62 protein-coding genes (1 of these 62 only partly in view) are annotated in these 115,343 nt (G+C 72.8%); 24 read left to right on the forward strand and 38 right to left on the reverse strand.

The window, feature by feature from the left end; genetic code table 11:
- Together ACGF5T_RS23070 and ACGF5T_RS23075 are read left to right on the forward strand one after the other, a co-directional pair.
- On the forward strand, window positions 1-53 hold the 3' end of the coding sequence (locus ACGF5T_RS23070) for a transporter (protein WP_356612006.1). It extends 1,516 nt beyond the left edge of the window; only the last 53 of its 1,569 coding nucleotides appear in the window; the start codon falls outside the window, past its left edge; the stop codon is at window positions 51-53.
- A gap of 237 nt (window positions 54-290) precedes the next feature.
- The gene (locus ACGF5T_RS23075; RefSeq protein WP_356612061.1) at window positions 291-533 is read left to right on the forward strand and encodes a DUF6411 family protein; all 243 of its coding nucleotides are present in this window, start codon (window positions 291-293) and stop codon (window positions 531-533) included.
- 162 nt (window positions 534-695) lie between these two features.
- Here ACGF5T_RS23075 and ACGF5T_RS23080 read toward each other — a convergent pair whose 3' ends face one another.
- Window positions 696-2,198: a SulP family inorganic anion transporter gene (locus tag ACGF5T_RS23080; protein WP_366767870.1), complete on the reverse strand. Its 1,503-nt coding sequence runs from the start codon at window positions 2,196-2,198 to the stop codon at window positions 696-698.
- 449 nt (window positions 2,199-2,647) lie between these two features.
- Between ACGF5T_RS23080 and ACGF5T_RS23085 the strand changes: the two genes are divergently transcribed.
- Window positions 2,648-2,773, forward strand: a complete 126-nt coding sequence (locus tag ACGF5T_RS23085) for a hypothetical protein (protein ID WP_366767869.1) — start codon at window positions 2,648-2,650, stop codon at window positions 2,771-2,773.
- A gap of 11 nt (window positions 2,774-2,784) precedes the next feature.
- Entirely contained in the window at window positions 2,785-3,675 is an 891-nt protein-coding gene (locus ACGF5T_RS23090) for a hypothetical protein (protein WP_356612011.1), read from the forward strand.
- Between the two features lie 68 nt (window positions 3,676-3,743).
- Here ACGF5T_RS23090 and ACGF5T_RS23095 read toward each other — a convergent pair whose 3' ends face one another.
- The gene (locus ACGF5T_RS23095; RefSeq protein ID WP_361009216.1) at window positions 3,744-4,184 is read right to left on the reverse strand and encodes a DUF6299 family protein; all 441 of its coding nucleotides are present in this window, start codon (window positions 4,182-4,184) and stop codon (window positions 3,744-3,746) included.
- A 240-nt stretch (window positions 4,185-4,424) separates the two neighbouring features.
- Between ACGF5T_RS23095 and ACGF5T_RS23100 the strand changes: the two genes are divergently transcribed.
- Entirely contained in the window at window positions 4,425-4,634 is a 210-nt protein-coding gene (locus ACGF5T_RS23100) for a DUF5999 family protein (protein WP_366767868.1), read from the forward strand.
- 58 nt (window positions 4,635-4,692) lie between these two features.
- On the opposite strand, the gene ACGF5T_RS23105 is transcribed toward ACGF5T_RS23100, so the two are convergent.
- Together ACGF5T_RS23105 and ACGF5T_RS23110 are read right to left on the reverse strand one after the other, a co-directional pair.
- Window positions 4,693-5,091 carry a RidA family protein gene (locus ACGF5T_RS23105; protein WP_361009212.1) on the reverse strand — a complete coding sequence of 133 codons (399 nt, stop codon included), beginning with the start codon at window positions 5,089-5,091 and terminating at the stop codon, window positions 4,693-4,695.
- A complete protein-coding gene (locus ACGF5T_RS23110; protein ID WP_366767867.1) occupies window positions 5,088-6,230 on the reverse strand; it encodes an acyl-CoA dehydrogenase family protein in 1,143 nt (380 codons plus the stop codon). Before ACGF5T_RS23110 ends, ACGF5T_RS23105 begins: the two co-directional genes overlap by 4 nt.
- Before the next feature lie 65 nt (window positions 6,231-6,295).
- Between ACGF5T_RS23110 and ACGF5T_RS23115 the strand changes: the two genes are divergently transcribed.
- Complete coding sequence (locus tag ACGF5T_RS23115; RefSeq protein ID WP_366767881.1) at window positions 6,296-8,002, forward strand: AMP-binding protein; 1,707 nt, start codon at window positions 6,296-6,298, stop codon at window positions 8,000-8,002.
- Between the two features lie 15 nt (window positions 8,003-8,017).
- Window positions 8,018-8,863, forward strand: a complete 846-nt coding sequence (locus tag ACGF5T_RS23120) for a PaaX family transcriptional regulator C-terminal domain-containing protein (RefSeq protein WP_366767866.1) — start codon at window positions 8,018-8,020, stop codon at window positions 8,861-8,863.
- A gap of 231 nt (window positions 8,864-9,094) precedes the next feature.
- On the opposite strand, the gene ACGF5T_RS23125 is transcribed toward ACGF5T_RS23120, so the two are convergent.
- Window positions 9,095-11,479, reverse strand: coding sequence for a bifunctional salicylyl-CoA 5-hydroxylase/oxidoreductase (locus ACGF5T_RS23125; protein ID WP_366767865.1), 2,385 nt, complete (start codon window positions 11,477-11,479; stop codon window positions 9,095-9,097).
- Between the two features lie 2 nt (window positions 11,480-11,481).
- On the reverse strand, window positions 11,482-12,309 hold the full coding sequence (locus ACGF5T_RS23130; protein WP_361009200.1) for an enoyl-CoA hydratase family protein: 828 nt from the start codon (window positions 12,307-12,309) through the stop codon (window positions 11,482-11,484).
- 248 nt (window positions 12,310-12,557) lie between these two features.
- Here ACGF5T_RS23130 and ACGF5T_RS23135 point away from each other — a divergent pair, with 248 nt between their 5' ends.
- Window positions 12,558-13,040 (forward strand): ATP-binding protein, encoded by a 483-nt coding sequence (locus ACGF5T_RS23135; protein ID WP_356612024.1) that lies wholly within the window; start codon window positions 12,558-12,560, stop codon window positions 13,038-13,040.
- On the opposite strand, the gene ACGF5T_RS23140 is transcribed toward ACGF5T_RS23135, so the two are convergent.
- The 7 genes from ACGF5T_RS23140 to ACGF5T_RS23170 all read right to left on the reverse strand — a co-directional run bounded on the left by ACGF5T_RS23140 (window position 12,997) and on the right by ACGF5T_RS23170 (window position 21,588).
- Entirely contained in the window at window positions 12,997-14,445 is a 1,449-nt protein-coding gene (locus tag ACGF5T_RS23140; protein ID WP_366767864.1) for an amino acid permease, read from the reverse strand. The two genes, ACGF5T_RS23135 and ACGF5T_RS23140, sit on opposite strands and share 44 nt — an antisense overlap.
- A 186-nt stretch (window positions 14,446-14,631) precedes the next feature.
- Window positions 14,632-15,639, reverse strand: coding sequence for an ornithine carbamoyltransferase (argF, locus tag ACGF5T_RS23145; protein ID WP_366767863.1), 1,008 nt, complete (start codon window positions 15,637-15,639; stop codon window positions 14,632-14,634).
- A 60-nt stretch (window positions 15,640-15,699) separates the two neighbouring features.
- Window positions 15,700-16,923: an arginine deiminase gene (locus ACGF5T_RS23150; protein WP_366767862.1), complete on the reverse strand. Its 1,224-nt coding sequence runs from the start codon at window positions 16,921-16,923 to the stop codon at window positions 15,700-15,702.
- 64 nt (window positions 16,924-16,987) lie between these two features.
- On the reverse strand, window positions 16,988-18,865 hold the full coding sequence (locus tag ACGF5T_RS23155) for an HEXXH motif domain-containing protein (RefSeq protein ID WP_366767861.1): 1,878 nt from the start codon (window positions 18,863-18,865) through the stop codon (window positions 16,988-16,990).
- An 89-nt stretch (window positions 18,866-18,954) separates the two neighbouring features.
- Window positions 18,955-19,167 (reverse strand): hypothetical protein, encoded by a 213-nt coding sequence (locus ACGF5T_RS23160; RefSeq protein ID WP_361009185.1) that lies wholly within the window; start codon window positions 19,165-19,167, stop codon window positions 18,955-18,957.
- A 130-nt stretch (window positions 19,168-19,297) separates the two neighbouring features.
- Window positions 19,298-20,431 (reverse strand): caspase family protein, encoded by a 1,134-nt coding sequence (locus tag ACGF5T_RS23165; RefSeq protein ID WP_366767860.1) that lies wholly within the window; start codon window positions 20,429-20,431, stop codon window positions 19,298-19,300.
- Entirely contained in the window at window positions 20,428-21,588 is a 1,161-nt protein-coding gene (locus ACGF5T_RS23170) for a hypothetical protein (RefSeq protein ID WP_356612038.1), read from the reverse strand. The genes ACGF5T_RS23165 and ACGF5T_RS23170 overlap by 4 nt, the downstream gene beginning before the upstream one ends.
- A gap of 178 nt (window positions 21,589-21,766) precedes the next feature.
- On the opposite strand from ACGF5T_RS23170, the gene ACGF5T_RS23175 reads away from it, so the two are divergent.
- Complete coding sequence (locus tag ACGF5T_RS23175; RefSeq protein ID WP_366767859.1) at window positions 21,767-23,128, forward strand: cation:proton antiporter; 1,362 nt, start codon at window positions 21,767-21,769, stop codon at window positions 23,126-23,128.
- A gap of 27 nt (window positions 23,129-23,155) precedes the next feature.
- Here ACGF5T_RS23175 and fxsT read toward each other — a convergent pair whose 3' ends face one another.
- The 6 genes from fxsT to ACGF5T_RS23205 all read right to left on the reverse strand — a co-directional run bounded on the left by fxsT (window position 23,156) and on the right by ACGF5T_RS23205 (window position 35,804).
- Complete coding sequence (fxsT, locus tag ACGF5T_RS23180) at window positions 23,156-27,787, reverse strand: FxSxx-COOH system tetratricopeptide repeat protein (protein ID WP_366767858.1); 4,632 nt, start codon at window positions 27,785-27,787, stop codon at window positions 23,156-23,158.
- Window positions 27,788-28,906 (reverse strand): MoxR family ATPase, encoded by a 1,119-nt coding sequence (locus tag ACGF5T_RS23185; RefSeq protein WP_361009169.1) that lies wholly within the window; start codon window positions 28,904-28,906, stop codon window positions 27,788-27,790.
- Window positions 28,903-30,396, reverse strand: coding sequence for a hypothetical protein (locus tag ACGF5T_RS23190; protein ID WP_366767857.1), 1,494 nt, complete (start codon window positions 30,394-30,396; stop codon window positions 28,903-28,905). The genes ACGF5T_RS23185 and ACGF5T_RS23190 overlap by 4 nt, the downstream gene beginning before the upstream one ends.
- 205 nt (window positions 30,397-30,601) lie before the next feature.
- Window positions 30,602-33,187: a polynucleotide kinase-phosphatase gene (locus ACGF5T_RS23195; RefSeq protein ID WP_366767856.1), complete on the reverse strand. Its 2,586-nt coding sequence runs from the start codon at window positions 33,185-33,187 to the stop codon at window positions 30,602-30,604.
- Window positions 33,184-34,653: a 3' terminal RNA ribose 2'-O-methyltransferase Hen1 gene (locus ACGF5T_RS23200; protein WP_366767855.1), complete on the reverse strand. Its 1,470-nt coding sequence runs from the start codon at window positions 34,651-34,653 to the stop codon at window positions 33,184-33,186. Before ACGF5T_RS23200 ends, ACGF5T_RS23195 begins: the two co-directional genes overlap by 4 nt.
- Window positions 34,654-34,880: 227 nt before the next feature.
- A complete protein-coding gene (locus ACGF5T_RS23205; RefSeq protein WP_356612048.1) occupies window positions 34,881-35,804 on the reverse strand; it encodes an LLM class F420-dependent oxidoreductase in 924 nt (307 codons plus the stop codon).
- Between the two features lie 407 nt (window positions 35,805-36,211).
- Between ACGF5T_RS23205 and ACGF5T_RS23210 the strand changes: the two genes are divergently transcribed.
- Window positions 36,212-36,451 (forward strand): hypothetical protein, encoded by a 240-nt coding sequence (locus tag ACGF5T_RS23210; RefSeq protein ID WP_366767854.1) that lies wholly within the window; start codon window positions 36,212-36,214, stop codon window positions 36,449-36,451.
- Between the two features lie 41 nt (window positions 36,452-36,492).
- Here the strand turns inward: ACGF5T_RS23210 and ACGF5T_RS23215 are convergent, their stop codons facing one another.
- The 5 genes from ACGF5T_RS23215 to ACGF5T_RS23235 form a co-directional block, all read right to left on the reverse strand.
- Window positions 36,493-36,963 carry a DUF6099 family protein gene (locus tag ACGF5T_RS23215; RefSeq protein WP_356612052.1) on the reverse strand — a complete coding sequence of 157 codons (471 nt, stop codon included), beginning with the start codon at window positions 36,961-36,963 and terminating at the stop codon, window positions 36,493-36,495.
- A 184-nt stretch (window positions 36,964-37,147) separates the two neighbouring features.
- Window positions 37,148-37,501: a nucleotide pyrophosphohydrolase gene (locus ACGF5T_RS23220; RefSeq protein ID WP_356612054.1), complete on the reverse strand. Its 354-nt coding sequence runs from the start codon at window positions 37,499-37,501 to the stop codon at window positions 37,148-37,150.
- On the reverse strand, window positions 37,498-38,652 hold the full coding sequence (locus ACGF5T_RS23225; protein ID WP_366767853.1) for an ATP-binding protein: 1,155 nt from the start codon (window positions 38,650-38,652) through the stop codon (window positions 37,498-37,500). Before ACGF5T_RS23225 ends, ACGF5T_RS23220 begins: the two co-directional genes overlap by 4 nt.
- A 96-nt stretch (window positions 38,653-38,748) precedes the next feature.
- A complete protein-coding gene (locus ACGF5T_RS23230) occupies window positions 38,749-39,141 on the reverse strand; it encodes a cell division protein SepF (RefSeq protein ID WP_356612057.1) in 393 nt (130 codons plus the stop codon).
- A 230-nt stretch (window positions 39,142-39,371) separates the two neighbouring features.
- Entirely contained in the window at window positions 39,372-39,830 is a 459-nt protein-coding gene (locus tag ACGF5T_RS23235) for a hypothetical protein (RefSeq protein WP_366767852.1), read from the reverse strand.
- A gap of 278 nt (window positions 39,831-40,108) precedes the next feature.
- Between ACGF5T_RS23235 and ACGF5T_RS23240 the strand changes: the two genes are divergently transcribed.
- Together ACGF5T_RS23240 and ACGF5T_RS23245 are read left to right on the forward strand one after the other, a co-directional pair.
- On the forward strand, window positions 40,109-41,464 hold the full coding sequence (locus tag ACGF5T_RS23240; protein ID WP_356612679.1) for a chloride channel protein: 1,356 nt from the start codon (window positions 40,109-40,111) through the stop codon (window positions 41,462-41,464).
- Window positions 41,465-41,592: 128 nt separating this feature from the next.
- Window positions 41,593-42,054: a potassium channel family protein gene (locus ACGF5T_RS23245; protein WP_392889068.1), complete on the forward strand. Its 462-nt coding sequence runs from the start codon at window positions 41,593-41,595 to the stop codon at window positions 42,052-42,054.
- A 186-nt stretch (window positions 42,055-42,240) separates the two neighbouring features.
- On the opposite strand, the gene ACGF5T_RS23250 is transcribed toward ACGF5T_RS23245, so the two are convergent.
- From ACGF5T_RS23250 to ACGF5T_RS23265, 4 genes are all read right to left on the reverse strand, one after another.
- Window positions 42,241-43,857 (reverse strand): MFS transporter, encoded by a 1,617-nt coding sequence (locus ACGF5T_RS23250; protein WP_356612681.1) that lies wholly within the window; start codon window positions 43,855-43,857, stop codon window positions 42,241-42,243.
- Window positions 43,858-44,234: 377 nt separating this feature from the next.
- A complete protein-coding gene (locus tag ACGF5T_RS23255; protein WP_356612683.1) occupies window positions 44,235-44,882 on the reverse strand; it encodes a TetR family transcriptional regulator in 648 nt (215 codons plus the stop codon).
- Window positions 44,883-45,059: 177 nt separating this feature from the next.
- Window positions 45,060-46,607 carry an amino acid permease gene (locus ACGF5T_RS23260; RefSeq protein ID WP_366767850.1) on the reverse strand — a complete coding sequence of 516 codons (1,548 nt, stop codon included), beginning with the start codon at window positions 46,605-46,607 and terminating at the stop codon, window positions 45,060-45,062.
- A gap of 67 nt (window positions 46,608-46,674) precedes the next feature.
- Complete coding sequence (locus ACGF5T_RS23265) at window positions 46,675-48,285, reverse strand: histidine kinase (RefSeq protein ID WP_356612687.1); 1,611 nt, start codon at window positions 48,283-48,285, stop codon at window positions 46,675-46,677.
- Between the two features lie 77 nt (window positions 48,286-48,362).
- Between ACGF5T_RS23265 and ACGF5T_RS23270 the strand changes: the two genes are divergently transcribed.
- Window positions 48,363-49,022, forward strand: a complete 660-nt coding sequence (locus ACGF5T_RS23270) for a response regulator transcription factor (RefSeq protein ID WP_356612689.1) — start codon at window positions 48,363-48,365, stop codon at window positions 49,020-49,022.
- A gap of 278 nt (window positions 49,023-49,300) precedes the next feature.
- Here the strand turns inward: ACGF5T_RS23270 and gntA are convergent, their stop codons facing one another.
- Window positions 49,301-49,960, reverse strand: coding sequence for a guanitoxin biosynthesis heme-dependent pre-guanitoxin N-hydroxylase GntA (gntA, locus tag ACGF5T_RS23275; RefSeq protein WP_361019748.1), 660 nt, complete (start codon window positions 49,958-49,960; stop codon window positions 49,301-49,303).
- A gap of 262 nt (window positions 49,961-50,222) precedes the next feature.
- Here gntA and ACGF5T_RS23280 point away from each other — a divergent pair, with 262 nt between their 5' ends.
- From ACGF5T_RS23280 to ACGF5T_RS23310, 7 genes are all read left to right on the forward strand, one after another.
- Window positions 50,223-66,062: a non-ribosomal peptide synthase/polyketide synthase gene (locus ACGF5T_RS23280; protein ID WP_392889045.1), complete on the forward strand. Its 15,840-nt coding sequence runs from the start codon at window positions 50,223-50,225 to the stop codon at window positions 66,060-66,062.
- 63 nt (window positions 66,063-66,125) lie between these two features.
- Complete coding sequence (locus ACGF5T_RS23285; RefSeq protein ID WP_366769351.1) at window positions 66,126-66,950, forward strand: alpha/beta hydrolase; 825 nt, start codon at window positions 66,126-66,128, stop codon at window positions 66,948-66,950.
- Between the two features lie 77 nt (window positions 66,951-67,027).
- Window positions 67,028-67,969 (forward strand): TauD/TfdA family dioxygenase, encoded by a 942-nt coding sequence (locus ACGF5T_RS23290; RefSeq protein WP_356612696.1) that lies wholly within the window; start codon window positions 67,028-67,030, stop codon window positions 67,967-67,969.
- Window positions 67,970-68,089: 120 nt separating this feature from the next.
- A complete protein-coding gene (gene hppD / locus ACGF5T_RS23295; RefSeq protein WP_366769350.1) occupies window positions 68,090-69,283 on the forward strand; it encodes a 4-hydroxyphenylpyruvate dioxygenase in 1,194 nt (397 codons plus the stop codon).
- Entirely contained in the window at window positions 69,280-70,425 is a 1,146-nt protein-coding gene (locus ACGF5T_RS23300) for an alpha-hydroxy acid oxidase (RefSeq protein ID WP_366769349.1), read from the forward strand. The genes hppD and ACGF5T_RS23300 overlap by 4 nt, the downstream gene beginning before the upstream one ends.
- Complete coding sequence (locus ACGF5T_RS23305) at window positions 70,416-71,813, forward strand: PLP-dependent aminotransferase family protein (protein WP_366769348.1); 1,398 nt, start codon at window positions 70,416-70,418, stop codon at window positions 71,811-71,813. The genes ACGF5T_RS23300 and ACGF5T_RS23305 overlap by 10 nt, the downstream gene beginning before the upstream one ends.
- A gap of 51 nt (window positions 71,814-71,864) precedes the next feature.
- A complete protein-coding gene (locus ACGF5T_RS23310; protein ID WP_366769347.1) occupies window positions 71,865-72,974 on the forward strand; it encodes a prephenate dehydrogenase in 1,110 nt (369 codons plus the stop codon).
- A 175-nt stretch (window positions 72,975-73,149) separates the two neighbouring features.
- Here ACGF5T_RS23310 and ACGF5T_RS23315 read toward each other — a convergent pair whose 3' ends face one another.
- The 8 genes from ACGF5T_RS23315 to ACGF5T_RS23350 all read right to left on the reverse strand — a co-directional run bounded on the left by ACGF5T_RS23315 (window position 73,150) and on the right by ACGF5T_RS23350 (window position 104,523).
- A complete protein-coding gene (locus ACGF5T_RS23315) occupies window positions 73,150-74,157 on the reverse strand; it encodes a winged helix-turn-helix domain-containing protein (RefSeq protein ID WP_356612910.1) in 1,008 nt (335 codons plus the stop codon).
- 362 nt (window positions 74,158-74,519) lie between these two features.
- On the reverse strand, window positions 74,520-75,329 hold the full coding sequence (locus ACGF5T_RS23320) for an ABC transporter (protein ID WP_356612912.1): 810 nt from the start codon (window positions 75,327-75,329) through the stop codon (window positions 74,520-74,522).
- Between the two features lie 3 nt (window positions 75,330-75,332).
- A complete protein-coding gene (locus ACGF5T_RS23325; protein WP_356612913.1) occupies window positions 75,333-76,298 on the reverse strand; it encodes an ABC transporter ATP-binding protein in 966 nt (321 codons plus the stop codon).
- A 308-nt stretch (window positions 76,299-76,606) separates the two neighbouring features.
- Window positions 76,607-98,689 (reverse strand): non-ribosomal peptide synthase/polyketide synthase, encoded by a 22,083-nt coding sequence (locus ACGF5T_RS23330; RefSeq protein ID WP_392889053.1) that lies wholly within the window; start codon window positions 98,687-98,689, stop codon window positions 76,607-76,609.
- An 85-nt stretch (window positions 98,690-98,774) separates the two neighbouring features.
- Window positions 98,775-99,059, reverse strand: a complete 285-nt coding sequence (locus tag ACGF5T_RS23335; protein WP_356612788.1) for an acyl carrier protein — start codon at window positions 99,057-99,059, stop codon at window positions 98,775-98,777.
- 3 nt (window positions 99,060-99,062) lie between these two features.
- A complete protein-coding gene (locus tag ACGF5T_RS23340; protein WP_366769120.1) occupies window positions 99,063-100,901 on the reverse strand; it encodes an acyl-CoA dehydrogenase in 1,839 nt (612 codons plus the stop codon).
- Complete coding sequence (locus tag ACGF5T_RS23345) at window positions 100,898-102,646, reverse strand: acyl-CoA dehydrogenase (protein WP_366769118.1); 1,749 nt, start codon at window positions 102,644-102,646, stop codon at window positions 100,898-100,900. Before ACGF5T_RS23345 ends, ACGF5T_RS23340 begins: the two co-directional genes overlap by 4 nt.
- Before the next feature lie 98 nt (window positions 102,647-102,744).
- A complete protein-coding gene (locus ACGF5T_RS23350; RefSeq protein ID WP_366769117.1) occupies window positions 102,745-104,523 on the reverse strand; it encodes a fatty acyl-AMP ligase in 1,779 nt (592 codons plus the stop codon).
- A 344-nt stretch (window positions 104,524-104,867) separates the two neighbouring features.
- On the opposite strand from ACGF5T_RS23350, the gene ACGF5T_RS23355 reads away from it, so the two are divergent.
- Genes ACGF5T_RS23355 through ACGF5T_RS23370 form a run of 4 tightly spaced genes read left to right on the forward strand, consistent with a single transcriptional unit; the run spans window position 104,868 to window position 114,125 of the window.
- A complete protein-coding gene (locus ACGF5T_RS23355; RefSeq protein WP_366769116.1) occupies window positions 104,868-112,067 on the forward strand; it encodes an amino acid adenylation domain-containing protein in 7,200 nt (2,399 codons plus the stop codon).
- Between the two features lie 13 nt (window positions 112,068-112,080).
- Window positions 112,081-112,308 (forward strand): MbtH family protein, encoded by a 228-nt coding sequence (locus ACGF5T_RS23360; RefSeq protein ID WP_356612796.1) that lies wholly within the window; start codon window positions 112,081-112,083, stop codon window positions 112,306-112,308.
- Between the two features lie 11 nt (window positions 112,309-112,319).
- A complete protein-coding gene (locus ACGF5T_RS23365; RefSeq protein ID WP_361019618.1) occupies window positions 112,320-113,258 on the forward strand; it encodes an ATP-binding cassette domain-containing protein in 939 nt (312 codons plus the stop codon).
- A 15-nt stretch (window positions 113,259-113,273) separates the two neighbouring features.
- Window positions 113,274-114,125 (forward strand): ABC transporter permease, encoded by an 852-nt coding sequence (locus ACGF5T_RS23370; protein ID WP_356612798.1) that lies wholly within the window; start codon window positions 113,274-113,276, stop codon window positions 114,123-114,125.
- A gap of 67 nt (window positions 114,126-114,192) precedes the next feature.
- Here ACGF5T_RS23370 and erm read toward each other — a convergent pair whose 3' ends face one another.
- Window positions 114,193-115,041: a 23S ribosomal RNA methyltransferase Erm gene (erm, locus tag ACGF5T_RS23375; protein WP_366769115.1), complete on the reverse strand. Its 849-nt coding sequence runs from the start codon at window positions 115,039-115,041 to the stop codon at window positions 114,193-114,195.
- Between the last annotated feature and the right edge of the window lie 302 nt (window positions 115,042-115,343).

Genomic DNA, 115,343 nt, shown 5'->3' on the forward strand with positions numbered 1-115,343 from the left:
CGGCGGGCGGCGTACCGGGCTCCGAGCGCCGCGCCACACTGGACGCCGCCTGAACCGCCGGCCTGAACCGCCCGCGTGCCGCCCGCCGTCGGCTTCCGGTGGGCGGCACGGTGCCGTCACGGGGTCGGTCCGCACCGAGTCGAGCAGTCGCCCGCCGAGGGGTGACCGGGAAATCACCGGCCGGGCCGCGCGGGGCCGGTCCGGGCCGCGCCGGTCCGATCCGGTCCGGCGGGCATGCCGTCACGTCCCCGGGGCACGCGATGGACACGCCACACTTCGGGAGGGTCATCATGATGGTCGTCGGGATCGTCGCTGTCTGCGCCGTGCTGCTCGTACTCGCCTTTCTGGTACCGCGCCTGTCCCACCACCCCCAGCGCGGCACGCAGCGGACGCTCGGCGCCGGTTCACGTGCCGGGGGGAAGGCCCCCGGTGTCCTCGGCCGCGCCCTGAGCAAGCCGTTCCGCAGCAGTTCCAAGGCCGTCGGCCGCAGTGGCTCGGCCGGTCGGCGCGCCCGCGGCCGTATGCCGTTCTGACGCGCCGGGACCACCGGCCGGTGCGACCGGCCGAGACCGTACGTCGTCAACCGGCCGGGCCCGTACGCCTTTGGCCCTTCCGAGGGCCTGGGTACGGGCCCTTCGCCGTGGTCGGGCCCGGGCGGCGCCGGCGGCCACGGCGTGCGCCGCGTACCGGCCCGTTCAGTGGCCGCCGGTGAGCCGGCCGGCCAGGCGCCGGCGCATGTCGGCGCTGGGTGCGTCGAGGCCGGTGAGGGTGACCTTCTTGCCGCGTTGGGCGTACTTGGCCTCCACGGCGTCCAGCGCGGCGACGGAGGAGGCGTCCCAGACGCGGCTGCCGGACAGGTCGATGACGACGTCGTCGGGATCACCCTTGTAGTCGAAGCGGTGGACGAGGTCGTCGGACGAGGCGAAGAACAGCTCGCCGGTGACCGCGTAGACGACCTGCTTGCCCTCGGGGTCGACCACACCGGAGACGTCGGCCCTGTGGGCGACCCGCCTCGCGAAGATGATCATCGCGGTGACGGAGCCGACGACGACGCCCACGGCGAGGTTGTGGGTGGCCACCACGACGACCACCGTCGCCACCATGACGACGGTCTCGCCGAGCGGCATGCGCCTCAGGGTCGCCGGCCGGACGGAGTGCCAGTCGAAGGTGCCGACCGACACCATGACCATGACGGCGACGAGCGCGGCCATGGGGATGTCGGAGACGACCGGGCCGAAGACGATGCACAGCACCATCAGGAAGGCGCCGGCCAGGAAGGTGGACAGCCGGGTCCGGGCGCCGGACACCTTCACGTTGATCATCGTCTGGCCGATCATGGCGCAGCCGCCCATGCCGCCGAAGAAGCCGGTGACGATGTTGGCGACGCCCTGACCGATGGACTCACGGGTCTTGTTCGAGAAGGTGTCGGTGATGTCGTCGACCAGTTTGGCCGTCATCAGCGACTCCATCAGGCCCACCAGCGCCATGGCGAGGGCGTAGGGCGCGACGGTCGTCAGGGTGTCCACGGTGAAGGGGACGTCGGGCAGCCCGGGGACGGGCAGGGAGGAGGGCAGTTCTCCCTTGTCCCCGACCGTCGGGACCGCGATGCCGGCCGCGACGGTGATCACGGTCAGCACGACGATGGAGACCAGCGGCGCCGGGAGCACCTTGGTGACCTTGGGGAAGAACACCATCAGGGCCAGGCCTCCCGCGAGGAGCGGGTACACGGCCCACGGCACGTCGTGCATCTCCGGCACCTGCGCCGTGAAGATCAGGATGGCCAGCGCGTTGACGAAGCCGACCATCACCGAGCGGGGCACGAACCGCATCAGCTTGGCCACGCCGAGTGCTCCGAGGATCACCTGGAACACGCCGGCCAGGATGACGGCGGCGACCAGGTACCCCAGTCCGTGCTCGCGGTTGAGCGGGGCGATGACGAGGGCGACCGCGCCGGTGGCGGCGGAGATCATCGCCTTGCGGCCGCCCACCACGGAGATGACGACCGCCATGGTGAAGGAGGCGAAGAGCCCGATGCCGGGGTCGACACCGGCGATGATCGAGAAGGAGATGGCCTCCGGTATGAGCGCCAGGGCCACGACCAGGCCGGCCAGCACCTCGGTGCGCAGGATCCTCGGGGAGGCGAGCCAGTCGGGCTTGGTCATGCGCGGCCGGGGAGCTGCGGACAGCGGTGAGGACATGCAACCGTTCCTGTTCGGGCGCAGGCGTCCCTGCCACTGGACACGCACGCGCGGTGTTTGGTGAGCCCGCGGGAGTGCGGCTCCCCCGGCGGCCCGGCCGCCTCGCGGGGGGCCTCGCCGGGCAGGGCGGCGACCCTCTGGTCGCCGGTCGGGCGTCATTGCCCGGAAGTCGCGGAAGTCTACCTTGACCCGAGGTGAGGGCGGGGCACCCCGTACGGCACCGGTCTTCGTACTGCATGACATTCGAGCCGGTGTGAATTCGAGATTGGGTAAGTATCGCAGAAATCGTTCACTCGACTGCCGCGCATCCGACGGAGTAGGCAGACGTTACTTCGGATATGACAGAGGAATACGGGGAATTGGTGACGCTTGGGCCATACGTTTACCGGCCCGGCAGAGATCACTGCCCGTCACCGAGTGAGGGAACTCTGACCAGAGGCGGGCTTCCCGTGCCACTCCGGGTGACCGAGCCCGTGCTCCAGCGCTTCCTGGACGTCATGACCGAGCTGGAGGCCGGCCTCGCGGAGCGGTGGCGCCGGTCCCAGGGAACCCGCACCTCCACCGCGTCGGAGTGACCGGGGGCGTCATGCACGAGGAACAGATGCACCATCACATGGCGTACGGGGAAGGCTCGTTCCGCTCCTCCGGCACCGGCCGGCACCGCGCGCCGGAGGGGCCGCCGCAGGAGGCGCTGGTCCCGCCGGAACCCGGCTGGGACCCGGCCGAGGAGCTCGCGTTCCTGCTCCAGGACGCGATGGACCAGCAGGCCACCGTCATTCAGGGGACGGCGGACACGTCGGTGATCACCCCCGTGCCGGGTACGCCGCTGGGCAATCTGCAGGAAATCACGGCCGAACTTCCGCCGCTGCGGGAATTCCCCACGAGCCACCGCCGTATTCGCAGAAAAGTGAGCCGCCTGCGTGCCGCGAGTCTCTTCGTGGCGGCCCTCGCCGCGGTCATCGCGGCCTCCGTGAGTCTGTTCGGCGGCATGGTGGCCTACGAACCGCTGCGCCTGGCCGCCGTGACCCGCACCCGTGCCGGTGTCGTGTCGTGGTGGCCCCTGCTGGTCTACGGGCCCTGGCTGGTGGCGTCGCTGGCCGTGCTGCGGTCGGCGCTGCACCAGCGCCGCGCGGTCCACTCCTGGGCCGTGGTGCTGCTGTTCTCGGCGATCGCGATGCTGCTGTGCATCGCGCAGGCGCCCAGAACGCTCAGCGACGGCGCGGCGGCCGCCCTCCCGGGGCTGGCGTCGCTGGTGTGCTTCCAGCAGATCGTCCGTCAGATCACGCTCACCCGTCCGCCCCGGCGTGCGCTGCCGCGTCACCGTCAGCGCCCCGCGCCCTCACCGGAGGCCGGGGACGGGTCGGCGGAGGCGGCGGACCCGGACGCGGCGGGTCCGGAGGCGGTGTCCCTGCCGCACCAGCGGATGCGGCCCGCGCGCACGCCGAGGCCGGGCGGGGGGCCGGGGCGGCGGTCCTGACGGTCGCCGTGCGCACCACCCGGGCCCGGCCCCGCGCCCGGGTGGTGCGGGGCCGGTGGCGGTGAGGGTCAGCCCTCGACCAGCGTCACGTCCTGGCCATGCCGTGCGTGGAAGCTCGGCAGCGGCAGGATCCCCGTGGTGCGCAGTTCCATCAAGGTGGCCTCGACCCGGGCCGCGCCGGGCTCCAGCGCGTCCTGGGAGGGCGTGCCCGTGTTGATCCAGCGGTGTTCGAGGCCGTCGCACACCGCTCGGGTACCGCCGATGCCGTAGCGGACGGACGGGTCGCCCTGGCTCACGGAGGAGCTGACGAAGACGGGGCCGGTGCCGGCGGCGCAGCGGTAGGTCCCGGACAGGGTGACGCTGCCGTCCGCGGCGATACGGCCGGTCGGGTCGACGGTCACCGACTCCGTGACCTGGCGGGCGTCGTGGGTGGCCGCCGTGGCGGTGGGGACGGCCAGCAGCAGGGCGGCGCCGGCGGCGGCGGCGAGGGCCGCGGATCGTACGGGCATGGAGAACCTCCCGGTCGGACGGAATGGGGGGTTCCACTGGTACCCGGCGCACGGGCCGCCCGGAGTGACCGTCACCCGCTCGGTGGCGAGTCCGCGTCGGCCGTCGTGGAACCGTCGCCGGCTCGTCCGGGTCCTGTCACGCTCGGCGCCCGGGGGTTGGCGGCGCGGTGCGACCGGGCGCACGGTCGGTACGAGGGACGGTCCCGACGACGGGACGGTCCTCCGATGTGGAGGTGCGCCATGTGTACCCACCGGTCTTCCCGCTCCGCGGCCGACTCCCCCGCCGCGCGGGCCGGCGCCGCGCACGTCGTCGCCGCCCGTCCCGAGCAGGGCTGGACCCTGCTGTGCGACGGCTCGATCGTCTTCGACGACACCGGCGAGCTGCTGCCCGACGGGCGCGTGGTCGCACCGTGCCGGGTGCCCGCCGGGCGCCTGGCGATGGCCGCCTGAACCCGGCCCGGCCCCCGGCGCCCGCACCTGCCCGCACCTGCGCGCACCGCGGGGGGGCCTACGGCAGTACGGCGAACCCGTCGAGTTCCACCAGCGCCCGCTCGTCCCACAGACGTACGACCTGCACCACCGCCATCGCCGGGTAGTCGCGGCCCGCCAGCTCGCGCCAGACACGGCCGAGGTCGGCGGCGTGCGCGCGGTACGCGGCGACGTCGGTGGCGTAGACGGTGACCCGGGCGAGGTCGGCGGGGGTGCCGCCGGCCGCGCGCAGGGCGGTCAGGAGGTTGGCGAGGGCCTTCTCGAACTGGGCGGGAAGGGTGTCGCCGGTGACCTTGCCGCCGGCGTCGAGGGCGGTCTGCCCGGCCAGGAAGACGACGCGGGTGCCCGTGGTCGTGACGGCGTGGGAGAAGCCGGTCGGTGGGGAGAGTTCGGACGGGTTCACCCGTTCCACGGTCATGTCCCGGTCTCCTTCGTCGCGTTGACGGCGCGGTAGAGCTCCTTGGCGATGATGCCGCGCTGCACCTCGCTCGCGCCCTCGTAGACGCGGGGGGCGCGCACCTCGCGGTAGAGGTGTTCGAGCAGGTGCCCGCGGCGCAGGGCACGGGCGCCGTGCAGCTGGACGGCCTGGTCCACGACGTACTGGGCGGTCTCGGTGGCGAGGAGTTTCGCCATCGCGGCGCGCCGGGGGACGTCGGTGGCGCCCTCGTCGTACGCCGTCGCCGCGGCGTACACCATCAGCCGGGCCGCCTCGGTGCGCAGGGCCATCTCGGCGACCTGGTGGGAGACGGCCTGGAGGTCGCGCAGCTTGCCGCCGAAGGCGTCGCGGGAGCTGGTGTGCGCGAGGGTGGCGTCCAGGGCCGCCTGCGCCATGCCGACGGCGAAGGCGCCGACGCTGGGGCGGAACAGGTTGAGGGTGCCCATGGCGACCCGGAAGCCCCGGTCGGGTTCACCGATGACGTCGTCGGCGGTGACAGGAACGGCATCGAAGGCAAGGGCGCCGACGGGGTGCGGGGACAGCATGTCGAGCGGGGTGCCGGTCAGGCCGGGGCGGTCGGCCGGCACCAGGAAGGCGGTGACGCCTCGGGCGCCGGCGCCGGGCGTGGTGCGGGCGAAGACGGTGGAGAAGTCGGCCTCGGGGGCGTTGGAGATCCAGCACTTCTCCCCGGTGAGCCGCCAGCCCGAGCGGCCGTCGCGTTCCGCGTGCAGGCTGAGTGCCGCCGCGTCCGAGCCGGCGTCGGGCTCGCTGAGGGCGAAGGCGGCCACCGCGCTGCCGTCGGCGACGCGGGGCAGCCAGCGGGCCCGCTGGGCCTCGGTGCCGTGGGCGTGCACCGGGTGGGCGCCCAGGCCCTGGAGGGCGAGGGCGGTCTCCGCCTCCGTACAGGCCCGGGCGAGGGACTCCCGCATCAGGCACAGGTCGAGGGCGCCCGAGGTGAAGAGGCGCGACAGCAGGCCGAGGGTGCCGAGTTCGGTGACGAGGGCGCGGTTGACGCGGCCCGGTTCGCCCTTGTCGGCCAGCGGGCGCAGCCGCTCGGCGGCCAGGGCGCGCAGCTCGGCGCACCAGGCGAGTTGTGCCGGTTCGAGCGAGAATGCGGTCATCGCCGGTCCCTTCCCCTGCTCCCCTGCCCCACCGGGCCGCACCCGAGGTTATCGCGCACCGTTGACTGTCGTCACCAACACGATACGCTCGTTGCGCGAGCCCACCACGACAAAGGGGGCGAACCGCCATGGCAGACCCGCACCGCGCGGATCCGCACCGCTCGGCCCACGTCGACGCCTTCGCGCGCGAGCACCTGCCGCCCCCCGACCAGTGGCCCGAACTCCGCTTCGACCTGCCGGAACTGCGCTACCCCGCGCGGCTGAACTGCGCCGCCGAGCTGCTCACCGGCCCGCCCGCGGACCGCCCGGTCTTCCGCACGGCCTCCGGGGAGAGCTGGAGCTACGGGGTGCTGCGGGCCCGCGTCGACCGGCTCGCCCACCTCCTCACCGGCGAACTGGGCATCGTCCCCGGCAACCGGGTGCTCCTGCGCGGCCCCACCACCCCGTGGCTGGCCGCCTGTTGGCTGGCGGTGCTGAAGGCGGGGGCGGTGGCGGTCACCGTGCTGGCCCAGCAGCGCCCGCACGAACTGCGCGCGATCGGCGAGATCGCCCGGGTGCGGCACGCGCTGTGCGACGTCCGGGCCGTCGACGACCTCGCCAAGGCGGAGATCCCCGGGCTGCGGATCACGACGTACGGCGGGGACGCGCCCGACGACCTGCTGGCCCGCGCGGAGGGCGGGACGGCACCGGACACGCCGTACCCGGCCGTGGACACGGCGGCCGACGACGTGGCGCTGATCGCCTTCACCTCGGGCACGACCGGCCGCCCCAAGGGCTGCATGCACTTCCACCGTGACGTGCTGGCGGTCGCCGACACCTTCTCGCGGCACGTCCTGCGCCCCCGCGCGGAGGACGTCTTCGCGGGCAGTCCGCCGCTCGGCTTCACCTTCGGGCTCGGCGGGCTCGTGATCTTCCCGATGCGGGCCGGGGCCAGCGCCCTGTTGCTCGAACAGGCGGGTCCCCGGCAGCTGTTGCCCGCCGTCGCCGAGCACCGGGTGTCGGTGCTGTTCACCGCGCCGACCGCGTACCGCGCGATGCTCGACGAGCTGGACGGGTACGACGTGACCTGTCTGCGGCGGTGTGTCTCCGCGGGCGAGAACCTGCCCGCGGCCACCTGGCGGGCCTGGCACGAGCGCACCGGCCTGCGCATCATCAACGGCATCGGGGCCACCGAGCTGCTGCACATCTTCGTCTCCGCGGCCGACGGGGACATCAGGCCGGGTACGACGGGCGTGCCGGTGCCCGGGTGGCAGGCGCGCGTGCAGGACGAGGACGGCGTGCCGGTGCCCGACGGGGAGCCCGGACTGCTGGCGGTGCGGGGGCCGGTGGGCTGCCGCTACCTCGCCGATCCGCGCCAGCGGGAGTACGTGCGCGGCGGCTGGAACATCACCGGGGACACCTACGTCCGCCGGCCCGACGGGTACTTCCGGTACGTGGCACGCGCCGACGACATGATCATCTCCGCCGGGTACAACATCGCCGGGCCGGAGGTCGAGGACGCGCTGCTGCGGCACCCGGACGTCGTGGAGGCCGCGGTGGTGGGCCGGCCCGACGCGCACCGCGGGCAGGTCGTGGTGGCGCACGCGGTGCTGCGGGAGGGCGCCGAGCGGGACGCCGACGCGCTGCGCGCGTTCCTCAGGGCCGAGCTGGCGCCGTACAAGTGCCCGCGCGAGATCCTCTTCCCGGACGCGCTGCCGCGCACGGCGACCGGCAAGCTCCAGCGCTACCGGCTCCTCCCACCGCCCGGCCGTGCCCAGGGTGACCAGGAGTGATGCCGACGACATAAGATGATCAACGTGTCCGAGCAGCACGCGCAGCACGCCCCCAGGTCCCTGATCGTCACGCTCTACGGCGCCTACGGCCGTTCCCTGCCGGGTCCGGTGCCCGTCGCCGAGCTGATCCGGCTGCTGGCCGCGGTCGGGGTGGACGCTCCGTCCGTACGCTCGTCGGTGTCGCGGCTGAAGCGGCGCGGGCTGCTGCTGCCCGCCCGTACCGCACGGGGCGCGGCCGGGTACGAGCTGTCCGCCGAGGCCCGGCAACTGCTCGACGACGGCGACCGGCGCGTCTACGCCACGGCGCCCTACGAGGACGAGGGCTGGGTGCTGGCCGTGTTCTCCGTGCCGGAGTCGGAGCGTCAGAAGCGGCACGTGCTCCGCTCCCGCCTGGCCGGCCTGGGCTTCGGCACCGCGGCCCCCGGCGTGTGGATCGCCCCGGCCCGGCTGTACGAGGAGACCCGGCACGCGCTGGGCCGCCTGGGCCTCGACGCCTACGTGGACTTCTTCCGCGGCGCGCACCTCGGGTTCACGCCGACCGCCGAGGCGGTGGCCCGCTGGTGGGACCTGGGGGCGATCGCCAAGGAGCACGAGGCGTTCCTGGAGCGCCACGCGCGCGTGCTGCACGACTGGGAGCGCCGTACGGACACCCCGCCCGAGGAGGCGTACCGCGACTATCTCCTCGCCCTGGACTCCTGGCGCCACCTGCCGTACGCCGACCCGGGGCTGCCCGCCGGGCTGCTCCCCGCGGACTGGCCCGGCGCCCGTTCGGCGGCCGTCTTCCGGGCCCTGCACGAGCGGCTGCGCGACGCGGGCGCCCTCTACGTGACGCCGGAGCCCCCACACCGCCCCGAACAGTGACCCGTGTCACACTCCGCCGCGATCAGGGAACCCTCAGCCTCCTCCGACCCTCGTCGGCCTCGACTACGCACCGGCGACGCTGCACTACGGCGCGAGGAAGGGCGGCGAACTCGTCCGCGGCCTCGGCGACTGGCGGGAGAACATCCGCACCGGCACCGTCCAGCCCGGCCGTGCGCTGCCCGCCGACGACGCGATCCCCGAGCCGCTGCGGGCGGCGTCCGCGGCCCGTGGCTACACGTCCTGAGCTGCGCCGCGCAGCGTGAGCCGGGGTCTGGGCGCGTCGGTGCGCCCGGTCACCGGACGACGGCTGCCCGCCCGGTAGGGCGCGGGCCACACGACGCCCGGCCCCTCGTAGCCCTGCTCGGCCGCCGCGTGCAGCGTCCAGTGCGGGTCGTAGAGGTGGGGGCGGGCCAGGGCGCACAGGTCGGCGCGTCCGGCCAGGATCAGCGAGTTGACGTCGTCCCAGGAGGAGATCGCGCCGACGGCGATCACCGGGACGCCCGCCTCGTTGCGGACGCGGTCCGCGTAGGGCGTCTGGTACGACCGCCCGTACTCCGGCCGCTCCTCGGCCACCACCTGCCCCGTCGACACGTCGACGGCGTCGGCGCCGTGGGCCGCGAAGGCCCGGGCGATCGCCACGGCCTCCTCGCCGCCGATGCCGCCCTCGGCCCAGTCGGTCGCGGAGATCCGGACGGTCATCGGCCGCTCCTGCGGCCACACCCCGCGTACGGCGTCGAAGACCTCCAGCGGGAAGCGCAGCCGCTTCTCCGGTGATCCGCCGTAGGCGTCGGTGCGGTGGTTGGTGAGCGGGGAGAGGAAGCCGGAGAGCAGGTAGCCGTGGGCGCAGTGCAGTTCGAGCAGGTCGAAGCCGGCTCGGGCGGCCCGTGCGGCGGCGGCCGCGAACTGCTCCCTGATGTCGGTCAGCTGCGCCCGGGACAGGGCGCGCGGGATCTGACTGCCCGGCTTGTACGGCAGCGCGGACGGTGCCACCAGCGGCCAGTTGCCGTCCGGCAGCGGCTCGTCGATGCCCTCCCACATCAGCCGGGTGGAGCCCTTGCGCCCGCTGTGCCCGAGCTGCACGCCGATGGCGGTGCCGGGCGCCTGGGCGTGCACGAAGTCCGTGATCCGCCGCCACGCCTCGCCCTGCCGTCCGGTGTACAGGCCCGCGCAGCCCGGCGTGATGCGGCCCTCGGCGCTGACGCACACCATCTCGGTCATCACCAGTCCGGCGCCGCCCAGGGCCCTGGCCCCCAGGTGGACCAGGTGGAAGTCGCCGGGCACGCCGTCGGTGGCGGAGTACATGTCCATCGGGGAGACGACGACGCGGTTGCGCAGGGTCAGGCCGCGCAGCCGCAGCGGGGTGAACATCGGGGGTGTGCCGGGCGGGCAGCCGAACTCGCGCTCGACGGACTCGGTGAAGCGGGCGTCGCGCAGCCGCAGGTTCTCGTGGGTGACGCGGCGGCTGCGGGTGAGCAGGTTGAAGGCGAACCGGCGGGGCGGCAGGCCGAGGTACCGGGGCAGGTCCTCGAACCATTCCAGGCTGGCCCGGGCCGCCCGCTGCGTGGAGGCGACGACGGGGCGCCGCTCCGCCTCGTAGGCGGCGAGCGCCTCGGGGAGGGCCGGCCGCTCCTGGAGGCAGGCGGCGAGCGCCAGGGCGTCCTCCACGGCCAGCTTGGTGCCCGAGCCGATGGAGAAGTGGGCGGTGTGGGCGGCGTCGCCGAGGAGGACGATGTTGCCGTGCGCCCAGCGGTCGTTGACGACGGTGCGGAAGGTCGTCCACGCCGACTTGTTGGACTTCAGCGGTCGGCCGCCCAGCGTGTCGGCGAAGATCTTGGCACAGCGGGCGACCGACTCCCCCTCGTCCGATCCGTCGAAGCCGGCCGCCCGCCAGACCTCCTCGCGCATCTCCACGATGACCGTGGAGGCGTCCGGCGCGTACGGGTAGCCGTGCAGCTGCATCACGCCGTGCTCGGTCTCGGCGATCTCGAAGCGGAAGGCGTCGAGGGCGAAGTCGGCGGCCAGCCAGATGTAGCGGCAGCGGTGACTGGTGAGGTGGGGTCCGAAGGCATCGGCGTAGGCCTCGCGGGTGGCGCTGTGCACGCCGTCGGCGGCGACGACCAGGTCGTGCGTCCGCGCCAGCCGGTCCGGGGGCGGGGCCTCGGCGCCGAAGCGCAGCTCGACGCCTAGGGCCCGGCAGCGGTCGTGCAGGATCTCCAGGAGACGGCGGCGGCCGAGGGCGGCGAAGCGGTGCCCCCCGGAGGTGTGGCGGGTGCCCCGGTGGACGACGTCGATGTCGTCCCAGCGGACGAAGTGGCGCGCGAGGGCCTCGAAGACGACCGGGTCGGCGTGTTCGATGCCGCCCAGGGTCTCGTCGGAGAGGACGACGCCGAAGCCGAAGGTGACGTCGGGAGGGTTGCGTTCCCAGACGGTGATCCGGCGCCCGGGGTCGAGGCGTTTGAGGAGGGCGGCGGTGTAGAGGCCGCCGGGGCCGCCGCCGATGACCGCGACGCGCAGGGGGTGGCCGCCCTCGTCGTGCGGGAGCGGGAGCGGGCGCGGGTGCGGGTGCGGGTGCGACGTGGCCGGTCGCGCGGTTTCCCGCGCCCCTGGGGTGCGCATCCCTATCGTCCGTTCCACTTCGGAGGCCGCTTCTCCGTGAACGCCGCGTGGAACTCGGCGTAGTCCTCGCCGGTCATCAGCAGGGCCTGCGTCGAGGCGTCCAGCTCCACCGCCGCCGCCAGCGGCATGTCCAGCTCGGCGGTGAGGAGGGCCTTGGTCTGGGCGTACGCCAGGGCCGGGCCGTCGGCCAGGCGCCGGGCGAGCGCCCGGGCGGCCTCGTCGACGCGGCCCTCGTCCGTCAGCTCGCTGATCAGGCCGATCCGCTCGGCCTCGGGCGCCCGCACCGGTTCGCCGAGCATCAGCAGCCGGGTGGCATGGCCCAGGCCCACCACCCGGGGCAGCAGGTAGGCGGCGCCCATGTCGCCGCCGGAGAGGCCGACCCGGGTGAAGAGGAAGGCGAAGCGGGCGGAGGGGTCGGCGACACGGAAGTCGGCGGCCAGGGCGAGGACCGCGCCCGCCCCGGCGGCGACCCCGTGGACCGCGGCGACCACCGGGAACGGGCACTCCCGTACCGCCCGCACCACCTGGCCGGTCATCCGGTTGAAGTCCAGCAGCTGGGCGGTGTCCATGGACAGGGTCGCGCCGATGATCTCGTCGACGTCGCCGCCGGAGCAGAAGCCGCGGCCCTCACCGGCCAGCACCAGGGCCCGCACGGACCGTTCCCGGGACAGCTCGGCGAGCAGGTCGCGCAGGTCGGCGTAGGCGCCGAAGGTGAGGGCGTTGAGCTTGTCGGGGCGGGTGAGGGTGACGGTGGCGACGCCGTCGGTCAGATCGACGCGCAGGTGCCGCCACGCGGGAGTGGGGGCGGTGGATCCGGTGAAGGGACTCATGACGGGCGGCCTCCTGGGGCGGGCGCGGCATCACCGAGCACTGCCCCTCGAAGTTATCACCCATCCGTGACCGTCGTCACGAGCACGCGATAGCCGATGTGTCACAGGCCGTCGCTGAGGTGGTAACGATGGGATCGTCCGCGTGAAGCGCGGAGTCCGACGGGGTACGCCGCCCCTCGGCGGGGTCGAAGGTCCCGCACGGTGCCCGTCGAAGGGCTCTGCCGACCGGACCCGTACCATTCATAAAGTTGAAAGCAGGACAGGACCGCCTGCTCCAGAACGGACTCGCCGTGCACGATCGCATCCCAGCCCCCGCATCCTGGCGCATCGCGCTGCCGCACTCCGCCGCGGCCGTGCCGGTCGCCCGCGCCCTGGTGCGGACGGCCCTGGCCGAGCTGGAGCACACGGCCGACGGCGACACCGCGGAGCTGCTCACGGCGGAACTGGTCGCGAACGCCGTGGAGCACACCGCCGGCGGGTCGCCGATAGAGCTGGTCGTGGAGCTGCTGCCGACCGGCTGCCAGGTCGAGGTGCACGACCCGGACCCGTCGCCGCCCGGCGACCTCACCCGCCCGGACAAGGAGCCGCCCGACCCGTGGCAGGAGCACGGGCGCGGCCTGCTGCTGATCCGCGCCCTCAGCTCGTCCTGCGGGCACCGCCCCACCGGGTCCGGCAAGGCGGTCTGGTTCAGGCTTCCTGCCGTACCCGCTCCGCGTCGCTCCCCGGAGTGACCTGCTCGCCGGCCTCCGCGAGCCGGGAGTGCCGGCGCCCGTAGGCCGTGTACACCAGCAGGCCCACCGCGAGGAACACCGCGAACTGGAGCCAGGTCGCCCCACCCGTCTCGTACATCAGGTACAGGCAGAAGCCGACCCCGAGCAGCGGCGTCACGGGGTACAGCGGCACGCGGAAGGTACGGGCGAGGCCCGGCTCCCGGCGGCGCAGCGCGATCACCGCGACGTTGACGGCGGCCATGGTGGCCAGGGTGCCGATGGTGCACAGGTTGACCACCGCGTCCAGCGGGGCGAAGGCCGCCGGGAGGGCGAAGACCGCACCGACGATCAGGGTGCCGGCGACCGGCGTCGCGGTGCGCGGGGAGACCTTCTGGAAGACGCGCGGGATCAGGCCGTCGCGGGACATGGACATCAGGATGCGGGTCTGGCCGTACATCACGGCCAGCACCACCGAGGCGATGGCGACCACCGCGCCGAAGGCGACGACCCCGCCGCCGATCGTGGAGCCGGTGACCTCGTTGACGACGTAGGACAGCGCGGCGGGCCGGTCACCGACCGCGTCGCCGCCGACGGCGCCGATCGCGGCCACGGCGACCGCGCAGTAGAGCACGGTGACCAGGCCGATGCAGACCAGGATCGCGACGGGGATGTCCCGGCGCGGGTTCTTGGCCTCCTCACCGGCGGTGGTGATCGCGTCGAAGCCGATGTACGAGAAGAAGGCGGCCGTGGTGCCGGCGCCGATGCCGCCGAGACCGGCCGGCGAGAACGGGCTGAGGTTGCCGTCCTCGAAGGCGAGGAAGCCGATCGCGCAGAAGGCGAGGAGGACGGCCAGCTTGAGCACGGCCATCGCGGCCGTGGCGCGGGCGCTCTCGCGCACCCCGCGGACCAGCAGGACGCAGGCCAGGGCGATGACGATCACCGCGGGGAGGTTGACCACGCCGCCGTCGCCGGGTCCCGCGGAGAGCGCCTCCGGCAGGCGCAGGCCGAGGACGCCGTCCAGCAGCTCGTTGACGTACTGGCTCCAGCCGACCGCGACCGCGGAGACGGACACGCCGTACTCCAGGAGCAGGCACCAGCCGACGAGGAAGGCGGTCCGCTCGCCGAGTCCGGCGTAGGCGAAGGAGTACGAGGAGCCGGAGACCGGGATCGCGCCGCCCAGCTCGGCGAAGGCGAACGCGGTGAACACACACGTGATCGCGGCGAGCACGAAGGAGACGACGACGGCCGGTCCGGCCTCGGCCACCGAGTCGGAGAGGCCGACGAAGATGCCGGTGCCGACGATGGCGCCGACGCCGAAGCAGACCAGCTGGAAGAGTCCCATCGTGCGCTTCAGGCCGTGGCCTTCGCGGTCGGCGCCGGATTCGGCGACGAGCTGGTGGGGGGACTTGATACGGGAAGCGGGCATTGCGGGTGGTGCTCGTTTCTGGTGGTGCGGGGGCGCGACGGTGGTCGCGGCCGACGGCTCCGGAAGGGGTGGCTCCGGGGCCGCCGGTCAATATAACGGTGCCGGTCGGCCGTACGACAGGGCCGACCGGCCGCCGGGTGGGGCGGCGAGGCGATCCGGTCGGGTCGAGTCGGGGCGGCGATCCGGTCAGGCCAGCGTGGCGACCAGGACCGCCTTGATGGTGTGCAGCCGGTTCTCCGCCTCGTCGAAGACGACCGAGTGCGCGGACTCGAAGACCTCGTCCGTGACCTCGAGGGACTCCAGGCCGTGGGCCTCGAAGATCTCCTGGCCGACCTTGGTCCCCAGGTCGTGGAAGGCGGGGAGGCAGTGCAGGAACTTCACGTCCGGGTTCCCGGTGGCGCGCAGGACGTCCATGGTCACCGCGTACGGGCCGAGGGTCTTGATGCGCTCGGCCCAGACCTCCTTGGGCTCGCCCATGGAGACCCAGACGTCGGTGACCACGAAGTCGGCGCCGGCCACGCCCTCCGCCACGCTCTCGGTGAGCGTGATCCGCGCCCCGCTCGACTCGGCGAGCTTCCTGGCCCGGTCGACGACCTCCTGGGCCGGCCAGTAGGACTCGGGGGCGACGATCCGCACGTCCATGCCGAGCAGGGCGCCGGTGACCAGGTAGGAGTTGCCCATGTTGAAGCGGGCGTCGCCGAGGTAGGCGAAGGAGATCCCGGTGAGGGGGCGGTCACTGTGCTCGGTCATGGTGAGCACGTCGGCGAGCATCTGGGTCGGGTGCCAGTCGTCGGTCAGGCCGTTGTAGACGGGCACCCCGGCGAAGGCCGCGAGCTCCTCGACCTTCTGCTGACTGTCACCCCGGTACTCGATCCCGTCGAACATGCGGCCGAGCACGCGCGCGGTGTCCTTCACGGACTCCTTGTGGCCGATCTGCGAACCCGCCGGGTCGAGGTACGTCGTCGAGGCGCCCTGGTCGGCGGCCGCGACCTCGAACGCGCAGCGCGTGCGCGTCGAGGTCTTCTCGAAGATCAGCGCGATGTTCTTCCCCCGCAGGTACGGCGTCTCGGCCCCGGCCTTCTTGGCGGCCTTCAGCTCCGCGGCCAGCTCGACCAGCGCGCGGAACTCGTCCGCGGTGAAGTCGAGCTCCTTGAGGAAGTGGCGGCCGGCGAGGGCGGTCGGGACTGTCGCCATGGGGGCGCTCCAGGGGTACGGGGACGGTGACTCTGGAACAGTATACGAGCAACAGAATTCTTATACGGCCTGCCGTTCCACCGGGCAGCTCATGCAGCGCGGTCCGCCCCTGCCCCGGCCCAGCTCGCTGCCCGGGATCTCGATCACCTCGATGCCCTGTTTGCGCAGGTGGGTATTGGTGGTGGCGTTCCGTTCGTAGGCGACGACGACGCCGGGCTCGACGGCCAGGACGTTGCAGCCGTCGTCCCACTGCTCGCGTTCGGCGGCGTGGACGTCCTGGGTCGCGGTGAGCACCCGGATCTCGTTCAGACCGAGGGCGGCGGCGATCGCGCGGTGCATGTGCTCCGGCGGGTGGTCGGTGACCTTCAGCTCCTTGTCGCCCGCGCCCGGCTCGATGGTGTACGAGCGGAGCATGCCGAGCCCGGCGTACTGGGTGAAGGTGTCGCCGTCGACCATCGTCATCACCGTGTCGAGGTGCATGAAGGCCCGCCGCTTGGGCAGGTCCAGGGCCACGATGGTGCGGGCGGAGCCGGCGGCGAACAGCTTGTGGGCGAGCATCTCCACGGCCTGGGGCGTGGTCCGCTCGCTCATGCCGATGAGCACGGCGCCGTTGCCGATGACCAGGACGTCGCCGCCCTCGATGGTGGACGGGTAGTCGGCCTGGCCCTCCGACCACAGGCGGAAGTCCTCGTCGCGGAAGAGCGGATGGTGCCGGTAGATCGCCTCGAAGTGGACCGTCTCGCGCTGCCGGGCGGGCCAGCGCATGGCGTTGATGGACACGCCGTCGTAGATCCAGGCCGAGGTGTCGCGGGTGAAGAGGTGGTTGGGCAGCGGGCCGAGCAGGAAGTCGTCCAGCTCCATGGCGTGGAAGCGCACGGAGGTCGGTTCCGGGTGCGCCTGGAGGAACTCGCGCTTGGTCATGCCGCCGACCAGCGCCTCGGCCAGCTCGCCCGCGGGCAGGGTCTCGAAGGCGGCCCGGAGATGGTCCGTGGCCAGCACTCCGTACTCCTTCTCGTCGAAGACCCGGTCCAGGACCAGCCGCCGCGCGGCCGGGAGGTCCAGGGTCTCGGTGAGCAGGTCCCCGAAGAGGTGCACGGCGACCCCGCGGTCGCGGAGCACGTCGGCGAACCCGTCGTGCTCGGCGCGCGCCCTGCGCACCCAGAGCACGTCGTCGAAGAGGAGCGCGTCCTTGTTGCTGGGGGTGAGCCTTTTGAGCTCGAGATCCGGCCGGTGCAGGATGACGCGGGTGAGCCGCCCGGCTTCGGAGTCGACGTGGAATCCCATGCCTCCATCCTGACCATTCGGGCGCCTGTTCACCCCCGGCTCGGGCAGACCCGTGCGTCCCGGTTCAGCGACCGGGCTGCGGTTGGAGCAGTTCCGGGCGGGCAAGGGTGCGGCGGGTGGCGGGGCCCGGGTCCAGAGCGGCGCGGGCCACGATCCAGCCGGACCGGGCGTGGACGTCGGCCGGGTCGCGGGCGAGGTCCTCGGTGTAGCCGTCCAGCGCGGCGGCCGCGTCACCGGCGGCGAGGTGCTCGTCGGGGGCGAGGGGGGCCGCCGGACGGGTGGCGAAGGCGTGGGTGCGGGTGTCCGGCCAGAAGACGCGGTCCGGGCGGAACCGGAGGGCGCCGTCCGGCCCCTCCACCGCCGCGATGTTGCGCAGCCGCCACTGCGTGCGGTGCAGGGCCGCGGCCGTACGGGCCCGGGCGAGCGCGGCCGGGGCGACGGGTTCGCGCAACCAGCCGTCCAGGGTCCGGGCGAGGCCGCCGACCAGCCGCCGGCCGGCAGCGGTGAGCCGGCCACTGGTCAGCAGCGTCCGCACGACCAGCCGGCTCTGCAGACGGCGCAGCGCGAAGTGGTAGGCGGCGGCCTCGGCGTGCTCCGGCTCGGCCAGCCGGTCCCGCCAGAAGCCGGCCACGCCGGTGAAGGCGTACGCGCCGTGCAGCAGCCCGGTGAGGTGGCGCGGGTCGGCGCGCCAGGGGGCGTAGTAGCGCTCCTCGCGGTCGTCGTCGAGGAGGGGGAAGAGGTGGAGGAGCGCGGCGAGTTTGCTGTGCTGGAACTCGTGGACGAGCGTCTCGGCGAGGGCGAGCGCGGATCCGGGCCGGGAGATCAGCATGGCGCCGAAGGAGTCGCCGCTGGAGGCGGAGACGCGGACGGTCGGCGGGGCGGGCGGGCTGAGCGCGGTACGGCCGTACGGCACGACGGCGCGTATCAGGGCCGGGTCGAGCCGTCCCGGGCCCGGTGCGGCGCCGGTGGCGGCGAGCAGCGCGACGGCACCGTCGAAGATCCGCTGCCACTCGGCCGCCTCGTCGGCGTCGAGCCGGGCGGGCGGGACCGGGTCGTCGAGGTCGCGGTAGGGGTCGAGGTCGTCCAGCGGTATGGCGACCGGCCCCGCGGGGGTGGTGTGGGTGAGGGTGCGCAGGGGGAGCCAGGGGCCCGCGGCCACGGCGGCGGCCGCCGGCGGGCCGGGGCGCTGCGAGAGCACGGCCGGCTCGGGTGCGCGCCGGCCGCCCACGGGCCCCGGGGCGGACGTACGCCGCTCCGTGGAGGCGTCCGGCTCGGGCGGGCTCCGTCGGGGACCGTCCGGCCGGGGGCCTTCCGGCTCGGGTCCTTCCGGGCGGAGCCCGTCATGGCGGAGGTACCGCGCCGGTGCCGTCGTCGGACGGCACGTCACCAGGGTCCGGGTCCCGTCGTGGTGCGGTGGGCCGGAGAAGGTGAGTTCGCCCGCTTTCGTCGCCGCACGGGCGACGGAGGGGCCCGGCGCCCGGTCCGGGACGCGGAGCGTGCCCAGGCCCGGCAGGTGCAGTCCGCCGTCGGTGACGGGAACCGTGAGGGTCCGCTCCGTACCGGCGTGCAGGGAGGCGGTGATCGCCAGGACGTTCAGCCGGCCGGCCTCCGCCCACAACGGCGGCCCGGTCGCGGTGCCGTGCACACGGCGCAGCATGTGGGCGATCCAGCCGCCGGTCGTCGGCGCGAGCAGCAGCCGGTCGACCGCCTCGGGCGCCCGCTCGGCGGCCTCCTTGAACGTCGCCCAGGCCTGGGCCACCGGCGTCAGGGGCGTGGGCAGCTCCGCCAGCCGGTCCAGCAGTGTGCGCAGCAGGAGCAACCGCCGTGCCCGTTCCCCGCGTTCCAGGAAGGCGACGGCCTCCGGGGAACCGCCCCCCGCGGCCAGTTGCGCGAAGAGCCGGTCCGGCATCCGGAACGGAGCGGGACGCGGGGCGCTGGTCATGAGCGGGGACCTCCGGTTACGGGTGCGGACACACGGACGGCCCGGCGGGCGCACGGCCGCGTCGGGCTCTGCCGTAGGGCGGGTGTCGGCTAGTCGGCTCGGGCACCACCGTTGCCACCGCCGCTGCCCTCGCCGCCGCCCCGGATGCTGCCGCGTGCGCGCAGGACCTCTTCGAGAAGGCGGACGGAAGGGCGGAGCGGCGTGAGACCGTCCACAGCGGACAAGGGCAGCGCCGCGACGTCCGCCAGGTCCGACTCCCAGACGGCGCGCGTACGAGCGGCCGGGTCCCGGGCGGCGGTCACGGCATGATGCAGAGCGGGCGGCTGATCCAAGATGCTCCCCCTTCTCGCACGGTGGCACGCGATGACACCGTGTCTTACTCCATCATGGCCGTTCCTGCCCTTGCCGAAAACCGTACGATCACGCCACCGATCATCGGCGCGTCCGCCTCGACCGGGACGAGGCCTCCAACTGCCGTAACGCCTCGGCGAGTTCCGCGCTCAGCTCCGGGTCGTCGTCCACGGACAGCACCGCGTCGAACAGGTCCCACAGCGCCTGCGGCCGGTGCCGGGCGAGGCCGGCGAGAATTCCGGCCGCGTCCGTGCGGGCCTTGCTGTGACGCGGCAATGTGCCGGTGACGCCGGGGCCCAGCGCGGCGACCACCGTCTGCCGCTCGGTCGGGTCGCTCATCAGCGGGTAGGCGAGGAGGGCGTCCACGGCCCGCAGCAGCGGGGAGGTCCGCCGCTCCCCGCCGTCGAGGTCCGCCGAGGTGAGGATCTCGGTGCGTTCGGGGCCCTGCAGCCGGATCTCGGGATACTGCAGAGTACGACCCGCGTCCCTGAGGGCGGCGATACGCGTTCGCACGGCCGGAAACAGTTCCTCCGCATCGGGCGGGGAGGGCAGTACGGCGGTCCGGTCGTCCAGCAGGGCCAGCAGGACGTCGGAGAACAGGCCCGTGGCCCGCGCGGGGTCGTTGGCGGCGGTCCGGCCCCGTCCGGCGGCCCGCAGCACGGTCTGCCGGTGCGCGGTGCTGCGCCGCCCGACGGGCAGTCCGTCGGGCGGCAGCGGCTCCCGGAAGGCGAGCGCCTCCTCGAAGGTCTCGCACGCGTCCACGACCCACAGTTGGTCGGCGAGGCCGGGCACGGCGTCCCCGGCGTAGCGTTCGAGCGCGGAGTCCAGGTCGATGCCCAGCTTGTCGTCGGTGGTGGCGTCCGCGCAGAACAACCGCAGGCGCCCGGACCGGTCGAGGACGCCGTGCCCGCCCCACCACACCCAGAGCACGTCGCCCCGCACCGCGGGCAGTTCGCGGACCAGTACCCGGCGCAGCGTGGCGTGGTCGGCCGGCGCGTACGGCGTCTCGGGGACGTACGGCGGCAACGGTGCGAGGTGCAGGCGGAGGTTGGCCTCCGGTACGCCGGCGGCGCGCAGCAGGCGGTGGAAGCGGACCGCGTCCCGGGCGGGCCCGGGCAGGTCCCAGCCGGCGCCCGCGTCGTACGCCTCGACGCCGACGACGAGGGCGTGCACGCGCGCCGGGTCCACCGCCCCTGCCGCGACCGGGCCGGTCACGGCAGCCGCTCCACCAGGTGCCGGTACACGTCGGGGTTGGTCCAGTAGGCGCTGTGCGCGGCCGGGAACGGCTGGCGGCTGTCGACGGCGATGTCGGTGACCCGGCCCGGGAACAGGCCGGCGCCCAGGTAGGAGAGCAGGTCGCGGGGGTCGTACAGGTTCAGCCACTCGGGGACGTGGTCGGGCAGGGGCGCCGGGTGCTCCAGGGAGGGCAGCGACCCCGACTCGTACAGGAACGGCGCCTGGGAGCCGGCGGTGACCAGCAGTCGGACCTGCGGCAGCGGGGTGAGGACCAGGGTGTCCAGGGCGATGATGCCGCCGAGGCTGTGGGCGACGATCGCGACGGGCGGCTCCAGCCCGGCGAGCAGGTCGCGCAGTCCGGCGCGGACCGCCTCGCCGCGGCTGAGGTAGCGCAGGACGTCCCCGGCGGCCGGATGGGCGGCCTCGGTGAGGGCACGGCGGCGGCGGACGACGGCCCGGGAGGCGGCCGAGCCCGCGACCCGCAGGGCCAGCGAGCGCACCCCGCGTTCCGTGCCGGGGGCCGGTGCGCCGAGGGTCAGGGCGAGCCGGTCGGCGACGGCGTCCCGGGTGGCGCCGACCGGCACGAGGGGCGCGTCGGCGTCGAGGGCACCGGCGACGACCTGGGCGGTCAGGCAACGGGCCGCCAGGTCGGGGAGGTCGTCCGGGGCGAGGGCCGCGGCGGCGGCGCCGAGCAGCGGGTGGGCGGCGAGGTCGGCGGCGGCGCGTCCCAGGCCCGGGCCCAGCTCGGCCGCCGGCGCGTCGCCCTGGGCGGCGAGGGCGGCCAGCCGTTCCCGGACCGGCTGGTCCAGGGACAGCGAACCGGGCGGCAGTTCGGCCGCGGGCAGGGAACCGGCGGCCAGGGCCAGTTCGGCGTACGGGTCGGCGTAGAGGGCGGCCCAGGCGGCCGTGTCGTCCTCGGCCGCGTCCGGCGCGCCGGGGCCCCGGCCGGCGCCGGAGACCGGCGGCAGGCTCGCGCCCCCGGCGGCGAGGGCGGCCCCGTGCTCGCCGCCCCAGTAGTACGGCACCACGCGCAGCCCGCCGCGCAGGGCCGTCACTCCGGCGGAGAAGCGCCCCGCGAGCGCAGAGAAGCCCGGTTCGCGCACCCCTGTGCCGTGGATGAAGACAACCGCCGTCATGTGCCCCCCGTGACCCCGGTGAAAGTCCGTGTACGACTTCCGTTGCTTCGTCAATTGCGCCTTATTCTAGGAAAGTTGGGGCTCCGGCGCGGGGAAGGCTCCGAACACGGGATCGTCGCACGGGCGACCGTCGAACACGTCTGCAACCGGATGACCACCGGACCAACGGGGAGACCTCATGAGCCCTGACGCGTTGATCACGCATTTCGTGGGTGCCTCGGCTCTCGTCCTGGTCGCCGCCCACGCGGCCGGCTGGCTGGCCCGACGGCTGAAGCAGCCCTACATCGTCGGCCAGCTGACGGCGGGCATCGCGCTCGGCCCGTCCCTGCTCGGCGCGCTGGCGCCGGACGCCCATGCCTCGCTCTTCCCGCCGGAGATCGGCCCGGCCCTGACCGGCTTCGCGCAGTTCGCGCTGGTGGTCTTCCTCTTCGCGGTGGGTTACGAGCTGGACCTGAAGATCCTCGGCGCCCGGGCCCGTACCTCGCTGACCGTGGCGCTGGCGTCGTTCGTGGTGCCGATGGCCGCCGGCTGCGGGGGCGCGCTGCTGTTCCGGGAGCAGTTGCACGACCTGGGCATGCCCCGAGACCCCGACCCCGCCATGGTGGTCTTCGCCGGGGTGGCCCTGTCGATAACGGCGGTGCCCGTACTGACGGCCATCGTGCGCGAGAACGGACTCTCCCGTTCGGTGCCGGGTGTGGTGGCGGTCTCGGCGGCCGGCGTGCTGGACGCGGTCTGCTGGACGGTCCTGGCGGCGGCGCTGATGGAAGGGGGCGGCGGCGGAGCCGCGCTGGACTGGCCCTGGCGGGCGGCGCTCGCGGTCGGTTTCGTCACCGTGATGGCGCTCGCGGCCCGGCCGGTCCTGCGCCGGCTGCTGTGGGGCACCCGGATGGAGCCCTCGCTGCGGCTCGCGCTGCTCATCGGCTTCGCCCTCGGGTCGGCGTGGGTGACGCACTCCCTCGGGCTGCACGTGATCTTCGGTGCGCTGCTGGCCGGGGTGGTGGTCCCGCGCGAGGAGGACGGCACCCTCGATCCGGACCTGCTGCGACCGCTGCACGACGTCAGCTCGTTGCTGCTGCCGTTCTTCTTCGTGATCTCGGGGCAGTCGGTGGCGCTGAACACCATGGACGGCACGGGCTGGACGGCCCTGGTGGTGGTGACCGTCCTGGCGGTCGCGACGAAGATCGGCAGCGGGACGGTCGCGGCCCGGCTCGGTGGACTGGACCGGGACGACGCGCGGACCGTCGGCGTACTGCTCAGCGCCCGGGGGCTCACCGAGCTGATCGCGCTCAACGCGGGCCTGCAGGCCGGACTGTTGAGTCCCCCGCTCTACACCGTGCTGGTCTTCATGGCCCTGGCCACGACCCTGTTCACCCAGCCGCTCCTGCTCCTGGTCCGCCGCCTGGCCGAACGGGACCGCCCCGCGCCACCGGTCTTCGGCACCGTGGCCGCCCCGTCCGCTTCCTCTGCTTCCTCTGCTTCCTCTGCTTCGTCCGCCCAGGACGGCACGGCGACGGCGGCTCCGGCGGCGGACGTCGGCTGAGACGGCCCCGCCGGGCGCTGGGCGGCGTTACAGCGGCATCGGCGCCATGTCGCACTCGATGCGACGCCGACCGCGGGCCGCGAGGAGCCAGGGGTGGTCGGCGCGCACCACGCGGGTGAAGCCCTCGACCGCCCTGCGCAGCAACTCGTCCGCCTCCGCGCCCCGGCTGAGGCCGCGCAGGTCGAGGGCGAGGTTGGCGGTGCACGACAGGGTCAGCGGGTGGTCCTCGCCGGCCACCTCGGCGAGCCGCGGCAGGTTGGCCCGGTCGATTGCGTGCGCCCGCTCGAAGTCCAGGCGGGCGTAAGCCGTACTGGCCTGGCCGAGGGCCGTGGTCAGGGCGGTGATGTGCCCCTCCCCCACGGTCGCGGCCAACCGGTCCGCCACCTCGTCCTCGTGCTCCTGCGCCTTGTCCAGGTTGCCGAGCGTGCGCAGGGTCGCGGCCAGGTTGGCCCGGGTCAGCAGGGTGTACAGATGCTCCTCGCCGAGCCGTTGCTCGTAGCGCCGGACCGTCTCCTCGGCCAGCTCCCTGGAGCCGTCGAGGTCCCCGGTCAGCCGCAGGTCGACCGAGACGTTGGTGGCGGTGGAGAGCGAGTCGAAGTGGTCCGGCCCGTAGCGGCTGTTGAAGCGCCGCAGCGTCTCCGTGGACAGCTCCGCGCCTTCGGTGAGCGCGCCGTCGCGGCGGCGGCAGACGGCCAGGTTGCGTGCGATGCGCAGGGTGAGCGGGTGCTCCGCACCGAAGGCGGCGCCGGCCCGCCGGTACACGTCCTCCTGGAAGTCGCGCGCCCCGGGGTAGTCGCCGCTCTCCCGCATGTTGATGGCCAGGCCGTTGAGGGTGTTGAGGGTGAAGAAGCTGGTGGGTCCGAACAGCAGGTCGCGGAGCCGGGCGTTCTCCCGGTCCAGCGGCAGCGCCTCGCGGAACTCTCCGCACAGTCTGAGGTCGACGCCCCACGAGTGGATGGCGCGCAGCGTGGTGGGATCGTCCGGGCCGAACAGGGACCGCGACAGCTCGGTCGCCTCCTGGCTCACGGTCCTCCCCTCGTGGATGCGGCCCTGGTAGCGGCGGGCGTCGGCCATCTCGCACAGGGAGTCGATCAGTTCCTCGGGCTCGACCTCCAGCCGGCGGGAGGTCTCCAGCGCCTGCTCGATCAGCGGGATGGACTCGGTCACCTGGCCGGTCTGGCGCAGCAGGAACGAGAAGCTCTTGGTCATGCGCAGGACGTGGATGTCCTCCTCGCCGGAGGCCGCGAGCCAGGCGCTCCAGGCCTCCCGGGCGTAGTCCGCCGCGCCCTCGTGGTCGCCCCAGTAGTACAGGAACCAGACGGTGTCGGTGACGAGGTCGCGCACCCAGGTGTCGGAGCTGGTCACCGCCTGGGAGGCGAGCACGTGCGGCAGCAGCGCCTGGTAGGCGGGCCACTCCAGGGAGGCGCCGGGGGCGCCCGGCTTGGCCGCCGACAGCAGCTGGTGCGCGGCGCCGCGCATCCGTTCCCGTTCCTCGGCGCCCAGTTTGGCCAGGAGCACGGTCTGCAGGAGGCGGTGCATCTGGAGGGTGTTGGACCGCGGGTCCACTCTGATCAGGGAGAACTGGTTGAGGTCGCGGATGGCGCGGTTCAGGGTGATCGACTCGCGCAGCAGCGGGTCGATCTCCGGCGTGATGCTGACACCCCGGCTGCCGCGCAGGATCGACCGCGGGATGGGCTCGGGGGCCATGCTGGCGCAGATGTCGAGCAGCTGCCGGGCACCGGGGTTGTTCTGCCGGATGCGCTCCAGCGAGAGGTCCCAGGCGGCGGCGACGGACACCGGGTAGTCGGGGTTCGGGTCGAGTTCCAGGATCTCGGGGCTGCGCTGGGCGAGCAGGTCGAGGTACTCGTCGACGAGCATGCCGGTGACCGCGCGCCAGGCGCCCGCCTGCTCGACGGCGAGCGGCAGGTCGCCGAGGGCGTCGGCGAGCCGGTCGGCGTCGTCGGAAGACAGGTCGGGCGAGCGCTTCTGGAGCAGCTCGATGGACTCGGAACGCTCGAAGACGTTCACCGGCAGGGGCGTGGCCACCCGCTCCCAGGCCCGGTTGCGGGAGGTGACGATGACCTTGCCGGGCCCGTTGGTGGGGAAGTACTGCCGCACCGTGTCGACGTCCTCGGCGTTGTCGAAGACGAGCAGCCAGTTGCCGTGCGGCTTCCCCTCGCTCAGTGCCTTCAGCACGGCGGGCACCGCCGTGTTCGCGGCGGGCGCGCCGGGGCGGTCCTGGCCGGCGGGGACGACGCCCAGCTGGGCGGCGAGCGTGCCCAGTGCGGCCAGCACGAGGCTCTCGCGCTCGGCGGGGATCCAGCAGATCACCCGGTAGTCGTGCTGGTGGGTCCAGATGTACTCCAGCGCCAGCTGCGACTTGCCGACCCCGCCGAGCCCGTGCAGTGCGTGCGGAAGCACGGCGGCCGTGTCCTGCGCGCCGAGTTGCTCCTCCACGGCGCTCAGCAGCCCCTGGCGGCCGACGAACGAGGTGTTCCGCAGGGGAACGTTCACCAGGAGGGCGGACGTGGCGGTCGTGGTGCTCTGCATGAGCGGCTCAGCCTCCGGGGCTTCGAGTGGGGTCGCGTCGGGTACCAGCGGCACGGGTGCTCCAGGTTCGTCGGAATCGCTCGACGCTGGATGACTGCCTTCTCGGCCACCGGATGACCCGTCGTCACCCGCCGGGTTCACCTCAGTGGGTGTACCCGTGGGCAAACGGACGTCCACCCGTTCGGCCGCACCGGGCGGCACGGGCCCGGCGACTGCGGGTTCGATGCGCCTGGCCCGCTCGGAGTAGGGCCCCGAGAGGGCGCGCATCACGGCGAGTTCGCTGCGCACCCAGCCCCGCTCGGCCGGGTCGGGCAGAGCGGCGCCCGCCGGGTCGTGGAGGGCGGCGCGCAGGGCGACGCCCCGCTGCCCCGCGGCGGGCAGCTCGCCCACCACCGCGACGGTGCGGGCGAGTTGGCTGCGGGTCGTGGTGGCGAGCAGTGCCTCGCGGACCCCTTCGGCGAACTCGGGACGCCCTTCGCCGGCTCGGTCCCAGTCGATGAGACCGCCCATCAGGATCTCGGCGAGGTGGTCGGGCCCGGTCTCCGGCATCGTGCGCCGCCGCAGCTGCTCCACGAGGTCCAGGTCGAACGGGATGGCGGCCAGCTGGGTGGCGAGCCGGCGGGCGGCCGGAGTGGCGAGGGTGAAGAAGCGGCGTACGGCGGTGGTGGCGGCGCGCGGGAAGCGCGGGGCGCGCAGTCCGGGGGCGGGGGCGCCCTTGGCCAGGGCACCGGCCAGCACGATGGGCAGGGCGCGGCGCACGCCGCGTTCCCCGGTCACGAGGTGTGACCAGGCGGCGAGGGAGCCGGGCTTGAGCGACAGCACGGGCACCGGCACCGAGTCGTCGCCGGCCTCGGGCAGGGGGCGCAACGGGTCGGGGCCGCCGGGCGGCGCCCAGTGGCCGAGCCCGTCGTTCGGGGCGCCGAAGCCGCCGGCCTCCAGGACCGCCTCGTACGGGTAGAGGGAGCTGCGGTGGCGCAGGTGCGGGGGCAGCAGGTGGACCAGGGCGGTGGGGCCGGCGTGGGCGAGGCGCTTGAGCAGGTCGTCGGCGGCGGGGGCCGCCCAGCCGGGGGCGAGGCCGTCGGTGACGACGAGGAAGACGCGGCCGCCGCGCCCGTCGAGCAGTTCGGCCGGGTCGGCGTCGGCCCGGCCGGTGCTCCAGCGCAGGGTGGCGGTGCCGGTGCGCGGCACGTGCACCCGTACCGGGCGGACGCCTCGGAAGGCGCCGCTGTGCTCGGCGGCCTCGGCCAGCCGCGCGCAGGTCTCCTGCCAGATGCGCATGGTCGGGGCGTCGTCGGTGAGCAGCACCAGGTCGAAGGCGGGGGTGCGGGCGGGCCGCAGGAAGGGCAGCCACATGCCGTCCGCCAGCCCCTGCTCGGCGGTGGCTTCCTCGTCGAGCTCCAGGGTGTGGCGGGAGGGGATGCGCCGGGCCAGCTGGTGGAGGGCGCGGGCGAGCAGGGCGGTGGCCCGGCCGGGCCCGGACTGCGGGTCGTCCTCGGCGGGCAGCAGCGGTCGGCCGGCGTGCAGCGTGAAGGGGCCCTCGGGGTCGGGTAACAGCCGGTTGCGGGCCGCCGGCCGGAGCGGGACGTGAGCGGGTGCGGGTGGTGCGGACGCGTCCGGGGGGCCCGGCGCCGGATCGGGGCTGCCGGGGGCGGGTGGCCGGACGGGAGCCGGGAGCTCTTCGGCGGCGGGGTCCGGGCCCGGGGGGCCGGCGTCCGTCTCCTCCGGAGCCGGGTCCCGTGGTCCTTCGGCCACGGGCGCATCCGTGGGGAGCGGGCGGTCCGGCCGCGGGGCGGGGACCGGCGTCCGGCCCGGTGCACCGTGGCGGTCCCAGTAGGCGGCGAGCCAGACGGCGTCGGCGACCTCCTGCCAGTGCGGCGCCGACGACTGCGGATCACCCGGGTACGGCTGGTCACGCCCCGGCACGGACCGGTCCGTGGCGGCGGACCCCGCGACGTCACGGTCGGAGGCGACGGGCACGCCGGCCTGGTGCCCGCCGAGGGCGACGACGCCCTCGTCGAGGGTTTCGGGCAGCACCGAAGGAGGCGACGTCCCCGATACGGGGTCTTCGTCGCCCGGTCCGGATGCGTGCTCCCTGGGGAAGCCGGTCATTCAGCGGCCCTTCGCGAGGTCGCGGAGGAGCATTTCCACGAGCTTACGCCCGTCACCGTCCGCCTGGAAACCACCCGCGGTAGTCATCTGCACCGCGTTGAGTAGCTGATCCAGGGAGTGCGTACCGCCGGCCTGCACCCGCTGCACGAAGAGGTCGACCAGATCCTCGGTGCCCTGCGGCCTGGACCCCAGGTGCCCCTCCACCAGGGCCAGCAACTGCCGGCGGCTCGGCGTGCGCATCTCCAACGGCAGGCAGCGCCGGCGGAAGGCGGCGGGGAACTCCCGTTCGCCGTTGCTGGTGATCACCACGACCGGGAACTCCCGGCACTCGACCCGTCCGCTGCGCAGCAGTGCCTGGCCGCCGGGGTCGCTGGTGTGGACGCGCGCGCTGTCGGCGGCGTCACGGACCAGTTCCGGGACGTCATAGCTTCCGTTCTCCAGGACGTGCAGCAGGTCGTTGGGCAGGTCGATGTCGCTCTTGTCGAGTTCGTCGACGAGGAGCACCCGCGGACGATCGTAAGGGAGGAGAGCCGTACCGAGGGGCCCGAGGGTGATGAAGTCGCCCAGCACGGGCGGGAGTTGCTCGGGTGACGAGGACTTCGGGACATTGACGTCGGCCGTGTCGGCCGGGGTCTGCCCGGCGGCGGATCCGGTCCCGTCGGGTGCGTGGGGGGCCGTGGTGGTGCGCAGCCCGGCCTGCCAGGCCGCGATGGCCTGGGCACGTCCCATCGCGTCGTGGACGTAGAGGCCGTCCCGGAGCGTGGTGCGGCTGACGATGCTCCACTCCAGGACCCGGCCCAGGCCCAGTTCACGGGAGATCAGGTAGGCGAGGGTGGACTTGCCGACCCCCGGCGGGCCGGTGATCAGCAGCGGCCTGCGCAGCAGCAGGGCGGCGTTGACGGTGTCGATCTCGTCGGTGCCCAGCTGCGCGGTGACCTGTCCGTCGCCCAGGCGGCGCAGCGCGGCCTGCGGGTCGTCCGGCGGCGCGGGCTGGGGCGGCTCGCCGCGGAAGAGCCGCCAGGGCGGCGCCGCGGGCAGCGCGGGCGGAACGACCGGTGGCCGGCCGGTGCCGTGGAACACCCGCCAGCCGTTCGGGGACGCCTGCTCCTGCGCGTTCATGCCGTTGCCTCCTCGCCGGCGAGATCGCCGTAGTCGGACTGGATGTCGACAAGACGGGTGGGATCGTCCCAGAGGAACCCGATGTGCCGGCCGAGGAGCCGGCCGGGGCCCTGGGAGTGCCGTTCGGCGTTCTCCCGCAGGCGGTGGACGGCCAGGGGGATCTGCCCGGGCGTCGGCACGGCGGCGAACAGGGCGGTCACCACCTCCCGGCGTTCCTCCGGGAAGACTCCCCTGCGGTCCCAGACCGCAAGCCCCACGCCTTCCGCTATGGCGGCCTTGAGCGCCTCCAGGGCGGGCGCGTCGGCCGGGGCGTCCAGCACCACGGCCGTCCGGCCGGTGTCCCCGGCGAGCGCCGTCTGCCAGGCACCGAGCCGGCCACCGTCCGGCGCGCTCCAGCCGTGCACGGCCACCCCCTGCTCCCGCAGGGCGTCCCAGCGTTCCTCCCACTGCTCCAGGACCCGGCGGTCCCGGGACCGCATGCGCTCGAGACTGCGTAGGTGGACTCCGTACCGGGTGCCCAGGCGCAAGGGCTGGCCGTCGCCGACACGGTGCGTCAACCCCGCCACATCGTGGTTGAGGAGGTCGTACGGAAGGACGAACTCGACATACGCCGAAGGCTGCCCGGTTCCACTCGGACGCCGGTCGCGGGGGCCGGGACGGAGCCGGGCGCCCTGGCTCAGCGCTTCGTCGACGGCCGAGCCGAGCGCGTCCAGGGTGGTGACGGCCGGCGTGCCGGGCTGGGGGTTCCAGTGGCCGGCCACGGTGTTGAGCCAGTGGCGCACCACGACGTCGCCGGAGGCGTCCCGGGCCGGTTCCACGGCGACGATCAGGCAGCGGGGGATGTCGGGACCGCGCACCACGGCGGCCCGCGCGTCCCGCCGCTGCTCCAGGGCCCGGGTCAGCTCAGCGCGCCGGGCCCAGTCGTCGACCCAGCCGGACAGTGCGGTGCGGTGGCCGGGCGCGTCGGCGAGGAGGGACGCCCGGTCGAGCAGGAGCACGGCGGGCGGCAGGCCGTCCGGCTGGACGTTCCGTTCGAGGACGTGCTGGAAGAGCTGGTCGGGCAGGAGCCCGAGGGGCAGGTCGAGACCGCCCAGCTCCACCGCGAGGTCGTCCCGCAGCCGGTCCGCGGGGAGTTCGCCCTTGGCCAGGACGGCACGCGCGCTGGTCTCGTCGTCGCGGCCGAGCGGACCCGGCGGCGCCTGGGGAGGCGGGGCGCCGGAGCGGGCGGGCGCGATCAGCTGGTCCAGTTCCTCGCCGGCCGGCGCGCCTTCGAGGATGCGCACCACCCCGACGAGTACGTGCTCCCCGCCCGCCTCGTTCAGGGCGGTGCGCACGAGGGTCACCACGTCCTCGCGCTGTCTGACGCCCCGCAGGTCGACGGGGCGGCCGAGGTTCTCGCCGAGCATCTGGGCGAACTGTCCGCGCGCCTGCGGGTCCTCCGTGCAGCTCATGCCGCACAGCGCCTCGGTCAGGTCGAAGAGCAGCGCCATGCCCCGCGCGTGCCTGGAAGCGTCCGCCGTCCCGCCGAATCCCGCGCCTGTCTCCACCGACTGTCCCCCGTGAGTCGGTACGTCTGCCTGACCGACCTGCGAAGCTAGCACGGCAACTGACGGTTAACCAGGGACGTGTGGGGTCCCGGGGCACGGCGTCCGGCCGGGACACCCCCTCAGGGGCATCTCGGCCGGAAACGTGCGCTCACAGCCGCGGGTCCACCGGCTCCGACTCCAGGGCCAGCACGCCGAACACCGCCTCGTGGACCCGCCACAGCGGCTCGCCGTCCGCCAGGCGGTCCAGGGCCTCCAGGCCGAGGGCGTACTCGCGGAGCGCCAGGGACCGCTTGTGGCCGAGGAACCGCTGCCGCAGCCGGGCGAGGTTGTCCGGGCGGGTGTACTCGGGGCCGTAGACGATCCGCAGGTACTCGCGGCCCCGGCACTTGATGCCGGGCTGGACCAGGCGGCCCCTGGCGTCACGGACCAGTGCGCCGAGCGGTTTGACGACCATGCCCTCGCCGCCGCGGCCGGTCATCTCCAGCCACCAGTCGGTGCCCGCAGCCACCGACTCCGGGTCGCCCGTGTCGACGTACAGGCGCCGGGTGGTGCGCAGCAGGCCGCTGCCGTCGTGCTCGACGAGGCGGTCGATGAGGGCGAGCTGCTCGTCGTGGGGCAGGGCGGCCAGGCTGCGGCCCTGGACGGCCAGGATCTGGAACGGGGCCAGGTGGACGCCGTCGAGGCCTTCGGTGGGCCAGCAGTAGCGGCGGTAGGCGTCCGTGAAGGCGGCGGCGTCGGCGGACCGCTCGCGCTGGCGGGCCAGCAGGCCGGTGACGTCGACGCCGCGGGCCGCGGCGGCCTCCAGCGCGGCCAGTGCGTCCGGGAACACCGCGCCGGAGGCGGCGCCCACGGCGGCGTACTGGGAACGCAGCAGTCCGGAGGCCTTCAGCGACCACGGCATCAGCTCGGTGTCGAGCAGCAGCCAGTCGGTGGCCAGTCCGTCCCACAGACCGGCCTCGCCGATGGCGGTGCGCAGCCGGTCGAGGATCGCCTCGGAGACGGTCGCGTCGTCGAGGAAGGGGCGGCCGGTGCGGGTGTAGAGGGACCCGGTGGGGCCTCCCCCGCTCCCGGCCGCGCTCGAGCGGGAGGTGCCCCCCTCCCCGAAGCGGGCGCGCGCCGTCTGCGCGTCACGGCAGACCAGGACCACTGCCCGCGAGCCCATGTGCTTCTCCTCGCACACGACCCGCGCCACGCCGTCGGCCGCGTACTGGGCGAAGGCCTCCTTCGGGTGCTCCAGGTAGCCGTCCACCTGCGAGGTGGCGGTGGGGGCCATGGTCGGCGGCAGGTACGGCAGGAGTCCGGGGTCGGTGGCGAAGCGGCTCATGACCTCCAGGGCCGCCGCCGCGTTCTCCTCGCGCACGGTGATCCGGCCGGCGTGCCGGGTCTCCACCGTCCGGCGGCCGTGCACGTCGGCCAGGTCGAGCGGGCGACCGTCCTTGCCACCGGGCGCCTCGGTGCGCAGCGGCTTGGCCGGCTCGTACCAGACCCGCTCGGCCGGTACGTCGACCAGTTCGCGCTCGGGCCAGCGCAGCGCGGTCAGTCTGCCACCGAAGACGGCACCGGTGTCGAGGCAGATGGTGTTGTTGAGCCAGGTGGCCTCCGGGACCGGGGTGTGGCCGTAGACGACGGCCGCACGGCCCCGGTAGTCCTCGGCCCACGGGTAGCGCACCGGCAGCCCGAACTCGTCGGTCTCGCCGGTGGTGTCGCCGTAGAGGGCGTGGCTGCGGACCCGTCCGGAGGTGCGGCCGTGGTACTTCTCCGGCAGGCCGGCGTGGCAGACCACGAGCCGGCCGCCGTCGAGGACGTAGTGGCTGACCAGGCCGTCGATGAACTCCCGTACCTCGGCGCGGAACTCCTCGCTCTCGCCGTCCATCTGCGCGACGGTCTCGGCGAGTCCGTGGGTGTGCTGGACCTTGCGGCCCTTGAGGTGGCGGCCGTACTTGTTCTCGTGGTTGCCGGGGACGCACAGGGCGTTGCCCGACTTCACCATCGACATCACACGGCGCAGTACGCCGGGGCTGTCCGGGCCGCGGTCGACGAGGTCGCCGACGAAGACGGCGGTGCGGCCCTCGGGGTGCACACCGTCGGCGTAGCCGAGCCGTGCGAGCAGGGCCTCCAGTTCGGCGGCGCAGCCGTGGACGTCGCCGATGATGTCGAAGGGGCCGGTGAGGTGGGTGAGGTCGTTGAAGCGCTTCTCGGTGACGACGGTGGCCTGCTCGGCCTCCTCCGCGCCGCGCAGGAGGTGCACCTTGCGGAACCCCTCGCGCTCCAGGTGGCGCAGGGAGCGGCGGAGTTCGCGGATGTGGCGCTGGATGACCCGGCGGGGCATGTCGGCCCGGTCGGTGCGGGCCGCGTTGCGCTCGGCGCACACCTCCTCGGGCAGGTCGAGGACGATGGCGATGGGCAGGACGTCGTGCTTCCTGGCCAGCTCGACCAGCTGGCGTCTGCCGTCCTGCTGCACGTTGGTGGCGTCGACGACGGTGCGGCGTCCGGCGGCGAGCCGCTTGCCCGCGATGTAGTGCAGGACGTCGAAGGCGTCACGGCTCGCGCTCTGGTCGTTCTCGTCGTCGGCGACCAGACCCCGGCAGAAGTCCGAGGAGACGACCTCGGTGGGCTTGAAGTGGCGCCGGGCGAAGGTGGACTTGCCGGAGCCGGAGGCGCCGATCAGCACGACGAGGGAGAGGTCGGTGACGGGCAGGGTGCGGGCCCGTGCGGTGGCGTCGGTGGTGCTCATGCGGCCTTCGCCTCCTTCTCGGTCTCGGTCCTGGTGGTGAAGACGGCCATCTGGGTGGGTGGGCCGACCTCGGGGTCGTCGGGTCCGACGGGCCGGAACTCCACCGCGTAGCCGTGCCGTTCGGCCACCTCGTCCGCCCAGGCCCGGAACTCCGCGCGGGTCCACTCGAAGCGGTGGTCGCGGTGGCGGACGCGGCCGGCGGGGAGGCTCTCCCAGCGCACGTTGTACTCGACGTTCGGCGTGGTGACGACGACGGTGCGGGGGCGGGCGGACCCGAACACCGCGTAGGCGAGGGCGGGCAGGCGGGGCGGGTCGACGTGCTCGATCACCTCGCTGAGGACGGCGGCGTCGTAGCCGCGCAGCCGCTTGTCCGTGTAGGCCAGGGAGCCCTGGAACAGGGCGACCCTCGCGGCCTGGCGCTCGCCCATGCGGTCCAGCCGGAGCCGGCGGGAGGCGATGGTGAGCGCGCGCACCGACACGTCCACGCCGACGATCTCGGTGAACCGCGGCTCCTTGAGCAGCTCCCGCACCAGGTGCCCCTCGCCGCAGCCGAGGTCGAGGACGCGGGCGGCGGCGTTCTCCCGCAGGGCGGCCAGGATCGCCTCGCGGCGCCGCACGGCGAGCGGGGTCGGCCGGTCCTCCTGCTCGGTCTCGGCCCCGACGGCGTTGTCGATCTCCTCGACCTCGCTGTCGTCGCTCTCGGCCAGCCGGATCAGTTCCAGTCGCTCCATCGCCTCACGCGTCAGCGACCAGCGGCGGGACAGGTAGCGGCTGGTGATCAGCTTCTGCTCCGGGTGGGCGGGCAGCCAGCCCTCACCGGCGCGCATCAGCTTGTCGACCTCGTCCGGGGAGACCCAGTAGTGCTTGGCGTCGTCGAGCACCGGGAGGAGCACGTACAGGTGGCGCAGGGCCTCGGCGAGGGTGCGCGTCGCGGACTCCAGTTCGAGGCGGACGTAGCGCGAGTCGCCCCACTCGGGGAACGCGGTGTCCAGCGGGACGCTCTGGACGGTGACGGTCCAGCCGAGCGGCTCGAAGAGGCGGCGTACGAGGTCCGGGCCGCCGCGGGCGGGCAGCGCCGGGACCTCGACGCGCAGCGGCAGCGGCTCGGCCGCCCGCTCGGGGTGTGTCCTGCACACGCCGCGCATCGCGCTGGAGAAGACGTTGCCCAGCGCGACGGCGAGGAGCGAGGAGGCCGCGTAGGGGCGGTCGTTGACGTACTGCGCGAGTGCCGCGTCGGGGGCGCCGCCCCGTCCCTTGCCCTTGCCGCGCCGTACCAGCGCCACCGCGTCGATCTCCAGCAGCAGCGCCGCCGTGCAGCGCTGCTCCTCCGCCTCGGGGTAGAGCACGTGGGCCGTGCCGAAGGAGGTGGAGAACGCCTGCGCGTTGTCGGGATGCTTGTGCAGCAGGAAGCCGAGATCGGTCGCGGGGCGTTCGGGAGTACCGGTGGTGGTGATGGTCAGGAACATGCGGAGGGCCTCTCCGGCCGGTGGTCGGTGTCGGGATGCCGTACGCGCGGGAGCCCCCGGGGTGGTAGATCCCGAGGGCTCCGGCAGGACGACGGTCACACCATCGCACAGGGCGGGTGACCGGCGCCTTCCCTTATTTCGCGGGGCCGGTGTCCGAGCGTCCTGCGGCGGTGCGAGGGGTGGTGTCCGCGCGTCCTCCGGTGGGGCGGGGGGGCGGAGTGACCGGGTCAGGACAGCTGTGACTGGACCTGGGAGGAGATCAGTTCCAGGTGGTCCAGGTCGTCGAGGTCGAGGACCTGGAGGTAGATGCGCTGCGCGCCGGCCTCGGCGTAGCGGCCGATCTTCTCGACGACCTCGGCCGGGGAGCCGGCCAGCCCGTTGGCCTTCAGCTCCTCGACCTCGCGGCCGATCACCGAGGCCCGGCGGGCGACTTCGGCGTCGTCCTTGCCGACGCAGACGACGAGGGCGTTGGAGTAGGTGAGGGCGTCGGCCGCGCGGCCGGCCTCCTCGGCGGCGGCCCGCACCCGGGCGAACTGGCGCTCGGTGTCCTCCAGCGAGGCGAACGGGATGTTGAACTCGTCGGCGTACCGGGCGGCCAGGCGCGGTGTGCGGGTGGCGCCGTGACCGCCGATGAGGACGGGCACCTTCCGCTGCGCGGGCTTGGGCAGCGCGGGCGACTCCGTGAGGTCGTAGAACGTCCCGTGGAAGTCGAAGGTCTTGCCGGTCTCGGTGGCCCACAGACCGGTGACGATCGCCAGCTGCTCCTCCAGGCGGGCGAACTTCTCCTTGGGGAAGGGGATGCCGTACGCCTTGTGCTCCTCCTCGAACCAGCCGGCGCCCAGGCCCAGCTCGACGCGGCCGCCGGACATCTGGTCGACCTGGGCGACCTGGATGGCGAGGACGCCGGGCAGTCGGAAGGTGCCGGCGGTCATGAGGGTGCCGAGCCGGATGCGCTTGGTCTCGCGGGCGAGGCCGGCCAGGGTGATCCAGGCGTCGGTGGGGCCGGGGAGGCCGTCCGCGGAGCCCATGCGGAGATAGTGGTCGCTGCGGAAGAAGGCGTCGAAGCCGAGGTCCTCGGTGGCCTTGGCCACGGTGAGCAAGGTGTCGTAGGTGGCCCCCTGCTGGGGCTCGGTGAAGATACGCAGATCCATGTCTCCATCCTGCCTGCTCGGCGCGGGTGGGCCGCACAGGCTCCGCCCGGCCCGGCGCGCATGTCCTCCGGGTCCGCCCGGCCCGGCGCACATGTCCTCCGGGTCCACCCGACCCGACGCGCGTCCCTCCAGGGCCCGTCCGTCCCAGCGCGCATTCCCCCCGCCTCCGCCCAGCCCGGCCCGCTCCCCCCGGGCCCGCCCGGCTCGGCGCGGATGCCTGGCGGGTCGCGCGGCTTCCGGGTGGCCGCGCGTCGGCCCGGGGGAGGTGCGCGGCCGGTCCGGTGACCGGGTCGGGCGTTGATCGTTTGCCGGGGCGGAGGCGGATCGCCCGGCCTCCGCGCCGGGCGGTGTGCGCCGGCGCGCCAACCGTGTCGCCCCCCGTGGGGCCTGGGGCCGAGGAGGCCGTCGTGTCCGAAGAGAACCTGCCGCGTCAGGACGGGGCTCAGGCCCGGCCGAAGGGGCTGCTCCAGCAGATGGAGGAACTCATGGCGGCGCTGAACGCGGACCTGTCGGCCCTGGACGCCGATCTCCAGTCGGCGGGAGACCCCGAGCGGCCCGGCCCCCGGGAGCTGCCGGAGGCGACGGAGTCCGCCGCGTCCACGGGGCGTCCCGGGCGTCCGGCGGACGGGGCAGGACACACCGACTGAGCTGTGCGGGGCGCGGTCGGCGGCTCGTCGGGGGGGGGCGGCTAGCCCGCCTCCCGCTCGGGCAGGTCCGCGTCCCGGTCCGCCAGTTTGCGGAGCATCTCCAGGACCCGGTCACGCGACTCGTCCGCCGCGTCGATGGCCTCCATGCACTGCCAGTACGTGGCCTCGTCGTCGGCGGCGCAGGCGACGCCGACCAGGGCTATGCCGGTCTCCCCCAGCAGGGTGCCCAGGCGCATCAGGGCCTGCCGCGCGTCGCCCAGTTCGGTGAGCTGGGCGGCTCGCAGCTCTCCCGGGGCCAGCTCCGGGGTGTGCAGCACTCCGCAGCCGCGGCCCGCCAGCTCGGTCAGCCCGATCGCCTCGCCGCGCAGCTCCGGTGGCCCGTGGACCGCCAGCCGGCTGCCGATCGCCTGCGCCAGGGCCTGCACCTGCCACACCTCCGTCAGGATGTCCGGCACCTCGCCGCCGGCCGCCAGGGCACGCCCGCTCGTCACGATGAGCCGCACAGCGTCCATGCGCTGCCCCCGTCTGTCTCCGACGCGCTCGCGGCGCGTCCGCCCGAACTCCGTTGTCCACTACCCAGAGTGAAGGCGTGTGGGGCGAAAAGCCAGAGGAAGGGGGAAATCTTCGGACAACAAAATGGTTTCCTACCCGATTTCGACTGCGGAGAGTAATAACGGAGTTCGCGGCTCCTCCGGCTCAGGCGTCCGGGTCCGGCCGCGCCGGGAACCGGAGTTCGTTGCGCTCGATCTTCGCCGCCAGCGCGGCCAGGGGGTCGACGCCGAGCACCTCGCAGAACTGGAGCAGATACGCCAGTACGTCGGCGACCTCGTCCCGGACCCGGTGCGCGGTGTCCGGGTCGGCCATGACGCGGGCGGACTGCTCGGGCGTCAGCCACTGGAAGATCTCGACGAGTTCGGAGGCCTCCACGCTGAGCGCCGCGACGAGGTTCTTGGGCGTGTGGTACGGCTGCCAGTCCCGTGCGGCGGCGAACTCTGCGAGCCTGCGCTGGAGGGCGGGCAGGTCGGGGGGCGGGTGCGGAAGATCGGTCACGGGTCCAGGTGTACCACCGTGACGCCGTCCGTCCCGGTCGCCCAGGAGGGGTCGGCCACCGCCGCGACCACTCGGATGTGACCGCGGTCGCACATCCGCGCCGCCAGGCGGAGCAGTTCCCCGCGCTGCCGGGTGTCCAGGCCCCGGTCGAAGCCGTCGGCGAGCACGGTCAGCGTCTGGAGCGCGGCGGGGACCTCACCGACCGGGTCGACCTCCAGCACCCCGGGGCCGGTGAACAGCAGCAGGGCGAGGGCGAGGTAGCGAAGCTCGCCGTAGCCGAGCCGCGCCAGGCCGGTGCGGACGCCGTCGCCACGGTCCAGCGACGCGCGGACCACGCCGCCGGTCACCGGCTCCGCCAGCACGTCCGCGACCGAGCCCGCGCATCCGGCGCGTACCGCCGCGACGAACTGCGCGTGCCGGCGGCCGCACTCGGTACGGGTGCGCCACAGCACGTCGGCGAGGTTGTCGCAGCCGCCGAGCAGCCGGCCGGTGCCGCTGGGCACGGGCTCCCGCATCCGGCCGGGCCGGGGGTCGCAGGAGAAGACGGAGCGCAGGGCGACCACCATCTGCTCGGCGGCGGCGAGCACCCTGCGCTGCCCGTCCGTCTTGCCGGCCACCCGCAGCGGCAGCAGCGGGGTGCCGAGCCGGTCGTCGGGCAGCGGGGCGCGGGTCACGAGCGCGGACCCGCCGGTGTGCCAGGCCGCCTGGACGGCACGGCGCCCGGGGTCGCGCAGGGCCGTCTCCAGGAGCACCACCCCGTCCGCGGTCAGCCGCTCCCCCACGATGCGCAGCTCGGGTTCGGCCTGCACGGCGACGTCGAGGTGCACGGGCCCCTCCGCCCCGTCGGCCGTGCAGCCGATGCGGAAACCGCGGCGGTGCTGGGCGTCGGGCCGGGCCCGCTCGGGCACGCAGGCCACCGGGTCGGGGAAGGCCGCGCCGAGCCGGGCACCGGCCCCGAGCCGGGCCAGGGCGTCGTACGCCCTGAGCGCGGTGGTCTTGCCGCTCCCGCTGGGGCCGGCGAGCACGGTGAGCGGCCCGAACCGCAGCACGGCGCGGCGGTGCCCGGCGAAGGCGGACAGCCGCAGCTCGGTGACGCGGGGGCGGTCCGGCAGGGGTGCGGCCGGGGCCGTCGACGCGGGGGGCACTGCCATGTCCGGACCGTAGGGTCCGGGCGGAACGGCGAACCGTTCCGCCCGGACGGCGTTCCTACGAACGGGGGACGGGACCGTCAGGACCGGAGCGGTCCGTCACACTCCCGGTACCTGCGCCGCGCTCTCCATCAGCCCGTTCACCTCGGTCCCGGCGGGGGTGAGCAGGAAGACGTTGCGGTCGACGCGGTGCATCCCGCTGGCCAGGCCGAAGACGACGCCCGTGCTGAAGTCCAGGACGCGCTTGGCGACCTCGCCCTCGGCGCTGGTCAGGTCCAGGAGGACCGGGATGCCCGCCATGAGGATCTCGGCGACCTCGCGGGCGTCCGCGAACACGTTGACCCTCAGGACGACGAAGCGGCGGCGGGTCTCCGTCTCCGCCTCCGGCAGCGCCCGGTGGCCCACCGCGGACGGCCAGGCGTCCCGCCCGCGCAGAGGAACGACCTGGGCGAGCCCCTCCCACTGTTCATCGGTGACGTCGTGGCTGTTCACCGGCTCCCCCCGATCTCACTCGCCTTCAATGCGTGCACCAGCCAATTCTTACGCCAAGTCACCCGTTCGGCCCAACAGCGACACGTTTCGCGACGCTCCGTGCCCGGTGGTCGCCGGAGGAATCCGGGTCGCCGGCACGGCGGTGGCGCGACCCCGGCCGGGGTCCGCGCCACCGCCGTGCCGCGGTCGGCCCGCTTCGGGACCCCGCGCGGTCGGGAGCCGAAGGGGCCTCAGGACCGCTGGTCCGCCCGGTCCTGACGACTGGCCAGCGCCCAGATCACGAAGACGTCGATCGCCATCACGATCACCGACCAGACGGGCGAGTACGGCAGGAACAGGAACTGGGTGATGAGGCTGACCGAGGCGAGGAAGATGCCCGCGAAGCGCGCCCAGGCCATGTCCTTGAGCAGTCCGTAGCCCGTGGCGAGGACGAGGGCGCCCAGGATCACGTGGATGATGCCCCAGCCGGTGAGGTTGAGCTCGTAGACGTAGCTGCCGACGCGGGCGTACACGTCGTCCTCGGCGATGGCCGCGATGCCCTGCAGGACGGCGAGGGCACCGTTCAGCAGCATCAGGACGCCCGCGAAGACGACCCCGCCGGTCACCCATCCGCCGGAGCGGTCCGCCGACCGTGGGGCACCTGTGCCGTGCGTCGGCCTGCCGGGAGAAGGTGCGGCGTGCTGGCTCATGAGCGAGTCCTTTCTGCGTGTGCCCGTACGGGCCTCGGCCCGTCGGTGCGCCGGGCGCCGACAGGTCCCTCCGAGCCTGCGGCCACCGGTGCCGACCGGCCATGCGGGTACGCCGAACGGGTGAACCGGCGCCGCCCGGTCCGCCCGCCGCCCGCTCCCCGGGGGCGCCCCGTGCGCATGCGTCCCCGCCCCGTCTCGCGTTAACTGAGGCGCACGTGCGAGCGCGTGCCCCGGACCCGTCGGACCAGGTGCCGGGGTGAGGTGGACGGAGGAGGACCGTGGCGACTGGGCCCCCGCCGGCGAACGCGGTGCCGGGCCGGGCGGAACAGTCCCTGCGGCACACGTTGTTGAGCCCCGGCTATCTGCGGCTGTTGCTGCTGTGCGTCCTGCTGGGCGTGCCCATCGCGCTGGCCTGCTTCTTCTTCGTCGGGTTCCAGCACCAGCTGCAGCACTGGGTGTGGACGTCGCTGCCCGAGGCAGCTGGTTACGACGCCCCGCCCTGGTGGTGGCCGCTGCCCGCACTGCTGCTGGCCGGGCTGATCCTCGCGCCGATCGTCACCAGGATGCCGGGCGGCGGCGGGCATCTGCCGGTGAACGGGCTGGGCGGCGCGCCCGTCGGCCCCCGTGCGCTGCCCGGCGCGGTGCTGGCCGCGCTGGCCACGCTGCCGCTCGGTGTGGTGCTGGGGCCGGAGGCGCCGCTGATGGCCGTCGGCAGCGGGCTCGCGCTGCTGGCGGTCCGGCGGGCGGGCGCGGCCGGCGACCCGAAAGCGAGCGCGATCATCGCGACGGCCGGGTCCACCGCCGCGATCTCCACCATCCTCGGCGGTCCGGTCGCGGCGGCCGTCCTGCTGATCGAGGGGGCGGGGCTGGCGGGCACCCAGCTCGTCGCCCTGCTGCTGCCGTGTCTGCTGGCCAGCGCGGCCGGCGCGCTGGTCTTCACCGGGTTCGGTCAGTGGACGGGCCTGGAGATCGGCGCCCTGAGCCTCCAGGACCTCCCGCCGGCCGCCGGCCCGGACGCGGGCGACTTCCTCTGGGGCATCCCCACCGCGGCCCTGATCGCGGTGCTGGTCACGCTGGGCCGCGAGCTGGGTCACCGCACCGTCTCCTGGACGCGGCGGCACACGGCCGCGCGCACCGTCCTGTGCGCCGTGGCCGTGGGCGGCTGCCTCTGCGGGTACGCCCTGGTCACCGGCCGGTCCCCGGCGGAGGCGGCCCTGTCCGGTCAGGCGACGCTCGGCGTACTGGCCGCGGACCCGCACGCGTGGTCGGTGGGCGCGCTGGTGGCCCTGGTGGCGTGCAAGGGGCTGGCCTGGGGCATCGCGCTGGGCAGCCTGCGCGGGGGGCCGATCTTTCCCGCGGTGCTGCTGGGCGCGGCCACGGCCGTCGCGTGTTCCGGGCTGCCGGGTTTCGGGGCGACCCCGGCCCTCGCCCTGGGCATCTCGGCCGCCGCGGCGGCGGTGACGGGGCTGCCGCTGGCCAGCGCGGTGCTGGCGGTGCTGCTGATGGGCAGGGACGCCCACGACCAGACGCCGTTGATCGTCATCGCCTCGGTCGTCGCCTTCGTCGTCGCCCAGTTGGTACGCCGGACCGAACCGGCGGCCGCCGAGAGCCCGGGCAGGGGAACCGCACGGTGACGGAGCACCACCGGTCCGGCCGGCGGCGGCCCGGCAGCCCGCGGGGTGGCCCCGCGCGCTCCGGCAGGGTGCGGGCCGTCTGGCACGCGGCGCGTCCCTGGCTGACGCGGGCCGGTGTCACGGCGGCCGTGGTCGTGGCCTACTTCGTCCTCCCGCTCGACCACCTGGGTCCGCGGCGCCCCGTACTGAGCTGGGTGCTGTTCGCCCTCGCACTCGCCGTCGTGGCCGTGCTGCTGCTCCGGCAGATCCGCCACGTGTTCACCAACCGCCCGGACTCCCGGCCCGGTGCGGTCCTCTCCCTGCTGATCGTCCTGACCGTGCACATCTTCTCGGCCACCTACTACGCCCTCGCCAAGCACGAGGGCGAGTTCACCGGCCTCGACACCCGCGTCGACGCCCTGTACTTCACCGTCGTCACGCTGGCGACCGTCGGGTACGGCGACATCACCCCGAGCGGCCAGGCGGCCCGCATCGTGACGGTCCTGCAGATCGCCTACAGCTTCGTGTTCCTGACCGCCGCGGCGACCGCGCTCACCCAGCGGCTGCGCGACATGGTGGTCCGGCGCACGGAGCGGGACCGGCGGGGCTGACGGCACCGGGAGCACGTGTGCGGACGCCACCTGCGCGCACCGTGCGCGGCACGAGCGGTGTCACCCACGCACACAGTGGCGCGAGTACGGCGGGCGCGGGACCTGCTGACGGACTCGGCGGCCGGCCCGCGCACGCCGGAGGAGCCGGCCGCTCTGGCCGACTGACGCGGAACCGGCCGCAGCGGCTCACCGTGCCGAGTCGCTGAACTCCGCGTCCCGGTCCCTCGCCGGGCCGTCCTCCGGCAGGTGGCGGGCGGTGCGGCGGCGGCCGGGCAGGACGGCGAGGACGATGAGGGTGCCGGCGGCCATGATGATCCCGCCGACGAGGCTGGTCGTGGCGACCCCGTGGGCGAAGGACTGGTTCACGGCGTCGGCCAGGGCCTCGGCCTGCCGCGGTCCGGCCGAGGGGTTCGCCGCGAGCCGCTCGGCGACGGCCAGTCCGCCGCCCACGGAGTCCTGGGCGGTGTCCAGCGCGGCGGCCGGGAGCCGGCCTCCGGCCAGGTCGGCGAGTTCGTCCCGGTAGGCGGTGCCGAGCAGGGAGCCCAGCACGGCGATCCCCAGGGAGCCGCCGAGTTCCAGCGCGGTGTCGTTCGCCCCGCCGCCGACGCCCAGCTCGCTCTCCGGGAAGGAACCCATGATGGTGTCGGTGGCCGGGGACACGCTCAGCCCGATCGCGAGGCCCAGCAGCAGCATCGGGGCCAGGAAGTCGGCGTACGTCGAGTCCTTCTCGACGAGGGCCAGCAGGAGGACGCCGACGGTGCCGAGCACCATGCCGGAGCCGACCATGGCCTTCACCCCCAGCCTCGGTGTCAGCCGGCCGGTGACGGCGGCGCCGACGAACACGGCGCCGGCCAGCGGCAGCAGTCGTACGCCGGTCTCCAGGGCGCCGAAGCCCAGCACGAACTGAAGGAACTGCGTGGCGTAGTAGATGGCGCCGTAGGTGCCGAAGAAGAAGAACAGCACCGCCAGCATCGAGCCGCTGAACGGTCGCAGCAGGAACCTGCGGACGTCCAGCATGGGGTGCGGGTGGCGCAGTTCCCAGGCCACGAAGGCCACGAGGCCGACGACGGCGGCGACGGCGGCGGCGACCGGGCCGGCGCCCCAGCCGAAGTGCGGGCCCTCGATGGTCGCGTAGACCAGGCTGCCGACGGAGACGATGGACAGCAGACCGCCGACGTAGTCGATACGGCCCATGCCGGCCGCCTTGGACGGCGGTACGAGGATCAGCGCGCCGACCACGGCGGCGACCGCGACGGGGACGTTGACCAGGAAGGTCGAGCCCCAGGCGTGGTCCTCCAGGAGTCGGCCGGCGACCAGCGGGCCGACCGCGATGGCGAGGCCCGAGGTGGCGGTCCAGGCGGTGATGGCCCGGGCCCGCTCTCCCTTCGGGAAGACCGCGACCAGGAGGGACAGCGTGGCCGGCATGACGACGGCGGCCCCGACGCCCATGATCGCCCGGGCCGCGATGACCAGCCCGGTCTCCTCCACCAGGCTGCCCATCACGGAACCGCCCGCGAAGATCACCAGGCCGGTGATCAGGGCGCCTCGGCGGCTGTACTTGTCGCCGACCGAGCCGAGGACCAGCATCAGCGCGGCGTACGGGACGGTGTAGCCGTCGATGACCCATTGCAGGTCGCTGCTGCTGAGGCCGAGATCGGCCGTCATGTCCGGTGCGGCCACGATCAGCGACGTGTTGGCCATGACCACGATCAGCAGGCTCAGACAGAGGACGACGAGGGCCCACCAACGCCGCGCGTACGGCCCGGTCATCTTCTCGACGGGGGTGGTGGCTAGGAGGGGCATCGGGGCTCCCGGGAGGGCTGGGGCGAGTTAATTGCCCATCGATGTGCAGATCAATGGCAGCGTAGTTTGTTGCACATAGAGGTGCAAATAAGAGGCGGGCGGAGGTCCGGAAGGCGCGACGGAGCGGCTCGTGCGGCTCGTGCGGCTCGTGCGGCTCGTGCGGCTCGTGCGGCTCGTGCGGCCGGAACCCGCCGGAACGGTTGGAACGCAGGGTGAGGGAGGCCGACGCGGTGAGCGGGCAGGGGTCAGCGGGGGTGCGGAAGCCGACGGGCTGAGTGCGGGGGCGGGCCGTCGGGGCGCAGGTGCCCGCGGCTGGACGCGGGGGCGCGGAGGGGGTGAGTGGGGTGGTGGGGTGATGGGGTGGTGCGGACCGGGGGTTACTCGTCCGGGATCGGCTCCGCCGGGGTGACCGACGCGACGACGGCCCGGGCCCGCCGCTCCGGTACGCCGGCCGCGATGAGCTGGGCCAGGGCGACGCGGGTGCCGTCGTCCTCCAGCGCCCCCGTGTTCACCTGCTCCAGCAGTGCGACCGTCATCGCCTCCAGTCCGGCGCTCAGCACGGCGGGCGGCAGATGCGCGGGGAAGGCCCCGTCCCGCTGGCCGCGTTCCAGGATGGCGGTGACCTCGGCACGGGCCGGTGCCAGGATCTCCGAGACCCGCTCCACGCCCAGGTCGTGCCGGGCCAGCGCCAGGAGCATCCGGTAGCGGTCGCCGACCGGCCACATCAGCAGCACGAAGTACGCGAGGGCACGCTCGGCCGGTTCCGCGGGCCCGATGCGCTCCGCACCGGCGGCCATCGCGCTCCGCAGCACCTCGGAGGCCTCCTCGGCGAGGGCCTCCAGGAGGGCCGCGCGTCCCGGGAAGTGCCCGAAGAGGGTCCGCCGTACGACACCGGCGGCGCGGGCCAGTTCCTCCAGCGTGGTGTCCGGGTTCCGTCCCAGTTCGCGGCGGGCCGTGGCCAGGATGCGCGCCCGGTTGGACCGCGCGTTGCGTCGCTGCGGCTCGCGGGCGACTGACTTGGTCACGGGGAACCTCTGGGGCGCGTGGTGGGGCGGCGGGGCGTCCATTCTGGCACGGGGGCCGTGCCCGGGGCCGAGCGGCGACTCGCCCGCCCGCGGCCTCCCGGGCCGGCTCGGGCCCCCCGAGCCCGGACAGGGCCGGACCTCGTCCGCCCGGCCCGGGCCCGGTGGCCCCGCGTCGCCTCACCCTGCCGGTCGGTCGTCTCCCCGTGGCCCGCCGTGCCCGCGGGACCCGACCCCGTCCGCCCGGTCCTCGTGATCCACCCCGTCCGCCCGGTCCTCGTGATCCACCCCGTCCGCCCGGTCCTCGTGATCCGCCCCGTCCGCCCGGTCCTCGTGATCCGCCCCGTCCGCCCGGCCCTCGTGATCCGCCCCGTCCGGCTCCCGCGCGGGCTCGGTCGCGTCCGCCCGGCCGCCCCGCCGTACGGCGGCGACCGCGGCGAGCACCGTCCCCACGGCCACGACCAGCAGACCGCGCAGCCACACCTCCGCCTCGATCTGGGTGGCGAGCGCGACGCAGGACGCCGCGCCCAGCACGGGGAGGACGGTCGGGGTCCGGAAGTGGTCGGCCTCGCCCGGGTCGCGGCGCAGCACCAGCACGGCCGTGTTGACCATGAGGAAGACCACGAGCAGCAGCAGGACCAGCGTGGACGCGAGGGTGGCGACGCTGCCGGTGAGCGCGAGGAGCATCGACAGCACGGTCGTGACCGCGATCGCCGCCCAGGGGGTACGGCGCCCGGGCAGCACCTTGGTCAGCGCGGCGGGCAGCAGCCCGTCCCGGGCCATGCCGTAGGCCAGGCGGGAGGACATGATGCCGGTGAGCAGCGCGCCGTTCGCGACCGCGACCAGGGCGATGGCGCTGAACAGGCGGGTCGGCACCCCGCCGGCCGCCTCGACGACCTCCAGCAGCGGCCCGCTCGACCCGGCCAGGCGGGCTGTCGGGACGGCCACGGAGGCGGCGAGCCCCACCAGGACGTACACGGCGCCGGCGGTGGCGAGGGCGCCGAAGAGGGCGCGCGGGTAGGAGCGGCGGGGGTCGCGGGTCTCCTCGGCGACGTTCACGGAGGTCTCGAAGCCGACGAAGGAGTAGTAGGCCAGGACGGAGCCGCTCAGTACGGCCGCCGCGGCCCCCTTCTCCGGCGTCCCGAGCTGCCCGAGCCGTGCCACGTCGCCGTCGCCGCGCAGCAGCAGCCACGCGCCGAGGGCGACGATGACGAGCAGGCCGCCCACCTCGACGACGGTGGCGACGACGTTGGCCCGGGTGGACTCCTTGATGCCGCGTGCGTTGACCAGCGCGAGCAGGGCGAGGAACACCACGGCGACGGCGCCCACCGGCAGCGTCACGAAGGCCGACAGGTAGTCGCCCCCGAAGCCGCGGGCCAGCGCGGCCACGGAGACGATGCCGGCGGCGAGCATGCAGAAGCCCGCCACGAAGCCGGCGAACGGTCCGAAGGCCAGGGTGGTGTAGTGGGAGGCGCCGCCCGCCCGGGGGTATTTCGTGGCCAGCTCGGCGTAGGAGGCCGCGGTCAGCATCGCCAGCAGCAGCGCGACGACCAGCGGCACCCACACCGCTCCCCCGGTGTCGGCGGCCACCTGCCCCACCAGGACGTACACCCCCGCGCCCAGCACATCGCCCAGGATGAAGAAGTACAGCAGCGGGGTGGTCAGCGCCCGCTTCAGCGCCGGACCGTCCTGGGTCTCCGCCGGCCTGCGTGTTCCGAATCTCGCCATGCCGCCTCAGGTTTCCCGCCAGACCGAGAACACGCCCCCGAGTCCGGCGGGCACCTCGGCGGGCCGGTCACCGCTCGTCGGACAGCAGGTCCTTGGCCGCCAGTCGCCCGTCGACGAAGCACAGGCGGTAGACGCCCGCCTCCATCGAGAACAGGCCACCGCCCTCGGCCCGGTAGTACCGGCACACCGCGCGCTCGGGCGCCGGCGGGGAGTCGGCGTGCCACTCCGCGGGCACCTGTTCCGCGGGCAGGACCCCTCGGAGGTCCTGCCACCGTTCGCCCCGGGTCAGCCCGCGGTAGGTGGAGGCGTCGAGGGTGGCGCTGCTGTCGAACGCGTTCGAGAAGTAGACGACCATCATCACGCACACGACGGCGACCGCGACCACGGGCACCGCCAGCATGGTCATGAGGCTGCGGCGGACCCGTTGCTCGGCGTCCCGCTGGGCCGTGACGGTGAGCGGGACCCCGAGCGGGCCCTGGGGGCCGGCGGCACCGGCCCCGTACAGCTCCCCGGAGTGCGGCAGGCGGGCCGAGACCTCGAACACGCCGTCCTCGCGGGGCCGGGCGGAGAGCGTCCCGCCGAGTACCTGGACCCGCTCGGAGAGACCGACGAGTCCGGTGCCGTTGCCGACGGCCGGCTCGGAGGGGCCGTCGGAGATGCCGTTGGTGACGGTGACGGCCGTGTGGTCCGTCAGGCGGTCGATCCGGATCCGTACCTCCTCGCCGGGCGCGTGCTTGGCGGCGTTGGTGAGCGACTCCTGGACCACCCGCCGCACCGCCTCCTCGACCGCGGGCGGGGCCGTGACGTCGAGGCCGATCCGCCGCAGGTCGATCAGCATCCCCGCGGTACGCGCCCGGTCCACCGTCGTCATGAGGTCCTCGCGCGGCGGCGTCGGTTCCTGCGCCGTGTCCACGCGCAGCACTCCGATGATGTCGCTGAGCCGGCTGACAGCCTGCCCCGCGTTGCCGCGCAGTTGCCTCGCCGTGGCCCGCACGGACGCGTCCAGGTCGGGGGCGACCTCCAGGGCGGCGGCCTGCATGGCGATGAGGGTGAGGTCGTGCCCGAGCTGGTCGTGCATGTCCTGGGCGATGCGGGCGCGTTCCCGGGTCCGGGCCCGGTCGGCGGCCAGCTCGTACTCCCGTTCGAGGTGCTGGGCCCGCTGCCAGCCGGCGAGTTCCAGCTCGCGACGCTGGTGGCGGTGCCGGCCGGCCAGCCACGCGGTCACGGCGCCCACCAGCAGCGGGACGCTGTTCAGCCAGGTGGTGAGGTGGCCCGCCCGGAGCCCGAGGACGCCCAGCGTCGTCAGCACGGCCGTGACCGCCACCGCCGTGTCGACGGGACGCTCCCGCGTGTCACCGCGCCGGCCGGCCAGGTAGCCCATGACGAACAGGCTGGGCGCGAACCAGGGGCTGACGAGGCTGAGGACCGCGGTGGTCCCCCAGGCCAGCGACAGCCGCGTGGCCCGCAGCGCGACGACGGGTACGAGCAGCAGGACGCCGGCCAGCCGCCACCACAGGGAGCGGGGATCGGAGTCGCCGGGCGAGTCGAGCAGCGCGGGGACGGCGAGCGCCGCCCAGAGCAGGGCGCCTCGGACGACCTTGCGTTGCCGGGTCCGCTCGACAAGGATTCGGGATCGACTGGTCCGTGCAGGATCCCAGGACTTCCAGAGGCCCCTCACCGGGAGGCCTTTCACCGGGAGTCCTGACAGAGCGCCGGTGCGGCGACAGCCCCGGCGGGGGACGAAATGGGGAACGTGTGATTCGGGTTCTGATCGCCGACGACGAGACGATGATGCGCGCGGGGGCGCGGGCGATCCTGTCGGCCGATCCCGAGATCGAGGTGGTGGCGGAGGCGGCCACCGGCCGGGAGGCCGTGGAGCTGGTGCGCCGGCACCGGCCGGACGTGGCCCTCCTGGACGTGCAGATGCCGCAGCTCGACGGACTCGACGCCGCTTCCGAGATCCTGAAGTCCGACGCGGGCACGGCCGTGATCATCTTCACCACGTTCAGCAACGACGACTACATCGCCCGCGCCCTGGGCGAGGGCGCCAGTGGCTTCCTGCTGAAGTCGGGAGATCCGCGCGACCTCATCGCGGGGGTGCACGCCGTCGCCGACGGGGCCGCGTATCTCTCCCCCGAGGCGGCGCACCGGGTGATCCGCGGTCTGCCCACGGCCCGGATGGCACGGGGCTCCGCGGCACGCGAGCGGGTCGACCGCCTCAGCGCCCGGGAGCGGGAGGTGCTGACACTGCTCGGGGAAGGGCTGTCGAACGCCCAGATCGCCCGGCGGCTGCGCCTCGTCGAAGGCACAGTCAAGACTCATGTCAGTTCCATCCTCACCAGGCTGGCCGTCGGCAACCGTGTCCAGGCGGCCATCATCGCCTACGAAGCGGGACTGATCGAAAGCGTCAACTGAATCCGGACACCGCGCCCGAGGTCTTCCGGACACCGTACGGGGCTGTTGCGGAGAGCCCGCCCAAGGGGTTCCGGCGACCGCGCACAAGGGCTTCTCCGGCGACCGCGCACAAGCGGTTCCGGAACCGTTCCGGACACCGCTCACCGCGGCTCGGCGAAAGGAATCAGCCGTTCACCCCTTTCCGGGCCGGCGCGCACGGGGGCGTCCGCTCGGACACCTGACCACTGGGACACGCGGCCACCCGGACACACGGCCACCCGGACACGCGGCCACCCGGCTCAGGAGCCCTCCGCGGAGAACGGGCACCGCCAGTCCGCCGGTACGGCCCGCCCCGCGTACTGGCGGGCCTCGGAGGACTGGCCGTGGTCGGACAGCATGGGGTTGACGCTCCCCTGGAGGCGCACCTCACGTTCGCGGATCCTGCGCTGCAGACCGTAGTACGTCCCCTGCGCCTTCAACCGGGCGAACTGCTCGTGCGAATTGAACACGAGGGCCGGATGCGAGAAGCGCCGGGAAATCCGAGAGGATTCCGGGCTGAGCCCGGCCACGAAGAACGGATGGCCGGCGACACTGAAGGCGAATTCAGGCGACTCGGTGTCACTGGAGTAGCCGGAGCTCCATTCGTGGGTTTTGGCATCCAGCCGGTGCAGATGCCCCAACTGCTCCCAGAGCAGCTTTTCGAATTCCTCTTCGCCGTGCATCCGGGGGCTCAGGAATATCGCCACGAACGAAGCGAATTCGTTTTCCCCGGTGAGTTGCTCCTCAGTGAACGCGACCAGGTCCCGATGGAGCAGAGCAGTGGCTTCCGCCCCGCCCAACTCATCGTAGAACCGCACGACAAGGGTGTCCTGTCGCAGAGCGGAACGCGCTCCCAGGCAGGTGAAGGAATCCCCGCCCAGCCAGGTGATGAATTCCTCCCTCAACTCATGATGTGCCATTACGCCTCCAGCTCCATCGCAAGTGCCGTGACCCTAGCACCGGCCAGCAGTCACACCGCCGCAAGCCCCGCTGTTTAAGGGTGGAGTTGAACACCGCCCATAGGAAACCGTGACGCGACAGCCGTGTTTAAGGCGTGGGTTAAGGGCGCCCCATTTACCTTGACAGACCACCCACCGAGGCGAATAGGTTGCTCGCTGATATTGCTGCCAGCCCTATTTTCGACGCTGGCCACGGTGACAAAGTGCGGTCCGAGTGGGAGAGATGGCAGTGACGCGACGGCCCCGTAAGATCGAGGACATCTATCCGCTGTCCCCCCTTCAGGAGGGACTGCTCTTCCACAACGTCCTCGAAGGGACCGCCACCGACGTCTACGTGGCCCAGGTGACGACGGACTTCGAAGGTCCGCTGGACACCGGGGCGTTGCGGGACGCGTCCGCGGCGCTGCTCGCCCGCTACCCGAACCTGCGGGTGGCTTTCCGCCAGCGCAAGTCCGGCGAGTGGGCCCAGTTGGTGCTCCGCGAGGTGGAGCTGCCCTGGCGCACCGTCGACCTCGGCGGTCTGCCGGAGGCGAGCCGGGAGGGCCGGGCTCAGGCCGAGGCGCTGGAGGACCGCAGCCGGCGCTTCGACCTGGGGCAGGCGCCCCTGGTGCGCTTCACCCTCATCCACCTCGGCGGACAACGTCACCGCTTCGTTCTGACGAACCATCACATCCTGCTCGACGGCTGGTCGATGCAGATCCTGATGAGGGAACTGCTCGCGCTCTACCTGGCCAAGGGCGACGACACCGGGCTTCCCCGCCCGCGTCCCTACCGCGATCACCTGACCTGGCTCGCCGAGCAGGACACGGGCGCGGCGGTACGGGCCTGGTCGGAGGCACTGGCGGGTCTGGAGGAGCCCACCCGGGTCGCGGCGCTCGGTCCCGGACAGCCACCGGTGGTCCCGGAACAGGTCCGGTTCGGTCTGGACGGCCAGGAGACGCGGGCGTTGACCGCACTCGCCCGCGAACACGGTCTGACCCTCAACACCGTCGTCCAGGGTGCCTGGTCACTGCTCCTGTCGAGGATCACCGGGATCGACGACGTGGTGTTCGGCGTCACGGTCTCCGGCCGGCCGCCGGAGCTCGACGGGGTCGAGGACATGGTCGGTCTGTTCATCAACACCCTGCCGCTGCGGCTGCGACTGCGCCCGGCGGAGCCCCTGGCCGACATGCTGGCCAGGCTCCAGGAGGAACAGAGCCGGCTCCTCGCCCACCAGCATCTCGGACTCGCCGAGATCCAGAGGCTGACCGACGTGGGTGAACTCTTCGACACCTCCATGGTGTTCGAGAACTACCCGCTGGACGCCTCCGGTCTCGACCGCGCGACCGACGGTCTGAGGGTTCTGCGCACCGAGGGCTACGACGCCACGCACTATCCACTGGGCCTCGTCTGCATGCCCGACTCCACGCTGCGTTTCCAGCTGGACTACCGCCCCGACGTCTTCCGCGCCGAGGAGGCCGAGGAGCTGGCCGAGCACCTGCTGGGCATCCTGCGCCTGCTGCTCGACGCCCCGCACGCTCCGGTCGGCCGCGTCGACGCCCTCGCCGCGGCGCAGCGGGAGCGGCTGCTCGTGGACTGGAACCGTACCGAGCGTCCCGTACCGGCCGACATCCTTCCCCGTCTCTTCGAGGCCCAGGTGGCCCGTACTCCCGACGAGACGGCCGTCGTCTTCCAGGACACCCGCGTCACCTACCGGGAACTCAACGCCCGGGTGAACCGGCTGGCCCGGCTGATCACCGAGCAGGGCGTCGGCCCCGAGGACGTCGTGGCCGTGGTGCTGCCCCGTTCCGTGGACTCCATGGTGGCGCTGCTGGCGGCGATGAAGGCGGGAGCGGTCTACCTCCCCGTCGATCCGGAGTACCCCGCCGACCGCACCTCGTTCATGCTGACGGACTCGGCGCCCACGCTCGTGGTCACCGTCGCCGCCGCGGCGGACCGGACCGCGGTCCTCGACGGCTCGGGCGTCCCCGTGATCCGGCTGGACGACGCGGAGACCCGCCGTGCCCTCGACGGCCGACCGGACACGAACCCGGTCGCCGCCCCCGTGACCCCCGCGGGCGGCGCTTACATCCTGTACACCTCCGGGTCGACGGGCCGCCCGAAGGCGGCCCTGATCACCCATGCGAGCCTCAGCAACCTGCTCCACCACCACCAGTACGAAGTCCTGACCCGAGTGGTGGACTCCGTGGGCGGCCGCAGGCTGCGCATGGCCCACACGGCCTCCTTCTCCTTCGACGCGTCGTGGGGCCTGTTCCTGTGGATGGCCGCGCACGGCCACGAGCTGCACCTGCTCGACGACGACACCCGGCACGACCCGGAGGCCTTCGCCCGGCAGGTCGACGAGCAGCGCATCGACGTGGTCGACATGACCCCGTCGGAGTGCCAGCACCTGCTCCTCGCCGGTCTGCTGGACGCGGACCGCCACCGCCCCTCGCTCGTGGTCCTCGGCGGCGAGGCCATCGGCGAGAGCCTGCGCCGCGAACTGACGTCGGTGGAAGGCCTCCTGGCGTTCAACTTCTACGGCCCGACCGAGTGCACCGCCGACAGCGTCACCGGGGTCGTGCGCGACGCCCGCCCCGCCGAACTCGGCACCCCCGTCTCCAACGCGCAGGTGTACGTCCTGGACGCAGCCCTGCGCCCCGCACCGGTCGGGGTGGCCGGCGAGCTCTACGTCGCCGGCGCCGGCGTGGCCCGCGGTTACCTGGGGCGTCCCGGTCTCACCTCGGAACGCTTCGTAGCGAACCCGTTCGGTCCGGCGGGCTCCCGCATGTACCGCACCGGTGACGTGGTCCGCTGGACCGACGAGGGCCTGGTGGAGTTCATCGGCCGGGCCGACGACCAGGTGAAGGTACGCGGCTTCCGGATCGAGCTGGGCGAGATCGAGTCCCTGCTGGGCGCCCACGACGCCGTGGCCCAGGCGGCGGTCGTCGTACGGGAGGACCGGCCGGGCGACAAGCGGCTCGTCGCGTACGTCTCCCTCACCGAGGACGCCGGGGCCGACCCTGCCGCGCTGCGCCGGTACGTCGCGGAGCGGCTGCCCCAGCACATGGTGCCGGCGGCGGTCGTCCCCCTGCCCGAACTGCCCCTCACCCCCACCGGCAAGCTCGACCGCCGCGCCCTGCCCGCGCCCGACTGGGACGGCACGATCGAGTCGGCACGGCGACCGCGGACCGGCCAGGAGGAGATCCTGGCCCACCTCTTCGCGGACGTCCTCGGCCTGGAGCGGGTCGGCATCGACGACAGCTTCTTCGACCTGGGTGGTCACTCGTTGCTGGCGACGCGGCTGGTGTCGCGTATCCGTACGGCGCTGGGGGTGGAGCTGTCGGTGCGGGCTCTGTTCGAGACGCCGTCGGTGGCGGGCCTGGCGGCGTTGCTCGGGCAGGCCGTGTCAGCGCGTACGCCGGTGGTGGCGCGGGCGGTGCGTCCGGAGCGGGTGCCGTTGTCGTACGCGCAGCAGCGGCTGTGGTTCCTGCACCAGTACGAGCCCGGCAGCGCCCTCTACAACATCCCCGTCGCCCTGCGCCTGACCGGCACCCTCGACCAGGACGCCCTACGCAAGGCTCTGGCCGACGTCACCGCGCGCCACGAAGCCCTGCGCACCCTCTACGCCCAGGACGACCAAGGCGCCCACCAGGTCATCCTCACCCCCGACCGGGCCACCCCGCTCTTCGGGGTACGGGACGTCACCGAGGACCGACTCGCCGACGAGCTGTCCCACACCGTGGGCCAGGGCTTCGACCTCACCCAAGACCTCCCGCTGCGCACCACCCTGTTCCGCCTCTCCGAGACCGAGCACGTCCTGCTGCTGGTCGTGCACCACATCGCCGCCGACGGCTGGTCCCTCACCCCGCTCGCCCGGGACCTGACCCTCGCCTACACGGCCCGGGTGGCTGGACGTGAACCCTCCTGGACACCCCTGCCGGTCCAGTACGCCGACCACACCCTGTGGCAGCGCGACGTCCTGGGCACCGAGGACGACCCCGACTCCGTCCTGAGCAAGCAACTCGCCTACTGGGAGCAGGCACTGTCGGGCCTTCCGGCCGAGCTGGACCTGCCTGCCGACCGACCTCGCCCCGCGTCCCCGTCCCACCGGGGCGGCACCGTCACCTTCACCATCCCCGCCGAACTCCACACCCGGATCACGCAGCTGGCCCGGCAGGAACAGGCCAGCACCTTCATGGTCCTCCAAGCCGCCCTGGCCGTGCTCCTGTCACGGCTGGGTGCGGGCACCGACATCCCCATCGGCTCGCCCATCGCGGGGCGGACGGACGACGCCGTCGAGGACCTGGTCGGGTTCTTCGTCAACACCCTCGTCCTGCGCACCGACCTGAGCGGCAACCCGACCTTCACGGAGCTTCTGGCCCGGGTGCGGGAGACCGACCTCGCCGCCTACGCCCACCAGGACATCCCCTTCGAACGCCTCGTAGAAGCCGTCAACCCCGACCGCTCCACCAGCCGCCACCCCCTCTTCCAGACCATGCTCTCCCTGCACAACCTGGACTCACGGACGGCCACGGCCTCCCTCGCGTCCTGGCCTGGTGCGGAGATGTCCGAGCAGTCGGTCGGATCGAGCGCGGCACGCTTCGACCTCGCCTTCAACCTGGGGGAACTCCACGACGACGACAGCTCCGCGGCAGGTATCGACGCGGAACTGGAGTTCAGCGCGGACCTCTTCGACCGGGAGAGCGCCGAGCTGCTGGGCCGCCGGTTCGTGCGGGTGCTGGAGGCGGTGGTGTCGGCGCCGGGGGCCCGGGTGGGCCGGGTGGGTGTGCTGGCGGAGGATGAGCGGCTGCGGGTGCTGGAGGAGTGGAACGACACCCGGTCGGCGGACGCGGGTGCGGACGTGGACGCTGGGGATGTGGTGGCGTGTGTCCGGGCGCGGGTGGCCCGGATGCCGGAGGCGGCGGCGGTCGTGTTCGGTGGGGCGACCGTGTCCTACGCCGAGCTGGAGGCGCGCAGTGAGCGGCTGGCGCGGTTGCTGGTGAAGGCGGGGGTGGGTCCGGAGCGGTATGCGGCGGTGATGCTGCCGCGTTCGGCGGACCTGGTGATCGTGCTGCTGGCGGTGCTGAAGACGGGCGGTGCGTATCTGCCGCTGGATGCCGACTTCCCTGCGGAGCGGCTGGCGTTCATGCGGGAGGAGACCCGGCCGGTCCTGGTCATCGACGAGGAGTGGCTGGCGGGGGCGTGGGAGCGGGAGCCGGCTGCGGGGACCTCGCTGCCTGTAGCGGTTGATCCTGCGCTGGCCGCGTATGTGTTGTACACGTCGGGGTCGACAGGCCGTCCCAAGGGTGTCGTCGTCTCGCGCGGCGCGCTGGCGAACCTGCTCACCGACATGCGGGGGCGTATTCCACTGGCCGGTGGGGACCGGCTGCTGGCGGTCACCACCGTTGGGTTCGACATCGCCGGGCTGGAGCTGTTCGCTCCGCTGACGGCGGGCGCGGCCGTGGTCGTGGCTCCGTCGGGTGTGGTGCACGATCCCGAGCAGCTGCGTGCGCTGCTGACCGGTGAGCGGGTCACGGTGATGCAGGCGACGCCGAGCTTGTGGCGGTCGGTTGTCGATGACGCGGGTGCGGCTGCTGCGCTGGCTGGTGTGCGGGTTCTGGTGGGTGGTGAGGCTTTGCCCGTCGATCTCGCCGAGCGGCTCACGGAGGTGGCTGCTCAGGTCACCAACGTGTACGGGCCCACCGAGACGACGATCTGGTCCACCGCGACGGCGCTGAGCGCGGGTGCGCCGGTGACCATCGGGCAGCCGATGGCGAATACCCGGGTGTATGTCCTGGACGCTCATTTGCAGCCGGTCCCGGTGGGTGTGCCGGGTGAGCTGTACATCGCGGGTGAGGGTGTGGCCCGGGGGTACCAGTTGCGCCCCGGTCTGACCGCGGAGCGCTTCGTCGCCGATCCCTACGGTCCGGCGGGGACGCGCATGTATCGGACGGGTGACGTGGTCCGCTGGACCCCGGAGGGCCATCTCACCTACCTGCGGCGCGCGGACGACCAGGTCAAGGTCCGCGGTCACCGCATCGAGCTGGGTGAGATCGAGGCGTTGCTCGGTGCACATGCGGCGGTGGTGCGTGCGGCGGTCGTCGTGCGGGACGAGCGGCTCATCGCGTACACCACGGGTGGTCCGGTCTCGGCGGAGGAGCTGCGCCGGCATCTCGCGCAGTCGCTGCCCGCGTACATGGTGCCGTCGGCGTTCGTGACGCTCGACGCACTCCCGCTGACCGCGAACGGCAAACTCGACCGCAAGGCCCTGCCCACCCCGCAGTTCGACGGTGTGGAGACGTCGGGGCGCGGACCGCGCGACGACCGGGAAGAGATCCTCTGCCATCTCTTCGCGGACGTCCTGGGCCTGGAGCGGGTCGGTATCGACGACAGCTTCTTCGACCTCGGCGGACACTCCCTGCTCGCCACCCGCCTCGTCGCCCGCATCCGCACCACCCTCGACGCCGAAGTCCCGGTACGTGCCCTCTTCGACACCCCGTCCGTCGCGGGGCTCGCCCGAGCCCTGGGCGAGGCAGGCCACGCGAGGGCGGCTCTGACGGCTCAGCCTCGTCCTGAGCGAGTGCCGTTGTCGCCGGCGCAGCAGGGGCAGTGGTTCCTGCACAAGCTGGAAGGCCCCAACGCCACCTACAACATTCCCATCGCCCTGCGCCTGACCGGCACCCTGGACCAGGACGCCCTGCGCGCCGCCCTCACCGACGTCACCGCACGCCACGAAGCCCTGCGCACCGTCTACGCAGAGGACGAGCACGGCGCCCACCAGGTCATCCTCACTCCGGACCAGGCCACTCCCCTCTTCGAGGTGCGTGCTGTCACGAGCGAGGGCCTCGTGGGCGCGCTGGCCGACGCTGCCGGTCACGCCTTCGATCTGACCCGTGACCTGCCGCTGCGCACCACCCTGTTCCGCCTCGGTGAGACCGAGCACGTCCTGCTGCTCCTGGTCCACCACATCGCCGCCGACGAGGGCTCCTTCGCGCCCCTGGCCCGGGACCTGACCACGGCGTACGTGGAGCGGGTCGCCGGACGTGAACCGTCCTGGACACCGCTGCCGGTGCAGTACGCCGACCACACCCTCTGGCAGCGCGACGTCCTGGGCACCGAGGACGACCCCGACTCCGTCCTGAGCAAGCAACTCGCCTACTGGACGCAGACCCTGGCCGGCCTTCCGGCCGAGCTGGACCTGCCCACCGACCGGCCCCGGCCCGCCACCCCGTCCCACCAGGGCGGCACCGTCACCTTCACCATCCCCGCCGACCTGCGCGAACGCATCGAGACCCTGGCCCGGCAGGAACAGGCCAGCACCTTCATGGTCCTCCAGGCAGCACTGGCCGTGCTCCTGTCCCGCCTCGGCGCCGGCACCGACATCCCGATCGGCTCACCCATCGCCGGACGCACCGACGACGCCGTCGAAGACCTGGTCGGATTCTTCGTCAACACCCTCGTCCTGCGCACCGACCTCACCGGCAACCCCACCTTCACCGAACTCCTCGCCCGCGTACGCGAAACCGACCTCGCCGCCTACGCCCACCAGGACATCCCCTTCGAACGCCTCGTAGAGGCCCTCAACCCCGAACGCTCCGCCAACCGGCATCCCCTCTTCCAGGTCCGCCTCGTCGTACAGAACGCGGACCCCCGGTCCTCCGCCGGGGCCGCGCTGGCGCTTCCGGGGCTCACGGTCTCCACGGAGGCGACCTCCGACGAGGGCGCGAAGTTCGACCTGCTGCTCCGCCTGTACGACGCGGACTCGGGCCTCGGCGGCGTGCTGGAGTACAGCGCGGATCTCTACGACGCGGCCACCGCGGAGTCCCTCGCCCAGCGCTTCGTGCGCGTGCTCCGCGGCGCCGTCACCGAGCCGGAGCGGCCCGTCGGCCGGATCGACGTCCTGGACGATGCCGAGCGCGGCCGTCTGCTGGAGACCTGGAACGCCACCGCGCGAGACGTCGATCCGGCAGGCGTGGTCGAGCTGTTCGCCGCCCAGGTCGCCCGTACCCCCGACGCCGAGGCGCTGCTGTTCGAGGAGACCACCCTCACGTACGCCGAGCTGGACGAGCGCAGCAATCGCCTCGCCCGTCTGCTGGCCGAGTACGGCGTGGGCCCCGAGCGGTTCGTCGCGGTGGCCCTCCCCCGTTCCGTGGAACTCATCGTGAGCCTCCTCGCCGTGCTCAAGGCCGGAGGCGCCTACCTGCCCCTCGACCTCGACCAGCCGGCGGAGCGGGTCCGCTACATGGTCGAGGACGCCTCCCCCTTGCTCATCCTCACCGACGAGCGGTCGTCCGGCCTCGTGGCGGAGACTCCCGACCGCAAGGTGCTGGTGTGGGACACCGAAGAGACCAGGAGGGCACTGGCCGAGGCATCGGGTGACGCGATCGGTTCACTCGGCGGGACGGCGACGGGCGGGTCACGTCCCGGCGGGTTGCCCCTGCCGAACGACCCCGCGTACGTCATCTACACCTCGGGCTCGACGGGCCGCCCCAAGGGAGTCGTCGTCGAGCACCGCTCGGTGGGTGCCTACCTCCAGCGCGCGCGGCGTGTCTACCCGGATGCCGCCGGTACGGCCTTGCTCCACTCCCGCATCGCCTTCGACCTGACCGTGACCGCGCTGTACACCCCGCTGGTCTCGGGCGGACGGGTACGCCTGGCCGATCTCAAGGACGACTCGGGCGGCGCAGGCACCTCCGTCCGGCCGACCTTCATGAAGGCCACGCCGAGTCACCTGGCGCTGTTGGGCTCCCTCCCGGACACCGTCTCGCCGACCGGCACACTCATCCTCGGAGGCGAGCAGCTGCTCGGCGAGAACCTGGCCGAGTGGCGCGCACGGCACCCCGACGTGACGGTCGTCAACGCCTACGGCCCGACCGAGGCCACCGTCAACTGCACCGACTACACACTCGAACCGGGTGCTCCGACGCCGTCGGGGCCGGTTCCGATCGGGCGCCCGTTCTGGAACACCCGGGCCTACGTCCTGGACGCGCACCTGCAACCCGTACCGGCCGGCGTTCCGGGCGAGCTGTACATCGCCGGCACTGGCCTGGCGCGCGGTTACCTGGGGCGCCCGGACATGACCGCGGAACGGTTCGTGGCCGACCCGTTCGACGCGAGCGGCTCCGGCTCCCGCATGTACCGCACCGGGGACCTCGCCCTGTGGGACAAGGACGGACAGCTGCGGTACGTGGGCCGCGCCGACCAGCAGGTCAAGCTGCGCGGCTACCGCCTGGAGCTGGGTGAGATCGAATCGGTGCTGGTGGGCACGGCCGGTGTCCACCAGGCGGCGGTGGTCCTCACGGAGGACGGCTCGGGAGACAAGCGTCTCGTCGCCTATGTCGTCCCGGGCACCGGCCGGCAGGCCGCCCCGACCGCGGCGACCCTGCGCGCGCACCTCGCGGAAAGTCTGCCCGACTACATGGTGCCGTCCGCGTTCGTCCTGCTCGACGCACTGCCGCTGACCGCGAACGGGAAGCTGGACCGCGGCGCCCTTCCGGTACCGGTGGAGGAGCGCGAGCCCAGCGCTCCCGTCCAGAAGGCCCACAACCCGTGGGAAGAGGTCCTCGGCCGACTGTTCGCCGACGTGCTCGGTGTCGAGGAGGTCGGCCGGGAGGACGACTTCTTCGAGTTGGGCGGACACTCACTGCTCGCCATCCGGCTGCTGGCGCGCGCCCGTTCGGCGCTCGGTATGACGCTGTCGGTGCGTGACATGTTCGACAACCCGACGGTCGCCGGCCTCGCCAGGCTGATGACGGTGGCCGGACGGACGGGCCGTCCGGTGGTGGCGCGGGCGGTGCGTCCGGAGCGGGTGCCGTTGTCGTACGCGCAGCAGCGGCTGTGGTTCCTGCACCAGTACGAGCCCGGCAGCGCCCTCTACAACATCCCCGTCGCCCTGCGCCTGACCGGCACCCTCGACCAGGACGCCCTACGCAAGGCTCTGGCCGACGTCACCGCGCGCCACGAAGCCCTGCGCACCCTCTACGCCCAGGACGACCAAGGCGCCCACCAGGTCATCCTCACCCCCGAGCGGGCCACCCCGCTCTTCGAGGTACGGGACGTCACCGAGGACCGACTCGCCGACGAGCTGTCCCACACCGTGGGCCAGGGCTTCGACCTCACCCAAGACCTCCCGCTGCGCACCACCCTGTTCCGCCTCGACGAGACCGAGCACGTCCTGCTGCTGGTCGTGCACCACATCGCCGCCGACGGCTGGTCCCTCACCCCGCTCGCCCGGGACCTGACCACCGCCTACACGGCCCGGGTGGCTGGACGTGAACCCTCCTGGACACCCCTGCCGGTCCAGTACGCCGACCACACCCTCTGGCAGCGCGACGTCCTGGGCACCGAGGACGACCCCGACTCCGTCCTGAGCAAGCAACTCGCCTACTGGGAGCAGGCACTGTCGGGCCTTCCGGCCGAGCTGGACCTGCCTGCCGACCGACCTCGCCCCGCGTCCCCGTCCCACCGGGGCGGCACCGTCACCTTCACCATCCCCACCGAACTCCACACCCGGATCACGCAGCTGGCCCGGCAGGAACAGGCCAGCACCTTCATGGTCCTCCAAGCCGCCCTGGCCGTCCTCCTGTCCCGCCTCGGCGCCGGCACCGACATCCCGATCGGCTCGCCCATCGCGGGCCGGACGGACGACGCCGTCGAGGACCTGGTCGGGTTCTTCGTCAACACCCTCGTCCTGCGCACCGACCTCGCCGGCAACCCCACCTTCACGGAACTTCTGGCCCGGGTGCGGGAGACCGACCTCGCCGCCTACGCCCACCAGGACATCCCCTTCGAACGCCTCGTAGAAGCCGTCAACCCCGACCGCTCCACCAGCCGCCACCCCCTCTTCCAGACCATGCTCTCCCTGCAGAACGTCGACCCGGCAGCCGTCGCGACCGCCGGTCGGTTCCCCGGCCTGAGCGTGCGCCCGGTGGACGCTGAGGGGGCGGTGTCGAAGTTCGACCTGCTTCTCGCCATGCAGGAACTCGAAGCCCCGGACGGTGGTCGATCAGGCGGCGTGCGTGCCGTCCTGGAGTTCAGCGCGGACCTCTTCGACCAGGAGAGTGCCGAGCTGCTCACCCGTCGGTTCGTGCAGATACTCGACGCCGTCATCACCGCACCGGACACCCGGATCGGCCACACCCCGGTCCTCGACACCGACGAACAGCACACCCTCCTCACCACCTGGGCCAACGGCACCCCCGCACCCATCACCGACGACCACGACCTCATCACCCGCCTCCGCACCCACGCCACACACACCCCCGACGCACCCGCCGTCATCCACGGCGACACCACCACCTCCTACGCCGACCTGGACACCCGCAGCGACCGACTCGCCCGGCTCCTGGTCGAGGCCGGAATGGGCCCGGAGCGGTACGCGGCGGTGATGCTGCCTCGAACGAACGACCTGGTCACGGTGCTGCTGGCAGTACTGAAGACCGGGGGTGCCTACCTGCCGCTTGACGCCGACTTCCCCGCCGACCGACTCGCCTTCATGCGTGACGAAACCCGGCCCGTCCTCGTCATCGACGAAGAGTGGCTGGAGGGGACGTGGGGACGCGAGCCGGCTGCGGGGACCTCGCTGCCTGCTGCGGTCGATCCTGCGCTGGCCGCGTACGTGCTGTACACGTCGGGGTCGACAGGCCGTCCCAAGGGTGTCGTCGTCTCGCGCGGCGCACTGGCGAACCTCCTCGCCGACATGCGGGGGCGTATCCCGCTGGCCGGTGGGGACCGGTTGCTGGCGGTCACCACCGTCGGGTTCGACATCGCCGGGCTGGAGCTGTTCGCTCCGCTGACCGCCGGGGCGGCCGTGATCGTGGCTCCTTCGGGTGTGGTGCACGATCCCGAGCAGCTGCGTGCGCTGCTGACCGGGGAGCGGGTCACCGTCATGCAGGCCACGCCCAGCCTGTGGCGGTCGGTGACCGCCGACGAGGGCGCCGCCGCGGCCCTCGCCGGCGTGCGGGTCCTCGCCGGTGGTGAAGCACTGCCCACCGACCTCGCCGACCGCCTCACCGAGGTGGCTGCGCAGGTCACCAACGTGTACGGGCCCACCGAGACGACGATCTGGTCCACCGCGACGGCACTGAGCGCGGGTGCGCCGGTGACCATCGGGCAGCCGATGGCGAATACCCGGGTGTATGTCCTGGACGATCACCTCCAGCCGGTCCCGGCCGGCGTCCCGGGTGAGCTGTACATCGCGGGCGAAGGTGTAGCACGTGGATACCAGCTGCGCCCCGGCCTCACCGCGGAACGCTTCGTCGCCGACCCCTACGGTCCGGCCGGCACCCGCATGTACCGCACCGGAGACGTGGTCCGCTGGACCCCCGACGGCCACCTCACCTACCTGCGGCGCGCCGACGACCAGGTCAAGGTCCGCGGACACCGCATCGAACTCGGCGAGATCGAAACGCTGCTCACCACCCACCCGGCGGTCGCACGTGCAGCCGTCATCGTCCGCGACGAACGGCTCATCGCCTACACCACCGGCGAGACGGTCTCCTCACAGGAGCTGCGCCGGCATCTCGCGCAGTCGCTGCCCGCGTACATGGTGCCGTCGGCGTTCGTGACGCTCGACGCACTCCCGCTCACCGCGAACGGGAAACTGGACCGTAAGGCGCTGCCCGACCCCGACCGCGACACCGCACCCACCACCGCCCGCGCACCCCGCACCCCGCACGAGGAAGTGCTCTGCCACCTCTTCGCGGACGTCCTCGGCCTGGAGCGGGTCGGCATCGACGACAGCTTCTTCGACCTGGGTGGTCACTCGTTGCTGGCGACGCGGCTGGTGTCGCGTATCCGTACGGCTCTCGGAGTGGAGCTGTCGGTGCGGGCCCTGTTCGAAGCACCCTCCGTCGCGGGCCTGGCTCACGCCCTCGCGGGCGCAGGTCAGGCGAGGACGGCCGTCACCGCTCGACGGCGTCCGGAGCGGGTGCCGTTGTCGTACGCGCAGCAGCGGCTGTGGTTCCTGCACCAGTACGAGCCCGGCAGCGCCCTCTACAACATCCCCGTAGCCCTGCGCCTGACCGGCACCCTCGACCAGGACGCCCTACGCACCGCCCTCACCGACGTCACCGCACGCCACGAAGCCCTGCGCACCCTCTACGCCCAGGACGACCACGGCGCCCACCAGGTCATCCTCACCCCCAACCGGGCCACCCCGCTCTTCGAGGTACGGGACGCCACCGAGGCCGACCTCGACGCCGCCGTGGCCACCACGGCCGCCCGCGGCTTCGACCTCACCCGCGACCTGCCCCTGCGCACCACCCTCTTCCGCCTCTCCGAGACCGAGCACGTCCTGCTGCTGGTCGTGCACCACATCGCCGCCGACGGCTGGTCCCTCACCCCGCTCGCCCGGGACCTGACCACCGCCTACAGCGCCCGCACCACCGGCCAGGCACCCACCTGGACACCCCTCCCGGTCCAGTACGCCGACCACACCCTCTGGCAGCGCGAGCTCCTGGGCACCGAGGACGACCCCGAAGCACCCATCAACCGCCAACTGGCCTACTGGGAGCAAGCACTGTCAGGTCTCCCGGCCGAACTGGACCTGCCCACCGACCGGCCCCGGCCCGCCACCCCGTCCCACCAGGGCGGCACCGTCACCTTTACCATCCCGACCGAACTCCACACCCGGATCACGCAGCTGGCCCGGCAGGAACAGGCCAGCACCTTCATGGTCCTCCAGGCCGCCCTGGCCGTGCTCCTGTCACGCCTCGGCGCCGGCACCGACATCCCCATCGGCTCACCCATCGCCGGACGCACCGACGACGCCGTCGAGGACCTGGTCGGGTTCTTCGTCAACACCCTCGTCCTGCGCACCGACCTCACCGGCAACCCCACCTTCACCGAACTCCTCGCCCGCGTACGCGAAACCGACCTCGCCGCCTACGCCCACCAGGACATCCCCTTCGAACGCCTCGTAGAAGCCGTCAACCCCGAACGCTCCACCAGCCGCCACCCCCTCTTCCAGACCATGCTCAACCCCAACGTCCTGACCTCGGCGGTCACGGGCACCGTGGAGTTCGGCGACCTCAAGGCGGCGCACCAGCCGAGCAGCACGGGTACGTCGCGGTACGACCTGTCGCTGTCCTATGCGGAGTTGGGCAGCGCGGCGGGCATCGACGCCGTCCTGGAGTTCAGCGCGGACCTCTTCGACCAGGAGAGTGCCGAGCTGCTCACCCGCCGGTTCGTGCAGATACTCGACGCCGTCATCACCGCACCGGACACCCGGATCGGCCACACCCCGGTCCTCGACACCGACGAACAGCACACCCTCCTCACCACCTGGGCCAACGGCACCCCCGCACCCATCACCGACGACCACGACCTCATCACCCGCCTCCGCACCCACGCCGCACACACCCCCGACGCACCCGCCGTCATCCACGGCGACACCACCACCTCCTACGCCGACCTGGACACCCGCAGCGACCGACTCGCCCGGCTCCTGGTCGAGGCCGGAATGGGCCCGGAGCGGTACGCGGCGGTGATGCTGCCTCGAACGAACGACCTGGTCACGGTGCTGCTGGCAGTACTGAAGACCGGCGGCGCCTACCTGCCGCTGGACGCCGACTTCCCCGCCGACCGACTCGCCTTCATGCGCGACGAAACCCGGCCCGTCCTCGTCATCGACGAAGAGTGGCTGGACGGCGTGCGGGAGCGCGAGCCCGACCCTGCCACACACCTGCCCGTCGGCACCCGCCCCGACCAGGCCGCCTATGTCCTCTACACCTCGGGGTCGACGGGCCGCCCGAAGGGTGTCGTCATCTCCCGCGGGGCCTTGGCGAACCTCCTCACCGACATGCGGGGGCGTATCCCGCTCACCGGCGAGGACCGGCTGCTGGCGGTCACCACCGTCGGGTTCGACATCGCCGGACTGGAGCTGTTCGCACCGCTGACCGCCGGCGCGGCCGTCGTCGTGGCGCCCACGGGTGTCGTCCACGACCCCGACCAGCTGCGCGCACTCCTCACCGACGAGCACGTCACCGTCATGCAGGCCACGCCCAGCCTGTGGCGATCCGTGACCGCCGACGAGGGCGCCGCCGCGGCCCTCGCCGGGGTGCGGGTCCTCGCCGGTGGTGAAGCACTGCCCACCGACCTCGCCGACCGCCTCACCGAGGTGGCTGCGCAGGTCACCAACGTCTACGGGCCCACCGAGACCACGATCTGGTCCACCGCCACCACCCTCACCGCCGGCGACGCCGTCACCATCGGGCGCCCCCTGACCAACACCCGCGTCTACGTCCTGGACGCTCACCTCCAGCCGGTCCCGGTGGGTGTGCCGGGTGAGCTGTACATCGCCGGCGAAGGCGTGGCCCGGGGGTACCAACTGCGCCCCGGCCTCACCGCGGAGCGCTTCGTCGCCGACCCCCACGGTCCGGCGGGGACGCGCATGTACCGCACGGGTGACGTGGTCCGCTGGGCCCCCGACGGCCACCTCACCTACCTGCGGCGCGCCGACGACCAGGTCAAGGTCCGCGGCCACCGCATCGAGCTGGGTGAGATCGAAACGCTGCTCACCACCCACCCGGCGGTCGCACGTGCAGCCGTCATCGTCCGCGACGAACGGCTCATCGCCTACACCACCGGCGAGACGGCCACTCCCGGCGAACTCCGCGCCCACCTCGCCCGGACCCTGCCCACCTACATGATCCCCGCGGCTTTCGTCCCGCTCGACGCACTCCCGCTGACCGCGAACGGCAAACTCGACCGCAAGGCCCTCCCCGACCCCGACTGGGACGGCGTGCACACGTCGGCGCGCGGGCCCCGTACTCCGCACGAGGAAGTGCTCTGCCGCATCGTCGCCGATGTCCTGGGCTTGGGACGGGTCGGTATCGACGACGACTTCTTCGACCTCGGCGGCGACAGCATCCGTTCGTTGCAAGTCGTGGCGCAGGCGCGGAGCGAAGGCGCCTCGTTCACGGTGCGGGACGTGTTCGAGCACAGGACCGTGGCCGTGCTGGCGGCGAACGCGCGCTTCGACGCGGCCGCTCCGGTGGTCGCCGACTTCGAGGCGGACGCGCCGCTCACCGGTCTCAGCCAGGAGGAGCTCGACCGCCTGCAGGCGGAATGGGACGCGTGAGCCCGGTCCACGCCGCGGCCCGGACGCCATCGACACCACTGACCCACGCCGGAGGAACGCCCCATGCCCCTCGTGTCCGTCAACGGAATCAACCTGAACTACGACGACTCCGGTGGGGCCGGTGAGCCCGTCGTCCTGGTGATGGGCTCCGGCGCCTCCGGGCGTGCCTGGCATCTGCACCAGGTGCCGGCCCTGACGGACGCGGGTCACCGGGTCATCACGTTCGACAACCGCGGGATCCCGCCGACCGATGTCTGCGCCGAGGGGTTCACGGTGCACGACCTCGTGCGTGACCTCGCGGGCCTGATCGAACACCTCGGGCTCGGCGCGTGCCGCCTGGTGGGCACGTCCATGGGGGCGTACGTGGTGCAGGAGCTGGCGCTGGCGAGGCCCGAGCTGGTGCGCCAGGCGGTTCTCATGGCCACCAGGGGGCGGGTGGACGCCATGCGGCGGGCGCTGACGGCGGCGGAGATCGCGCTCTACGACTCGGGGACGACGCTGCCTCCGCGGTTCGACGCGGTGGTCCAGGCCATGCGGAACCTGTCCCCGCGCACCCTCTCGGACGACACCGCCGTCAGCGACTGGCTGGATGTCCTGGAGGCGACGTCCGGTTCCGGACCCGGGGAGCGGGTCCACATGACCCTCGATCCCGTGCCGGCACGCCTCGACGCCTACCGGGCGATCAGGGTGCCCTGTCATGTCATCGCTTTCCAGGACGACTTGGTGACGCCTCCGGATCTGGGGCGGGAAGTCGCCGAGGCGATTCCGGGTGCCTCGTTCGAAGAGATCCCCGGGTGCGGTCACTTCGGGTACCTGGAGGATCCGGACGCCGTGAACAAGAGCGTCGTGGAGTTCTTCCGTCAGGTCCCCGTCATTCCGGCCCATTGAGAACCGGCACTTCCGATTCCCTGTCCAGCAGCCCCGTGCGGTTATCGCGTACGGGCGAATCCCCGAATCGAGATCTGATGACTCAACAGCACGACTGGCGGCCCCTCGAGATCACGCCGGAGAGCGCGGGTGTCGCGGCGACGCCCGCGGGTCTCGCCGAATTCGTGAGTGACACGGAGCGGGTCGGCGAGATGCTCGTCCGCGAGAAGGCTCTGGTGTTCCGCGGCTTCCGGGTGGACGACGGCACGCTGGATTCCGTGATGGATCCCCTGCTGCCCAACCGGCTCGCCTATGTGCACGGCAACTCGCCGCGCAGCAAGGTGGGGAGCAATGTGTACACCTCGACGGAATACCCGTCGGAGCTGACCATCTCCATGCACAACGAGCTGTCGTACGCCTACGCCTGGCCGTCGCGGCTGCTCTTCTTCGCGGCGCACGAGCCCACCACCGGTGGCGCCACGCCGGTCGTCGACGGGGTGACCTGGCTGGAGTCGCTGGCGCCCGAGGTCCGGGAGGCGTTCGCCGGGGGCGTGCGCTACACGCAGAACCTGCACGGCGGGGCCGGGCTCGGCAAGAGCTGGCAGGACACGTTCGAGACCGACGACCGGGCCGACGTCGAGGTCTTCCTCAAGGGCACGGAGGCCGAGTGGGAGTGGCTGGGGGACGGCGGTCTGCGGGTGACGCAGGTGCGGCCGTCCACGGTGCGCCACCCGGTGACGGGCGCGGAGGTGTGGTTCAACCAGTCCGACCAGTGGCATCCGGCCGCGCTCGGTGACGACATGGCCGCCGAACTCGCCCAGATCCTGCCCGAGGAGGAGCTGCCGCAGTCCGTCCGGTTCGCCGACGGGAGCCCGATCCCGGCCGAGTACGTCATCGAGGTGCGCGACAAGGGGCTCGACGCCGCGGTGGACGTCGACTGGCACACCGGGGACCTCCTGCTGATCGACAACGTGCTGGTGGCGCACGGTCGGCGTCCGTTCACCGGCCCGCGCCGGATCCTGGTCGCGATGTCCGACTGACGCGTCCCGGGTACCGCCCCGCCCGGGCCTCGCCCGACCCCGGCCCGGCGTCGTCGGCGCGCGCCGACGACCCGTGTCTCCTGCCCGCTCCGTACCGGAAGAACAGGAAATTCCGTCGCTATGACCCATGCTCCGAACACCGACCTCGACACCGGCCCCGACACCGGCCTCGACACCGGCCTCCAGGACGACGCGCCGCGCGACGACGCGTCCGTGGAGGATCTCCGGCTGGACCACGTGGAACTCTACGTGGAGGACCTGGACCGCAAGGTCGCCGACTGGACCGGCGGTTACGGCTTCGCCGTCGTCGGTACCGCGGGCTCCCCCGCGGAGGGCTTCCGCAGCGTCGCCCTGCGTCAGGGCCGGATCCTCCTGGTGCTGACGGAGAGCACCACGGACGAGCACCCGGCCGCCGCCTACGTCCACTCGCACGGGGACGGCGTGGCCCGCATCGCCCTGCGCGCCCCGGACGTGGCGGCGGTCTTCGACCACGCCGTGCGCCACGGCGCCCGTCCGCTGGCGGAGCCGGTGCGCCACGAGGGCCCCGGCGTGGTCGTCACCGCAACGGTGTCGGGCTTCGGCGACGTCGTGCACTCCCTGGTGCAGCGGGCCGAGGAGGACCCCTCGGAGCTCCCCGAGGGCTTCGCGCCGGTCGACGCCGCGGTGGACGGGCCGCACATCCAGGGGGGCCGTCCCTCGGCGGACCTCCCGGGGCTCGTCGAGGTCGACCACTTCGCCGTGTGCGTGAACATCGGCGAGCTGGACGACACCATCGCGTTCTACCGGCAGGCCCTGGGCTTCCGGGAGATCTTCGAGGAGCGCATCGTCGTGGGCACCCAGGCGATGCTGTCGAAGGTGGTGCAGAGCCGGTCCGGGGACATCACGTTCACCGTCATCCAGCCGGACCCGGTGGCCGACGCCGGTCAGATCGACGAGTTCCTCAAGAACCATGACGGTGCGGGCGTCCAGCACATCGCCTTCTCCAGCGACGACGCCGCCCGTTCGGTCCGCACGCTGGGCGGGGCCGGCGTGGAGTTCCTCACCACTCCGGCGACCTACTACGAGCTGCTCGGTCAGCGGGTGCGGTTGCGCAAGCACGACCTCGCGGAGCTGGGCGAGCTGAACATCCTCGTCGACGAGGACCACGGCGGTCAGCTGTTCCAGATCTTCACGCGCTCCACGCACGCGCGGCGGACCCTGTTCTTCGAGGTCATCGAGCGGCTCGGCGCGGAGACGTTCGGTTCGTCCAACATCAAGGCGCTGTACGAGGCCGTGGAGCTGGAACGGCACCGGGAGAACGGCTGGTCCAGGTGACGGCCCAGACCCTCACGCCCACCGCCCCGCTGTCCCTGGACGAATTCGAGCGGGCCGCCGCCGCCGTACTCCCGGCCGGCGTGCGGGACTTCGTGGCGGGCGGCAGCGGGGCGGAGCGCACGCTCGCCGACAACCTCGCGGCCCTGGACCGTATCCGGGTCGTGCCGCGGGCGCTGCGGGACGTGTCGGGGTGCGACACCGGCACGACGCTGCTGTCACGGCGGGTGGCCATGCCGCTGGCCACCGCGCCGATCGGGTACCAGAAGCTGGTGCACCCGGAGGGGGAGCTGGCCGCGGCGGCCGCCGCGAAGGAGGCGGGGGTCCCCTTCACCGTCGGCACGCTGAGCAGCTTCCCGCTGGAGCGGGTGGCGGCGGTCGGGGCGATCACCTGGTTCCAGCTGTACTGGCTGCGGGACCGTGCCCTCTCGTTCGACCTGGTGCGCAGGGCCGAGGCGGCCGGCTGCGCCGCCGTGATGCTCACCGTGGACGTGCCGTGGATGGGCCGCAGGCTGCGCGACATGGGCAACGGCTTCGCGCTGCCGGACGACGTCGTGGCCGCCAACTTCGCGACGGGTACGGCGTCCGAGGCGCACCGGGCGAGTCCGGGCGGTTCCGCACTGGCGGCGCACACGAGCACGGCGTTCGACCCGTCGTTGAGCTGGTCGGACCTGGAGGAGGTGCGGCGGCGCACCCGGTTGCCGCTGATCGTCAAGGGGCTGCTCGACCCGGCGGACGCGGCCCGGGCCGCCGAGGCCGGGGCGGACGCCGTGGTGGTGTCCAACCACGGCGGACGGCAGCTGGACGGCGCGGTGGCGAGCGCCGACGTGCTGGAGGCGGTGTGCGCCGAGGTGGCCGGGCGGTGCGAGGTGCTGCTGGACAGCGGTGTCCGCAGTGGCACCGACGTGCTGAAGGCGCTGGCCTCGGGGGCGAGCGGAGTGCTCGTGGGGCGCCCGTTGCTGTGGGGGCTGGCCGCCGGTGGCGCCGAGGGGGCCCGCGGGGTGCTCGGGCTGCTGGCGGAGGAGTTCCGCGACGCCCTGGGGCTGGCGGGCTGCTCCGGGGTGGCCGAGGCGCGGCGGCTTCGCGTGCTGCGCAGGGCGTCGCACGACGGTACGGATGTCGGCGAGGGGGCGGTGTGGCGGTGATCCGGGACGCGGCGGAGCGGACGGAACGGACGGAGCGGGCGCAGTCGATGGAGCAGGCGGAGCGGGCGGACGGCGGCGGGGCCGGGGCCGGCCGGTCGGCGCAGTTGCACACCTCGGCGCTGCACGGCTCGCTCGAGGACGAGGCGCTGAGCTCGATGAACTTCCTCAACGAGATCGCGCAGCGGTTCCCGGACGCGGTGTCGTTCGCGCCCGGCCGCCCGTTCGAGGGTTTCTGGGACACCTCCCTGGTCCACGACTACCTGCGGCGTTTCGAGCGGTACCTCAGGGAGGACAAGGGGTTCGACGAGGACCAGGTCCGCCGCACGCTGCTGCAGTACGGGCGTACCAAGGGCATCGTGCACGAGCTGGTCGCCCGGCACCTGGAGGTGGACGAGGGCATCGTGGTCGACCCCGAGGCGGTCGTGGTGACCGTCGGGTGCCAGGAGGCCATGTTCCTGGTGCTGCGGGCGCTGCGCTCCGACGAGCGGGACGTGGTCCTCACGGTGTCGCCGCGCTACGTGGGCCTGACGGGTGCGGCCGCTCTGGTCGACATGCCGGTCCTCGAGGTGGACGGCGGGCCCCGCGGTGTTGACCTGGAGAGCCTCACGGCGGTGGTGAGGGACGCGCGGGCGCGCGGGCTGCGGCCACGGGCCTGCTACCTGGTGACGGACTTCTCCAATCCGTCGGGGGTCAGCCTCGACCTGGAGACCCGGCACGCCCTGCTGGACCTGGCGGAGCGGGAGGACCTGCTGCTGCTGGAGGACAACCCGTACGGCTATTTCAGCGCCGACGGGGTGCGGCTGCCCACGCTGAAGGCGCTCGACGAGCGGCGCAGGGTGATCTATCTGGGGTCGTTCGCGAAGACGGGTCTGCCCGGCGCCCGGATCGGTTACGTCGTCGCCGACCAGTCGGTGGCGGACGCCGGCGGTTCCGTCGGCCCGCTGGCCGACCAGCTGTCGAAGATCAAGAGCATGGTGACGGTGAACACGTCGCCGATCGCCCAGGCGGTGATCGGGGGGAAGCTCCTGGCCCACGGCTGCGACCTGTACGGCGCGAACGAGCGGGAGATCGCGGTGTACCGGGGGAACCTGGAGCGTCTGCTCGCCGGCCTGGAGCGGCACTTCCCGCCGGGCGGTGGCACGGGGGTCCGGTGGAACGTGCCGCGGGGAGGCTTCTTCCTCGTGGTGAGCGTGCCGTTCGAGGCGGACGAGAAGCTGCTGGAGACCTCGGCCCGCGACTACGGGGTCCTGTGGACGCCGATGTGCTATTTCAGCTCGGATCCCGGGGCGGCCCGCCAGATCCGCTTGTCCTACAGCCTCGTGACGGGTGATCAGATTGACCTGGGGCTGGAGAGGTTCGCGGCCCTCGTCACGCAGCGACTGGGCTGACGTGGCATCGGATCGACGCCGGGCCCGCGCGGCCGGGAGTTGGGGTGTCCTATGCGTACTGCGGTCATAGTGGGGACGGGTCTGGTCGGTACGTCCGTCGCGCTGGCACTGCGGCGACGGGGGGTCGACACCTATCTGCTCGACAGCGACCCCACGGCCACGCGTACGGCGGAGGCGCTGGGCGCGGGCCGGGCCCGGGAGCCGTCCGAGTGCGCGGACGTGGCGGTGCTGGCCGTTCCGCCCGTGCAGGTGGCGCCGGTCCTGGTGGATCTGCAGAAGCGCGGGACGGCCCGCTTCTACACGGACGTGGCCAGCGTGAAGTGCCTGCCGGGCCAGGAGGTCGAGGCGCTGGGCTGCGAGCTGACCTCGTTCGTGGGCGGGCATCCGCTGGCCGGTGGGGAGCGGTCCGGCCCCCTGGCGGCACGGGGGGACCTCTTCGAGGGCCGGCCGTGGGTGCTCGTCCCCTCGGAGCGCACCGGTGATCCGGCGCTCAACTGCGCCCTGGAACTGGTGTCCCTGTGCGGTGCCACGCCGGTGCTGCTGGACGCGGAGGCGCACGACCGTGCGGTGGCGCTCGTCTCGCACGTGCCGCATCTGGTGGCCAGCCTGACGGCGGCGCGGCTGCTGGAGGGCAGCGAGTCCGCCCTGCGGCTGGCCGGTCAGGGCTTGCGGGACGTCACCCGGACCGCGGCGGGCAGCCCCGCCCTGTGGACGGACATCCTGTCGGCGAACGCCGGCCCGGTGGCCGAGGTGCTGGAGGCGCTGGCCGCCGACGCGCTGGGCGTGGCGGAGGCGCTGCGGCGGGTCGAGCGGCAGGACGGTGCCGCCGGGAGCGGGTCGGCGGTGCTGTCCGAGGTGCTCCAGCGGGGAGTGGACGGCCGGAACGGCATCCCGGGCAAACACGGGGTGCCGGACGCGCACTTCGCGGCCGTCGAGGTGTCGGTGGGCGACAGCCCGGGAGAGCTGGCGCGGCTGTTCGCGGACGCGGCGAAGGCAGGCGTGAACATCGAGGACATCGACATGGAGCACTCCTCCGACCGGCTCATGGGCCGGGCCCGGCTGGCGGTGCTGCCGGGCCGGGCCGCCGTCCTGGCGGACGAACTGCGGCTGGGCGGCTGGACGGTGCGGCTGGCGGACTGGCCGGGCGGCCAGGGGACGTAGGCGCGCGCGGACGAGTGGGGGGGGGGGGGCGGGGCCCACCCCCCCCCCACCCCCCCCCCCCCACTCGTCCGCGCGTCGTCATTCGGCCGCGCGTCGTCGCTCTCGTCCGCGTGTCGCGCCCCGGCCGTGTCTCCCGCTCACGGCCGTGTGTCGCGCTCACGCGGAGTGCGGTCGCTCAGGAGACCCGACAGGCCAGGCCGCCGTCCGCCACCTGCAGGGGCGCGGAGAGGGGTCTCTTGCGGCCGACGGCGAAGGGCTGCCGCTGCCGGGGGACGCGGGTCTCCCGGCCGCCGCCCGCGTTGGCGAGGGTCATCGTTTCCGGCTGCGCGTGTGCCGCCTGGAATTTCCCGTTCAGAACGGCTCTGCCGAGGCCGGTGATGCGGTGGATGACCGTGTTCCGGTCCCGTTCGGAACGGATCAGGCCGGCGTTGCGCAGTATGCCCGTGTGCTGGCTGACGGCCGCCGCAGAAGTGCCCACGCGGCGTGCCAGTTCACTGGTGGTGCCGCCGACCAGGGTGAGCCTGAGCAATTGGGCGCGGGTGCGCCCCATAAGCGCGTCCAACGCCTCGGCGTCCTTTCCCTGGGCCGTCCACAGGGAACGCGTTTCGGCGGGAGCGAGTCGAACGGAGAAGACGAGGACCGGCAATTCGCTGGTTCCTCCAACATTAGGCAAAAACACCGCGGGCCGTGACCCGAGGAAGATCGAAGGGGCTATCAGGATCCCCTTGCCGTTGACCTCGATTTCGCCGTCCTCACCCCCGGGTATTTCCAGATACGGCCTTTTCCAGGTAATTTCCGGATGCAGCGAATTCAGCAGGCTCTCGCCCCCCTCGGGCGCTCTCCGCATGCGCTCCTCGCGCTCGGCGCCCAGGCGCACCAGCATCTGGGGCCAGTAGGGGCCGACCGACGCGTCGGTGTACCGCTCGATCGCGGAGCGGACGTCCCCCCGTCTGAGCCCTTGCGGCAACAGCCGTTCCTCGGCCGCGGTGTTGCCCTCCCCGGCAAGCAGCCAGGTCAGGTCCGAGGTCCGGCGCAGAGCGGAGATGACGCCGAGGTCGAGCCGGCCGGACCGGAGCCGGTCGGACACCTGCTCCTCCCACTCCCGGAACCCCGCCTCGCTTCTGCCGCCCATCTGGCGAACGGAGAATATCGCTTCCGAGACAGGTCCCAGAGTGGTCATCATGCGTACATTTTCGACACTCTCGCCGTTCAAACGTATCCGCTGCATCGTTCCCCCACTACGCTAGCCAGATCACGCAACCTCAGACCATATCACCCGGACCGCTCGGCTTCGCGGACGCCAAATCCATGCGGCCGATATGCGACCGGTCCAGGGCAGTAGTTCCCAAAGTAACGCGTCCGAATCGAACACGGTAGCGCAGGTGGACCTTCAGTAGGCACTAAAGGGCCTTGCACAGGGGGAGATCTGATGATAGAGAAACGGAACGTGCCAGTCAGTGCGAATGCGGGAATGGCCTCCCGGCCCGGGCCGGGAGGCGGGAAGATGGCGGCGACTGACGGGGGAAGACAGTCGCCGCCATCGGCTCAGGCGTCCCGCCTGCGCAGGACCAGGTAGCCGGCCACCTGGGCGGCGGCCACCCACACGAGGACGACGAGGAGTGCGCCCATCCGTCCGTACGGCTCCGCGTCACCGTCCATCAGGTGCTGGCCCGCGGTGGAGGGCAGATAGTCCATGATCTTCTTCGTGAAGTCGCTGCTGGAGAGCGCCAGCGCTCCGGGCAGTCCCGCGAGGATCATGAACACGGTCGTGAGCGTGCCCACGGCGCTGCGGATCGCGGCTCCGATACCGATGGCGAAGACGCCCATCAGCGCCACGTAGACACCGGTGCAGACGATGGTCGGCACCGCCTTGCCCAGGTCGGAGTCGGCGTACTCGAACAGCAGGGGTGCGGTGGTGACGGTCCCGACCAGCGCCAGCAGCGTCCCGACCACGAACATCACGGGCGCGGCGACGGCGGACTTGGCGAAGAGCATGCGACCGCGCACCGGCACGCACTGCAACGAGGTGCGGATGCTGCCCGTGGAGTACTCCGCAGTGATCGCCAGCATGGCGAGCGCCACGACGGCGAACTGCACCATGTTCACGGCCAGGACCATCGGGTGGGCGATCGGGATGTCGACGTTCTCACCGTCGCTGCGGTAGCTGTTCGCGATGCTGACACCCAGTCCGGGCGCGAAGATGCCCATCAGGACGACGGAGCCGGCCAGGCACCACCAGGTGGCCCGAACCGACCAGAGCTTGGTCCACTCCGCGGCCACCGCTCCCCACGTGCCACCGCCACCCTGCTGCGCGGACGCCTGGGACGCACGCGTGCTCACGGTTGTGCTTGCCATGACTCAGGCCTCGACTTCCTGCTGCTCCTGGAGGGGCACCGCGCCCACGGCGGCGGGCTTGGGCGACTTGTACTCGATGCTGTTGGCGGTCATCTCCATGTAGGCCTCCTCCAACGAGGCCTCGACGACGCGCAGTTCGTGCAGCCTGATGCCGAGCTGGTAGGCCAGGTCACCGATCGTCTCGACCGAGACCCCGGAGACGAGGATCTCGTGCTCCTCGTGGCGCTGCACCTGGAGCGACTGGGCCTCCAGACGCCCGACCAGGTTGTCCATGCCGTCGCCGTCCGGGGTGCGCACCCGGACCGCGGTCAGCGAACTGCGTGCGATGACACGGTCGATGGTGTCGTCGGCGAGGAGCTTGCCCCGGCCGATCACCACGAGGTGGTCGGCGGTGAGTTGCATCTCACTCATCAGGTGGCTCGACACGAAGACCGTACGGCCTTCTTCGGCCAGTGAGCGCATCAGCTCGCGCACCCAGCGCACGCCGTCCGGGTCGAGGCCGTTGACGGGCTCGTCGAACAGCAGGATCTCCGGGTCGCCGAGCAGGGCGCTGGCGATGCCCAGCCGCTGCCCCATGCCCAGGGAGAAGGAGCCGGAGCGCTTCTTGGCCACCTTCTCCAGGCCGACGATCTCCAGGACCTCGTCCACCCGCTGACGGGAGATCCCGTTGCTGCGCGCCATGGCCAGCAGGTGGCTGTGCGCGCTCCGGCCCGGGTGGAGTGCCTTGGCGTCCAGCAGCGCGCCGACCTCACGCAGGGGGTGCTTCAGGGCCGCGTAGGGCTTGCCGTTGATCAGCGCCTCGCCCGAGGTGGGATTGTCCAGACCCATGATCATGCGCATGGTGGTGGACTTGCCGGCGCCGTTCGGGCCGAGGAAGCCGGTCACCTTGCCGGGCGCGATGTCCAGGTTCAGGCCGTCCACGGCCACGGCGGTGCCGTACTGCTTCGTCACTGCGCGCAAGGTGATCATGGCCAGTCCGTCCTCAGGGGTCCGTTCATGTCGATGACGGTACGGGCCCGGCGCTGACCTGGTCTTCCGTCCAACGACAGAGTGCCTCTACGACTTTCGACAGAGGGTCGGGGCGGTCGTGCGGTCGGTGCCTTCGTCGCACGCGGGCGGGCGGGCGCGCAGCGCGGGCCGCGCGGGCCGCGGGTACGGGGAAGCGCGGGCATGGGGAAGGGCCCGTTCGGGGTGTGTCCCGGACGGGCCCTTCCCTGCCTGCCACGCCTACCGCCTGTGTGCCGCGCGTCCCGCGTGTGCCGGGCCGCGCGGCCCGGCTACAGCAGGTCCTCGAACTCGTCGATCTCCTCCTGAGTGATCTCCTCCAGTGCCACGTCCGACGGGGTCAGCCCGCCCGCCTCCGGGGTCTCGGCGTGCCGGACCAGGGCCCGAAGCGCCTCGAACCACAGTCGGCCGAGTTCCATGACGGAGTCGTCCGCCACCAGGCGCTGGGCCCAGGTCCAGCCGGCCACCAGCCGGCCGCCCTCGGGGCCGTCGGCGGTGTGGGCGTTCAGCTCGACCACGTGCGACAGCGGAGCGGTGTCCGCCTCACCGGCCGGGCCCGCCACTCCTGGTTCGGGGGCCCAGACGGCGTCCTCGGCGCCGTCGGTCGCGAACCGCCCCAGGTAGTTGAAGCCGAGCTGGGGCCGTTGCCCGGCGGCGAGCCGCTGCCCGGTGACCGGGTTGAGGTAGCGCAGGAGGCCGTATCCCATGCCCGAGCCGGGCACGGCACGCAGCTGCTCCTTGATCCGCTTGAGTACCGTGCCCGCGGCCGGACCGCCCGCCCGGGCGTCCGCCCGGTCGTAGGCGCCGGGGGCGAGCCGTACGGGATACATGCTGGTGAACCAGCCGACGGTGCGCGACAGGTCGGCGCCCTCCACGGTCTCCTCGACCCGTCCGTGGCCCTCCAGGTCGACCAGGAACGACGTCTGCCCCTCCCGGCCGCGCCACTCGTCGAGGGCCCAGGCGAACGCCGCCAGCAGCACGTCGTTCACGCCGACGTTGAAGACGGCGGGCACTCTGGTCAGCAGCGGGACGGTCACGTCCTCCGGCAGGACCATCTCGACCCGGCCGGCGGTACGGTGCGTGTCCTGCTTGGGGTCCAGCGGCCCCGATCCGACGAACGGCTCCGGGGTGTTCAGAGCCCGGGCCCAGAAGTCGGCCTCCGCGACGCGGTCCGGTGTCCTGGCCGCGTCCCGCAACCCCAGGGCCCAGCGGCGCAGCGAGGTCCCCACCGGCTCGGGCCGGGGCTTCCCGCCCCGCTCCGCGGCCTCGTACGCCTCCTTCAGGTCGGGCAGCAGGATCCGCCACGACACCCCGTCGACCACCAGGTGGTTGACCACCAGCAGCAGCCTTCCGTGCTCTGCCGGCCCGCGGTCGAACCACACCGCCTGGAGCATGATCCCGTGTTCCGGGTCCAGTCGTTCCACGGCCGCCCGGGCCTCGGCCGTGTAGGTCCGCTCGAACCCGTCCGCGTCCCGCCCGGCCGCCTCCACCCGACGGGTCACCGACTCGGCGCGGATACCTCCGGGTTCCGCTACCTCGCAGCTCAGCGCCCCGGACTCGGGAGCCTCGGACACCCGCATGCGCAGCGCGTCATGGTGGTCGAGCAGTGCCTGCACCGCCGTGAGCAGCGGTTCCAGCCGCAGTCCCGCCGGCACCCGCAGCACGGTCGACTGGTTGAAGCGGTCGACGGCACCCCCGCGTTCGCGCAGCCAGTGCATGATCGGCGTCATCGGCAGCGGCCCCACACCGGCGCCCGGTTCCTCGGCCGCCACGGCCTCGGCGCCGTTCTCCAGGGCCGCGGCGAGGGCGGCCACGGTGCGGCGCTCGAAGACGTCCTTGGGCGACAGCACCAGCCCCGCCTTGCGGGCGCGGCTGACCAGCTGGATCGACATGATGCTGTCGCCGCCCAGATCGAAGAACCCGTCGTCGATCCCGACCTCCGCCACGCCGAGCACCTCCGCGAACAGCCGGGACAGCGTCTCCTCCCGCTCGGTGCGCGGCGCACGGCCGGCCTCCGTCGTGAACTCGGGCACCGGCAGCGCCGCGCGGTCGAGCTTGCCGACGGACGTCAACGGCAGGGCGTCCAGTTCCACGACGGCCCGCGGGACCATGTAGTCGGGCAGTGCCCCGGCCAGGTGGTCGCGGAGTGTGTCCGCGCCGCCGTCCGCGGCCGGCACGACGTACGCCACGAGCCGCTTGTCCCCGGGGCGGTCCTCGCGCACGACGACGGCGGCCTCGGTGACGGACGGATGCGCGGCGAACGCCGCCTCGATCTCGGCCAGTTCGATGCGGAAGCCGCGGACCTTGACCTGGCTGTCCGCCCGGCCGAGGAACTCCACACGGCCGGCGCCGTTCCAGCGGACCACGTCACCGGTGCGGTACATGCGCGCGCCCGGAGCACCGAAGGGGTCGGCGACGAACCGCTCGCCCGTCTGACCGGGCCGCCCCCAGTAGCCGCGGGCCAGCCCGGCACCCGCGATGTACAGCTCGCCCCGCACGCCCACCGGCACGGGACGCAGTCGCTCGTCCAGGACGTAGTGCCGTGTGTTGTCCATGGGCCCACCGATCGGGACGCCGGCGGACGCCGCGTCGACATCGGCCGCGGTGACCACATGGCAGGTCGAGAACGTCGTCGCCTCGGTCGGACCGTACACATGGACGACGCGGACGCCGGGGCAGTGTTCCATCACCCTGCGCATCGCACTCGCGGAGGCCAGGTCGCCACCCGTCCACACCTGCCGGACGTCCGCCAGGCACTCGGGGTGCTCCTGGGCGAGCACCCGGAAGAGACCCGTCGTCAGGAACAGGGCGGTGATCCGCTGTTCCACGATGATGCGGCTCAGCGTCTCGATGTCCAGGTCACCCGGTGGGGCGACCACGACCCGTCCGCCGCTCAGCAGGGGCGCCCACAGTTCGAACGTCGAACCGTCCCAGGCGTGCGGCGAGTGCAGCGGCACCCGGTCCACCACGCCGTCCAGCCAGCGCGAGTCCTCGGCCAGTGCCGTCACGTCGGCGTGGGTCGAGGCGACGCCCTTGGGCTCACCCGTGGACCCCGAGGTGAACATCACGTACGCGAGGCGGTCGGGCTGGATGTCCAGGCCGAGGCCGAGGCCGTCCCCGCCCCCTTCCGTGATGTCGACGGTGTCGGCGGTGTCGGCGGTCAGGAGGGGTATCGCCTGGCGCACCGACTCCGCCCGGGTACGCAGCGCGCGGTCGGTGAGCAGGACCTCGGCCCCGGTGCTGTCGAGGATCCAGCGCATCCGGTCGTCCGGGTAGGCCTCGCTCAGCGGCACGTACACGCCGCCCGCCTTGGCCACCGCCAGCAGTGCCACGACCAGGTCCACGGAGCGTTCCATGAGGACACCCGCCCGGGACTCCGGCCCCAGCCCGAGCCCGACGAGTCGGTGGGCGAGGAGGTTGGCCCGGCCGTTCAGCTCCGCGTATGTGACCTCGGCACCCTCACAGACGACAGCCACGGCGTCCGGCGTGCGAGCGACCTGAGCCTCGAAGCGGTCCGGCAGCGAGGCACGGGTCCGCTCCCGGCCCGGGACCTCGGTCGCGTTCCACTCGACGAGCGTCCGGCGAAGTTCCTCCTCGCCCTGTACGACCGTCTCCCCCACGGGCCGGCCGACGTCCGACACCAGGGCGTCGAGCACTCGTACCGTCCGTTCGGCCAGGACACGGACGGTGCCCTCCTCGAACAGATCGGTGCTGTAGTCGATCCGGCCGGCGTACCCGTCGACCGCGTCACCGAAGGAGAAGAGCAGGTCGAACTTGGCCGCGCCCAATGAGGCACCCGCGGCCGAGACCTCCAGCCCCGGCATCCCACCGACCGCGGAGAGTGCGCGCCGCTCCTCGTCGTCGTTCCAGCTGAGCGCCGTCTGGAAGAGGGGGTGGCGGCTGGTGGAGCGTTCGGGGTTGACGGCTTCGACGAGGCGTTCGAAGGGGATGTCCTGGTGGGCGTAGGCGGCGAGGTCGGTTTCGCGTACGCGGGCGAGGAGTTCGGTGAAGGTGGGATTGCCGGTGAGGTCGGTGCGCAGGACGAGGGTGTTGACGAAGAACCCGACCAGGTCCTCGACGGCGTCGTCCGTCCGGCCCGCGATGGGCGAGCCGATCGGGATGTCGGTGCCCGCACCCAGCCGTGACAGGAGGACGGCGAGGGCGGCCTGGAGGACCATGAAGGTGCTGGCCTGTTCCTGCCGGGCCAGGGTCTCGATGCGTTTGCGCAGGTCGGTGGGGATGGTGAAGGTGACGGTGCCGCCCTGGTGGGACGGGGTGGCGGGCCGGGGTCGGTCGGTGGGGAGGTCCAGTTCGGCCGGGAGGCCGGCCAGGGTCTGCGTCCAGTAGGCGAGTTGCTTGCTCAGGACGGAGTCGGGGTCGTCCTCGGTGCCCAGGACGTCGCGCTGCCAGAGGGTGTGGTCGGCGTACTGCACCGGCAGCGGTGTCCAGGCAGGCGCCTGGCCGGTGGTGCGGGCGCTGTAGGCGAGGGTCAGGTCCCGGGCGAGCGGGGTGAGGGACCAGCCGTCGGCGGCGATGTGGTGCACGACCAGCAGCAGGACGTGCTCGGTCTCGTCGAGGCGGAACAGGGTGGTGCGCAGGGGCAGGTCGCGGGTGAGGTCGAAGCCCCGGGCGGCCGTGGTGGCCACGGCGGCGTCGAGGTCGGTCTCGGTGACGTCCCGTACCTCGAAGAGCGGGGTGGCCCGGTCGAGGGTGAGGATGACCTGGTGGGCGCCGTGGTCGTCCTGGGCGTAGAGGGTGCGCAGGGCTTCGTGGCGCGCGGTGACGTCGGTGAGGGCGGTGCGCAGGGCGTCCTGGTCGAGGGTGCCGGTCAGGCGCAGGGCGACGGGGATGTTGTAGAGGGCGCTGCCGGGCTCGTACTGGTGCAGGAACCACAGCCGCTGCTGCGCGTACGACAACGGCACCCGCTCCGGACGCACCGCCCGCGCCACCACCGGCGTACGCGCTGACACGGCCTGCCCGAGCAACGCCGCCAGGCCCGACACCGACGGCGTCTCGAACAGAGCCCGCACCGACAGCTCCACCCCCAGCGCCGTACGGATACGCGACACCAGCCGCGTCGCCAGCAACGAGTGACCACCCAGGTCGAAGAAACTGTCGTCGATGCCGACCCGCTCCAGGCCGAGGATGTCGGCGAAGAGGTGGCAGAGGACTTCCTCGTGCGGGGTGCGGGGTGCGCGGGAGGAGGCGGTTGCGGTGTCGCGGTCGGGGTCGGGCAGCGCCTTGCGGTCGAGTTTGCCGTTCGCGGTGAGCGGGATGGCGTCGAGCGGGACGAACGCTGCGGGGATCATGTAGGCGGGCAGGGTCTGGGTGAGGTGGGTGCGCAGTTCGTCGGATGTGACCGGTTGGCCGGTGGTGTAGGCGATGAGGCGGTCGTCGCGGACGATGACGGCTGCCTGGGTGACGGCGGGGTGCTGGGCCAGGCAGGTCTGGATCTCGCCGAGTTCGATCCGGAAACCACGGACCTTGACCTGGTCGTCGGCCCGTCCCAGGTACTCCAGTTCCCCGTCCGCGTGGCGGCGGGCCAGGTCACCCGTGCGGTACATACGGGTCCCCGGAGCGCCGTAGGGGTCGGCGACGAACCGCTCGGCGGTGAGCGCGGGCCGGTTGAGGTAACCGCGGGCCAGACCCGGGCCGGCGACATACATCTCACCGGTCACACCTGCGGGTACCGGTTGCAGGGCGTTGTCCAGGACGTACAGACGCAGATCGGGGATGGGTGCACCGATCAGGGAGGCGCCCTGCCCCGCTACGGTCGCGACGTCTAGGGCCCGGTGGGTGACGTGCACGGTCGTCTCGGTGATGCCGTACATGTTGACCAGGCGGGGTCCGCCCGCCGGCTCCGGGTGGCGTGCGTACCAGGCGGTCAGGCGTCCCAGGTCCAGGGCCTCACCACCGAAGACCACATGGCGCAGGGCCAGTCCGTCACCCAGGCCCGGGCTCTCCTGGTCGGCCTGCATCAGTTGGTAGAACGCCGACGGCGTCTGGTTGAGGACCGTCACGCCCTCTTCAGCGAGCAGGGCCAGGAAGTCGGCAGGGCTGCGGGAGACCGTGAACGGCACGACGACCAGCCGGCCGCCGTACAGCAGCGGGCCCCACAGCTCCCACACGGAGAAGTCGAAGGCGTAGGAGTGGAACAGTGTCCACACGTCATCGGCACCGAAGCCGAACCAGCTCTCGGTCTGGGTGAACAGGCGCACCACCTGCCCGTGCGAGACGACCACACCCTTGGGGCGGCCCGTCGAGCCCGACGTGTAGATCACATACGCCGGATGCTCCGCCCGCACCACCACGTCCGCCAGAGCGTCAGCAGACCGGCCCGCCAGATCGGCGACCGTCGCCGGATCGTCCAGCAGGACGGTGTCCACGTCGCCCACCTGCTCGGGCAGGGACTCGCGCGTCGTGACCAGCAGGGCTGGGGCTGCGTCGCCCAGGACGTACGCGATCCGCTCGGCCGGATACGACGGGTCCACCGGCACATACCCGGCCCCCGCCTTCACCACCGCCAGCAACGCCACCACCAGATCGACCGACCGCTCCAGCGCCACCGCGACCAGCCGCTCAGCACCCGCACCCCGCTCCACCAGCAACCGCGCCAAACGATTCGCCCGGCCATCCAACTCCCCATAAGACAGGGACACACCGTCACACGAGACGGCCACCGCACCCGGCGACAACGCCACCTGCCGCGCGAACCACGACACCAACGTCACCCCCGCATCAACCGGGACCACGGAGGCGCCAGCAGCAGGCGCGGCCACAAGCTCAGCCCGCTCCCCCGGCAGCAACACCTCCACCCGACCCACCGGCAGCGAAGGCTCACCCACCACAGCCCCCAACACCCGCACGAACCGCTCCGCCAGCAACTCCACCGACGCACGGTCGAACAGGTCGACGCTGTACTCGACCTCTCCCGACAGTCCTCCGGCGTTGCCCTTGGCGTCGCGGGCCGCCGAGACGTGGAAGACGAGGTCGAACTTGGCCGCTCCGGTGGAGGCGCGCTCGGTCGTCACCGTCAGGTCGGGGAGCTGGGCCACTGTGTCGAGTGCCGCGCTCTCCTCGTCGTTGTTCCACTCCAGGACCGTCTGGAAGAGAGGGTGACGGGAAGGGGAACGCTCGGGATTGACGGCTTCGACGAGGCGTTCGAACGGGATGTCCTGGTGCGCGTAGGCGGTCAGGTCGGTCTCCCGCACCCGGGCCAGAAGCTCCGTGAAGGTGGGGTTGCCGGACAGGTCGGTGCGCAGGACGAGGGTGTTGACGAAGAACCCGACCAGGTCCTCGACGGCGTCGTCCGTCCGCCCCGCGATCGGCGAGCCGATCGGGATGTCCGTACCCGCACCCAGGCGGGAGAGGAGCACGGCCAGCGCCGCCTGCACGACCATGAAACCGCTGCAGTCGTGGGCGCGCGCCAGTTCCTCGAGGCGCTGGTGCAGCTCGGCCGGGACGCTCAACGGCACGGAGTCGCCCCGGTGCGAGGGGGCCGAGGGGCGGGGGCGGTCGACGGGCAGGTCCAGTTCGGCGGGCAGTCCCGCCAGTTCACGCTTCCAGTGCGCGAGTTGACGGGAGGCGGTCGACTCGGCGTCGTCCTCGGCGCCCAGTACCTCACGCTGCCACAGCGTGTAGTCGGCGTACTGCACCGGCAGCGGTGTCCAGGACGGTTCGCGTCCGGCGACCCGGGCCGCGTACGCCGTGGTCAGGTCCCGGGCCAGCGGGCCCATGGACCAGCCGTCGCCCGCGATGTGGTGGAGCAGCACGAGCAGGACGTGCTCCTCGGGCGCCAGCTCGAACAGCCACGCCTTGAGGGGGATCTCCTCGGCGAGGTCGAAGCCCTGCCGGGCCTTGTCGGTGAGGCGGTCCCGCAGGTCGTCCGGCTCGATCCGCTCGACGGGGAGGTCGGGGCGGGCCCGGTCCGGGGAGAGCACCGTCTGGTGGACGTCGTTGGCCTCCCCCGTGAAGACGGTACGGAGGGACTCGTGGCGTTCCACCACGTCCGCGAGCGCCGTCTTCAGGGCGTTCCGGTCCAGGGTGCCGGTGAGGCGGAGGGCGGTGGGCAGGTTGTAGGTGGGGCTCGGGCCCTCGAAGCGGTCGAGGAACCAGAGGCGTTGCTGCGCGAAGGACAGGGGGACGTGTGCAGGGCGCGGTCCGGCGGTCAGCGGGACGCCGGCCCGTTCCGCGGAGGTGAGCACGGCGGCCAGGCCCGCGACCGTCGGGTGTTCGAAGAGCCGGCGGACCGGGATCTCGGCCCCGAAGGTGGTGCGCACCCGGTTCACGAGGCGGGTGGCGAGCAGGGAGTGTCCGCCCAGGTCGAAGAAGCTGTCGTCGATGCCGGGCACGGCGACGCCGAGGACCTCGGCGAACAGCCCGCACAGGATCTCCTCCTGCGGGGAACGCGGCCTGCGACCCGCGGTGGCACCACCCCGTTCGGGGGCGGGGAGGCCCTTGCGGTCGACCTTGCCGTTCGCGGTGAGCGGGAGCGCGTCGAGCTCCACGAACGCCGACGGGACCATGTGGGCGGGCAGGGCCGCGGACACGTGGGCGCGCAGGGCGGCGGTGTCGACGACCGCGTCGGGGCCCGGGACCACGTAGGCGACCAGTCGGCGGTCTCCGGGGCGGTCCTCACGGACCATGACGAAGGCGTCGGCGACCTGCGCCGCGGTGGTCAGCGTGGCGCGCACCTCGCCGAGTTCGATGCGGAAGCCGCGGACCTTGACCTGGTCGTCGACGCGGCCCTGGTACTCCAGTTCTCCCTGCGCGGTCCGCCGTGCCAGGTCTCCCGTGCGGTACATGCGGGAGCCGGCCGGTCCGTGGGGGTCGGCGACGAAGCGTTCCGCGGTCGGGCCCGGGCGTCCGAGGTAGCCGCGGGCGAGGCCGGCGCCCGCGAGGTACAGCTCACCCGTGACCCCGTCGGGGACCGGGCGCAACGCGGAGTCGAGGACGTACGTACGGGAGTTGGTGATCGGTGCGCCGATCGCGGGAGTGACCCGGCCGGTGAGCGGGGTGCTGATCGTCGCGCAGACCGTCGCCTCCGTCGGTCCGTACGCGTTGAGCATGCGCCGGCCGCGCGACCACTGTTCGACGAGGTCGGGCGGGCAGCTCTCGCCCGCGACGACCAGGGTCGTGACGGTACGCATGGCGTTCTCGGGGAGCGAGGGCAGGGCGGACGGCGGCAGGGTCACGTGGGTGATCCGCTGCTCGTCGAGCAGGGCGGCCAGCGGCGCCCCCGGCATCAGTCGTTCCTGCGGGGCCAGGACGAGGCAGGCACCTGCCAGGAGCGCCATGCAGATCTCGGAGACGGACGCGTCGAAACTCGGCGAGGCGAACTGCAGGACCCTGCTGTCCGCCTCGACGCCGAACGCCTCGATCTGCGCGGCGGCGAGGCTGGGCAGGCCGCCGTGGGTGACGACCACGCCCTTGGGGCGGCCGGTCGAGCCGGAGGTGTAGATGAGGTAGGCCGGGTTGCCCGGTCGGGCGGCCCGGTCCGGTGAGGTCGGGTGACCGTGCGCGGCCGGGGTCTGTCCCAGGTCGTCCACCAGGACGCGGGGCAGCTCGGACACGGCTGTGCCGGAGGTGCCGGCCGCCTCGCCCGCACCGTCGCCGACGGTCCCGGCGATCGTGGCCAGGCGCTCGCCCAGCATGCGGGTGGTGACCAGCGCGCCGGGCGCCGCGTCGCGCAGGATGTAGACGATGCGATCCGCGGGGTAGTCGGGGTCGACCGGCAGGTAGGCCGCCCCGGTCTTCATGACGGCCAGGATCGCGACGACGAGTTCGGCGCCCCGGGGCAGGGAGACGGCGGCGATCCGCTCGGGGCCCAGTCCCGCCGCGCCGAGCCGACCGGCCAGCCGGTCGGATGCCTCGTCGAGCTGGGCGTACGTCAGCACGGTGCCCTCGTGGGCGACGGCGGGCGCGTCCGGGGTGTCGCGGGCGCGGGTGCGGAAGAGATCCGGCAACGTCGCGTCGGGCAGGGCGCGGGTCGGCCCACTCGCCAGGGCGAGGAACCGGTCGCGCGGTGCGGGTGCGGGCAGGTCCACGCGTCCGACCGGGCGGTCCGGGCGGTGGGCGAGGTCGCGGAGCACGTCCAGGAACCGGTCGGCGGCCGACCGTGCGCCGCGCTCGTCGAACAGGTCGGGCCGGTGATCGAGGCGGAACGCCAGGCGCGGCCCGGGTACGGCGACGAGCGCGAGGGCGTAGTGCGTGGCGTCCCGGTTCGTGGCCCCGGTCAGCGTCAGGCCCGAGCGCCCCGCCAGCGCGCCCAGGGCGTCGGCGTCCAACGGGTAGCTCTCGAAGACCATGGAGGTGTCGAACAGCTCCCCCAGGCCGGTGAGCTGCTGGATCTCGGTGAGGCCCAGGTACTGGTGGTCGAGCAGGGCCGTCTGCTCCCGTTGCAGCCGGCCGGCGAACGCGGCGGCCGTCTCCCACGGGTTGATCCGGGTACGCAGCGGGATGGTGTTGATGAAGAGCCCGGCCATGTCCTCGGCGCCGTCCAGATCGGCCGGACGGCCGGAGACGGTGACACCGAAGACGACGTCGTCCCGCCCGGTGAGCCGGCCGACGACGATCGCCCAGGCCGCCTCGACCAGCGTGTTGAGGGTGACACCGGACGACCGGGCCTGTGCGGCGAGGGCCGCCGTGTCCTCCTCGCCGAGGGTGAACTCCAGCCGTGCGGGGGCGAGCGGGGCCCTCCCCGACGCCACCGGAGCCACCCGGCTCGGTTCGTCGAGCCCGGCCAGCGCCTCCTGCCAGGCGGCTCGGGCGGCGTGCCGGTCCCGGCCGGCCAGGTGTGCCAGGTAGTCCCGGTACGGCCGGACCCGTGGCAGGCCGGCGGCGCCGGTGTCCCGGTCGGTCCGCCGCGCGTACAGGGCGAGCAGTTCCCGTACGAGCACGGGTGAGGACCAGCCGTCGAGGATGATGTGGTGGTTCGTCAGGACGAGGCGCCACTGCTCCGCGCCGAGTCGCAGCAGCACGTAGCGCAGCAGCGGGGGCCGGTCCAGGTCGAACCGGGTGCCGTACTCCTCTTCGAGGACGCGGGCCGCCGCGGCCTCCCGGTCCGGCTCGTCCGCCCCGGTCAGGTCGACTTCCCGCCACGGCAGCGGCGGATCGCTCACCACGACCTGCACGGCGTGCCCGGAAGCCGTCCTGCGGAACGACGAACGCAGGGCGCTGTGCCGCCCCAGCACCTCCCGCGCGGCCTCGCGCAGGGCGTCGGCGTCGAGGACGCCTTCGATGTCGACGGCCAGCTGGGCCGTGTAGATGTCGGGGGCCGAGTCGTCGTAGGCGCTGTGGAAGAACAGCCCTTCCTGCAAGGGGGACAGCGGCAGCACGTCTTCCAGTACCTGGGGCTGAGCTGCCTGTGCTGCCTGTGCTGCCTGTGCCTCCAGCGTTTCGATCTCGGGCTGCGTGATGCCCGTCAGGAGCACGTCGGACGGGGTCAGACCGCCCGCTCCGGGGGTCCGGCTGTGCTCGGCCGTCGCTTCCAGCGCCCGGAACCAGCCCTCGGCCAGGTCCCGCACACTCGCTTCGTCCAGCAACTCACCGGCCCAGGTCCAGGAGGCGACCAGTTCGGGACCGTGCTCGCCGTCGTGCGTGGCGGCGTTGACCTCGACCGTGTGTGCCAGGGCGAGTCGGGGGTCCTCGATCGCACCGGCCAACGGAACGGCCGTCCAGTCCGTGGCCTCGGCACTGCCCTCCGGGGCCGCGCCGGCGATCCGGCCCAGGTAGTTGAACCCGATCTGGGGCCGTACCCGGCCCAGCTCGGTGTCGGATGCCGTTCCCGGGACGAGGTGACGCAGAAGCCCGAAGCCGAGACCCTTGTCGGGGACGGCACGCAGCTGTTCCTTGACGCGCTTCAGCACCGTACCCGGGTCGGACGCGCCGTTCCGCCCGTCCCCGGGTGCCAGCCGCACCGGGTGGATGCTGGTGAACCAGCCGACCGTGCGCGACAGTTCGGCGCCGGGTGCGGCTTCCTCCACCCGGCCGTGCCCTTCCAGGTCAAGGAGCACGTCATCGGCCGCGGGAACGCCGTGTTCGCTCCGCCATCTGGTCACCGCGGTCGCGAAGGCCGCGAGCAGCACCTCGTCGGCGCCGGCCCGGAACAGCGCGGGCGTCACACCCAGCAGGGTGCGCGTGACCTCGGAGGACAGCCACAGTTCGAGGGTGCGCGCGGTGGCGAAGGTGTCGCGCGCCGGGTCCAGGGGACGGTCGCCGAGCAGCGGGTCGTGTCCGGCCAGGGTCCGCTCCCACAGAGGTCGCTCCCCCTCCCGCCCCGGTGCGGCCTCGGTCAGCCTGCGGGCCCAGCTTCGGAACGAGGTGCCCACCTGCCCCAGTACGGGCTCGCGTCCCTCCGAGAGCGCCTGCCACGCCTCCTCCAGGTCCTGCACGAGGATGCGCCAGGACACGCCGTCCACCGCGATGTGGTGGACGACCAGCAGGAGTCGTCCCTGAAGTTCCCGGCCACGGTCGAACCAGACCGCCCGGACCAGGGCACCGGAGGCCGGGTCGAGCGCTCGCCGCGCCCGCTCCCCCTCCGCCCGCATCAGGTCCTCCAGCGCCTGACCGTCCACCTCGGACGCGTCCACCCGGCTCAGGACCGCGTCCCCGGAGGGCACGCGCCCGACGTCCAGCGCTTCGAGCGTCCACGCGTCGTCCGTGCGCAGCCGAAGACGCAGTGCGTCATGGCGGTCGAGCAGCTTCTGTACGGCGATGGCCAGTCGTTCGCGATCAGCCCGGGCCGGTACGCGCACCACGACGGCCTGGTTGAACTGGTCGACGGGCCCCCCGCGTCCGGCGAGCCAGTGCATGACGGGCGTGAGAGGCACGGCACCGATGCCGGCGCTGTCCTCTTCGGCGGCGGCACCGCCCTGCGGGTCGTCCACGGCGACGAGCGGCGCGAGCGCCTCGACCGTCTTGTGCTCGAAGACGTCCCGAGCCGACAGGCTCAGTCCGGCTCGACGGACCCGGCTGATCAGCTGGATCGACATGATGCTGTCGCCGCCGAGGTCGAAGAAGCTGTCGTCGATGCCGACCCGCTCCAGGCCGAGGATGTCGGCGAAGAGGTGGCAGAGGACTTCCTCGTGGGGGGTGCGGGGGGCGCGGAAGGATGCGGTGGTGGTGTCGCGGTCGGGGTCGGGGAGGGCCCTGCGGTCGAGTTTGCCGTTCGCGGTGAGCGGGATGGCGTCGAGCGGGACGAACGCTGCGGGGATCATGTAGGCGGGCAGGGTCTGGGTGAGGTGGGTACGCAACTCGTCGGCGGGGACTGTGTCCCCTGTGGTGTAGGCGATGAGGCGGTCGTCGCGGACGATGACGGCTGCCTGGGCGACGGCGGGGTGCTGGGCCAGGCAGGTCTGGATCTCGCCGAGTTCGATACGGAAGCCGCGGACCTTGACCTGGTCGTCGGCCCGTCCCAGGTACTCCAGTTCCCCGTCCGCGTGGCGGCGGGCCAGGTCACCCGTGCGGTACATACGGGTCCCCGGAGCGCCGTAGGGGTCGGCGACGAACCGCTCGGCGGTGAGCGCGGGCCGGTTGAGGTAGCCGCGGGCCAGACCGGCACCTGCGACATACATTTCACCGGTCACACCTGCGGGTACGGGTTGCAGGGCGTTGTCCAGGACGTACAGACGCAGGTCCGGGATGGGTTCACCGATCAGGGACGCTGCCTGTCCGGCGACTGTGTCCGCGTCCAGGCCGCGGTGAGTGACGTGCACGGTCGTCTCGGTGATGCCGTACATGTTGACCAGGCGGGGTCCGCCCGCCGGCTCCGGGTGGCGTGCGTACCAGGCGGTCAGGCGACCCAGGTCCAGGGCCTCACCGCCGAAGACCACATGGCGCAGGGCCAGTCCGTCACCCAGGCCGGGGTTCTCCTGGTCGGCCTGCATGAGCTGGTAGAACGCCGACGGCGTCTGGTTGAGGACCGTCACGCCCTCTTCAGCGAGCAGGGCCAGGAAGTCGGCAGGGCTGCGGGACACCGTGAACGGCACGACGACCAGCCGGCCGCCGTACAGCAGCGGACCCCACAGCTCCCACACGGAGAAGTCGAAGGCGTAGGAGTGGAACAGTGTCCACACGTCATCGGCACCGAAGCCGAACCAGCTCTCGGTCTGGGTGAACAGGCGCACCACCTGCCCGTGCGAGACGACCACACCCTTGGGGCGGCCCGTCGAACCCGACGTGTAGATCACATACGCCGGATGCTCCGCCCGCACCACCACGTCCGCCAGAGCATCAGCGGACCGGCCCGCCAGATCAGCGACCGTCGCCGGATCATCCAGCAACACGGTCGGAACATCCTGGGCAGCAGGCAGGGCCTCACGCGTCGTCACCAGCAGCGCCGGGGCCGCATCGCCCAGGACGTAGGCGATCCGCTCGGCCGGATACGACGGGTCCACCGGCACATACCCGGCCCCCGCCTTCACCACCGCCAGCAACGCCACCACCAGATCGACCGACCGCTCCAGCGCCACCGCGACCAGCCGCTCAGCACCCGCACCCCGCTCGACCAGCAACCGCGCCAGACGATTCGCCCGGCCGTCCAACTCCCCATAGGAAAGCGACACACCGTCACACGACACGGCCACCGCACCCGGCGACGACGCCGCCTGCCGCGCGAACCACGACACCAACGTCACCCCCGCATCCACCGGGAGCGCGGAGCCACTCGCCGCAGGCGCGGCCACAAGCTCAGCCCGCTCCCCCGGCAGCAACACCTCCACCCGCCCCACCGGCAGTGAGGGATCACCCACCACAGCCCCCAACACCCGCACGAACCGCTCCGCCAGCAACTCCACCGACGCACGGTCGAACAGGTCGACGCTGTACTCCACTTCACCGCCACTGAGGCCGGAGATCTGGAAGACGAGGTCGAACTTCGCCGCTCCCGAGACCGCACGCTCGTGCTCGACGCTCAGACCGGGCATCTCGGTGGACTCGAGAAGAGCCCGTCGCTCAACTTCGTCACTCCAGTTCAGAACCGTCTGGAAGAGGGGGTGACGGCTGGCGGAGCGCTCCGGGTTGAGGTGGTGAACGAGCCGCTCGAAGGGGATGTCCTGGTGGGCGTAGGCCGCGAGGTCAGTCTCCCGCACCCGGGCCAGAAGCTCCGTGAACGTGGGGTTGCCGGTGAGGTCGGTGCGCAGGACGAGGGTGTTGACGAAGAACCCGACCAGGTCCTCGACGGCGTCGTCCGTCCGGCCCGCGATGGGCGAGCCGATCGGGATGTCGGTGCCCGCACCCAGCCGTGACAGGAGCACGGCCAGGGCAGCCTGGAGAACCATGAAGGTGCTGGCCTGTTCCTGCCGGGCCAGGGTCTCGATGCGGTCACGCAGGTCGGCGGGGATGGTGAAGGTGACGGTGCCGCCCTGGTGGGACGGGCTCGCGGGGCGAGGCCGGTCGGTGGGCAGGTCCAGTTCTGCCGGAAGGCCCGACAGCGCCTGCTCCCAGTAGGCGAGTTGCTTGCTCAGGACGGAGTCGGGGTCGTCCTCGCTGCCCAGGACATCGCGTTGCCAGAGGGTGTGGTCGGCGTACTGCACCGGCAGCGGTGTCCAGGCAGGCGCCTGCCCGGTGGCGCGGGCGCTGTAGGCGAGGGTCAGGTCCCGGGCGAGGGGTGCGAAGGAGCCCTCGTCGGCGGCGATGTGGTGGACCAGGAGCAGCAGGACGTGCTCGGTCTCACCGAGGCGGAACAGGGTGGTGCGCAGCGGCAGGTCACGGGTCAGATCGAAGGCGTGACCCGCCGCGTCCGCCAGCGCGCCCACGAGGCCCTCACTCGCTACAGCACACACCTCGAAGACCGGGGCGACCTCGTCCGCCGGACGGATCTCCTGATACGCACCCCCGCTGGCGTCGATGATGATCGTGCGCAGGCTCTCGTGGCGTGCGGTGACGTCGGTGAGGGCGGCGCGCAGGGCATCCTGGTCCAGGGTGCCGGTCAGGCGCAGCGCGATGGGAATGTTGTAGGTGGCGTTGGGGCCTTCGAGCTTGTGCAGGAACCACTGCCCCTGCTGCGCCGGCGACAACGGCACCCGCTCAGGACGAGGCTGGGAGGTGACCCCGGCACGGGCGCGCCCCGCACGGGACAACGACTCGGCAAGCACAGCCACCGACGGGGCCTCGAACAGGGCCCGGACAGAGAGTTCGGCGTCGAGGGTGGTGCGGATGCGGGCGACGAGCCGGGTGGCGAGCAGGGAGTGTCCGCCCAGGTCGAAGAAGCTGTCGTCGATACCGACCCGCTCCAGGCCCAGGACGTCCGCGAAAAGATGGCAGAGGATCTCTTCCCGGTCGTCGCGCGGTCCGCGCCCCGACGTCTCCACACCGTCGAACTGCGGCGTGGGCAGGGCCTTGCGGTCCAGCTTCCCGTTCGCCGTCAACGGCAGCACATCGAGCGTCACGAACGCCGACGGCACCATGTACGCGGGCAGCGACTGCGCGAGATGCCGGCGCAGCTCCTCCGCCGAGACCGGACCACCCGTGGTGTACGCGATGAGCCGCTCGTCCCGCACGATGACGGCTGCACGTGCGACCGTCGGGTGGGTGGTGAGCAGCGTTTCGATCTCGCCGAGTTCGATGCGGTGACCGCGGACCTTGACCTGGTCGTCCGCACGCCGCAGGTAGGTGAGATGGCCCTCCGGGGTCCAGCGGACCACGTCACCCGTCCGATACATGCGCGTCCCCGCCGGACCGTAGGGATCGGCGACGAAGCGCTCCGCGGTCAGACCGGGGCGCAACTGGTACCCCCGGGCCACACCCTCACCCGCGATGTACAGCTCACCCGGCACACCCACCGGGACCGGCTGCAAATGAGCGTCCAGGACATACACCCGGGTATTCGCCATCGGCTGCCCGATGGTCACCGGCGCACCCGCGCTCAGCGCCGTCGCGGTGGACCAGATCGTCGTCTCGGTGGGCCCGTACACGTTGGTGACCTGAGCAGCCACCTCCGTGAGCCGCTCGGCGAGATCGACGGGCAAAGCCTCACCACCCACCAGAACCCGCACACCAGCCAGCGCAGCAGCCGCACCCGCGTCATCGACCACCGACCGCCACAAGCTCGGCGTCGCCTGCATCACCGTGACCCGCTTCCCGGTCAGCAGCGCACGCAGCTGCTCGGGATCGTGCACCACACCCGCCGGAGCCACGACCACGGCCGCCCCGGCGGTCAGCGGAGCGAACAGCTCCAGCCCGGCGATGTCGAACCCGACGGTGGTCACCGCCAGCAACCGGTCCCCACCCGCCAGCGGAATACGCCCCCGCATGTCGGTGAGCAGGTTCGCCAGCGCGCCGCGCGAGACGACGACACCCTTGGGACGCCCCGTCGACCCCGACGTGTACAACACATACGCGGCCAGCGCAGGATCAACCGCTACAGGCAGCGAGGTCCCCGCAGCCGGCTCCCGCTCCCACGCCCCCGCCAGCCACTCCTCGTCGATGACCAGGACCGGCCGGGTCTCCTCCCGCATGAACGCCAGCCGCTCCGCAGGGAAGTCGGCATCCAGCGGCAGATACGCACTGCCCGTCTTCAGCACCGCCAGCAGCACGATCACCAGGTCCGCCGAACGCGGCAGCATCACCGCCGCATACCGCTCCGGACCCACCCCCGCCTCCACCAGCAACCGCGCCAGCCGCTCACTGCGCGCCTCCAGCTCGGCGTAGGACACGGTCACCCCACCGAACACGACCGCCGCCGCCTCCGGCACCCGGGCCACCCGCGCCCGGACACACGCCACCACATCCCCAGCGTCCACGTCCGCACCCGCGTCCACCGACCGGGTGTCGTTCCACTCCTCCAGCACCCGCAGCCGCTCATCCTCCGCCAGCACACCCACCCGGCCCACCCGAGCCCCCGGCGCCGACACCACCGCCTCCAGCACCCGCACGAACCGCTCGGACACCCGTTCCGCGAGGTCGAGGGCGACCAGGTCGGGGCGGAAGTCGAGCCGGAAGCTCAGGCCCTCTCCACCGGTGCCGGGGAGGGCTGCCAGGCTCAGGGCGTAGTGCGTGCCGCCGCGGATCTCGGCGTCGCCGAGGGTCAGGCCGGCGCGCGCGGCGCCGGTGCGGACGGCCTCGTGGTCGAGGGGGAAGTTCTCGAACACCGTCAAGGTGTCGAAGAGTTCACCGAGGCCGATGGCACGCTGGAGGTCGGCGAGGCCGATGTGCTGGTGGTCGACCAGTTCGGCCTGTTCGTCCTGGAGGCGTCGCAGGAGTCCGGTGACGGTCTCCGACGGACGCAGCGTGACGCGCAGCGGCAGGGTGTTGACGAAGAGGCCCACCATGTCGTCCGCGCCGTCGAGGTCGGCCGGTCTGCCTGCGACCGTCACTCCGAACACGACGTCGTCGCGGCCGGTGAGACGGGCGAGGAGCAGGGCCCAGGCGGTCTGCACCAGCGTGTTCGGGGTGACCCCGTGGGATCGTGCCGCCCGGGTGAGGGCGTGGGCCGTGTCGTCGGGCAGGGTGAAGCGGATGCGCTGCTGTGCCTCGGGGTCGGTTCCGGGACTGTCCGTTCCCAGTCGCACCGGTTCGTTCAGCCCGGCCAGGGCGGTGCGCCAGGCTTCGAGCGCCGCGTCGTGGTCGCGGGCGGCCAGCCAGTCGAGGTACTCGCGGTAGGGGCGGGCGTGGAGCGGTGCCGGGTGGGCGCCGTCGACCGTCTCGGCGTAGGCCTTCAGCAGGTCGCGGACGACGAGGGGCAGGGACCAGCCGTCGAGCACGATGTGATGGTTGGTGAGCACGAGCCGCCACTGGTCCGTGCCGAGCCTGACCACGGTGAACCTGATCAGGGGCGGCTCGGCCAGGTCGAAGCGGGTCCACCGTTCCCGGTCCAGCAGCTCCAGCCAGGCCTCGGCGCGTGCGTCGTCGGAGAGGTGCGTGAGGTCGGCCTCGTGCCAGGGGGTGGTGACGGTGTCGGATACCACGGCGACGGCTCGTCCGTCGGCGATCTGCCGGAAGCCGCTGCGCAGGCCGGGGTGGAGTGCGAGGACCGTGTCGGCGGCCCGATGCAGGGCCGGGACGTCGAGGGCGCCTTCCAGGGGGAGGACCAGCTGCGCGTTGTAGTAGTCGAGGGCCGCGGTGTCGAACTGGTTGTGGAAGAACAGGCCTTCCTGGAGCGGCGAGAGCGGGAGCACGTCCACGGCGCCCGGCACGGCGGCCTGCGCCTGGGCGATGTCCTCGGGTGTGAGCGCGTCGGCGGTCGCGGGGGCGTCCGTGGCGTCGGCGGCCGGTACTCGGTCCGTCGCGCCGCTCTCCGCGGCCAGGTCCGGGAGCAGGGCGAGTTCCGCCACGCTCCGGTGGCGGAACACGTCCCTGGCGGTGAGTCGCAGGCCGGCCCGGCGGGCGCGGCCGACCAGGCGGGTGGCCATGATGCTGTCGCCGCCGGAGGCGAAGAAGTCGTCGTCGATGCCGACCTCGGGCAGGCCGAGGACGTCGACGAAGAGCCCGCACAGCTCCGTTTCGCGGGGTGTGCGGGGCGCGCGCCGCGCGGTGTCGCCGGTGCCGTAGTCCGGCACCGGCAGGGCCTTGCGGTCCAGCTTGCCGTTCGGGGTCAGCGGCAGTTCCGGCAGCACGGCGAACGCGGCGGGGACCATGTAGTCGGGCAGCGAGGCGGCGAGGTGCGCGCGCAGCATCGCCGTGTCGGGTCCTTCGGCGGAGTCCGGGACGACGTAGGCGACCAGGCGCTGGTCGCCCGGGCGGTCCTCGCGTACGACGACGGCGGCCCGGCCGACCTGCGGGTGGCGCAGCAGTACGGATTCGATCTCGCCGAGTTCGATCCGGAAGCCGCGGAGTTTGACCTGGTCGTCCGCGCGCCGCTGGTACACGAGCCGGCCGTCGGGCGTCCAGCGGACCACGTCGCCGGTGCGGTACATGCGGGTGCCGGGCGCGCCGAAGGGGTCGGCGACGAAGCGTTCCGCGGTCAGCGCCGGGCGGTCGTGGTAGCCGCGGGCGAGTCCGGCGCCGGCGATGTACAGCTCGCCGGAGACGCCGGCGGGTACGGGGCGCAGGGCGTGGTCCAGGACGTAGACGCGGGTGTTGAGGACGGGGCGGCCGATGGAGACGGGGGCGTCGGCGGTGATGTCGCAGGCCGTGGACCAGACGGTCGTCTCGGTCGGCCCGTAGAGGTTGGTGACGGAGGCGGCGACGGTGGTGAGGGTGTGGGCCAGGGCCGTGGGGAGCGCTTCGCCGCCCACGAGGACGTGTACGTCGCCGAGCACGTCGCCGTGGTCGGCGGCCAGCGCGTGCCACAGGCTGGGGGTGGCCTGCATGACGGTGACGTGCTCGCGTGCGACGAGGGTGCGCAGGGCGTCCGGGTCGCGGACCTCGTCGCGGTCCGCCAGGACGACCGAGGCGCCGGTCAGCAGCGGCAGGTACAGCTCCAGTCCGGCGATGTCGAAGCCGATCGTGGTCACGGCCAGCCACCGGGCGGTGTCCGTGGTGCCGAGGCGGTGCACCATGGCGGTGAGGAAGTTGTCCAGTGCGCCGCGGGTGACGACGACGCCCTTGGGCCGCCCGGTGGAGCCCGAGGTGTAGATGATGTAGGCCGGGTGGTCGGGGCGGACCTCGGTGGCGCGTTCGCGCGGGTGCGGGTTGGCGGTGGGCATGGCGGCGCTGCGGGCCTGGTCGAGCAGGAGCAGCGGGGCCTGCGCCGTGGCGGGGATGCGGTCGGCGCAGTCCCCGGTGGTGAGCACCAGGGCGGGGCGTGCGTCGCCCAGGATGTAGGCGATGCGGTCGGCCGGGTACTCGAGGTCGACGGGGATGTAGGCGGCGCCCGTCTTGAGCACGGCGAGCAGGGCGACGACCAGGTCCGGGGAGCGCGGGACGGCGACGGCGACGTACTGTTCGGGTCCGATGCCGCGTTGCAGGAGGACGCGGGCCAGTTGGTTGGCGCGGGAGTTGAGTTCGCCGTAGGTCGTCCGGGTGGAACCGTGGACGAGGGCCGGGGCCTCGGGCGTCCGCTGGGCGCGCGCTTCGAACAGCTCGGGCAGGGAGCGGCCGGGGAGCGGGTGCGCGGTGTCGTTCCAGTCGGTGAGGATCCGTTCGCGTTCGGCCTCGTCGAGCAGGTCGGTGTCGCGGACCGGCCGGTCGGGGGCGGCGGCGAGGGCGGTGAGGAAGGCGACGAACCGTTCCTGGTGGGCCGCCAGTTCCGCCTCGGTGTACAGGGCGGGGTTGGCGTCGAACTCCAGGAGCACGCCGCTTCCCGGGGTCGCCGGGTCGCCGAAGGAGACCACGGACAGGTCCTTGACCGGGCCGGTCCACAGCGGGTGCATGACGGTGTCGTGGCCGCCGAAGCGGATCTCCCGGCCGAAGGACATGGCGTTGACGGTGACCGAGTGCAGGCCCCCGCTGCTGCCGGACAGGCCGAGGTCGCGGTGGAGGTCCTCGCTGCGGTAGCGCTGGTGCTTGAGTGCGCCGCCGACCCCTGCGGTGACCTGCCGCACGAGGTCGGTCAGGGTGGTGTCCGGGTCCAGGGTGAGGCGCAGCGGCAGCTCGTTGGCGAAGGCGGCCGGTGTGGTGAGCGCGCCCGCGGTGGTGCGGCCCGTGGTGGGCAGGCCGACGACCACGTCGTCGGCGCCGGTGAGGCGGTGCGTGTAGGCGGCCACGGCGGCGAGCAGTACGGAGGACCAGCGGCCCGCCGCGGCGAGCAGCGCCATGTGGTCGGCGGGCAGCCGGACGGTGCGCCGCAGGGCGATCGGGGACGGGTCGGCGGTCCGGCCGGTCAGCGGGGCGGGGTCGGGGGCGCCCGCGAGGGCGCCCCGCCAGTAGGCGCGGTCCTCGTCGTGCCGGGTCGAGGCGCGGTAGTCGTGGTCCTGGCCGACGAGTTCGGCCAGGGGACGGAACCGGGTGGGTGCGGGCTCACGGCCGGCCGCCAGCTCGGTGTAGACATGGGCGAGCCGACGGCAGTAGACGGCTTGCCCGTAGCCGTCGAGGACGATGTGGTGGTGGCGGAAGTAGAGCAGGGACCGGTTCTCGCCGGTGCGCAGGAGGGCGTGGGTGTAAAGCGGTCCCGTGCGCAGGTCGGAGGGGGCCGCCAGGTCGGCGTTCATCCAGGCGAGGGCGGCCGTGTCCGGGGCGGGTTCCGTGGTGAGGTCAAGGACGTGCACGGGGATGCCGTCGCCGACCGGTTCCACGGTCTGCCGGAGTTCGTCACCGTCCTCGTCGAAGCGCACGCGCAGCGCCTCGGTCTCGGCGACGGTACGGCGGACCGCCTCGGTCAGGACGCCGGCGTCCACGTGTCCGGCGATCTCGAAGTAGGTGGCGCAGTTGTACAGCGGGCTGTCGGGGGACAGTTGCTGAGCCACCCAGATTCCCGTCTGTGCGGCCGAAACAGCCCTGTGAACCGACCCATGCTCAGACACTGCGCACCTACCCACGTTCTCTTCGGTCTCCTTACGGGCTCTTCTGCTGCGGCACAGCGGGGCCCCCGGGCTGCCCGTGCCCGTGGGTGGCGCCCGGCGGTCAGGCCGCCAGGGGCAGTTCGGCGAGGATGAGGTCGACGAGTCCGGCGACGGTCGGCTCGTCCCACATGACCGTGGGTTCGAGCGTCACGCCCAGGTGGTCCTCGATCTCCGCGACGACCGTGAGGGCGTAGATGGAGTCGAGGCCGTAGGCGCCGAGGGGCTCGTCGGTGCGGATGTCCTCGGCGGGCATCTCCAGGTGTGTGGCTATGCGCTCCGTGAGCCAGGCGGTGAGTTCGAGCGGGGAGGGGGCGGCGTCGGTCTTCTCGACGGTGGGGCTGGACATGGGTCAGTTCTCCTTGGGGTTGTGGTCGGCGAGGCTCCGCCTGACCAGGCCGAGGCTGGTGCTCGCCTCGTGGCGGACGATCAGCTCGTCGAACAGCCGCTGTCCGAGGTCCTGGGGCAGCCGCTCGGGCGGGTGTCCGGGGCGCAGCGGGATCCTGGCCAGCGTCGCGGCGAGCCAGGCGGGATCGCGGAGGAAGGGGTCCGGGTGGTTCTGGTTGGCCCGCCACAGTCCGACGCAGGCGGCGGCGGCCAGCACGTTCACGTAGCGGTGGGTGAGGTCGTACGAGGCCGAGCCGGCCGCCACGGACAGTTCCGCGGCGGGCAGGTGGGCGCAGGCGGCGGTGAGGTCGCGCAGGTCGTCCGTCAGGTGCCGGCCCACGCGGCGGATCACCGGGTGTTCCAGCAGCAGCGCGGGCTCCGCCTCCAGGCCGGCGGCCAGGGAGGAGGAGAGCCGTTCGCGGCCCGCGGCGGTGACGGCCAGCCGGTCGAAGGGGAGCGGCGGCAGCTCGGCGTCGAGGCGGAACAGCTCCTCGGGTGCGGCTTGGCCCTGCGACCAGGAGCGGCGGGCGAGCAGCGGGAGTTGCGGCAGCAGGGACATCTGGCAGGCGGCGCGTGCGGCGTGCCCGAAGCCGGCCGGCTGGATGTCGCGGAGCAGCTTCTGGAAGATGGCGTGCTCGCCCTCGCGGATGTAGAAGTGCGCGCCGAGCAGGGTGGACAGCCGGTGCATGGCGTCCATGAGGATCTTGGAGATGAAGTACTTGACCGCCTGGGCGTAGATGCCGGTCTCCGCGGGCACGAGGTGCAGCGCGCGGGCGCCGACGGTGGCGAAGGCGTCGCAGAGCAGCAGGTCGGCGTGGGCGGTGGCGAGTACGGAGCGCACTTCGGGCAGGTCGATGGCGGGGCGTCCGTACAGTGTGCGTGCGCTGAGGTGGCGCACGGTGGTACGCAGTCCGGTGTCGAGCATGCCGTTGAACATCGCGACCAGCGTGGTGCGGGTGATCTGGAAGGCCTTCAGCGCCGTCTCCAGGCCCTGCCCGGGTCGTCCGACGATGCTGTCGGCGGGCAGCGGGCAGTCGTGGAACTCGATGCCGCCGAGCTGGACGCCCCGCATGCCGACGCTCGGGAACCGGGGCAGGTAGGCCATCCGGTCCTCGGGGAGGCCGGCCTTGTCGACGAGTATCTGGGAGTGGCTGCGGCTGCCCGGGCGGCGGTCGGTGCGGGCGAACATGACGACGGCGTCGGAGCGCTGGAGGTTGGTCACCACCTCCTTGCGTCCGTTCAGGACGAGACGTCCGTCGGGTCCGGGCAGGGCCTCGAACTCGGTCCCGGCCATGTCGTTGCCGTGGGCCAGTTCGTGGTAGGCGACGGAGACCTTCCGGTTGTCCAGGAGGAGTCCGGCGACATGCCTGCGCTGTTCCTCGCTGCCCGCGGTCCAGATGTTGACGGCGGCGATGAAGGAGCTGACCCCGTAGCCCAGTCCGAGGCAGGGGTCGCGCCGGTAGACGGACCGCATGATCTCGATGAGGTCGTCGAGACGGGTCAGGCGGCCCCCGTACTCGGGGGGTACGAACTCGGCGTTGAGGCCGTACTCGTCCAGGGCCCGCTCGCCGGCGGCGAACATCTCGGCCCGTTCGTCGGCGGCGAGGATCTGCCGGAAGCCGAGCGGGTTGCCGGGGTCCCGTGGGTCACCGAGGTGCTGCTCCAGCGCGTCGGCGCGGTGCGGGGACGCGAGGGCGGCGGTCGCGGTCGCGGTGGCTGCGGTCGTGGTCGTGGTGGTGGTGGTCGCGGCGGTCGTGGTGCTGGCCGTCGTGGGGGTGGCGGTCGGGGTGGCCGGGCTGGTCATGCGTGACTCCTGACTGCCACCGGCCCGAACGCGGAGGCGAGGGTGGGGGGCGCGGTGTCGAGCGTGTGCTCGGCGAGGCGGTCGTAGACCTCGGCGTCCGCCGCATCGAGGGTGTGGCCCAGGCGGCTCAGGACGGTGCTCAGGCAGGCCCGCAGCCACAGACCGTCGTGCCACACGGCCGGCGGCTCGCCGGAGCCGCCCTGCGCCTGCGCGAGCGCCTCGTCGTGGTGGAGCCACAGGAGCATGCAGGCCGCCGCCGCGTAGCACAGCTCGTAGCGTTCGGCGAGGACGAAGGCGGACGGGGGGACGTCCCGTGCGGTCCGTCGTTGGGCGCCGAGTTCCTGGTGCAGGGCGTCGGCCTCGGCCCCGATCCGTTCGGCTAGCCCGGCCACGGCCGCGGGGAGGAGGCCGGCCTCGGCGCGGGCCCGGACCCGCGCGACGGTGTCGGGCAGGCTCTGCACCACGCTGCACCCACGCTGGGAGATCAGCGCGAGCCGTCGGCGGTCGAAGGCCGGGGGCGGGGTGCCGGGACGGGCCGCGGCCTCCACGCCGGCGCCGTCGACGCGTCCGCGCCGGTAGCCGGCCACGAGCAGCGGGAACTGGTCGATCAGGGCGTTGCGGTTGACGGCCGTGTTGCCGTCGAAGATGGCCACCACCCGGTGGTCGCGCTCCAGCTTGGCGAAGACCCCGTCGGCGTACGTCTCGGTGAGGAAGCTGCGGACGCCGAGAAGTTCCGCTCCCCGGTCGAGGACGTGGTGCACGAGTTCGGGGACGAGTGCCTTGGCGACCGCCGAGGTCACGCTCATCTCTCCGGTGAGCGTGTGGACGCTGCGGCTCGCCATGATGCCGGTGGCCTCGGCCAGGAGGGCGGCGGCGGTGATCTCGCCGACGATGCGCCGGATCCGGGGCAGGTCGCTCAGGGTGCGGCCGTACAGCCGGCGGCCGCGCGCGTAGTCGGTCACCAGCCGCAGCGCGGTGTCGGCCGCTCCGAGGGACAGGGCCGCGCAGGTGGTCCGGGTGAGTTGCAGCGCCTTGAGCACCGTCTCCACACCGCCGCCCGCCTCCCCGACGAGCGCCCCCTCCGGGACCTCGGCGTCGTGGAAGGCGATGCCGCTGATGTCGGCGCCGCGGATGCCGTGGGTGGGCACGCGGGGCAGGCAGGTGTACGCGTCGTCCGCGAGACGCTGCTTGTCCACCAGGAACAGGCTGAAGCCGCGGGGGCCGCCCTCCGGCCGCGTGCGGGCGAGCACGCACACGAGCCGGCCCCGGGTGGCGTTGTTGATCAGCCATTTCTCGCCGTTCAGGGTCCAGCCGCGCGCGGTCCGGACCGCCGTGACCTGCCCCGCGAGCAGGTCACTGCCGTGGTCGCGCTCCGTGAGGCCCCAGGAGGCGACCGCTCCCGAGGACACCAACCCGCCAAGCTCGCGGGCCTGTTCGTCATCCCCGGCCACCCACACCGAGGCGGCGCCGAGGAACGTCTTGCCGTGGCCGACCGCGACGGTCAGGTCGTGCCGGGCGACGGTGCGCAGCAGCGACATCAGCTCGGTGTAGTCGGTCAGTCGGCCGCCCGCCGCGTCCGGCACGTAGTGCGCGCTCAGACCGAAGTCGTCCAGGACCCGGCAGGCGGCGTCCGGGAACGCCTCCTGGCGGTCCAGTTCGGCCAGCGCCGCGGGGTGGAACGACGCGTGCTCGTCGCCCGGGAGCCCCAGCAGGGAGTCCAGGGCCGCTACGGCGGACCGGTGCACTGTGCGGAATCCTTCCTCTGGCCGCTCCTCACGCCTGCCGACCGCACGGCCGTACGGCGTTCCGTACGGCTGCGCGGGAGCGCTGCGGGGGTGCGGGCTCACCTCTGTCGCGTCGGCGTGCGTCCGGTGTCGCGGGGGCCGCCGTCGACGAACAGCGGCCGCAGCTCACCGCCCGTGAACAGCTCGCGCATCGCGGCCCGCTGGATCTTGCCGCTGGTGGTGCGGCGCACTCCGCCCCGCCGCAGCAGGACCACGGCCCGCACGCCCGTGCCGAACTCACGGGCCACCGTCTGCCTCATGTCCGCGGCGAGCTTGGCGAGGACGTCCTCGCCCAGCCGGCCCGGCACCTCATGGGTGACGACGATGTCCTCGCTCGTACCGGTGACGCCGGGCACGGCGAAGACGGCCCCGAACAGGCCCTGCAAGTCGTCGTGCTGCGCCCGCAGTTCGTGCTCGATGTCCTGCGGGTAGAGGTTCCGGCCGCGGACGATCAGCGTCTCCTTGATCCGTCCGGTGACATGGATCTCGCCCTCGTGCACCAGCCCCAGGTCCCCCGTCCGCAGGTACCCGGAGCGTCCGTCGGCGGTCTCGGCGCGGAAGGTCTCCCGGGTGGCCTCCGGCCGTTCCCAGTAGCCCTGGGCGACGCTCTCGCCCTTCAGCCACAACTCACCGACGCTGCCCTGCGGCAGCACCTCGCGGGTCCGCGGGTCGACGACGCACACCTCGTAGTCGTGCGCGGTGCCGCAGCTCACCACGGGCTTGGTGCCCGACGCAGCCTCGGACGGCACGAACCGGTGCCGGGTCAGCTCCTCGGCGTCGACCGACCGGACGACCGGCTTGCGGGCGCCCTCGCCCGAGATGAACACGGTGGCCTCCGCCATGCCGTAGCAGGGGGTGAGCGCCTCGGCGCGGAAACCGGCCGACGCGAACCGCTCGGCGAAGGCCGTCAGCGTCGCCGCCTGCACGGGCTCCGACCCGTTGGGGGCGAACCGCCAGCGGGAGAGGTCGACGCCTTCGAGCTGCTCGTCGGTGACCGTGCGGGCGCACCGCTCGTAGGCGAAATTCGGTCCCGCGGACCAGTCGAGGTCGTAGACGTCCACCATGCGCAGCCACCAGTGCGGCCGCTTCAGGAAGGTGGTGGGGGCCATCAGCGTGCAGGACCCGCCCAGCACGAGCGGGGGCAGGAGAATGCCCATCAGCCCCATGTCGTGGTAGTGCGGGATCCAGGAGCCGAAGCGGGTCGAGCCGTCCAGTTGGAAGGTGCGGCGGAGACTGTCCACGTTGTGCAGCAGGTTGCCGTGGCTGATCATCACGCCCTTGGGGTCGCCCGTGGAGCCCGAGGTGTACTGGAGCAACGCCAGCGTGGCGTGGTCCAGCGCGGGTTCGGCCCAGGCGTCCGGGTCGACGGGACCGGCCGGGTCGGCCTCGTCCGTCACCAGTACGGGGCCGGTGGCGACGTCGGTCTGGGCCTCGGCCCACTCGCGCACGTCCGCGTGGACGGCGGAGTTCGTCAGGACGGCGCCGACGCCCGCGTTGCGTGCGATGGAGGTGACGCGCTCGCGCTGGTGACGGTACTGCCCGGGCAGCGGGGCCGGCACGGCGACCACCCCGGCGAACAGGCAGCCCAGGAAGGCGGCCGCGAAGTGCAGTCCCTCCGGGTACAGCAGGAGGGCGCGGTCGCCGGGCGCGAGGTGTGCGGCCAGCCGTACGGCGATGCTCCGGGCCTCCGCGTCGAGTGCCGCGTAGGTCAATGTCTCGTCGACCTTTTCCGCAGAAAGATCGCGCACGAAAGTCACCGCAGCCTCGCCCGGCCGGGACGCGGCATTTCCGCGAAAAGCCGCGACGACACTGGGAAGTTCCGCAACTGCAATGGACATTGACCATTCCCCCAAAGCGCGGCACACGGTGCGCGGCTCACGACAACATTCCATCTGCAGCGGGAACATAGTCATCGCATCGGAATCGAGTCAACAGAGGGTCGGCCCGCGACCGGCCCAGAAATCTCCACCGTAGGTAGCCGCGACGTCACTCGGCGTCGACATTCCGCCTGTTCCCGGCCGTCAGGCCGGTCCCTCGACGGCCGGACGACCACTAGCCCCGCACCGGGACGGACGGAGATATTCAGCCTCCCCTTAATCCAGTGACAGGCCTGATGGGCTCATGTTCAATACTCGTGCCCAGTCGTCCAGGGCATTGCACATAAACAACGAGAGGTGCGGGAGTGAAGCAGGCCGGTCTCGAGGACATCCTTCCGCTGACCCCGCTCCAGGAAGGCCTGCTTTTCCATGGCCTCTACAATCCTGAAGCCCAGGACGTTTACGTCTCCCAGCACGTCCTCGACATTGCCGGCCCGGTCGACGGCACCGCACTCCGCTCGGCCGTCGGCGCCCTGCTGGCCCGGCACACGAGCCTGCGCGTCGGCTTCCGCCACGAGGGTCTCACCACGCCCGTGCAGATCGTGCCCCGGTCGGTGGAGACCCCGTGGCACGAGGCGGACCTCACCGGCCTTCCGGACGACGCCGCGCGCCACGCCCGGGCCGAGGAACTCCTGCGCGCGGACCGCGAGAAGCGTTTCGACCTGTCCGCTCCCCCGCTGGTGCGGTTCACCCTGCTGCGGCTCGCCGACCGGCGCCACCGCTTCTCGCTGACGTTCCATCACCTGCTGCTGGACGGCTGGTCGCTGTCGGTGGCCCTGCACGAGCTCTTCGCGCTCTACGCCGACGGCGGTGACGCCCGCGCCCTGCCGCCCGTCACCCCGTACCGCGCCTTCCTGGGCTGGCTGGCCCGGCAGGACCGGGACACCGCGCGCACCGCCTGGGCCGACGCCCTCTCGGACCTCGACGAGCCCTCACTGGTGGCTGCCGGTCGGACCAGGTCCGACGACACCGTGGCGGAGCGCGTCACCGTCGAGCTGACGCGGCAGCAGACGGAACAGCTCACCGCCAGGGCGCGCGAGCTGGGGCTCACCGTCAGCACCCTCGTCCAGGGCGCGTGGTCCCTGCTCCTGTCCAGGGTCCTCGGCAGCGACGACGTCGTCTTCGGCGTCACCGTCTCCGGCCGGCCGCCGGAGATCCCCGGCATCGAGAGCATGGTCGGGCTGTTCATCAACACGGTCCCCCTACGGGTGCGGACGCGCCCCGCGGAGCCGGTCGGACAGCTGCTCCAGCGCCTCCACCGGACACAGCTCGACCTCCTGCCCCACCAGCATCTCGGCCTCACGGAGATCCAGCAGGCGGCGGGTCTCCCGGAACTGTTCGACACCATGGTCGTCTTCGAGAACTACCCCCACGACGTGGGGCGCTCGGCGTCCTCCGCGTCCCCCTCACAGGCCCCGGCGGCGGGGACGGCGGCCGCGCCCGCGGACACGGTCCAGGTCGTCGGCCAGAGCACCAGCGACCGCTCGCACTACCCCCTGACCCTGGTCGCCCTTCCGGGCGCCACGATGCGCTTCCGCCTCGACCACCGGCCCGACGTCTACGACACGGCGGCCGCCGAGGAGCTGCTGCGGCGCTTCGTGCGGGTGTTGGAGGCTGTGGTGGGTGAGCCTTCGCTGCCGGTGGGGCGGGTGGAGGTGTTGCTGCCGGGGGAGCGGGCTGAGCTTGTGGCCGCGCCTGCTGCTGGCGCCTCCGTGGTCCCGGTTGATGCGGGGGTGACGTTGGTGTCGTGGTTCGCGCGGCAGGTGGCGTTGTCGCCGGGCGCGGTGGCCGTCTCGTGTGACGGTGTGTCGCTTTCTTACGGGGAGTTGGACGCTCGGGCGAATCGTTTGGCGCGGTTGCTGGTCGAGCGGGGTGCGGGTGCCGAGCGGCTGGTCGCGGTGGCGCTGGAGCGGTCGGTGGACCTGGTGGTGGCGTTGCTGGCGGTGGTGAAGGCGGGCGCCGGCTATGTGCCGGTGGACCCGTCGTATCCGGCCGAGCGGATCGCCTACGTCCTCGGTGATGCGGCCCCGGCGCTGCTGGTGACGACGCGTGAGGCCCTGCCTGCCGCACAGGATGTTCCCACCGTCCTGTTGGATGATCCGGCGACGGTCGCCGATCTTGCGGGTCGTTCGGGTGCCGCGTTGTCGGGTGTGGTGGTGCGGGCGGAGCATCCGGCATATGTGATCTACACGTCGGGCTCGACGGGCCGGCCCAAGGGTGTGGTCGTCTCGCACGGGCAGGTGGTGCGCCTGTTCACCCAGACCGAGAGCTGGTTCAGCTTCGGGTCTGATGACGTGTGGACACTGTTCCACTCCTACGCCTTCGACTTCTCCGTGTGGGAGCTGTGGGGCCCGCTCCTGTACGGCGGCCGGCTCGTGGTCGTGCCGTTCACGGTGTCCCGCAGCCCTGCCGACTTCCTGGCCCTGCTCGCTGAAGAGGGCGTGACGGTCGTCAACCAGACGCCGTCGGCGTTCTACCAGCTGATGCAGGCCGACCAGGAGAGCCCGGGCCTGGGTGACGGACTGGCCCTGCGCCATGTGGTCTTCGGTGGTGAGGCCCTGGACCTGGGACGCCTGACCGCCTGGTACGCACGCCACCCGGAGTCGGCGGGCGGACCGCGCCTGGTCAACATGTACGGCATCACCGAGACGACCGTGCACGTCACCCACCGCGCCCTGGACGCGGACACAGTCGCCGGACAGGCAGCGTCCCTGATCGGTGAACCCATCCCGGACCTGCGTCTGTACGTCCTGGACAACGCCCTGCAACCGGTACCCGCCGGTGTGAGCGGTGAAATGTATGTCGCAGGTGCCGGTCTGGCCCGCGGCTACCTCAACCGGCCCGCGCTCACCGCCGAGCGGTTCGTCGCCGACCCCTACGGCGCTCCGGGCACTCGTATGTACCGCACGGGTGACCTGGCCCGCCGCCACGCGGACGGGGAACTGGAGTACCTGGGACGGGCCGACGACCAGGTCAAGGTCCGTGGTTTCCGTATCGAACTCGGCGAGATCCAGACCTGCCTGGCCCAGCACCCCGCCGTCGCCCAGGCAGCCGTCATCGTCCGCGACGACCGCCTCATCGCCTACACCACAGGGGACACAGTCCCCGCCGACGAGTTGCGCACCCACCTCACCCAGACCCTGCCCGCCTACATGATCCCCGCAGCGTTCGTCCCGCTCGACGCCATCCCGCTCACCGCGAACGGCAAACTCGACCGCAAGGCCCTGCCCGACCCCGACCGCGACACCACACCCACCACCGCCCGCGCACCCCGCACCCCCCACGAAGAAGTCCTCTGCCACCTCTTCGCCGACATCCTCGGCCTGGAGCGCGTCGGCATCGACGACAGCTTCTTCGACCTCGGCGGACACTCGCTGCTCGCCACCCGCCTCGTCTCCCGCGTCCGCACCACGCTCCACGCCGAACTCTCGGTGAAGGACCTGTTCGACCACCCCACCGTCAGCGGACTCGCCCGCGAGCTGGCCGTCACCCCCGGAGCCCGGACCGCCCTCACCGCCCGGCCCCGACCCGACCGCATCCCCCTCTCGCACGCCCAACGCCGCCTGTGGTTCCTGCAGACGATGGAGCGGTCCTCGTACCTCTACAACATCTCGACGGCGGTCCGGCTGCGTGGCGGGCTCGACCACGAGGCTCTCGCGTCGGCCCTGCACGACGTGACGGCGCGACACGAGAGCCTGCGCACCGTGTTCCTGGAGGACGCGGAGGGCCCGCACCAGGTCGTGCTGGACGAAGCGGAGGTCCGGCCGGAGCTGGTCAGGGTCCGGGTGTCCGGTGCCGAGCTGGCCGAGCGGGTCACGGAGGCGAGCCGGTACGCCTTCGACCTCACCGCCGAGACACCGCTGCGGGTCTGGTCGTTCGAACTCTCGCCGACGGAGCACGTCCTGCTGGTGCTGGTGCACCACATCGCGGGCGACGGCTGGTCGATGGGGCCGCTCGCCCGCGACCTGGCCACCGCCTACCAGGCACGGCTCCGGGGCCACGCGCCCGACTGGGAGCCGCTCACCCTGCAGTATCCGGACTACGCGCTGTGGCAGCACGAGGTGCTGGGCTCCGCCGACGACCCCGACTCGGCCGTCTCCCGCCAACTGGGCTTCTGGCAGCGCACGCTGGCCGGTCTGCCGGAGGAGCTGGAGCTGCCCGCGGACCGCTCCCGGCCCGCCCTGCCGACGTTCCGCGGCGGCACCGTCGAACTGGACATCCCCGCCGACCTGCACGCCGCCGCGCAGGCCCTGGCCGCCGAACGGAGCGTGACCGTCTTCATGGTGGTCCAGGCGGCCCTCGCCGCACTGCTGTCCAGGATGGGCGCCGGCACCGACATCCCCCTGGGCACCCCGGTCGCCGGTCGCACCGACTCCGCGGTGGAGGACCTGGTCGGGTTCTTCGTCAACACCCTGGTGCTACGCACCGACGTCTCGGGCAACCCGAGCTTCCGTGACCTCCTGGACCGGGTGCGCCGTACGGACCTGGAGGCCTTCGCCCACCAGGACGTGCCCTTCGAGCGGCTCGTCGAGGTCCTCAACCCCGAACGGGCGCTGGCCCGCCACCCGCTGTTCCAGACCGCACTCAGCTGGAACACCACCGCGGTCGCCCTGGACCTGCCGGGACTGGCGGCCGACGGTCAGCCCGTCGACGCGGGCACGGCGAAGTTCGACCTGAACTTCGGGCTGGCCGAACTCAGCTCCCCCGACGGCGGACCGGCCGGCATCAGCGGGCGCATCGAGTACAGCCTGGACCTCTTCGACCGGGAGACGGTCACCGGCCTCGCGGACAAGCTGGTGCGGCTGCTGGCCGCCGCGGTCGCCGCCCCGGACCGCAGGGTCGGCGAGTTCGAGATCCTGTCGGCGGTCGAGCGGCAGCGCGTCGTCGAGGACTGGAACGCGACCGCGACCGCGGTACCGGCGCTGTCCCTGCCGGAGCTGTTCGCCGCGCAGGCGGCGCGGACCCCGGACGCCCCGGCCGTGGAGTGCGGCGAGGTGCGGTGGACGTACGCCGAGCTGGACGCCCGGGCCGACCGGCTGGCCCGACGGCTGGTGGACCTGGGCGTGCGGGCCGAGACGCCGGTCGCGCTGCTGCTGGAACGCTCCGCGGACCTCCTCGCGGTGCTCCTCGCCGTGGTGCGGGCGGGCGGCACCTACGTGCCCCTCCACACCGGCTACCCGACGGCACGGATGCGCACGGTCCTCGCCGAGGCCGGTGCCCCCGTGCTCGTCACCGATCGCGCCCTGGCCGGGCACGAACTGGTGGACGAGCAGCGGGCGGCCGGCACGGCGCTCCTCGTCTGCGACGACCGGCCCGGCGCCGACCCGGTCGCGGTGCTGCCCCGCACGGTGGAGCCGGACCGGCTCGCCTACGTGATGTACACGTCCGGTTCGACGGGGACCCCCAAGGGGGTGGCCGTCACCCACCGGGACGTCGCGGACCTGGCCCTGGACCGCGGATGGGACGTCGGCGAGGGCGACCGGGTGCTGATGCACGCACCGCACGCCTTCGACATCTCCGTGTACGAGATCTGGGTGCCGCTGCTGCGCGGAGCCCTCGTGGTGGTCGCCGAGGCGGGCGACCTGGACGCGCTGGTCCTGGACCGTCTGGTCCGGGAGCGGGGCATCACCCACCTGCACCTGACCGCCGGCCTGTTCCGTGCGATGGCGGAGGACCTGACGGACGGCTTCGGCCTGGTCCGCGAGGTGCTGACCGGCGGTGACGTGGTCTCCGCGGGCGCCGTGGAGCGGGTCCTGGAGGCCAACCCCCGTACCGCGGTGCGTCATCTGTACGGCCCCACCGAGATCACCCTGTGCGCCACCGGTCACGCCGTCCGGGCGCCGTACCGGGCGGCCGACGGCCTGCCGCTGGGGCGCCCGCTGGACAACACCCGGGTCCACGTCCTGGACTCCTGGCTGCATCCGGTGCCGCCCGGGGTCACCGGGGAGCTGTACATCGCGGGGGCCGGCCTGGCCCGGGGGTACGCGAGCCGGCCCGGCCCGACCGCCGAGCGCTTCGTCGCGGACCCGTTCGGCGCCCCCGGCACCCGGATGTACCGCACGGGCGACCTGGTCCGGTGGAACCGTGAGGGCCTGCTGGAGTTCGTCGGCCGGTCCGACGACCAGGTCAAGATCCGCGGCTTCCGGGTGGAGCCGGCCGAGGTCGAGACGGTCGTCGCCCGGGCCCCCGGTGTGTCACAGGCGGTGGTGGTGGTCCGGGAGGACGTCCCGGGCGACAAGAGGCTCGTGGCCTACGTCGTCCCGGCCGCGGAGCCCCGGCCGACCGCGGCGGAGCTGCACCACCGGGTCGCCGCGGCGCTGCCCGAGTACATGGTCCCGACGGTGGTCCTCGTCGAGGCCCTGCCGCTCACCCCGAACGGCAAACTGGACCGCGCGGCACTCCCCGCCCCGAGCCGCGGCGGCGACGGCAGCGGCGCGGCCGTGACGCCGCAGGAGCAGGTCCTGTGCGAGCTGTTCGCCCAGGCGCTGGGCCTGGAACGGGTCGGTACCGAGGAGAGCTTCTTCGCGCTCGGCGGTCACTCCCTGCTGGCCACCCAGCTGATCGCGGGCATCCGCAAGGCGCTCGGTCTGCGGGTGTCGATCCGGGACCTCTTCCAGGCCCCGACGGTCTCCGGTCTGCTCCGGCACCTGGACGCGGAGGGCAGCAAGAGTTCCTTCGCGTCGATGCTTCCGCTGCGGGCGGGCGGCGACGGCCGGGCCCCCGTGTTCTGCCTGCACCCGGCCCTGGGCCTCGGCTGGTGCTACGGCCGGCTCGCCGCCCAGCTGCCGAGCGCGCTGCCGGTCTACGCGGTGCAGGCGCGCGGGCTGCTCGGGCAGGAAGCGCCCGCCGAGACGCTCGACGCGATGATCGACGACTACTGCGCGCAGATCCGCGAGGTCCAGCCGGAGGGTCCGTACCGGCTGCTCGGCTGGTCCATGGGCGGGCTGCTCGCGCACCGGGTCGCCACCCGCCTCCAGGCGGCGGGGCAGCGCGTCGACCTGCTCGCGATCGTCGACGCCTATCCGCCCGCCTCGACGCGGGCCGACTGGGACGCGGCGGAGATGGTGGCGCGGATCGGTGAGGAGCTGGGCTTCGACGTGGACCGGGTCGGTCCCGACCAGGAGGAGGCCCTGCTCGCGGATCTGCGGGCGAAGGGGCACCCCCTGGGGCATCTGCCGGGCGGCGACATCGGCGCGGCGGTCCGCGTCTACGTGAACAGCTCGCGCCTGACGAGGAACCTGCGGCCCGAGGTGTTCGACGGGGACGTGCTCTTCTTCTCCTCCGGGACCTCGTTCGCCGAGGACGACCCGGTCCACGACGTGGCCGCCTGGCGTCCGTACGTCACCGGGGGGATCACCGAGCGGGTGATCGACCACCTCCACGAGGACCTCTTGATCGAACCGGCCGCGGTCACGGCGATCTCCGACGTGCTCGCCGGTCGGCTGCCCGCGGACGACACACCCCGCGCATCCGGCGCACCCCGCGCACCTCGCGCATCCCGATGAGGAAGGAAACACCATGAGCAACCCGTTCGAGGACACGGAAGCCACCTACGTCGTGCTGGTCAACGACGAGGGGCAGCACTCGCTGTGGCCGTCGTTCGCGGAGGTCCCGGCGGGCTGGTCCGTCGTCGTGTCGGAGACGGACCGTCAGTCGTGCCTGGACTACATCAACGAGAACTGGACCGACATGCGTCCCAAGAGCCTCGTCGAGGCGATGGCGGCGGCCGGGCAGGACGCCCCTTGAGCGACGACGCCATGATCAGGGCGGTCGGCGTCCGCAAGAGCTTCGGTGACGTCCACGCCCTCAACGGCGTGGACATCGAGGTCGAGCGGGGCCGGGTGCTCGGGCTGCTGGGTCACAACGGGGCCGGCAAGACGACCTTGGTGAACATCCTGTCCACGGTCTCTCCGGCGTCCGCGGGCACGGTGACCGTCGCCGGTTTCGACGTCGCGACGCAGGGCGCGGAGATCCGCGCGCGCATCGGTGTGACCGGTCAGTTCGCGTCGGTGGACGAGTATCTGAGCGGATTCCGCAATCTCGTCCTGATCGGCCGGCTGCTCGGTGCGGGGCGCCGTGACGCGGCGGCCCGGGCCACCGAGCTGCTGGAGCTGTTCGAGCTGACCGGGGCGGCCCACCAGCCCTCCCGCACCTACTCGGGCGGAATGCGCCGGCGGCTCGACCTCGCCGCCAGCCTGGTCGGCCGGCCGGACGTGCTCTTCCTCGACGAGCCGACGACCGGGCTGGACCCGGCGACCCGGATCGCCCTGTGGGAGACGGTCGAGAAGCTGGTGGCGGACGGTACGACGGTCCTGCTGACCACCCAGTACCTGGACGAGGCGGACCGGTTGGCCGACTGGATCACCGTCCTGTCGAAGGGCCGGGTCGTGGCCTCGGACACCACCCACCGTCTCAAGGCGGACCTGGGCCACCGGTCGGTGCGGGTGGTCCTGCCGCCCGCCGCCGACCTGACGGCCGCCGCCGCCGCGCTGACCGCCGCCGGATTCCGCCCGCGGTCCGACGCCGGGGAGCACGCGCTGAGCACGCCCGTGGACACCTCGGCCGATATCGCGGGCGTCATCCGCGCCCTGGACACGGTCGGCACGCAGGCCGTCGAGCTGACCGTCAAGGAGCCGTCCCTGGACGACGTCTACCTGGCGCTCACCCATTCCTCACCTGCCGCCGACGCGGCCTGATCCCCAGGAGTTCCGTTGGCCATCCAGGAGCGCGCCGTGCAGGAGGTGGCGGTCGACACCGGTACCCCGGCCGGTCCCGTGTGGCGCGGTGCCGGCCTCGGCACCCAGCTGTGGGTCCTGACCGCGCGGCAGATCCGTTCCATGTACGGCGACCGCAGGCTGGCGCTGTTCAGTCTGATGCAGCCGGTGATCATGCTGTTGCTGCTGAGCGAGATCTTCGGCAGCATGGCGGACCCGGCCGACTTCCCGCAGGGTGTGCGCTACATCGACTACGTGGTGCCCGCGCTGCTGGTCACCACCGGTATCGGCTCGGCTCAGGGCGCGGGGGTGGGCCTGGTCAGGGACATGGACAACGGGATGGTGGCGCGCTTCCGCGTCCTGCCGGCCCGGCTCTTCCTGGTGCTGGTCGCCCGTTCGCTGGCCGATCTGGTGCGCGTGTTCACCGAGTTGGTCGTCCTCGTGGCCGTCGGTGTGGTCCTGCTGGACTTCCGTCCGGCGGGCGGCGTGTGGGGCACGTCCGCCGCCCTGCTCCTCACCCTGTTCGTCATCTGGTCGTTGATCTGGGGGTTCATCGCCCTCGCGGCGTGGCTGCGCAGTGTGGAGGTGATGTCCAGCCTCGCGGTGCTGGTGATGTTCCCGCTGATGTTCGCCTCCAGTGCGTTCGTTCCGCTGGACGCCCTTCCCGAGTGGCTGCGCTCGGTGGCGCACCTCAACCCCGTGACGTACGCGGTCGACAGCGCCCGCCGCCTGGCGCTGGACTGGGACCCGGGGTGGAGCGTGCCCGGCGCGCTGCTGACCGGCACCGCGCTCATGGCCGTGGGGATGTACGTCGCGGGGCGTTCCTTCAAGAAGCCCCCGAACGAATAGGCGCGGCGCCCGCGTCCCTCGTCCCTCGTCCGCCTCTCCGGGTCCGCCCGGGGAGGCGGGCGCGGTCTCAGTGGTGGGCCGCCCGCCCGTAGGCGCGGAACAGTGCGGTCCACTCCGGGACCGTGAGGTCCTTGACCCGGTCGGCCGGCCGCACCCCCGCCCCGCGCACGAACCGGGCGTGTCCGCGGCGCAGCACCTTCCGTGCGGCGTCGCCCACCGTCGACTGGCCGGTGTCGAAGAGCTGCTGGACGAAGCGCTGGTAGGCGGTTCTCTCACGCCAGGGCACGGGCGGCCTGCGGTGCGGGGCGACCATGAGCGTCTGGGTGTCCGCGCGCGGTACGGGAGCGAAGTCCCGGCGCGAGAACGCCAGGCCCCGCTCGAACGCGTACCAGGGCTCCCACTGGGCGTTGAACAGGGTTCCGCCCCAGGCTCCGGTCCGCTTTCCCACGTATTCACGCTGGAGCAGGAAAACACCCTTCCGCATGCGTGCGGGACCCATTTCGAGGCAGCGTCTCAGCATTCTGGTGCCGGAAACGAAGGGTAGATTCCCGATGATCCTGACCGGCTGCCCGGGTAAGTCAAGGGTCAGGAAGTCCTCGTTCACCACCGTGACATCCGGCAGTGATTCGGCGGCCAGTCGCCGAGCCCAGCGGGGGTCTATTTCCACCGCGATGAGTGGCGTTCCGGGCGCGGCCAGCGCCTTGGTCACCCGACCTGATCCCGCGCCTATTTCCACGGTCATCAGGTCTTCGGGGGAAGCGGTCGGCGGGGTGTCCGAACCGTCCAGCTGAGCGGAGAAACGGCAGGCCGCCGCGGCTGTCCGGAAGAAGTTCTGACCCCATTCTCTCCGCGCGGCACTGCGCGAGGCAGTGGGTGCGGAGACGGATTGCGGTGGCAGTTGGTATTTCAATGTCACCTCGGCGACATTACCAAGTCTTGACCCGACGGTCCATCAACAACCGCTATACCCCCTGCAATTCGGCCATCAACCGGTCCGATTCCGACAGCCGCTCACGAGTCATTCACAGTGTCGTCGGCGACTGCCGACGCCGTCGGCCGGACGGGGAGCATGACCGGCCGACTTCGTCAGGTCCGACGGGGTCCGCGGGCGGCGCGGGCCGATCACCGCCGACTGTGTCATCTGCGGGTTGTCGGCCGAACACACCGCGCCCCAGGATGGCTCAGCCCTTCCTGCGGTCGTCCCGGCCCCGGTCCCCC

Source organism: Streptomyces sp. NPDC047853 (assembly GCF_043204535.1).
Taxonomy (GTDB): Bacteria; Actinomycetota; Actinomycetes; order Streptomycetales; family Streptomycetaceae; genus Streptomyces.

Coding starts and splice junctions, on each gene's coding strand:
- ACGF5T_RS23075 (WP_356612061.1), top strand. CDS start 291: ATGATGGTCGTCGGGATCGTCGCTGTCTGCGCCGTGCTGCTCGTACTC.
- ACGF5T_RS23080 (WP_366767870.1), bottom strand. CDS start 2,198: ATGTCCTCACCGCTGTCCGCAGCTCCCCGGCCGCGCATGACCAAGCCC.
- ACGF5T_RS23090 (WP_356612011.1), top strand. CDS start 2,785: ATGCACGAGGAACAGATGCACCATCACATGGCGTACGGGGAAGGCTCG.
- ACGF5T_RS23095 (WP_361009216.1), bottom strand. CDS start 4,184: ATGCCCGTACGATCCGCGGCCCTCGCCGCCGCCGCCGGCGCCGCCCTG.
- ACGF5T_RS23100 (WP_366767868.1), top strand. CDS start 4,425: ATGTGTACCCACCGGTCTTCCCGCTCCGCGGCCGACTCCCCCGCCGCG.
- ACGF5T_RS23105 (WP_361009212.1), bottom strand. CDS start 5,091: ATGACCGTGGAACGGGTGAACCCGTCCGAACTCTCCCCACCGACCGGC.
- ACGF5T_RS23110 (WP_366767867.1), bottom strand. CDS start 6,230: ATGACCGCATTCTCGCTCGAACCGGCACAACTCGCCTGGTGCGCCGAG.
- ACGF5T_RS23120 (WP_366767866.1), top strand. CDS start 8,018: ATGATCAACGTGTCCGAGCAGCACGCGCAGCACGCCCCCAGGTCCCTG.
- ACGF5T_RS23125 (WP_366767865.1), bottom strand. CDS start 11,479: ATGCGCACCCCAGGGGCGCGGGAAACCGCGCGACCGGCCACGTCGCAC.
- ACGF5T_RS23130 (WP_361009200.1), bottom strand. CDS start 12,309: ATGAGTCCCTTCACCGGATCCACCGCCCCCACTCCCGCGTGGCGGCAC.
- ACGF5T_RS23140 (WP_366767864.1), bottom strand. CDS start 14,445: ATGCCCGCTTCCCGTATCAAGTCCCCCCACCAGCTCGTCGCCGAATCC.
- argF (WP_366767863.1), bottom strand. CDS start 15,639: ATGGCGACAGTCCCGACCGCCCTCGCCGGCCGCCACTTCCTCAAGGAG.
- ACGF5T_RS23150 (WP_366767862.1), bottom strand. CDS start 16,923: ATGGGATTCCACGTCGACTCCGAAGCCGGGCGGCTCACCCGCGTCATC.
- ACGF5T_RS23155 (WP_366767861.1), bottom strand. CDS start 18,865: ATGACCAGCGCCCCGCGTCCCGCTCCGTTCCGGATGCCGGACCGGCTC.
- ACGF5T_RS23170 (WP_356612038.1), bottom strand. CDS start 21,588: ATGACGGCGGTTGTCTTCATCCACGGCACAGGGGTGCGCGAACCGGGC.
- ACGF5T_RS23175 (WP_366767859.1), top strand. CDS start 21,767: ATGAGCCCTGACGCGTTGATCACGCATTTCGTGGGTGCCTCGGCTCTC.
- fxsT (WP_366767858.1), bottom strand. CDS start 27,787: ATGACCGGCTTCCCCAGGGAGCACGCATCCGGACCGGGCGACGAAGAC.
- ACGF5T_RS23185 (WP_361009169.1), bottom strand. CDS start 28,906: ATGAACGCGCAGGAGCAGGCGTCCCCGAACGGCTGGCGGGTGTTCCAC.
- ACGF5T_RS23190 (WP_366767857.1), bottom strand. CDS start 30,396: ATGGCGCTGCTCTTCGACCTGACCGAGGCGCTGTGCGGCATGAGCTGC.
- ACGF5T_RS23195 (WP_366767856.1), bottom strand. CDS start 33,187: ATGAGCACCACCGACGCCACCGCACGGGCCCGCACCCTGCCCGTCACC.
- ACGF5T_RS23200 (WP_366767855.1), bottom strand. CDS start 34,653: ATGTTCCTGACCATCACCACCACCGGTACTCCCGAACGCCCCGCGACC.
- ACGF5T_RS23205 (WP_356612048.1), bottom strand. CDS start 35,804: ATGGATCTGCGTATCTTCACCGAGCCCCAGCAGGGGGCCACCTACGAC.
- ACGF5T_RS23215 (WP_356612052.1), bottom strand. CDS start 36,963: ATGGACGCTGTGCGGCTCATCGTGACGAGCGGGCGTGCCCTGGCGGCC.
- ACGF5T_RS23225 (WP_366767853.1), bottom strand. CDS start 38,652: ATGGCAGTGCCCCCCGCGTCGACGGCCCCGGCCGCACCCCTGCCGGAC.
- ACGF5T_RS23235 (WP_366767852.1), bottom strand. CDS start 39,830: ATGAGCCAGCACGCCGCACCTTCTCCCGGCAGGCCGACGCACGGCACA.
- ACGF5T_RS23250 (WP_356612681.1), bottom strand. CDS start 43,857: ATGCCCCTCCTAGCCACCACCCCCGTCGAGAAGATGACCGGGCCGTAC.
- ACGF5T_RS23260 (WP_366767850.1), bottom strand. CDS start 46,607: ATGGCGAGATTCGGAACACGCAGGCCGGCGGAGACCCAGGACGGTCCG.
- gntA (WP_361019748.1), bottom strand. CDS start 49,960: ATGGCACATCATGAGTTGAGGGAGGAATTCATCACCTGGCTGGGCGGG.
- ACGF5T_RS23280 (WP_392889045.1), top strand. CDS start 50,223: ATGGCAGTGACGCGACGGCCCCGTAAGATCGAGGACATCTATCCGCTG.
- ACGF5T_RS23285 (WP_366769351.1), top strand. CDS start 66,126: ATGCCCCTCGTGTCCGTCAACGGAATCAACCTGAACTACGACGACTCC.
- ACGF5T_RS23290 (WP_356612696.1), top strand. CDS start 67,028: ATGACTCAACAGCACGACTGGCGGCCCCTCGAGATCACGCCGGAGAGC.
- hppD (WP_366769350.1), top strand. CDS start 68,090: ATGACCCATGCTCCGAACACCGACCTCGACACCGGCCCCGACACCGGC.
- ACGF5T_RS23310 (WP_366769347.1), top strand. CDS start 71,865: ATGCGTACTGCGGTCATAGTGGGGACGGGTCTGGTCGGTACGTCCGTC.
- ACGF5T_RS23315 (WP_356612910.1), bottom strand. CDS start 74,157: ATGATGACCACTCTGGGACCTGTCTCGGAAGCGATATTCTCCGTTCGC.
- ACGF5T_RS23320 (WP_356612912.1), bottom strand. CDS start 75,329: ATGGCAAGCACAACCGTGAGCACGCGTGCGTCCCAGGCGTCCGCGCAG.
- ACGF5T_RS23325 (WP_356612913.1), bottom strand. CDS start 76,298: ATGATCACCTTGCGCGCAGTGACGAAGCAGTACGGCACCGCCGTGGCC.
- ACGF5T_RS23335 (WP_356612788.1), bottom strand. CDS start 99,059: ATGTCCAGCCCCACCGTCGAGAAGACCGACGCCGCCCCCTCCCCGCTC.
- ACGF5T_RS23340 (WP_366769120.1), bottom strand. CDS start 100,901: ATGACCAGCCCGGCCACCCCGACCGCCACCCCCACGACGGCCAGCACC.
- ACGF5T_RS23350 (WP_366769117.1), bottom strand. CDS start 104,523: ATGTCCATTGCAGTTGCGGAACTTCCCAGTGTCGTCGCGGCTTTTCGC.
- ACGF5T_RS23360 (WP_356612796.1), top strand. CDS start 112,081: ATGAGCAACCCGTTCGAGGACACGGAAGCCACCTACGTCGTGCTGGTC.
- ACGF5T_RS23365 (WP_361019618.1), top strand. CDS start 112,320: ATGATCAGGGCGGTCGGCGTCCGCAAGAGCTTCGGTGACGTCCACGCC.